Annotated in this window: 67 protein-coding genes and 2 pseudogenes (1 of these 69 running past the window's edge); 22 read left to right on the forward strand and 47 right to left on the reverse strand. The window is 42.7% G+C overall.

Going from position 1 to position 115,343, the window contains the following annotated elements:
• The 6 genes from RDN93_RS02195 to RDN93_RS02220 all read left to right on the forward strand — a co-directional run.
• Positions 1–1,736: ATP-binding protein (locus tag RDN93_RS02195; RefSeq protein ID WP_308744026.1), on the forward strand; the 1,736-nt coding region annotated here is incomplete at its 5' end.
• A gap of 721 nt (positions 1,737–2,457) precedes the next feature.
• The gene (locus RDN93_RS02200; RefSeq protein WP_308744027.1) at positions 2,458–5,499 is read left to right on the forward strand and encodes a TonB-dependent receptor; all 3,042 of its coding nucleotides are present in this window, start codon (positions 2,458–2,460) and stop codon (positions 5,497–5,499) included.
• An 80-nt stretch (positions 5,500–5,579) separates the two neighbouring features.
• Complete coding sequence (locus RDN93_RS02205; protein ID WP_308744028.1) at positions 5,580–7,061, forward strand: RagB/SusD family nutrient uptake outer membrane protein; 1,482 nt, start codon at positions 5,580–5,582, stop codon at positions 7,059–7,061.
• A 25-nt stretch (positions 7,062–7,086) separates the two neighbouring features.
• Positions 7,087–8,715 carry a glucoamylase family protein gene (locus RDN93_RS02210; protein ID WP_308744029.1) on the forward strand — a complete coding sequence of 543 codons (1,629 nt, stop codon included), beginning with the start codon at positions 7,087–7,089 and terminating at the stop codon, positions 8,713–8,715.
• 8 nt (positions 8,716–8,723) lie between these two features.
• Positions 8,724–10,418 (forward strand): DUF5597 domain-containing protein, encoded by a 1,695-nt coding sequence (locus tag RDN93_RS02215; RefSeq protein ID WP_308744030.1) that lies wholly within the window; start codon positions 8,724–8,726, stop codon positions 10,416–10,418.
• Between the two features lie 57 nt (positions 10,419–10,475).
• Positions 10,476–11,687 carry a BACON domain-containing protein gene (locus RDN93_RS02220; RefSeq protein ID WP_308744031.1) on the forward strand — a complete coding sequence of 404 codons (1,212 nt, stop codon included), beginning with the start codon at positions 10,476–10,478 and terminating at the stop codon, positions 11,685–11,687.
• A 73-nt stretch (positions 11,688–11,760) separates the two neighbouring features.
• Here RDN93_RS02220 and RDN93_RS02225 read toward each other — a convergent pair whose 3' ends face one another.
• Entirely contained in the window at positions 11,761–12,267 is a 507-nt protein-coding gene (locus RDN93_RS02225) for a GNAT family protein (RefSeq protein WP_308744032.1), read from the reverse strand.
• Between the two features lie 186 nt (positions 12,268–12,453).
• On the opposite strand from RDN93_RS02225, the gene RDN93_RS02230 reads away from it, so the two are divergent.
• A complete protein-coding gene (locus tag RDN93_RS02230; RefSeq protein WP_308744033.1) occupies positions 12,454–15,243 on the forward strand; it encodes a triple tyrosine motif-containing protein in 2,790 nt (929 codons plus the stop codon).
• Between the two features lie 224 nt (positions 15,244–15,467).
• On the opposite strand, the gene RDN93_RS02235 is transcribed toward RDN93_RS02230, so the two are convergent.
• From RDN93_RS02235 to RDN93_RS02270, 8 genes are all read right to left on the reverse strand, one after another.
• Positions 15,468–16,286 (reverse strand): hypothetical protein, encoded by an 819-nt coding sequence (locus tag RDN93_RS02235; RefSeq protein ID WP_308744034.1) that lies wholly within the window; start codon positions 16,284–16,286, stop codon positions 15,468–15,470.
• Positions 16,287–16,546: 260 nt separating this feature from the next.
• Complete coding sequence (locus RDN93_RS02240) at positions 16,547–20,431, reverse strand: TIM-barrel domain-containing protein (RefSeq protein ID WP_308744035.1); 3,885 nt, start codon at positions 20,429–20,431, stop codon at positions 16,547–16,549.
• Between the two features lie 216 nt (positions 20,432–20,647).
• On the reverse strand, positions 20,648–21,802 hold the full coding sequence (locus RDN93_RS02245; RefSeq protein ID WP_308744036.1) for an FN3 domain-containing metallophosphoesterase family protein: 1,155 nt from the start codon (positions 21,800–21,802) through the stop codon (positions 20,648–20,650).
• 14 nt (positions 21,803–21,816) lie between these two features.
• Positions 21,817–24,612 carry a M60 family metallopeptidase gene (locus tag RDN93_RS02250; RefSeq protein ID WP_308744037.1) on the reverse strand — a complete coding sequence of 932 codons (2,796 nt, stop codon included), beginning with the start codon at positions 24,610–24,612 and terminating at the stop codon, positions 21,817–21,819.
• Between the two features lie 39 nt (positions 24,613–24,651).
• Entirely contained in the window at positions 24,652–25,986 is a 1,335-nt protein-coding gene (locus RDN93_RS02255) for a BT_3987 domain-containing protein (RefSeq protein ID WP_308744038.1), read from the reverse strand.
• Between the two features lie 33 nt (positions 25,987–26,019).
• The gene (locus RDN93_RS02260) at positions 26,020–27,867 is read right to left on the reverse strand and encodes a RagB/SusD family nutrient uptake outer membrane protein (RefSeq protein ID WP_308744039.1); all 1,848 of its coding nucleotides are present in this window, start codon (positions 27,865–27,867) and stop codon (positions 26,020–26,022) included.
• 14 nt (positions 27,868–27,881) lie between these two features.
• Entirely contained in the window at positions 27,882–31,259 is a 3,378-nt protein-coding gene (locus RDN93_RS02265; RefSeq protein WP_308744040.1) for a SusC/RagA family TonB-linked outer membrane protein, read from the reverse strand.
• A gap of 107 nt (positions 31,260–31,366) precedes the next feature.
• Positions 31,367–32,209 (reverse strand): FecR domain-containing protein, encoded by an 843-nt coding sequence (locus RDN93_RS02270; protein WP_308744041.1) that lies wholly within the window; start codon positions 32,207–32,209, stop codon positions 31,367–31,369.
• Between the two features lie 256 nt (positions 32,210–32,465).
• Between RDN93_RS02270 and RDN93_RS02275 the strand changes: the two genes are divergently transcribed.
• Positions 32,466–33,032, forward strand: coding sequence for an RNA polymerase sigma-70 factor (locus RDN93_RS02275; RefSeq protein WP_308744042.1), 567 nt, complete (start codon positions 32,466–32,468; stop codon positions 33,030–33,032).
• Between the two features lie 39 nt (positions 33,033–33,071).
• Here the strand turns inward: RDN93_RS02275 and RDN93_RS02280 are convergent, their stop codons facing one another.
• The 6 genes from RDN93_RS02280 to RDN93_RS02305 form a co-directional block, all read right to left on the reverse strand.
• Positions 33,072–34,622, reverse strand: a complete 1,551-nt coding sequence (locus RDN93_RS02280; RefSeq protein WP_308744043.1) for a sulfatase-like hydrolase/transferase — start codon at positions 34,620–34,622, stop codon at positions 33,072–33,074.
• 17 nt (positions 34,623–34,639) lie between these two features.
• The gene (locus RDN93_RS02285) at positions 34,640–37,450 is read right to left on the reverse strand and encodes a M60 family metallopeptidase (protein ID WP_308744044.1); all 2,811 of its coding nucleotides are present in this window, start codon (positions 37,448–37,450) and stop codon (positions 34,640–34,642) included.
• A gap of 109 nt (positions 37,451–37,559) precedes the next feature.
• Positions 37,560–38,903 carry a BT_3987 domain-containing protein gene (locus tag RDN93_RS02290; RefSeq protein ID WP_308744045.1) on the reverse strand — a complete coding sequence of 448 codons (1,344 nt, stop codon included), beginning with the start codon at positions 38,901–38,903 and terminating at the stop codon, positions 37,560–37,562.
• 41 nt (positions 38,904–38,944) lie between these two features.
• Complete coding sequence (locus RDN93_RS02295) at positions 38,945–40,882, reverse strand: RagB/SusD family nutrient uptake outer membrane protein (RefSeq protein ID WP_308744046.1); 1,938 nt, start codon at positions 40,880–40,882, stop codon at positions 38,945–38,947.
• Positions 40,883–40,901: 19 nt separating this feature from the next.
• Entirely contained in the window at positions 40,902–44,273 is a 3,372-nt protein-coding gene (locus RDN93_RS02300; protein WP_308744047.1) for a TonB-dependent receptor, read from the reverse strand.
• 47 nt (positions 44,274–44,320) lie between these two features.
• Entirely contained in the window at positions 44,321–45,259 is a 939-nt protein-coding gene (locus tag RDN93_RS02305; protein WP_308744048.1) for a FecR family protein, read from the reverse strand.
• A 169-nt stretch (positions 45,260–45,428) separates the two neighbouring features.
• Here RDN93_RS02305 and RDN93_RS02310 point away from each other — a divergent pair, with 169 nt between their 5' ends.
• Entirely contained in the window at positions 45,429–45,974 is a 546-nt protein-coding gene (locus tag RDN93_RS02310) for an RNA polymerase sigma-70 factor (RefSeq protein ID WP_308744049.1), read from the forward strand.
• A gap of 347 nt (positions 45,975–46,321) precedes the next feature.
• Here the strand turns inward: RDN93_RS02310 and RDN93_RS02315 are convergent, their stop codons facing one another.
• Together RDN93_RS02315 and RDN93_RS02320 are read right to left on the reverse strand one after the other, a co-directional pair.
• Complete coding sequence (locus RDN93_RS02315; protein WP_308744050.1) at positions 46,322–47,095, reverse strand: radical SAM protein; 774 nt, start codon at positions 47,093–47,095, stop codon at positions 46,322–46,324.
• A gap of 123 nt (positions 47,096–47,218) precedes the next feature.
• Entirely contained in the window at positions 47,219–49,267 is a 2,049-nt protein-coding gene (locus RDN93_RS02320) for a helix-hairpin-helix domain-containing protein (protein WP_308744051.1), read from the reverse strand.
• A 144-nt stretch (positions 49,268–49,411) separates the two neighbouring features.
• Between RDN93_RS02320 and RDN93_RS02325 the strand changes: the two genes are divergently transcribed.
• The gene (locus RDN93_RS02325) at positions 49,412–49,990 is read left to right on the forward strand and encodes a DUF4294 domain-containing protein (RefSeq protein ID WP_308744052.1); all 579 of its coding nucleotides are present in this window, start codon (positions 49,412–49,414) and stop codon (positions 49,988–49,990) included.
• Between the two features lie 355 nt (positions 49,991–50,345).
• Here RDN93_RS02325 and RDN93_RS02330 read toward each other — a convergent pair whose 3' ends face one another.
• Positions 50,346–50,873, reverse strand: a complete 528-nt coding sequence (locus RDN93_RS02330; RefSeq protein WP_308744053.1) for an RNA methyltransferase — start codon at positions 50,871–50,873, stop codon at positions 50,346–50,348.
• Positions 50,874–51,374: 501 nt separating this feature from the next.
• On the opposite strand from RDN93_RS02330, the gene nadA reads away from it, so the two are divergent.
• Complete coding sequence (nadA, locus tag RDN93_RS02335; RefSeq protein ID WP_308744054.1) at positions 51,375–52,313, forward strand: quinolinate synthase NadA; 939 nt, start codon at positions 51,375–51,377, stop codon at positions 52,311–52,313.
• A gap of 162 nt (positions 52,314–52,475) precedes the next feature.
• Here the strand turns inward: nadA and RDN93_RS02340 are convergent, their stop codons facing one another.
• The 5 genes and pseudogenes from RDN93_RS02340 to RDN93_RS02360 all read right to left on the reverse strand — a co-directional run.
• Positions 52,476–53,318 (reverse strand): OmpA family protein, encoded by an 843-nt coding sequence (locus RDN93_RS02340; RefSeq protein ID WP_308744055.1) that lies wholly within the window; start codon positions 53,316–53,318, stop codon positions 52,476–52,478.
• 30 nt (positions 53,319–53,348) lie between these two features.
• On the reverse strand, positions 53,349–53,930 hold the full coding sequence (locus RDN93_RS02345; protein WP_308744083.1) for a non-canonical purine NTP diphosphatase: 582 nt from the start codon (positions 53,928–53,930) through the stop codon (positions 53,349–53,351).
• A 49-nt stretch (positions 53,931–53,979) separates the two neighbouring features.
• Positions 53,980–54,897, reverse strand: a complete 918-nt coding sequence (locus RDN93_RS02350; protein ID WP_308744056.1) for a YitT family protein — start codon at positions 54,895–54,897, stop codon at positions 53,980–53,982.
• A gap of 105 nt (positions 54,898–55,002) precedes the next feature.
• Entirely contained in the window at positions 55,003–57,837 is a 2,835-nt protein-coding gene (gene leuS / locus RDN93_RS02355; RefSeq protein WP_308744057.1) for a leucine--tRNA ligase, read from the reverse strand.
• A 499-nt stretch (positions 57,838–58,336) separates the two neighbouring features.
• A pseudogene (locus RDN93_RS02360) lies at positions 58,337–58,456 on the reverse strand (toxin); the annotation flags it as partial.
• An 82-nt stretch (positions 58,457–58,538) separates the two neighbouring features.
• Here RDN93_RS02360 and RDN93_RS02365 point away from each other — a divergent pair.
• A complete protein-coding gene (locus RDN93_RS02365; RefSeq protein WP_308744058.1) occupies positions 58,539–59,414 on the forward strand; it encodes a DMT family transporter in 876 nt (291 codons plus the stop codon).
• A 25-nt stretch (positions 59,415–59,439) separates the two neighbouring features.
• On the opposite strand, the gene RDN93_RS02370 is transcribed toward RDN93_RS02365, so the two are convergent.
• Positions 59,440–59,982, reverse strand: a complete 543-nt coding sequence (locus tag RDN93_RS02370) for an RNA polymerase sigma-70 factor (RefSeq protein ID WP_308744059.1) — start codon at positions 59,980–59,982, stop codon at positions 59,440–59,442.
• A gap of 143 nt (positions 59,983–60,125) precedes the next feature.
• Here RDN93_RS02370 and RDN93_RS02375 point away from each other — a divergent pair, with 143 nt between their 5' ends.
• The 7 genes from RDN93_RS02375 to RDN93_RS02405 all read left to right on the forward strand — a co-directional run bounded on the left by RDN93_RS02375 (position 60,126) and on the right by RDN93_RS02405 (position 73,700).
• Complete coding sequence (locus RDN93_RS02375) at positions 60,126–61,190, forward strand: FecR domain-containing protein (protein ID WP_308744060.1); 1,065 nt, start codon at positions 60,126–60,128, stop codon at positions 61,188–61,190.
• Positions 61,191–61,304: 114 nt separating this feature from the next.
• Positions 61,305–63,629 carry a M60 family metallopeptidase gene (locus tag RDN93_RS02380; RefSeq protein ID WP_308744061.1) on the forward strand — a complete coding sequence of 775 codons (2,325 nt, stop codon included), beginning with the start codon at positions 61,305–61,307 and terminating at the stop codon, positions 63,627–63,629.
• 9 nt (positions 63,630–63,638) lie between these two features.
• Positions 63,639–64,805 (forward strand): discoidin domain-containing protein, encoded by a 1,167-nt coding sequence (locus RDN93_RS02385; protein WP_308744062.1) that lies wholly within the window; start codon positions 63,639–63,641, stop codon positions 64,803–64,805.
• Positions 64,806–65,059: 254 nt separating this feature from the next.
• Positions 65,060–68,344, forward strand: a complete 3,285-nt coding sequence (locus RDN93_RS02390) for a SusC/RagA family TonB-linked outer membrane protein (RefSeq protein WP_308744063.1) — start codon at positions 65,060–65,062, stop codon at positions 68,342–68,344.
• A 13-nt stretch (positions 68,345–68,357) separates the two neighbouring features.
• Positions 68,358–70,214, forward strand: a complete 1,857-nt coding sequence (locus RDN93_RS02395) for a RagB/SusD family nutrient uptake outer membrane protein (RefSeq protein WP_308744064.1) — start codon at positions 68,358–68,360, stop codon at positions 70,212–70,214.
• 235 nt (positions 70,215–70,449) lie between these two features.
• A complete protein-coding gene (locus RDN93_RS02400; protein ID WP_308744065.1) occupies positions 70,450–71,568 on the forward strand; it encodes a glycoside hydrolase family 88 protein in 1,119 nt (372 codons plus the stop codon).
• A 32-nt stretch (positions 71,569–71,600) separates the two neighbouring features.
• Complete coding sequence (locus RDN93_RS02405; RefSeq protein WP_308744066.1) at positions 71,601–73,700, forward strand: glycoside hydrolase family 2 TIM barrel-domain containing protein; 2,100 nt, start codon at positions 71,601–71,603, stop codon at positions 73,698–73,700.
• A gap of 378 nt (positions 73,701–74,078) precedes the next feature.
• Here the strand turns inward: RDN93_RS02405 and RDN93_RS02410 are convergent, their stop codons facing one another.
• The 10 genes and pseudogenes from RDN93_RS02410 to RDN93_RS02455 all read right to left on the reverse strand — a co-directional run bounded on the left by RDN93_RS02410 (position 74,079) and on the right by RDN93_RS02455 (position 94,471).
• On the reverse strand, positions 74,079–76,529 hold the full coding sequence (locus tag RDN93_RS02410) for a glycoside hydrolase N-terminal domain-containing protein (protein WP_308744067.1): 2,451 nt from the start codon (positions 76,527–76,529) through the stop codon (positions 74,079–74,081).
• A 14-nt stretch (positions 76,530–76,543) separates the two neighbouring features.
• Complete coding sequence (locus tag RDN93_RS02415; protein ID WP_308744068.1) at positions 76,544–79,642, reverse strand: glycoside hydrolase family 2 TIM barrel-domain containing protein; 3,099 nt, start codon at positions 79,640–79,642, stop codon at positions 76,544–76,546.
• A 4-nt stretch (positions 79,643–79,646) separates the two neighbouring features.
• The gene (locus tag RDN93_RS02420) at positions 79,647–81,983 is read right to left on the reverse strand and encodes a GH92 family glycosyl hydrolase (protein ID WP_308744069.1); all 2,337 of its coding nucleotides are present in this window, start codon (positions 81,981–81,983) and stop codon (positions 79,647–79,649) included.
• Positions 81,984–82,055: 72 nt separating this feature from the next.
• Positions 82,056–83,402, reverse strand: a complete 1,347-nt coding sequence (locus RDN93_RS02425; RefSeq protein WP_308744070.1) for a BT_3987 domain-containing protein — start codon at positions 83,400–83,402, stop codon at positions 82,056–82,058.
• Between the two features lie 78 nt (positions 83,403–83,480).
• Positions 83,481–85,385, reverse strand: coding sequence for a RagB/SusD family nutrient uptake outer membrane protein (locus RDN93_RS02430; RefSeq protein WP_308744071.1), 1,905 nt, complete (start codon positions 85,383–85,385; stop codon positions 83,481–83,483).
• Between the two features lie 20 nt (positions 85,386–85,405).
• Positions 85,406–88,831, reverse strand: a complete 3,426-nt coding sequence (locus RDN93_RS02435) for a TonB-dependent receptor (protein WP_308744072.1) — start codon at positions 88,829–88,831, stop codon at positions 85,406–85,408.
• A 124-nt stretch (positions 88,832–88,955) separates the two neighbouring features.
• On the reverse strand, positions 88,956–90,146 hold the full coding sequence (locus RDN93_RS02440) for a FecR family protein (RefSeq protein ID WP_308744073.1): 1,191 nt from the start codon (positions 90,144–90,146) through the stop codon (positions 88,956–88,958).
• A 119-nt stretch (positions 90,147–90,265) separates the two neighbouring features.
• Positions 90,266–90,844 (reverse strand): sigma-70 family RNA polymerase sigma factor, encoded by a 579-nt coding sequence (locus RDN93_RS02445; protein WP_308744074.1) that lies wholly within the window; start codon positions 90,842–90,844, stop codon positions 90,266–90,268.
• A gap of 36 nt (positions 90,845–90,880) precedes the next feature.
• Complete coding sequence (locus RDN93_RS02450) at positions 90,881–93,055, reverse strand: hypothetical protein (protein ID WP_308744075.1); 2,175 nt, start codon at positions 93,053–93,055, stop codon at positions 90,881–90,883.
• 442 nt (positions 93,056–93,497) lie between these two features.
• Positions 93,498–94,471, reverse strand: a pseudogene (locus RDN93_RS02455) (IS982 family transposase).
• Between the two features lie 698 nt (positions 94,472–95,169).
• Here RDN93_RS02455 and mutS point away from each other — a divergent pair.
• Positions 95,170–97,758: a DNA mismatch repair protein MutS gene (mutS, locus tag RDN93_RS02460; RefSeq protein WP_308744084.1), complete on the forward strand. Its 2,589-nt coding sequence runs from the start codon at positions 95,170–95,172 to the stop codon at positions 97,756–97,758.
• A 300-nt stretch (positions 97,759–98,058) separates the two neighbouring features.
• On the opposite strand, the gene lgt is transcribed toward mutS, so the two are convergent.
• The 4 genes from lgt to RDN93_RS02480 all read right to left on the reverse strand — a co-directional run bounded on the left by lgt (position 98,059) and on the right by RDN93_RS02480 (position 104,617).
• Positions 98,059–98,919 (reverse strand): prolipoprotein diacylglyceryl transferase, encoded by an 861-nt coding sequence (gene lgt, locus RDN93_RS02465; protein ID WP_308744076.1) that lies wholly within the window; start codon positions 98,917–98,919, stop codon positions 98,059–98,061.
• Between the two features lie 17 nt (positions 98,920–98,936).
• Complete coding sequence (locus RDN93_RS02470) at positions 98,937–99,854, reverse strand: ketopantoate reductase family protein (RefSeq protein ID WP_308744077.1); 918 nt, start codon at positions 99,852–99,854, stop codon at positions 98,937–98,939.
• Positions 99,855–99,901: 47 nt separating this feature from the next.
• A complete protein-coding gene (gene ychF, locus RDN93_RS02475; protein WP_308744078.1) occupies positions 99,902–101,005 on the reverse strand; it encodes a redox-regulated ATPase YchF in 1,104 nt (367 codons plus the stop codon).
• Between the two features lie 171 nt (positions 101,006–101,176).
• Positions 101,177–104,617, reverse strand: a complete 3,441-nt coding sequence (locus tag RDN93_RS02480; protein ID WP_308744079.1) for a bifunctional proline dehydrogenase/L-glutamate gamma-semialdehyde dehydrogenase — start codon at positions 104,615–104,617, stop codon at positions 101,177–101,179.
• A 598-nt stretch (positions 104,618–105,215) separates the two neighbouring features.
• On the opposite strand from RDN93_RS02480, the gene RDN93_RS02485 reads away from it, so the two are divergent.
• Together RDN93_RS02485 and RDN93_RS02490 are read left to right on the forward strand one after the other, a co-directional pair.
• Positions 105,216–106,439: a site-specific integrase gene (locus RDN93_RS02485; RefSeq protein ID WP_308744080.1), complete on the forward strand. Its 1,224-nt coding sequence runs from the start codon at positions 105,216–105,218 to the stop codon at positions 106,437–106,439.
• A 30-nt stretch (positions 106,440–106,469) separates the two neighbouring features.
• Positions 106,470–107,771, forward strand: coding sequence for a site-specific integrase (locus RDN93_RS02490; protein WP_005834082.1), 1,302 nt, complete (start codon positions 106,470–106,472; stop codon positions 107,769–107,771).
• A gap of 84 nt (positions 107,772–107,855) precedes the next feature.
• Here the strand turns inward: RDN93_RS02490 and RDN93_RS02495 are convergent, their stop codons facing one another.
• The 9 genes from RDN93_RS02495 to RDN93_RS02535 all read right to left on the reverse strand — a co-directional run.
• Complete coding sequence (locus tag RDN93_RS02495) at positions 107,856–108,170, reverse strand: helix-turn-helix domain-containing protein (RefSeq protein WP_005834083.1); 315 nt, start codon at positions 108,168–108,170, stop codon at positions 107,856–107,858.
• Complete coding sequence (locus RDN93_RS02500) at positions 108,167–108,460, reverse strand: helix-turn-helix domain-containing protein (RefSeq protein ID WP_005834084.1); 294 nt, start codon at positions 108,458–108,460, stop codon at positions 108,167–108,169. The genes RDN93_RS02495 and RDN93_RS02500 overlap by 4 nt, the downstream gene beginning before the upstream one ends.
• A 22-nt stretch (positions 108,461–108,482) precedes the next feature.
• Positions 108,483–108,803 carry a helix-turn-helix domain-containing protein gene (locus RDN93_RS02505; RefSeq protein WP_005834085.1) on the reverse strand — a complete coding sequence of 107 codons (321 nt, stop codon included), beginning with the start codon at positions 108,801–108,803 and terminating at the stop codon, positions 108,483–108,485.
• A 215-nt stretch (positions 108,804–109,018) separates the two neighbouring features.
• Positions 109,019–109,435, reverse strand: coding sequence for a hypothetical protein (locus RDN93_RS02510; protein WP_137569094.1), 417 nt, complete (start codon positions 109,433–109,435; stop codon positions 109,019–109,021).
• A gap of 314 nt (positions 109,436–109,749) precedes the next feature.
• Positions 109,750–111,063, reverse strand: coding sequence for a sigma-54 dependent transcriptional regulator (locus RDN93_RS02515; protein ID WP_005834088.1), 1,314 nt, complete (start codon positions 111,061–111,063; stop codon positions 109,750–109,752).
• The gene (locus RDN93_RS02520) at positions 111,038–113,365 is read right to left on the reverse strand and encodes a hybrid sensor histidine kinase/response regulator (protein ID WP_005834090.1); all 2,328 of its coding nucleotides are present in this window, start codon (positions 113,363–113,365) and stop codon (positions 111,038–111,040) included. Before RDN93_RS02520 ends, RDN93_RS02515 begins: the two co-directional genes overlap by 26 nt.
• A 24-nt stretch (positions 113,366–113,389) precedes the next feature.
• Positions 113,390–114,145, reverse strand: coding sequence for an ABC transporter ATP-binding protein (locus tag RDN93_RS02525; RefSeq protein WP_005834092.1), 756 nt, complete (start codon positions 114,143–114,145; stop codon positions 113,390–113,392).
• The gene (locus tag RDN93_RS02530) at positions 114,142–115,122 is read right to left on the reverse strand and encodes an iron ABC transporter permease (protein WP_005834094.1); all 981 of its coding nucleotides are present in this window, start codon (positions 115,120–115,122) and stop codon (positions 114,142–114,144) included. Before RDN93_RS02530 ends, RDN93_RS02525 begins: the two co-directional genes overlap by 4 nt.
• On the reverse strand, positions 115,123–115,343 hold the 3' portion of the coding sequence (locus RDN93_RS02535; RefSeq protein WP_005834096.1) for an ABC transporter substrate-binding protein. Its footprint extends 919 nt past the window's final position; the window shows 221 of its 1,140 coding nt (coding positions 920–1,140); its start codon lies beyond the right edge, outside the window; the stop codon is at positions 115,123–115,125.

The following is a 115,343-nucleotide window of genomic DNA, read 5'->3' on the forward strand; positions in this document are numbered from 1 at the left end:
GTGTGAAAGCCAGTAACAACGATGAATATTGGAGCAATGACGACTGTTGCCTGCACATTGAAGTGCTTTCTCCACCCTGGAAGACCATTTATGCCAAGATTTTCTATCTGTTGGTGACTTGTGGGCTGTTTTATCTTTTGGTTCGGTTGTACTTGCGTAAGCAACAAGCCGTAAAGCAAAGAAAGATGAAAGAAATGGAACAAATCAAGAATCAGAAGTTGTTCCAGTCAAAAATTACATTCTTCACTCAGGTGGCGCATGAAATCAAGACTCCGGTAAGTCTCATCAAAGCCCCGCTGGAAGCGATCTTGGAAACACACGAATGGAACAGTGAAGTAGAAAGCAACCTGTCTGTGATACGAAAGAACACCAACCGGCTGATGGAGCTTATCAAACAATTGCTCGATTTCCGCAAAGTGGACAAGGAAGGTTATACGCTTTCATTCAATGAAGTGGATATCAACCGGATGATAGAGGACATCATCGACCGTTTCCGTGCCATCTCCCTGACTGGAATATCTTTCAGCGTCTCTCTGCCGAAAGAACATCTGCAATATAATGTAGATCAGGAGGCGCTGACTAAAATTGTCAGCAACCTGTTGACAAATGCCATGAAATATGCCCGTACCCGCATTATGGTAATTATGGACGAGCATCTGTCTTCCGAAGGGCGCACGCTCTCCCTGTGTGTGCGTGACGACGGTCCGGGCATTCCGCAAGAAGAGTGCAGCAAGGTTTTCGAACCGTTTTATCAGGTAGGAAATACAGGAAACAACGGATCGGGAGTAGGAATCGGATTGAGTCTCGTCAAATTGTTGGTGGAGAAGCATAAAGGAAAGGTCTATATCAATCCCGGCTATACGGAAGGATGCGAGGTATGTGTGGAAATTCCATATTTGGAGAAAAGCATCTCTGTCAGCCCTTCCATCACTTCCATGCCCGACAAGGTTCCCGCTCCGGAGGAAGAGGGCGAACCTGCCGGTTACTCTCTTCTGGTAGTGGAAGACACAACGGATATGCTGGAGTTTCTGGCTAAGAATCTGGGAAATACCTATACCATCCATACAGCCACCAATGGCAAGGAGGCCTTGGAATGTCTGGAGACAACGACAGTAGATCTTATCATCAGTGATATCGTCATGCCACATATGGACGGATTTGAATTACTAAAGTCCATCCGTTCCGACAATATGCTTTGCCATATCCCGTTTATCCTGCTTTCGGCACTCGACAGCATCGATTCGAAAATCGCGGGGCTTGACTATGGCGCGGATGCTTATATTGAAAAGCCTTTCTCGCTAAGCCACATGAAAGCCACCATCAATAATCTGCTGGAGAACCGGCGTATGCTGTTCAACCACTTTACAACGGTACCAAATATGTCATACGACCAGACATTAATGAACAAAACAGACGTGAAATGGCTGAACACGATTAATGAAATCATTACCCGCAATTTCACCAATGAAGAATTTACCATCGATAAGATGGCGGAAGAAATGGCTATCAGCCGTTCCAACTTACAACGCAAGTTGAAAGGACTGACCGGAATGCCGCCCAATGATTATATCCGGTTGATACGTCTCAAAACTGCAGGAGAACTTCTGCGTGAAGGAGAATACCGGATCAATGAGGTTTGTTTCATTGTAGGATTCAATAATCCTTCGTACTTTGCCCGTTGCTTTCAGAAGCAGTTCGGGATATTACCGAAAGATTATGTGAAGAAAGGAAGCTAGCCTTGCCACATTTTTGTTCTTATCTTATGTATTATACGGGGAAAAACAAAAATGTGGCAAAGCTAATAATCAATCATTTAACCCTCAAAATACTCCTGTTTTAAGAGAAGTTTACAAAAAACAACAGGGTGTTTTTGCATTTTTCTGCGAAGAAACTGCATTTTCTGCATACGGCCCTATCTATCACTATATTATATCCCTATTTCTCTCATGTACTTCTCCTCAAACCTTCCTTTCAGTCAGTATCCGTTTGCACTTGTGCGACTACCGGTACAGAGTTGAGCAACCATCCGGATACACAAGTGCAACCGAGCAGTTACCCAAGTGCATTTAATGAATATATATGGTAGAGTTGGTTAACAGACAGGAAGAAATCATTAGTCCATGTAGAAGAAACCATTAATGCTGCCTGATAAACAAATAAAAATATCCTATAATTTATCGAATGAATACGGTAGAAAAATACTCATAAAGAACGTGTTGAATAATTGTCTCCACTAAAAAGTATATGACGGATTTATAGATTACCCTAGAATGTAAATTGTTAATATACAAATGCTTATGTTTCAAATTCAAAATATGATGTATATTTGATGTGCCGTTATCAGAGGGTAGACGCAAGAATTGAAAGCTTTGTAGGGGAATGATTTTAGGCTCTGTCGGTATATGAATCTATTTTTGTGTCGAAACATCTGATTCATTAACTTTAAAATCTTAGAAGATGATAAAACATGTAGTATTGTATCTATTCCTATTATCTTGTACCTGCCTGGCACAAGCGCAGGATTTCAAAATCAGCGGAAAGGTTTTCGAAGAAGAGACCGGAATGGGGCTAATGGGAGCTGCGGTAGTTATTGAAGGAACTACCAACGGAACTCAGACAGACCTGAGCGGTTCTTTCTCTCTCACGGGCGTAAAAGCCGGAGATAAACTCGTCGTCAGTTTCATCGGAATGAAAACGGAAATTATTCCTATTACTGCCAAAAACCGTTCAAGCGAAATCATTGTTCATCTGAAAAATGACAATTATCAATTAGACCAGGTAGTGGTTACCGGATATGGTACGGCACGCAAAAGAGACTTGACAGGAGCCATTATCTCCGTATCAGGCGAAGAACTTAAAAACGCGCCTACTAATAATGTAATGTCTTCCCTGCAAGGGAAAATACCCGGACTGATGGTGACCAATTCCGGCTCGGCAGGAGCGGAACCGGACATCAAGATTCGCGGTATAGGAACACTGAATGCCAGCAGTAATCCTCTATATGTAGTGGACGGCATGTTGATGTCGGATATCAAGTTTCTTAGCAACAGCGACATCGCCAGTATGGAGATTCTGAAAGACCCTTCATCCCTTGCCATCTTCGGGGTACAGGGAGCCAACGGGGTAATTATCATCACGACGAAACGTGCCGAAGGAGACAAGACATCGGTTACTTACGATGGCTATTTCGGCGCACAAACCGTATGGAAACGCGACCGGGTGAAACTGACTGACGCAACGGAATTCACCATGCTCTACAACGAGATGTTGCAGAATCAAGACCCGAACGCCGCTTCGTGGGTGCCCGACATGCTGGGTACGGGAACTGACTGGCAAAGCAAAGTATTAAGAGAAAGAGCGATGATTACCAATCACAACCTGACGGTATCTAAATCCGGGAAAAACAGCAAGTCCTTATTATCAGTGGGTTATTATAAACAGGATGGTGTATTGAAATATAATACGTACCAACGTTTCAACGTACGTTTCTCACAGGATTATAACATTACCAAGAATCTGAAAGCAGGGGGAAATATCAACCTCTCGCAGATGGATAGCAAACCTGCTTCCGCCAAAATCCAGAATGCCGTCATGGCGCTCCCTACTTATGTACCTTATGCTCCGGAAGAAGATTACGACCCGGAAAACCTGGGTTCGCTCTATCATCCGTCTGCCGATATACAATCTAACGTGAACAATCCGGTAGCTCAAATGGAGCTTTACAAGGATACGGAGAAGTATCGTGACTACCGCATCATCGGCAACATTTACGGTGAATGGAACTTCCTGAAAGATTTTACGTTGAAAGCAACCGGATATATGGATATCGGACTCTATCGGGGCGAACAGTATACACCGCGCTATGATGTAAACAACTCTACCAGCCATTCTGCACACAAAAATGACATTACCAATTTCTATCGCAAAAGCGATGAGGGCCGTACCTTTCAGGCAGACTTCCTTCTGAGTTATAAAAAGATGATAACCAATCATCGCATCGACGCAACAGTGGGATATACGGCACGCAAAGCCATTAGTGAAGGTTTCAACGCCAAAGTAGACAGTCTGGCCAATGGTATGAATATAGTACCCAATGATCTTTGGATGCTTAGTATGGGATCCGTCAACCGTGTTTCCGCAGGCGACTGGTGGAACGAGGAGTCTTTCATCTCTTACCTTGCCCGTGTGAACTATGCATACAAAGACCGTTATTTACTCACCGCCACTTTCCGTGCCGACGGTTCTTCCAAGTTTTCACCGTCTCATCGTTGGGGATATTTCCCATCTGCGGGCCTAGGTTGGGTAATCAGTGAAGAAGCCTTTATGGAGCCATTGAAGAAAGTGGTGGACTTTGCCAAGTTAAGAGTAAGCTGGGGTAAACTGGGAAATGACAAGATAGGAAACTATCTCTACTATCCGACCATCAACCCGAAAGGGAAACAAGTCATCATCAACGGAGTGACGCAGTTTATTCCTACCCTTAGTTATGATATCGACAAAAACATTCATTGGGAAGTCATGACAGGTATTGATGTGGGTATCTCCGCACAGCTTTTCAACAACCGTCTGGGTATGGAACTCGGTTATTATAGCAAAACTACCGATGACTTATTGGCTTATGTATCACCCTCTTCCTCGATAGGCGCAGGCTATGCCATTACCAACGCCGGCTCTATCAACAACAAAGGATTCGAATTCAGCCTTTCATGGAAAGACCGGATAGGGAATGTGGACTATGGTATCAATGTCAATGGCGCCACTTTAAAGAATAAAGTAACCAAACTGGGTGATAATAACTCGGACATTATTTCAGGAGATTATCATCGTACCTCCGTAGGGCATCCCATCGGCTCTTATTATGGCTACGTACAGGATGGAATCTTCCAGACACAAGAAGAAATTGACAATTATTACCCAATGACATGGGAGGCAAAACCTGGCGATATCCGCTACAAGGATTTAAACGGTGACGGAAAAATCACCGATGCTGACCGTACTTATCTCGGCAGTCCGATGCCTACTTTTACCTATGGATTCGGTTTTATGCTGGGCTATAAGAATTTTGATCTGAACATAGACTTTAATGGTGTAAGCGGCAATAAGATTTTGGATTTGAAGAAAACCGTATCTTGGACGACAACCAACTTTTACGAGAAAAGTCTGCAAAGATGGCACGGCGAAGGAACTTCCAATAAAGAACCTATTTTAGATAAATCACGTGGCCACAACTACCTTTCTTCGACCAATCTGCTGGAAAATGGTTCCTATCTCCGTCTGCGCAATGTGCAACTGGGATACACACTGCCATCATCAGCCATCAGCAAATTGGGGATATCCGGTTTGCGTGTCTACGTAAGCGGACAAAATCTGCTGACTTTCAAACATAACACCGGATATACACCGGAAATAGGAGGAAATGCTCTGCAAGGAGGTATGGATCAGGGAGATACCTATCCATTACCATCAGTGTATACCGTAGGCTTATCCATTAACTTTTAAGCCAACATCAGTTGAGTAAGTGACTCACCCAATCAACCGTTGAATTAAATAAATTATATCATTAGAAATATCAACGAATTATGAAACGAATTACTTATATAATAGCAATATTGTTCGCCTGTACCTCTTGCAGCGACACCTTCCTCGACAATGCGCCGAAAGGTAAATATCACGAAGGCAATTATGATATGGGTACCGCACAGGAACTTCTCGTCCTCGCCACGCTAATGGACGGCTACAATGTATTCGCCCAACAGACCTGGCCCGTGACAGCCATGCAATGTCATACTACGGACAACAGTCATCCCGGAGGGCCTTCGGGCGATGGCGGTGTAGACTTCAGCCAGTTTCCTACCATGTCCTTCACACCGGCCAACAGTATGTTTAATACCTATTACTCGCTTCAATTCACCGCCATCACCAAAGCCAACGAAGCCTTGCAGATGTTGAAAGACATAGAAGAAGCCAACGGAGAAACAGCAGAAACCAGACAGTACAAAGCCGAAGCCTATTTTATCCGTGCGGCAGCATACTTCCGGCTGACACAGGCATTCGGTGCGGTTCCCTACGTTGACAGGGTAATGGGAAAAGACGAGGAAATAGCCGACCAGCTTAGTGCAACGGTTATCCGTAACAAGTATCTGCCCGAACTGATCGGAGTGATAAACGACCTGCCTACCCGCAAAGAAGCAGTCAGCTCGGGAAACATCGGACGTGCCACCCAAAACGCTGCCCGTGCCATCATCGCCAAAACTTACCTGTATGAAAAGGATTACGGCAACTGCCTGACCTACACGGGACAAATCATCAGTTCCGAGGATAATGACCTCTCTACTCCTTATGCGGAAATGTTCTGGGAAGAGAACGAATTCGGCCCCGAATCTGTCTGGGAAATCAACGCCGACTACAAACCGGACCAAAACATCTCTATCATCGGCGAAAACAACCAATGGTGCCTGATGAACGGTGTACGCGGATTCCCAAACTTAGGCTGGGGACATAATGCACCCAGCGAGAACCTGATGAACGATTACGAAAGTAACGACCCGCGTTTCGGCGCTACCGTACTGGAGAACGGTGAAAATGTGGATGGCGACATCATTGTGGCAAGCAACTACCAGTACTTCAACAGGAAAGCCTATTGCCGGAAAAGCGAACGTTCGCTCTACGGACGTGCCGACTGGTGTTATGGTTACTGGAGCAATCTCCGCATCATCCGTTATGCCGACATCGTACTGATGCACGCCGAAGCTGCCTGCGAAACCAATGACCTCGATGAAGCCAAGAGAAAGTTGGAAATGGTAAGAGCCCGCGCCCGTAACGGTCAGCCGGTATTACCCGAAATAAAGACTACCGACAAAGACGAATTAAGAGAGAAAATCCGTCACGAACGCCGCATCGAACTGGCGTTGGAATTTGAACGTTATTTCGACCTGGTACGCTGGGGGATTGCCGAAGACAAGATAGCCAACTTTGTTGTCGGCAAGCACGAGGTATTCCCTCTCCCGCAAACGGAAATCGACAAGTCGAACGGTAAATTGCAACAAAATCCTAAGTATTAACCGAAATCAAATAACAACTATAAATATGTCAAAGATGATATTAAATATAACCGCTGCCTTATTCTCGGCACTTATGCTGTGGAACTGTGTGGAAGATGAATCGACATTGGGCGAATCGACCGTAAACAACGACAACACCTATTCGCCGCTTATCGTGAAAGCTGCCATGAACGACCAGCAGCAGAAGGTTATCAGTTATTTCTATGAAGGTGCCAATCCGTCAACCGGAATGGCTTACAACGGGTCTACAAGTAAAACGACCCTTACTACCGGTGCCACAGGAATGGGTATCATGAATCTTGTGATAGGGGTGGAACGTGGCTGGATCAACCGTGAAGATGCCGCCGACCATATCGTAAAGATAGTCCGCTTCCTGAAAACAGCCGACCGCTTTGCCGGAGCCTGGGCACACTGGTACAGGCCCGACGGCAAAATCATCCCCTTCGGAAACCAGAACGAAGCCGGAGAAATTGTGGAAACAGCTTTCATGATGGGCGGCTTATTGACTGCCTGCGAATATTTCACCGGCAACAGTGAAGCTGAAAAGGAAATCCGCGAAACGACAAACTATTTTTGGGAAACCATCGAATGGAACCATTTCGTGGACAACGGCCGCCTATACTGGATATGGCACAAAGATACCAACACCTACGAACTACCTTTGATAGGCTGGAACGAAACTCTGTTGGTATACATATTGGCCATGGCGGCACCGGATAACCACAAAGTATCGACAGATATCTACAAAAATTGCTGGCAAGGCCGCAACTTTGCCACTCCCGGCAGAAAAACGTATGGTTACCTGATGCCATTGGGCACTGAATATGGCAACGCACTTTTCCTGTCCCAATATTCTTTCCTCGGACTGGATCCCAGAGCCATGGAAGACAAATATACCTACTATTGGACACAGAACGTAAGCCATACAATGATCAACCGCCACTACTGTATATACGAGGCTCCGAAAGAATATAAATATTCAGTATCCGACTGGGGACTGACCGCCTGCGGCGGCTGCGGCAAAAATCCCGAATACAAATCGCGCGAACCATTCAAAGACGATGGTATCATTGCACCTACGGCAGCCATCAGCGCTTTTCCATACACGCCGTTCTACTCTACACAAGTATTGATGAACCTGATAAGAAACTACCCGAAGCTGAACGGTACCTACGGGCTTAACATATCCTACTGTCCTTCCGACAAATCAGTGGGAACGGAATACCTGGCAATGGAACACGCACCAATGGCTATCATGATGGAAAACTACCGCACGGGGCTTATCTGGAAACTGCTGATGAAAAACGAGTATGTGCAGAAAGGCCTCCAACTGGCAGAAATCAGAACGACTCCCGAATATACCCCGGGATTTTATCTGGCAACAGTCAACACCGCAACCCATGTATATGACATGATGCGTCACCCCGACCGTGAAAAGTATGAAATAGACTTCTATACCAAGGCTTCGGGCAACGGACTGCTCATACTGACTAATATGAAAAACGAAGAGATTTACCGCACCAATATCGAACTGGCAGCAGGCACCAATATCATTTCTTTCTTCGACAACTCCATCCTAAGAGGAAAGAAATACACGCTCACTGTGACCGATGGTGCAAACCAGTCTTATTCTATTCCTGTAACTTTAAGATAAAAACAACGATGAAGAAATTATTGACTACTATACTGTGCTTGATTCTACTAATAGGAACTTCAATGATGAATGCTCGTCCCCCAATGCAAACTTCAATAAATACCGAAGTTCCGTCCAGACTGGTCAAGAACGGAAACGGAAGCTGGCAACTGATAGTGAACGGAAAACCTTTCATCATGCTGGCAGGCGAACTGCACAACTCTTCGGCCTCAACGACCGAGTATCTGAACAGCCTATGGGCTCCCTTGAAAACACTGAACCTGAACACGGTTCTCGCCCCCATCGCCTGGGAACAGTTTGAACCGCAGGAGGGTATATTTGATTATACATTGATAGACAATATGATAGATAGAGCCCGGAAGAACGGTTTCAAACTGTCTATCCTGTGGTTCGGCAGTTGGAAGAACGGAGAATCGAGCTATGCACCCACTTGGGTGAAAGAGGATACCAAACGTTTTTTCCGCGTGAAGAATGTGGAAGGAAAGGAAATCGAAACGCTTTCCCCTTTCTGCGAAAATACCATGAAAGCAGATGCCAAAGCATTCAAAACATTGGTGGAACACATCAAAAAAATGGATCAGGCAACGGGAACGGTCATCGCCCTGCAACCGGAAAACGAAGTGGGCATCTTTCAGGATATGGACTACACGAAAGCCTCACTTATGGCATATGGTCAGGAGGTTCCTCAGGCACTTATCCAATATATGAAGAAGAACCGCAAGAACCTGCGTAAAGAACTGCTTTCCGTATGGGAGGAGAACGGAGCCAAGACTTCCGGCACATGGAAAACGGTGTTCGGAGACAATGCCTGGAGCAAGAGTTTCTGCACCACTTGGCAGTATGCCACTTACATTGATTTTGTCGCTGCCGGTGCGAAAGAGATTTATCCGCTGCCTACCTTCTGTAATTGCTGGCTGGTGCAAAAGCCTGATGACCTGCCGGGAGTTTATCCCAACGGCGGACCGGTATCCCGTGTAATGGACATCTGGAAAGCAGCCGCACCGCATATTGATGTGCTTGCTCCGGATATTTATCTGTCCGACTTCAAGAATATTGTGGCAGACTATCACCGGGCGGATAATCCGTTATTGATTCCCGAAGCTGTGATGGAACCGGCTAATGCTTTCTGGGCATTCGGCGAACATAGTGCACTTTGTTATTCACCTTTCGGTATCGAAGACGGTGCGGATAATTTCACCTTTGCCCAGTCCTATAAAGTGCTGGATGAACTGATGCCGCTTATTACCGAACACCAAGGCAGCAACCGCATGATTGGCGTAATGAAAATGCCGGGTGAGTCGGAACGTACAGTGACGATGGGCGATTATCAACTATGTATCAAATACGATGCCGAAGATGCTTATGGATTGATTATCAATACTGAAAAGAATGAGTTCGTCGTTGCCGGAATTAACTTCAAGGTTTATTTCACTTCTACCGACAAAAAGAAAACAGGCTATATCAAGCAAGTATGGGAAGGCGGTTACGATACGGACGGTGAGTGGAAAGCCACCCGTTTGCTCAACGGCGACGAGACTTACCACAACGCTGTACTGATTGCCAAAGGACGTCGTACGTTTACATCGGAAAAGAGTGACAACTACAATGCCGACCACAGCGACGAGATATTTGTTTACTCACCTACTTCCTATCAGGCAGTCTGGAGTCCGGGTATATATCGTGTGACAACCTATCTACGATAAAACCAGCCTATTCATATATGAATAAGTATAAGATTAACAATCAATAATTAAAACAGTATGAAACACATATATTGTATATTTATCTCTCTTTGCATGATTCTATTCATTTGGAGTTGTAAAGATTCCGAAGAGATAGCCCCGGCATCTCTGACTATCAACAAGAATGAATTGTCATTCACCGGATATAGAAGCACGCTCGCCGTCAAAGTAGACGCCACCCGTCGCTGGAGTGCCGTTGCTTCCGAATACTGGATTACTATAAGTCCCGACAACTATCCCGGAGTAAATAAGAGTTTTATAGCAAATGTAGCTGTCACTGTCTCCGACAACGCAACAGGCCAGCCCCGCGAAGGACATGTCACTTTTTTCCTGCAAGACGAAGAGGTAATCACCCTGACCGTCAAGCAAAGTATTCAGGATGAAGGAGAAAGACCGGATGAAGAGTTTCCTATCACATGGGCAAATCTACAATGGGCAGCTTCTTATCTTATCAAACCGGGAGAGTATTTCGAAGCCGGTTCCAAAGTATTTGCCGATGGCATCACCAATGCTGTGAATAGCGAGACGGGAGAGGATATCACCTGCGACATCGGCTATTCGCTCGCTGACACCGACCCGTCGGGTGAAGGTTGGACATGGATTTCATGCCCGTTCAATGCCGATTGGGGCAATGACTTCTATTACCAGGGACGTATCGAAAACCTTCCTGCCGGCACTTACTTTTATAATTTCCGTTTCCGCAACGGTTCGGGCCCTTACAAATATGCAGGAACAGACGGACTTTGGGATGGAGAAGCAAACATCAACGGAAAGTTTGAAGTGAAAGAAGAAGAGGAAGAACAAGAGGAATACGCAAGCATCGAAGATTACAGCCAACTATCCATCAGTTGGGCAATACTCGGTGACTGGACAGCCAAAAATCCTATCCAACAAGGAGAACAGTTTGAGACGGGCGCACAAGTATTCATCGAAGGATTAACCGACTTGGGAACAGGCACTGCCAACAAACATGTGACTTGTGAAATCGGTTACTCCACAACAAATTCTGACCCGTCGGGAGCCGGTTGGACATGGCATTCTTGCCATTGGAACGGGCAATGGGGAAACAATCACTATTATCAAGGCAAAACTCCCGAAATCTCGACTGCAGGAACATATTATTATACTTTCCGTTTCAGAATAGACGAAGGAACTTATGCCTATGCGGGAACAGACGGGCTTTGGAATGGTACAAGCAGCACCTATAAAACTTTTCAGGTAACAATGTAATTGTGTATTAGCATATATGCCGGGCTGGTTCTTTATAGTCCGGCATATATCTTTTAAATGATGAATCCGGGATTCATTCTTTCAGAATTGAGTACATCTTCATATCCACCACAACACCATTTTTTACCGCATTTTTCCTCAATGTCCCTTCTAACTCAAACCCGCATTTCTCAAGGATGCGGCAAGAAGAAGCATTATGTGCAAAAGGTTCGGCAAACAATCGGATTATATCCGTATTTTGAAAGACATATTCGCATATTTGTTTCACAGCGCTTGTACCGATACCTTGCCCCCAATAAGGCTCTGCAACGTAATATCCCACTTCGGCTGTTCTCGAATGTATGTTGCTTTGGCGGAAGGCACCTATGCTCCCTATTGCCTTATCATCAACAGTTATTGCAAATGAGAACGTACTTTCCGAATCGGCGACATTCATTGCCTGTATAAACTCCCTTGCATCATGCACTGTATATGGAAAGGGAATGCCATCCCGCAGGTTATCCAGTATATTCTTATTATTCAGTGTCTCTGCAATATCTTCTGCATCCTCTATCCGCCAACAACGTATTTTACATTCCATATTATGACTATTTTATGATTATACCTTCTTTATTTCCTGATACATCCGTAAAACTACAAAATTAATCCGGAACCGGAAGAAGAGTTGATTTATTTTTCCGGAAGAAAAAGAAGAAAAGAAACGGCTTATTGCATCTTTGATTTTTCTCTTTATCTTTGTGGTACACTCCTTGCTAATATAATACTGATGAGATACAATTGGATTCTTTTCTGGCTATGCACTCTACTATCTTTTATCTGTCTCCCGCCGGGCACAGCACAGACGCCTGTGCAAATCACCAACTATAATTATAAAAACTACAAAGGCGGGATTCAGAACTGGGGTATTACGGTTTCTCCCGAACAAGTTCTTTACAGCAGCAATAACAACGGACTACTCAGATATAACGGCAATGACTGGGCACTTCTCGAACCGGGCGAACGAAGCACCGTACGTGCGGTCTGCTGTATCGGGAACCGGATTTACACAGCAGGCGACAACAACATCGGCTACTGGCAATATGATGCAAACGGAAAAATCAACTATACATCTCTTCTGTCCCTGGTAAATAAGCTTGGAATCAAAGGAGAGACTTTTTGGAGTATAGCCGAAACGGAAGGCAAGGTGTATTTCCATTCTTTCGGCAATATTATCTGGTATGACGGCAAAGATATGGGTTATCTGGTGAAAAACGACTGTTGTGTTTCTCTCTATCCGGCAGGTGACAAACTGTTTACGCAGAAGTGCGGCGGTGCTCTCATGCAAATTCGCGGCAATAAGCTGGAAAGCTTCTGCGAGGATGCAATCTTCCTGAATGGAGAAACTAAATTCATGTTTCGGATTGCCGATGATGAATATATTATCGGGCAGACCAGCGGGAAGATATATACACTGAAAGGTAATACTGTAACTCCGCTACTCCAGTTGGAAAATTCCAATCATATCCCTGTCCGGATAGATTGCGGAAGTATTTGGAAAGACGAACTGCTTGCCGTCGGAACCATAGGCGACGGCTTGTTCCTGATTAACCTGAAAAACGGGCAACAGACGCAGTATCATTCTTCGCAACTGCAAGACCTCAATATCCATGGTTTGTGTTTCGCCACCGAGAACTTTCTCTGGCTCTCGCTTGACAACGGAATTTCATCGGTTATCCTCGAACCGGCAACCTATCTATGGAAAACAAATACCGACATCGGTACTTTCTTCGACGCGGCCTCTTTCAACGGAAAGACTTATATCGCTTCCAACCAAGGCACTTATATATACGAAGAGGACGGCAAGAAGATGCAGACTTCCATGTATCCTCTCCAGTTCTGCAATCTGAAAAATGAATTATTATGCGGCACTACTACCCAGCTATTTAAAATGAGAGCCGGACAGGGTAATTTCGAACCGTTCTGCGATATAAACGGCGTCAGACAATTCGAATACATAGCAGACCGCGGAGATGAATACATTTTCCTGCGTTCTTATTCCGGAATCGCATTGCTCGAATATAAGGAAAACACCTGGAAATATCGGTCTTTACTTTTAGACACCGAGGATTATGCCAACATCATGCCCGAAAATCTTCATACCGTATGGGCTATCCATCCGGAAAAAGGAATCTTCCGCCTGCGCATCGATAAGGAGCTGAATCAGATAACGGATTTCGAGAACTTCTCCGAAATTGACGGGTATGCCAACTACAACAGAATCAGCCTGTTCAAAGTGGAAGATAAAATCCTGTTTGCAACGCCCAAAGGGATTTATATGTTCGACATCACCGACAGGAGTTTCAGAAGGCAAGAACAAATAAGCAAGGAAATACTGTATCTGAACAAGCTGCAATCCATAAAATCCGCCTATAAGAATGATATTTGGGTCGCCACAGACGAAGAATTGTTCCTGTATCATATATCGGACTTATCCGCCCAATTGATGATGTACTGGCCTTTTGTCGATAACGAACTGATGCTTTACGACAAGCATTATAATCTGAAATCAATAAACGATTCGATTACGTTCGTCTCTACCTGTGAAGGTACTGTCGTCATTAACAGCAAAATGGTAGGCCGTTGTGCGGCAGACCCGTATCCCTTGCGGATAGAGACATTCTGCTTCACCGACAACGACAATACCACTTTCTACGCAGACTTTCATCAGCAGGAAATCGAGCTACCCAATACGGCAACCAACATTACTATCCAGGTCACTACCGGTTTGGGTACTCATGCCACTTCCATAGCTTATCGTCTTCCCGGCGTCGCCAACGACTGGAGTACGTGGCAGACTTCGGGTACTATTCATTTCACCAATCTGCCTTCCGGCAACTATCGGCTCGAAATCAAAGACAGTAACCAAAATACTTTAATGATTCCCATACTGGTATCTCCCCCTCTTTACAAGCGGACGTGGATGATTATGCTCTATATTCTGATACTAATAGCAGTTACCGTCGGAATAGTAACATTTATCAACGAACGGAAACGCAGGATTATTCTCCGGAAATACCGGAAAGAACAAAGAAAGCATACGGAAGAACTGCAAAAACAGGCCTATGAACAATTACAGGAGAAAGTAAGGAACCAAGAGAGCGAACTCAAGAACCATATGCGTTTCCTTACCCAGAAACAGGAGTTGCTGGATACAATTGCGGAAGAAGTGGAAACACAAAAGAAAGAATTGGGAGACCGTTACCCTAACAAACTCTATCAGCGACTCATGAAAATCATTCAGGAAGGTGCTACGGAAAAAGACAAGTTCCTGTCGTTTGAAAACTACTTCGTGGAAGTTCACTATGAATTTATGCTACGTATGCAAAAGACGCACCCTTCTCTCTCTGCTTCCGAATTGAAGTTCTGCTGCCTGCTAAGGGCCAATCTATCTACCAAAGAGATTTCCGTCATTATGGGAATTGCGCTCCGCTCGGTCGAGCTGAAGAAATACAGGCTAAAACAGAAGTTGAATCTGGATACCAACAGTAGTCTAACCTCTTATATATTGAGCGTCTGAATAAAGTTATAGTATATAACCTAACTTCTTTTATGTGGAAAGTGCATAACTTATCTTTGTTATATGAAACGTAAGATTACAACATACGGTGGCAATTGAGAGAGATTCATATCGACTCTTTCAACCAAAGAAATAGAAAAACAACTATTTTAATACGGATTATAATTAAATTATCGAGTAGAGTATAGGTCGAAAACAGTAGGAAAATCAGTTTTCCTACTCTATTAAATCTGTGACATAAGTTTGCCTAGTTTGTCAAGCGATTGCACATGATACTTCTCAATGCACTCAATGCATTGGTGAAGATAATCTTCGGATATTTCCACTCCATTCCACTCATACCAACGCTTCACCATTTCAAAACCTGCATGGTGCTTCTTTGCGATATTCCAGATTGTGATGATGTCATCCTGTTGTTTTCTTAATTTTAACCGTTTCAGTTCAAGTACCCCTTTGTAGATTCCGATTTCTTCATCATAGATGAGCTGTTTCCTCTGAGTCAGTTCATCATCTCCCAGAAAAGTGACATGGGTCATGAGATGTCGTTCGTCACTGAACTCGGCTACAGCGATGCCATGGTCGGAAACAATGAAATAACCGCCATTGTTCTTGCGAGTATACAAGACATCCGTATTATTATACACAAAGTAATTGAACAAACTTTCCCCTTTGAGGTCTATTTGATAATGGTCAATGTAGCGCTCTTTGTATCGTTGCATGAAGTGTGCCGTATAATGCATTATTATATTTGAGGACTTGAAACCTGTTATTTGGATATAGCCATTGCTTGAAGCACCAATGACAGGAGCGTAAGCTTGAAATGCCAAAGCATGCATATATGAATTGTATCTCCCCTCCAGCGTCCATACATTTTTTCGGGTGGTGGTGATAGTCATACGCTGGGGCGCCACAGGAAATGGACTCGTCATCGCTGCTTTCTTACGGACCTTATCTATGAACATGTTCGCTTTGGTCGATATTGCAATGAGGTCTTTATGTGCTTCGGCATACAATTCCTCCCGGCTCATACTTGTCAGATACATACTTGTTTTTTTACAAGAGACAAAGGTAGTGTTTATCTCCAGACTTCTATTTTGGGGTTATATACTTCTTTAATATGTTTAATACGTCCGTAAAAGTACGAAATTAATTCAAAACCGGGATAAGAGTTGATTTTATTTTTCCGGATAAAAACAAAGCAAATAGTAGAGTCGGAGTGTCTATCTCCGCATTCTACTATTTGCTTCCCTAACCATTTTACAAAAAAAGTATTATGAGTTATTCAGAAACAGTGCATCTATTACTAGAATTGATGCATTCTCAGTTCCTTATCAACCAATATTCCATCTTTCAAAACCAATTCAAACTTCACTTTACGTTTCGCTTTCAACTTCAGGATAAACAGTTCTTCCGAACCGTTCAATGACTCCTGTTTTCCCAGGTTGACAAACGTAGGATAGAGGGATTTCACGCCACTGGTATGCAAGCGGTCGTAAGTAAGATTTTCCATGGCTTTCATATTCAGAGGTTCTACGCCTACGAACTCATAGTCATTCTGGTCGTAAGGTAAGGCGAAGCTGAGCGCATTCACTGCTTTCAGGTCATTACCCTTCACATGGATTTCTACGATTTCATCCTTCTGATACAGGCGTTTCGGGGTGCTGATTGACAAAGAGCCCGATACTTTAAGCGTATCTTTTCTGCCGACACCGCCTTCAAGCTGGGTGGCCACTACGGATATATCGTAAGCGTCTATCAGGTCATTCATATTTATATCCCCTTTGCTGATATATCCTTCATAGTCCGAATCTCCACGGCGCAAACCGGTATAGTTCATATAAGAAGTCAGGTCGTTGCGGTCGATTTTACCGTCGTTGTTGATATCTCCCTGCAGGTAGCTGGCTGTTCCCGGAACCTTGAATACATAGAGCTCGCGACCGGAAGCATAGTTTCCTACACCTGCCGTTATATTGAGCTTGATATAGCGTGCCGTAGGATGGTTGGCAAATTCAAAGACTTTCACTTCACCATCGCGTTTCCAGTCGAATGCTCCGGCTTCCGTCCAGTGTTCCTTATCCATACTGTAAGATACGGAACCTTTCAGTATCGTACCGTTTCCGGCATCGGTGCGTGGCAGGTAATGGAATTTATCCAGTTGGTTAACGGTCTTGAGGTCGATGGTCAAATCCAATGGAATAGCGTTAGCACGGTATTTTGTATGCCAGTTGTCACCTGATTCAGCAAAGTCAAACAAGCGGTTGACACCGAATCCTCCCTGTGAAGGAGCGGTAGATTCACCTTCAATATCATGGATGGCAAATTCCAATGGGTTTGCTTTCGTTGTTACCTGAATTTCAGCCCAATCGGAAACGCCGTCTTTGTTGACTGCACGTACTTTGAAAGAATAAGGAGTTTCGGCTTCCAGTCCTTCAAACAGAAGATAAGTGTTGCGGATAGTCGTGTAGAGCATTCCGTTAAACTCGATTTCGTAGAAGTCGGCATTGGCTACCTTGTCCCAAGTCGGTTTCAAGGTGTATGCTTCCCGGTTTTCTTCGGTTACTTGTGCGTTCTGCGGTGCTGTCAGAGCTCCGGTGCTTACACGGTAGCGGTCGGCAGGTTCAAAACGGAAGCCTTCTACGTTTACTACGGTCTGATGGGCGGTGATGTCGGTAGCAGCCAGTTTAACACGTACCTGCGGATTCTTTGTGATGGTTACTTTCTCGAAGTCGCTGCCTTTCGTGGCAAACTTATTCAAGTTCGGAGTTTTTTCGTACCAGAAGACGTTTTCACCTTTCAGGAAGTCATCGACTGTATTTACTTCTATCAGTTTCACGGTTTTACCATTAATCTTGGCAGATAGCTTCTTCGGTTTCTCAGTGACGTTGATTCGCAGTTCTGTCTTCTTATCCTTCACGAAGCCGTCGAAGTTGCCGGCTGCCGGATGGATGGTAATCGTTAGATTGTTTTTCTTGTCGATTACGTTAGACTCAATCAGGGTGGATACTGATTTCTCCTGACGATAGGCTTCGGTCACTCCGTCGTCGTCATATTCTACGGTTGCAGTATGACGATTCGGGTAGAATTCATAGATGCGCAGGGACGGGTCTATCTCGCTGACATTGTTGTGGGGGTGAGTCATCGGGATAATAGAACCGTTCTTCACAAATACGGGCAGTTTCCAGATGGGGGTATCAAAGTTGTTGAGGATACGGTTGCCCTCATACTTCTCACCGGTGAAGTAATCAATCCAGGAGCCTTCGGGCAGATAGATACCGTCACGGATATCATTCCCTTTCTCGTCAGCTTTGGTGTTCTGATAGATGGGAGCCACGAGAAAATCCGTTCCGTACATGAACTGGTATTGCGTGGCAGGTCCGTAGGTGTATGCACTCGGATAATCCAGGAACATGGCACGGATTAGCGGCATTCCGTCCACCGCTTCCTTGGCAAAACTATATGTATAGGGGATTAATTCGGATTTCAGCTTCAGGTACATTCGGTTGATGGATGTAGCCGGTTCGCCTAAAGCATGGGGGTACTTCTCATTGGCGCCCCAGCCATCCATATTCAACTGCATGGGGGTAAATGTCTTCCATTGGAAATCACGAATATTGACTGTTTCATTCTTGCCGCCGAATATTCCATCCATATCCGAACAGATATTGGGCTGACCGGAAAGACCGGAACCGATATAGGTCGGTATATGGAAACGGATATATTCCCATACACCGCCTGTCTGGTCGCCCGACCAGATTCCGGCATAACGTTGCGTACCTGCCCAGCCGTCGAGCGAGATGACGAAAGGACGGGCGTCATTTCCATAATAAGGCATGATGTGTCCTACATCAGCCACACCGTTCAGCCCGAAAGAGTATCCGGCTCCTACCCAGGCTACGTCGGTTTTCAGTACACGTACACCTGCATCACGCACTTCCTTCACGATGTCACGTTGCAGCAGAGCGCTTACGCCTTCTTTGGGATGCAGGTCGGACTGTGTCCAAAGTCCGATTTCCACTCCATTCTTGCGGGCATAATCGCCCAGGCTTTTCAGATTGGCGATGTTGCCGTCCAATGTTTCCGTCTGTCCGTAGCCGGCACCGTAACCGTCGTTGGGAAGCAACCAGCCGAGAGGCATATCATGGTTCTTGTAGCGGTCGATAACGGCACGCGCTGAGAACTGGTAGTTGTTTTTTTCACCGTTCAGGGATTCTTTGATACCACCATTGTCTTTCTGGCTTTCTTTATAACGTTTTCCGTCTTCGAAGAGGATTCCTTTTTCATCCTCTTTCCAATAGTCGCGGTTGTAGGCGTTAAGATGCCCTTCGTAGAAACCGAATTTGGGCAACAGGACGGGATTTCCCGTCAATTGGTAAAAATCATTCAGCAGGGCGACGGCTCCGTCGTTGACCATGTAAAATAAATCAAGGTAAGAAGAATTATGGGATAATTTCACTACGTTTTTTTCTGTTGCGCCAAAGTCATATTGGCCTTTCTTGAAGGTGTACCACATCATTCCATAGCCTTTTGTTGACCAATAGAAAGGGGTAGGGGAAGCGACTCCGCCATCCGTCCAGCTATTCTGGTTTTCGATGGCAATCACTTTGCCTTTGTGGGAGAAGCGTCCGTTCTGTACACCGCCGCCGTAGAAATATTCGTCCGGCTGTTCTTTCAGGGTGACGGTCACTTCTTTCGGACTGAATACTACCGGAGCAGTCTGTTCGATGACACATACGTTTGTTTCGAGGTTAAAGACTTTCATCAGGGATGTCTGTTTGTCGAGTTCAACCCGTACTTTTCCGGTGCTCAGGATGATACGGCCGTCCTTTTCGTCCAGCGTAAGACCGGATACCTTGCGGCGTGGCTGGTCGACGAGTATTTGTGCTTCAGGTTTCGCTTCGGGATCACGAATGATACCTCCTGAGTTATCCTGAAAAACACGGAAGATATTCTCTCCGTAGAAGTCGATCGTCATTCGCTGATTGTTTGTAAACAGCACATCGACTGTGGTCGGATTTACCTTTTCTGCCCGAAGGATTCCTGAAGTTTGCCGGATACCTGTTGAAGAAACATCATTCCTGTCTGAATTTTCGGATGCTTGTATAGAAAGAAACGAAATGGGATGTAATAACAATAATAGTAATGCGATAAGTCTGAGATACCGCGAAGAAAGAGAATGACTGTTTTTCATGTTTTATTTATTTAGAATTAGACATAAGATTGTCGTCGTTATACAATGATAAATACACGCCAATCCCCTCTTACCCTAACTTTATACCCGTTTTTTAATTATTCTTTGTTCTTTTTCACTATTCAAGGGAAAAGCAGAGAGGGTGTCTGAAAAGGGTATCCTTTTCAGACACCCTCTTTCTTATGTACATAACCAGAATTCAATACATTGATTTACCTATTGCAACGTACGTTCTAATAATATCTTTCCGTTTTTATCTACCGCTTTTATCTTAATCTTCCCGTCTGCAATATCCAGTCGGGCAGCACTTTGATTGCTATCTACCAAAATGGGGAAATTGTTTCCGCCTGCATTCTTCTCATGAAAAGCATACTCATGCGTATGACCGGAAACCATCAAGTCAATCTTTGCCTTATTCAGGATAGGAAGACATTTATCACTAAGATCGTCCATGCCGTGACTCAATTCCTTATAGTCATATATACCCTTCGTCATCGGGAAGTGTGAAATAACAATCCGGTATTTAGCCTTTTTGAATTCTTTCGTTTTCACCAATTCTTTCAACCATTTCGCCTGCTCAGTACGATAACTGTCGAAATCGTTTAATCCTGAATATACCCAGAAATCATCCGGCTTATCTTCACCACAGTCAATCATCACCACCATGATATCGCCCAACAGATAAGAACCGTATATCTTTCCGTCTTTTTTAGGGAAGAAGTGAGGATAGGTACGTGCCAATTTACCACGAGTCTCATGATTGCCTCTCACCACTTCAAATGGCGTAGAGCTGGCAAAAAGCTTCACACTCGTATCAATAAATGCATGGAAAGGCGTCTCTCCATCAGCCATATAGTTCATTACATCTCCTGCATAAAAAAAGGCATCACACGTTTTATAATCGCAGAGTTCCAGCAGAGTTTCCAACATTTTCGTGTTGTTATGCGTATCTGATGTTATAAAGATAGCTCCTCCTTTCGCTTTGGGGTCAATCGTTTTAAATGTGTACCATTGCGAAGCAATACTATCTCCAAACGTCACTTTGTAAGGTTCGAAAGAACGCATCTCTTTAGAACAAATCCTATACTGATAAGTACATCCCGGTTCCAACTTCTCTATCCGAATAGAATGAAACGTATTGTAGGCATCTCTAAAGCCATACTGTGTATGATAATAAAGGCTAGAAGTATCGGCCCCTTCTTTTTTCAATTCGATGGCCGAGAATGATTTCTCGGAAGTAAGAAAGACAAAAGTAGCTCCATCACCGGTGACTTCCTGAAGATAGGGACCGTGAGATATTTGAAGCTTGTTTTGTGCTGCTCCCGACATGATTGTCAGGAGCAGGAAAATGAATAATAAGTTTCTTTTCATTACAGGTAATCTTTTTATTTAGCTGTCGCTTCTATTCTAGTACCATCGGCCTGCACAGCAAATATATGCTCGGTTTCTCCTAATGTGATGGATTCCGGAAGATCGAAGTTGAAGAAATTGGAGAAGTATAACACGTTATCTCCTCTTTTCAGTTCAAAAGCAACCGCTTCTTCGCCGTTCTGAATCATAATGGTATTGCCAACCTTCGAGTAAGTGACCTTCTTGGTTATTTTCCGATTGTCTTTAAAAGCTGAGTAATGACCAATATCTCCTACCTTATAATTGTTACTACCGACATCACTCTGTCTACGATCTTCGATATACTGAATAGCATGTGCCGGAGCAGGATAGTCCTTAATAGCAGCTTTCGTTTCACCAATCATCGTAGTTGTCACTGTATATCGGTAATTGCCATACTGTTCTATTTCCCGATTGATAGGCGTGAAAAATCCCCATGTCTCGAAGAAATCAGTCAAGTTCATGTTGGCAACCTTGCAAACGGCTTTCACAAATTGCATCTGAGCAAGTCCCGGATTCGCTGCCGTCAGACGGTTGGTACGGAGTTCCTTAAACATTTTCTGCCAGAAGTCCGGCATGTACTCACAGCGATGGAAGTAATTCCACAGCTGCCAATAGAGACGCATCTTCAATTCATTGTCCACATCTACCCAGCTATCATTATTTACACAATGTTGAGTGGCCAGGAGGCTCAATTCTTTACCACGCGAACAAGGTTCTCCAAGTTTATGCATCACAAAGTTGGAAAACAGGTTATTGGAAGCCTCCGTACAGATTGGCCAGTTGATAGCCGATTGATGTATATGCCCCACTTCATGTGCCGGTCCCCAGACATTACCTTTGCTTGCCATTACTTTATTATAATCCAGCAGGCGATCCAACGTGGTATATTTAAAGGCTATGCGGTAATCGCTTGCCCACATGTAGCCATCGTCATCGGCGTCCAGCGAGATGGCGAAAATATGATTGTTCACCTGGCTGGGACGCACATCGTCAATACCCATCAACTCCTGCTCCCAAGAAATCACGTTATCCCATAAATTAATGGTAGGTAAAACGGAATTGGGCATTATCTGTCGGTAGGAAGTAGTATGGAAATAGAAAATAATCTTTTCACCACGCACACAGAAGTATTTATAGTTTGCTTTGGAAAGCAACTTAACATATTCTTCGTCTGTCTTATCTTCCTTCAAATCATAGAAACCATCGACATGACCACATTGTGGCGGAATATGAACGCGAATAGGACGGGCTTTCGAATTCGACAAATCTGCCGTGTACATCAAAAACAACATACCTGTCTGCTTGATAGCTATCTTATTGACTCCTGTAACCAACGGATATACATCTCCTTTGCTTTCTCTATCGGGGATAGCCTGTAAAGAGACAGTCTGCCCATGAGTATCACCCACCAATACAATAAGAGATTCACCAGCATTGGCATAGATACCTGTCGGATTATCCAGATTGCTATATTTCTTGGTCATCAGATTACTTGCCCATACTTCCACATCGCTATAAGGTTCATAATCATGGATACGGAATTTCTTTTCCCATTCATCATAGGTATTATTTTTAAGCAGGAAACCGACGTTGGCAAAATACCCTGGCAATGCGTCAATCATTTCTTTGGTAACATCCGGGCGGAGTTCGGAGCAAGTTACATCTGTAAATACAGTCTGTAGTTGAGCTTCCAAACTATTATCTCTTTTAAAGAATTGCATTTCGGCACAACTTACATAAGCATTGGCGTTACTACTTTTCCCGGATTTGACAGATACCATGACTTTTGTAACCTTTTTCAAAGGGGTAGAGAAATTAACCCGAGAAGGAACGTTCTTCTTTCCAAAATCAAAGGAACCGAGTAACTGATAATCCGACTGACCTTGTGTCATGACGAATATATCCAATTCACCGAAATCACCATTTCCTCCACGCGGAGTATAGATTAAATAATCGATGTCTGGTGTGTCATCAAAAGTAAACTCTAATTCAACAGGAAGTTTAGTTGCACCGGCATATGGAGAATGAAAGTGAGTATCAAACTTATTGTCAATACAGTTTTTTGCAGGGCAATCCGACGCTTCCTGATTAGCAATTACTCCCGAGGGTTGCACCTGTATATCACCGGCGACATCGTCCGTACCGGAAAATTTACCCTTTTGTGCTACCACACAGACAGCCTGAACTTCAGCATCCGTCGTACAAGTGAACATCACATCCACCGAACGGCTTTCATACGAATCGTTCATAGGCACTGTAAAAGCATGCACTTTGTCCACCATACCACGAGTCTCTACTGCTGGAATCAACCAATCACAGTCGTCGGTATAGGTCACTTCATAATCCACATTGGCTGTCACCTCTATTTTTACACTTCCTCCTTCTACCGGAAGTGTATCTACCTTTTTCACCAAGATGGCTTTTCCGCATCCTAACTGATTCACTGTAATCGTATAATTCTGAATGGAAGATTCGACTTCAAGAGTAGTGGTTCTAACTTCCGGTTCTCCATTCTGATCTACTTCCAGCAAAATCACTTTGGTAGAGTTGTCATAAGACTGCACAGCTCTACACCAACTCGCACCGGAACGGATGCTCCATTCCGAAGATGGCAACGAAGTCGTCACCGGTATCATTACAAATGTCTTGTCTTGGGTAAAATTCTGCACTAAGTCACTTTCGGCTATTTCAAAGCCACGAATACCACCTTCTTCTTCATCGGTGCAGGAAGTCATAAACGCATAGCCAATGAACAAGTAACATAATATATATAAGAAGTTTAATTTCATAATTGTCACTATTTTTAATGTGAAGTTTTTTATAGCTATTTACTTGCCATAAAATGAGAATTCGCTGAATACGAAATAGGGTCTGCCACCTAATGCTCCATCGTTTTCCAAACGAATGTATTTTACCGGAGTATCTGATCTCAAAATCGGAGACAAGTATTCCGTAGCTTTTTCGGTTGGCAACCCTTGCGTAATATGTGCCACTTCAATGAAATTCACTCCATCTTCACTCACTTTTACCACTGTTCCGGTCGGATTACCAAGATTGCTGGAATCACGAGTCGTAAAGCTATACTGGAATGCTCGAACCGGTTCTTTCAGATTAATCTGCAAATAATGATCAAATATACGGTCGGCTGTAGCATACGACGAATGGAAATAGGTTTTTATGTCACTATCCAACATTCTGCCCAATTCTCCCTCATAACCAGCTTGCGGACGATTACAATAAAGCATATCTACCGTCAAATCAATTCTAGGTGCTTTATATATTATTCCCAAAAAGCAAGGAGTCTCATCCACAACAAAATTAGAATTGGATACCGACACCAATTTAAACGGCAAGGCATATGTGCCACAAATGAGTTTGGAATAATCAATTTGAACGTCCAACCGAATATCATTAGCTCCAGGAACAAACGTCAACGTAGTCGGCATTTCATAAACATCTTTGCTCAGTAATTCGTAGTCGGTTCCGTTCTTTTCATTATATGCCTCAAGCGCTTCTTCATCTATATCTATCGTACAATCAAAAGTCCACTGGTTTTTCAAAGACATTCCTACTATGTAAGAATAGGTAAACACATCTGTGCCATCACCACCATATACAATCTCTTCCATACCTTTCTTCCTAAATGATATCGTAGGAATTAAAACTTTGGGCTGTATCAACAGCATCTTCTTCTGAGAGTTGATGGAATCGGCAGATTCAACCAACTGCAACGGGAGAACATATTCCTGATTCGGATGAGCAGTCATCAATTCGTCAATTGTATTTGTTTTAAACACAACACCTACTTTTTTGGAAGTCTCACCCGGCTCAAAGTTTAATGCTGTTTCACCGTTTATCTGATAACAATCAGTAGGTAATATTTCATAATTAGTAAAATTGCGGTTATTATAATAGTTCAGTTCTATTTCGTTCATCACTAGCATATTGACCGAAGTAGCCGTATTCAGGTTTGAACCGGCCTTGTTGACAATTATACTATAATCTGTATCAACTCCGGTTTTATAGAGCGTTAATTCATCGACTCCACTATTTCGGAAATAGGTAATCGTACTATATTGATCTAAATATTGTTCTTTATTGTCCTCACAAGCCGCAAAAGTCAATCCGAGCAGGAGGAATATCCATATGATTTGTTTTTTCATATTCATCATTTTATACATTATACAACTCATTGGTTACCAACCATAATTCTGAACAAGCATCGTATTCCTTTCTTTTTCTCTCTGACTGAAAGGATACAAATAGAAATTGTCTTTAAATACTCTTGTATTTACCACTGTTCTCTGCCAGAATTCATCAGGAGTAACATCACCAGACGTTTTCGCGTTTACATTCATCCCCCAAATGGGTCCCGCATCCGTCGTCTTGGCAATCATCCAAGTACGAGTATCGAAATAGCGGTGTCCTTCAAATGCCAACTCTATACGACGCTCTTGACGGTAGAGTTCGATCAACTTATCCACATCTGCATTAGGATATACGCTTGTAATAGAAGGCAAGCCTACACGATCGCGCAAATCAGCCCAACATTCCATAGCTTTGCTTTCATAATCAGCCGGCATCATTACACCCCGTTTTTTACACTCCAACACAGATTCAATGTAATTCAGATATATCTCACCCAAACGGAATGTAGGATAAGTCAAACTACCCCATTGACCAGTGGCCGAATTGGAACGATGATCATAAAAGCGCCCCATCAAATAACCACCGCGGCTACGGTCGTGTGAAACAGCAGAATTTCCACCATCAGCTAAGGAAATCTTTTTCTTTGAAGAACCGAATTTCCATTCAAGACCACTGAAGAATACAGATACGTAGAAGCGAGGTTCTCTATCTTTGAACATATTGGGCATCTTAGTTCCTGCAGGAGATGAAGCTCCCAACCAAGTGGGATAGGTCCAGGCACTCAAACCTCCATCTTCGTAACCGGAATCAGGGTTAACAAGTGGATTGCCGTCAGCATCATAGCCAGTAATAGGATACAAACCATTTTTCATAGCATACGCATCCACTTGTTGCTGCGTAACAGAACAGCCTCCATAAGCAGTGCCACCAATGGCTCCCGGAGCAGTATGAACTCCTATATTATATCCACCTTTATATCCGGTAGTCCAGATAAGTTCACTATTCCAAGATTTCCAAAGTACATCGAAATAGTTCTCGTAAGGGTCATTATTATCTCCCCGATATAGTTTATAAAGTGGATTATCAATCAATGCACGAGCAGCTTTGGCAGCTTCTAACCATTTATTATTATCATATTGCAATGGAAACAGAGGTGTTCCATCAGGATTCTTAACCGACGCATATAACTGGTTTCCATTAAACAAATCGCGGGCACAATACAGTTTTAGACGAGAGATCACAGCCTGGCAAGCTCCTTTAGTTGCCAATCCTTTTTCCGAGTCGCTTTTCCAGCCATCGGTCACAACCGGATTCTCAATAAGAGCTGTCAATTCTCCTATTACATAGTTCACACATTCATCCCACGTATTTCGGGGACGAGCTAAAGCCTCTGTAGGTGCGGTAGCGTCAAGTATTTCATCTCCGATAAGGAATACCGGACCATACACTCTCATCATCATAAAGTAATAATAGGCTCTGGCAAAATGAGTCTGCGCTTTCCACATTGCCTTCATTTCATCTGTGGCAATCGGGTCGGTACAACGGTCCACATTTTGCAGAAAGATATTACATTCACGTATTCCTTTATAATAATGATTCATTTCATAATAAGGAACATTGGAAGGATTCCAGGAACCGGCATTTATCTTCTCCGAATCACGTGTCCAGGCAAGAATAGCCTCGTCAGTAGCTGCATGCCAGGGAGCATACGACCAGTCTCCTGCATCATTAGGAAGGAATGACATGGCATTACGCCAATATTTTTCCGTATTTTCACGAGTATTCCATATTTTATCGAAGGTAAGAGCTTCATCTTCCTGTTTATCAAGGAAGCTATCACACGAAGTATTCATCAACGCCAGACAAAAACATGCTGCTATATATAACTTTTTCATCTTTATAATTAGATTTAGAAATTAGCATTTAAACCAAAAGAAACGACACGCAGAGGGGGATAACCGGAGCCGCTACCTCCACCCTTTTCGGGGTCCCAAAGTTTGAATTTACTAAATGTCAGCAAATTGTTGCCGGACACATAAAAACGAAGCGACTTAATAAAAGTCTTGTTTAATATAGATTTAGGTAATGTATATCCCATTTCAAAATTCTTTAGACGTAAGAATCGTCCATTATACATTGTTGCAGTAGAAGCCTGGTTGTTATTGGAAGATCCCGGGCCATTCTGTATACTCAAACGCGGATAAAGGGCGTTTGCATTCTGCTCTGGAGTATTAGTCGTTTTCCACACTTTATCATATAAATCAGCATTGATGGCAGAGCGTTCTAAATTTCCGCTAGTAAACGGTTGCATCGTACCTCCACTCGCAAAAATAGAAGTATGTCCTACTCCCTGAAAGAATACATTAATATCCCAGTCTTTCCATTGTGCTGTCACCCCAAATCCATAGATCATCTCCGGCAAATTGGTATATCCCAAAGCAATTCTATCATACGTATCAATCTTGCCGTCACCATTTATATCTTGGTATTTTACATCTCCTACACGATACTCTCCGAATGTTTGCACGGGACTTTCGTCTATTTCTTCCTGACTTTGGAACAGACCTAACGCAACGTATCCGAAAGGTTGATAACTTCCACCTTTCCCAAAAGGTTTACCAATATATTCTTGATATGCATATTCTTTAGCTGGTTGGTCATTGTCAAGCACTTTATTTCTATTATAGGTGAAATTAGCTCTTGCCGTCAGGAAAACTTGTCCCACTTGCTGGGCATACTCCATAGAACCGTCAAAACCTCTATTTAAGGTAGATCCTAAATTGACATACGGCTTAGAACTTACACCAGCAATATCCGGCAATCCTTCGCGTTGTATAAATATTCCGGTACGCTTTTCATAAAAATAATCGGCTTGTACCTTCAACTTCCCAAACAGTGAGAACTCTACGCCTACATTAGTCTTACGTGCTTCTTCCCAGCTTACATTCAGATTTTCTACTTCTCCAATACGAAGGCTAGAAGTTCCTCCGTTATTTCCTGTAGCGCCATATCCCCATGGGTCACCACTTACAATAGTAGGTTCGTAAATCCAACGACGACTGTCATTACCAATCTGGTCGTTACCTACCAGACCATGAGAAAACTTAAATTTCAAGAAGTCGACTACCTTTGTAGCCGGTTCAAACCAACTTTCATTGGATGCTACCCAACCTACTGCCATTGCCGGAAAGAATCCGAATCGATGCCCCGGTGCAAAGTTCTCCGAACCATTGTATCCCATATTAAATTCTCCCATATAGGTATCTTTAAAGGCATACGTCACGCGTCCTGCAATACCTTGGTTTTTGTAAGGGAGAGATTTGAATTTATCACCGTCCTGTAATTTGCGCAATATCTTATGATTATATAGGAACAAAGCACCTACACGATGTTTTTGTGCGAACAAACGGTTGTAATTCAATGATGCCTCGAGATAAGTTGTCATCTTAGCTTCCGATTCCTTTGAATAGGATAGTTCATCACTACCTGTTGCAACAGGAGGTCCCATAATCAACTCTCCCGTCTCAGGATCACGACCTTGGGCATGATAACGAGTAGGATTCTTAGAACGTTTTTGAGTAGAAGTATTGAATGCATCCCATGAAAATTTGAGATTAGCAGTCAGCCCTTTAGTGACTAAATCTCCCAAATCTTGTGTTATTCCAATCAATGATTGAGCTGAATTCCAGAATTGCTCTTGATAACCCGAATGTACCAGCATATTCCAGGGGTTATTACCGGAATTGGCAGACGGAGAAGAGAGCATACCATTAGAGTATTCTACAGGAAACGCATTGGGTGAGGTCGCAAAGGTATATCCCCAAATATCACTCTTACTCGCTCCCGGAGCAAAAGCTTTCTCATAGATATTGGCTAGGTTAATATTCAACACTGTGCTTCGTGTAAGAGAGAAGTCCATGTTGGCACGGAAATTAAACTTATTATAGTTGATAGAAGTATCATAATCATATCTATCTCCTACATTCTTGAATATCGAACCCTCGTTATAAAAAGAACCCGAAACGTAATATTTACAGATATCACCTCCACCGTTAATACTCAAATTGACACGTTGATTGGTTGCTGTGTTACGGTACAACTCATCTATCCAATTCACATTGGGGAATAAATCCGGGTCGGAACCATCGCGATATTTACGTATATCGTCCGCACTATAATATTCCATTCCTTTCGCTTCATTGTACATTTCTGCCCACTGAGCCGAATTGACAAAGTCTACCATTTTTGTGGGTGAGGTAATTCCGAACTCCGCACGTGCATTAATTTTCGGCCTTCCTTCCGAACCTTTCTTCGTCGTGATGATGATTACTCCATTCGCACCACGCACACCGTATACGGCAGAAGCAGAAGCATCTTTCAGAATAGAGAAAGAAGCAATATCATCGGTATCCACCAAGTCCAGTTCCCGTTCGATGCCATCCACCAGAACCAACGGAGTAGCCGATCCTTTGAAAGAAGACACACCACGGATAAAGAACTCTGCTGCACTAGCTTTTCCCGGTTCACCGGAACGGCTAATGGCAACCACACCTGCGAGCTGCCCTGCCAAAACATTCGAGATAGACGAACCCGGGACTTTAAGCTTAGTTATATCCAGTGTAGATATAGCACCTACCACGCTTTCCTTCTTCTGGTTTCCGTAACCCACTACCACAACCTCATCCAATACTTCCGTATCAGGCATCAATGTAATATTTATGTTTCTTTGATCGTTAATCAAAACTTCCTGTGGTTTCATTCCGATATACGAAAATGTCAGCACTCCACCTAAACCTTCTACTTTGATAGTGTATTTACCATCCATATCAGTGATAGTACCAATCGCACTATTTTTCAACCAGACATTAGCACCGATAATGGGTTGATTATCCTCACCCGAAATAATAGTACCGGTAATAACTCGTTGTTTTTTTTGTTGAGTAGACTGTGATTCGGTTTTCTTTTCTTCTGTTTTACTAGGAACCAGAAGAATCTGATTATTCTTAATTACATATTTCAGGCTTGTTCCTTTAAGAGCCACATCCAATACTTCCTGAACCGTTCCTTCGCAATTCAGATTCTTTGCGACTTGCCCGTCTACGTCATTGGCTTTAAAGAAAAATGTATAATCACTATTTTTCTCTATAATACGGATAACCTGCCGTAGCGTTACCGACTGACCCTTTACTGTGATTTTCTCTTGGCTGGCACAAACCATCGTAGGATATAGCAATAGAAGAAGGAGTATACTTCTCCAATGCCATCCTCTTAGACATAAGATTTTCATATTAAATTTAACTTAGATTCGAAAAAATAATTAAAGTTAGAAAGGTCAATAGTCGATCGGTTCTGCAGCACTTTATGACTATTTTATTTCGTTGATTTTTATACGTGTTAATACAATATTATTGTGTCTCCCTTTTGCTTGAAGTTCATTTCCATAATCAAACAAATCTTTTCCAGTACATCGGTCAACTTCTCCGTTTTCGCTATATTTCCGGAAAACAAATAGGTCTTGTACAATGAATCTTCTATTTCCAGATGAACTTTATAATAGTTATTGATAAAATCAACCAATTCATCCATCGGCTTATCCACAAAACGATATTCATCACTTCGCCAATCATATTCGGTATTGACAGTTTCCTGTTTCACCTTCTGTCCTTTTACTGTATAGATAATACGTTCCAATGGTTTCATTGCAATATTTTCTTTGCCTTCCGGCTGAAAATCAATTCGTCCGGAATACAATGTTATTTCTGCCACAGTCATATTCGACCTGATATTGAACTCCGTGCCCTTTACTTCTACACAAGCATCATTGAAAAGAACTCTAAAAGGATGTGACGGTAGCTTTTCTACATCGAAAAATGCCTCTCCTTCCAACAATATCTTACGTTCATCACGAAAATCTTTTCGATAACGAATCGTACTTCCTGCATTCAGCCACACCTTAGAGCTATCAGGCAGTGTTAATGCTATTTTCTGATTAGCGGGAGCTATCACTTTTATATAAGAGTCAGTCAAATAATTCACAGTCCAGGTGCTAACCAATAAAAGAGCAATGACAGCAGCAGAAAGATAATAAAGACGAATTTTTCTAGCTCTACGCTCTGCTATCTTATTTTCTTCCCAGCATGCAGCGACTATCCGCGCCCACATCTCCGAAGGATCAACTTTATCTGTCAGATAAGTACTAGACTTTTGCTCTAATTGTTTCCACAAGAATTGTTTCATCGGCTCTTCCTCCGACAATAAAACTCTTTCTGAAGGTTTCATATTTCCGGAAAACAATTTTTTAATAAGTTCTAATGACTTCAAACTTCCCATTTTACATTCGATTTATGAATGAGTATTATTTTGCTCTTCATTATAAATACAATCAAACTACATCTGCCCCCCCTCTTAAATCTAATTTATTTTCAAAAAAATATATATTATCATTTATTTCTCTATCTTTGCAACAAACGGAATCTATTACTTATTGTTGTTGATGAACGAAAAAGAAGCAATATTACAACTAAAAAATGGTAGTCACGAAGCATTTTCTTTTCTCTACCAACAATACTGGAATGCAATGTACAACTTCACACGGTTATACATCAATTCCATTGATGATTCCAAAGAAATAGTTCAGCAAGTCTTTATTAAACTCTGGGAAAGTCGGGCTCTTCTCAAAGAAGATGAAAATTTTAAAGGATTCTTATTTATTATTACCCGCAATATTGTATTTAACTCCTTCAAACGAAGTTTTAATGAAAACTCTTACAAGATATCTGCACTTAGGGCTTTTAGCGAAACTAATATAGAGGCTTTTTATGAAATTGAAGAGGATATATATGCCAATGAATTAAAGGAATACCTGCAACTACTTATTAATGCACTTCCTCCCAGGCAAAAGGAAATCTTTCTCCTTAGTCGTGAAGAAAATCTTAGTTATCAGGAGATTGCCGATAAACTTGGCATCAGTATTAAAACTGTGGAACACAGTATCAGCAAGTCACTTAAATACTTAAAAAGTAATGTCAAATTAATGTTTATCTTTTTTGCATTTTGCTGATGAAGGTGTGGATTTAAAATAAACCCACACCCTAAAAAATTAATATCGTGTCACTTTATTCGTTGTTGATTTCAGATATTCGAAACGGTTAATCATTTCACCCAGTCTTTTCGGATATTTATCTACCAGATTTTCTTGTTGCCCGATATCCTTCTTCAGGTTATAGAGCTTATATCCATACCCCAGACCGATAAATTCACCATCTTCTTTACTGTAAGGATTATAATAAGGTGGAATCAACGCCCAATCTCCCTGACGGTATGCATAATTGAACATACCTTCGATGACCAGTTCTTCACGTCCTTTCTTGCTCTTTCCCAAGAAAGCGTCCAATGTATTCTCGCTATTCAGTTTATCTGGATAAGTTTGTCCCAGCAATGAAGCAAAAGAAGCAAGCAAGTCCATCTGGCATACAAAGACATCGGATACCTGCGGTTTCACTGCTGCCGGCCAACGAAGCATGAAAGGAATACGTGTACCACCATCAAACATACTTGTTTTTCCACCACGAAGCGGACCTGCTATCTTATGATCGCCTACCAACTCCACTGCATCATCCTTATATCCGTCATCAAGTACCGGACCATTGTCACTGGTCAATACTACGATTGTATTTTCTGCCAATCCCAGTTTATCCAGTTCATTGAGGAATTCAGTCACGCACCAGTCAGCTTCGAGGATTACGTCTCCACGAGGTCCCATACCCGATTTACCGACAAAACGTTCATTCGGAACACGGGGCACGTGTGGCTGGTGCAGTCCGTAATAGAGAAAGAAAGGAGCATTTTGATGGTCGTTGACAAACTGCTTGGCTTTATCCAGGAATAGCTCCGCCATTTCTTCATCTTTCCATTGTGCCGCCTTACCGCCTTTTTGGAATCCGATACGGGGAACACCGTTTACTATCGAACCGGCATGCCCTACACTCGGATGCATCCGGAGCAATTCAGGGTTATTCTTTCCGGTAGGTTCACCGGAGAAGTTCTTACGGTAATCCACATAAAGCGGGTCATTGGGGTCGAGTCCCACTACACGTCCGTTTTCAAGGAAGACGCATGGAACACGGTCATTGGTAGCTGCCTGAATAAATGAATAATCATATCCGATTTCGGCTGCTCCGGGATGGACATCTTTATTCCAGTCTACATTGCCGTCTCCCAGTCCGATATGCCATTTTCCGACGGAGCCGGTAGCATAGCCTGCCTGCTTCATCAGTTTAGGCAAGGTTATCTTTTTCGTATCAATAATCAATGCTGCATTGCCCGGAAGGATTTTTGCTGCCGTATTCGTCCACGGATATAGTCCGGTCATAACGGAATAACGGCTGGGGGTGGAAGTAGCTGCCGTACAGAATCCCTGCGTAAAGCGGATTCCTTCGTTTGCTATGCGGTCCATACCCGGTGTAGAAATGCGATGAGCACCGTAGCAACTCAGGTCACCATATCCGAGGTCATCGGCTACAATCAGAATGATGTTCGGCTGTTGTTTGTCAACCGGATTTCTCTCAGGTTGGGTCTGTCCGGCAAATAGGGTAGCAGGCATTGAAGAGATTCCCGCTAATGTGAAAAGAGTCAAATTCAAGTTTTTCATGTTATTTTATGTTGTTATTAAAATGTTACTTGTGTTTCAGTACCATTAGCTGCAATAGCATAAACTCTAAAACCATTCGGCAAAGAACCACCCACAGTAAACGAAGATTGCGGAGATACAAATATAGGCTTACCTACATTGTCGCAAACTTTATAAACGGCTACATTCTGCCAACCTGACATCGATAGTTTTGAACCTGAACGGGTAGCTGTCCCTGTAACGACAGTCGCATTCTTCTTATAAACTTCCAGATTATCATCACAAAGATATTCCAATTTATGTTGTGGAGAGGAATATCCTAAAGTTTTAATTCTATTTTTAAGAGTATTTATCTGTGTTTCCGTCACTGTTACCTCTCCGTCAGTATATGTATCATTGAATTTATATGTACCAGGTTTTAAAAATCCCCATTTCACAAAAAAATCTGTCAAATCCAATCCTGCCGCCTTACTGCAATTATAAGCAAATTCTATTTGCCGTTCACCATCGGTCGATAAATCCGGATTGATACGTACATACTCGTATACATCTTTATAGAAATCTGTTTTTCCTAATACATAATCCATATAGAGCTCTAATTGCCAAAAAGGTACTAATTTGTCAAATACATCCCCCAATTCTGCATGAAAAATATCACTATTACAGAAAGATAAAGTCATAGCATGCTCATAATAGTTACTATAACCGTCATTGGGGCTTGTAGTCATTAAACGGGAAGGGGCATTATACGATTTCTGAATGTACATCGCACAAATATTATTGGTCACTTCAGTCATTCCAAACCATTTCAATCCGGGACGGGTCTGATTACTATGTCCCACTTCATGAGCAGGTCCCCAATTATTACTTTTCATCTGGTCGACATTACATAGATTACTCATCGTCGAAACATTATAAGCTGTATGATAGGCAGTAGAATACATATAGTTATTCTCACCATACATAACATTGAAATACATACGGTTTCTGAACATACGGTTATCAATATCTGTACCGGTACCACCGTTATTATTATATTTTCTCAACCCCAGGAATATCTGTTCCTTATATACAATATCATCAAAAAGGTCGATTAAGTCCTTTCCACTGGATGTACTTTTCAGTTTGCTGACAGGAAAAGTGAGATGGGCGTATTTTCCTACGACATCAAAATAACCGTCAACAGCTCCGTTCAGTAAAGTACTCCATTGTTCACGGGTGTGCTTTGCCACATCGAAATAGCCATTGACACTCCCTGATGCGAAGTGTATCTTTACTTCGTCATAGTCTGCCAGATTACCATTCACATGATACATCACATAGATTAATCCTTTCTTCTCCGATACAATCTTGTTTATTCCTGTGCGCAGGCTATAAGAAACACTGCTGTTGAAACCGTCGGCATTAGGAGCATCCATGTCCTGTATTCTTAGGCTCAGATGTTGTCCGTGGGTTTCGCCTACCATGACAATCAATGTTTCGCCCGCTTTCACAAAGATGCCCGTAGGATTATCCAACAGGCTATAAGTACTTGTCTTATTGATGGCAGCCTGTATATCCGGATGCTGATAGGGTTTGAAATCCGCAATACGGAAGTCAGCCGGATATTTTTCTTTCAACATATAATAAGCTATATTTTTGAAAAACGGATAGTCACAAGCGTTAATCGTTTCCTCTGTAATGCCAGACCGCAACTCAGAACAAGTCACATCTGTGAAAAGAGTCAATGGGTCGAACCCTTCCGGATTCCTGGCAAAGAACTTCATTTCGGCACAGGAAGCATGCCCGTTCACACCGGACTTAACAATCAGGCGGACTGCTTTCGGCTTCTGTATTGTATTATTAAAAGAAAAGGAAACTACTGCACCCTTAGAGCCGAAATCAAAATCGGTTTCATTGGTCACACTTTCAAAAGCCGGGTGTTCTTCAGTTGATACCTGAATTTCCACTTCACCAAAGTTTCCGTTCGAACCGCTTGTACGTGGGTAATAGGTAAGGTAATCGAGTGCTTCTGTATTTTCCTTGAAATAGTAAGTCAACGTCACCGGGTAATGGCTAGTCACTCCTTCTGCAAAAGGATAGTTGGAATGATAGATAGTACTCATATCACTATCGAAGGATTTTTCAATCCCTTCACCGCCATGTGCCGTAGATGCTTCCCCTCTGACCACTTCCAACTGAACATCATCCGCAATTCCCTCAGTATCACCGGATGTATATCCGTCCAATCCATTCTGAGTGACTGTGACTTCTGCCGAAACATCAGATTTTTTATCCTTTATCACTATCTTTTCCGTACGCGCGCTACTTCCGTCATAAGTACCTACGGTAAATTGATAAGGTATTTCAATCATTGCAGCACGTGTATCTGTTCCTTTCTTTATCCAGGAAGGGTAGGTGACATCCAATTCTGCTTCCGTCAGGTTGGTAGTAACAGCAAAAGCGACTGTTCCACCTACCGGAGTTAAAGTAAAAGAAGAAGGAGATACCAGAATATCGGTATCAGTACCTAACTGACGTACGAGGATTTTCTTATCCAACTTTCCATTATTGATAATCACCGAAGTGCTACGGACAGTCTTATTAGGACTACTTGACACGCTTATCTTCACTCCTGCACCGGAATTAACAGGTTCAGCTTTGCACCACTGTTCTCCTTCCACATCTACAGAAGCTGTCCAGTCTGCCGGAAGTGATTTTACATCAATGACAACAGAACCTGCTTCTTTATGAAAGTCTGCATTTCCCGAACTTAGTTCCAATACAGGCACTACATCATCGTCATCTTTGCAGGACGATAAGGAAAACAGAAACAGGGATATGAATACATACAAAAAATAATTCTTCATACTCTTTTTTGTTTTAAAAAGGGCTGACTAAAAAGAATTTGATGCATCACTGCATTATCTATTCGCCAGCCCTCAAGATTAGTTATTTGTTAGAATAAAGAGAGAGTAATTACTTGCCATATAATTCAAACTCCGAGAGTGCCCATGTGTTAAATTTACTCGGATTAGTAGAACTATGAACTTCAAAACGGACATAAGTATATGAATCACCCAGTTGCATCGTCGGGCAAGTATCATAATAAGTGGTAGCCGATACCGGAAGACCGTCTGCTTCTGCTGTAAATACTTTTATTTCTCTCCAGTTTGTACCGTCATTACTAACATAGATGATGAATTTTGTAGGATGCTGATTGGTATTTCTGGTTGCATATCTTACTCTCAACTTGGAAATAGCACTCTTGAGATGAATATCTACCTGATGCGGGAAGGCTGGCGCACCTCCTCCGTAAGTAACCTGTGCCTGAGTAGCCAAATCACCGTCCAGCCAGTCGGCAAATCCATTACCGTCTGCAAAATCTGTTCCTGTCAAGGTCATCATATCCGGTGTAAGCGTAATCTTCGGTGCTGAATTCTGTAATCCGATAATAACTGTATTTTCACCGGAGAAAGCATATTTCGTAGAAGTTATTTCTAACGGAAGAGCAAAGTTGCCTTCCAGATTAGCAATATTAATCTTCACGGTCAGATTCGCCGTAACATTACCTTTGGTAAAGGTCAGTTTACCGATGGTATAATTGTTTTCCTTATCAGGTATTAATGAATACTCAATGGAAGACGTAGCATTATATTCATCCAACAGTTCTTTTTTAACTGTTACATCACAGGTTATATCTTCTGCGAGAGCAGCATTCAATGTTACAGGAAGCTCGTATGTATATTCAGCCACGCCTTCGGTAATCGTAAACGGAAGTTTGAATCCTGATTCAGAAAGAGAGAAAGCAGGTTGATAGACCGTAGGCTTCACGATGATATACTTATTTTTTTCATTAATGGTAGAAGTACCGTCTGTAAGCTCCAACATCAACACATAAGTATAATCGCCCGTACTCAATGCAGAAATCTTCTCGGGATGAAAGGTGACCGTTTTAATCTTATACAGTTCTTTCTCTCCAAAAGAGACAGTCATGTCGGAAGGCAAGTCATAACAATCAGCAGGCAGAGGTTTGAAAGTGGTTTTGTTCTCATTATTGTAATATTCAATATCGAATTCATTCAATACTTTCAATGTAGCCGAAGCCGGCAGGTTCAGGTCGTTTCCACCTTTATCAATCGTTATGTTATAAGTGACAGGTTCACCGGTATTGTAAAAAGTGATATCCTGCTCATTGCTATTCAGAATGCAAAGGAATGATTTATAATCATCCAGGTAATCTTCTTTTCCGTCGCTGAGGCAAGACCCCATAGTCAGTAATAAACAGCCTAACAGCGAAAGGATATATATTTTTGTCTTCATATAAATTAAATTCTGATTAGATATTGTTTTATATTATAGTTTTATCTCCATTTGTAGTTCTGCGTCAGCAGTTTATTACGGTCCAACTCTCTCTGGCTGAAAGGATACAGGAAGTGGTTAGCTCTGAATACACGGTTCTGAACCACTGTCCTGCGCCAGAAAGCATCCGGAGTATCATCTGCATTTACTGCCTGTGCTTCAACGTTCATACCATAGATAGGGCCATTATCAGTAGTGGTAGCAATCATCCATGTACGGGTATCAAAGAAACGGTGATTTTCAAAAGCAAGTTCGACTCTACGCTCTTGACGATAGTATTCTATCAACTGGCTGATAGTAGCACCCGGATAAACATCTGTTATCGGACTCATACCTGAACGGTCGCGTAAATCCGCCCAATATTCCATCGCCTTGGCATGATACTGATTATCTCCGGTTCTTTTCTCCCATTCCAAAGCTGCTTCGATAAAGTTCAGATAGATTTCTCCCAAACGGAATGTCGGAAATACCATATTCCCCGGTTGGTTATTCACAAAACTGGCAGTATGGTCACAGAAACGGTTGAGCAAATATCCACCTCTTGAATGGTCGTGAGAAGTGTTCGAGTTACCGTCTTTTGCCAAATTACATAATACATAATCATCTTTACCCGGCCCGCATCTCCAGTAGCTGTCACTCCAATATACAGCTATATAAAAACGTGGCTCACGATTGACAAACATATTACGGGTTGTTCTCTTATAGTATTTACTCTGATAAGTATCTCCTTTGCTCAGATATCTAAGGAAAGGATTTTCAAAATTAGTTGTCCCACTTTCCATATAACCGGAGTTTCTGTCAATTTCCGGAGTTCCATCAGCTTCGTATCCCGTAATCGGATATATGCCATTGTCCATTGCATAAGCGTCTACCTGTTGTTGTGAAGGTCCCAAGGCTCCATAAGCAGTTCCATTACCACCTTTCTTTGTCTTTACCCCTGTCGGAGTTGTTCTTCTTGCTACAATTTCCCGACTTGCATATCCTGTAGACCAAATAAGTTCTTTGTTCCAGTCTGTCTGAGTAATGCCAAGATAATTTGCATACGGGTCATTGGGAGTTGCAGCATCTCTATGCAATTCATATACTCCTAAATCTATGACAGCTTTGGCAGCCAATACAGCTTCTTTCCATTTGTCATTATTATAATCCTGCGGGAATAAATATTGCTCGGAGAGTTCCGGGAAATCAGGTGTCACGGGATTCTTGACAGTGTTATATAATGTATTTCCATTATATAAATCGCGTGCGGAATAAAGTCTCAATCGTGAAATGACAGCCAAAGCAGCACCTTCGGTAGGCAATCCATATTCTGCATCTACTGTCCAGGTTGTTTTTCCGTGTTCTTTAAAGTATGTACCACATTTACCCATTTCATCCGTCACATATTCCACACATTGTTCCCAAGTATTACACGGACGGTAAAGAGATTCCGTAGTGGCATCATATGGCAAGGTTTCGTCTCCCAACAAAAAGACAGGTCCATAGTTGCGCATCATCAGAAAGTAATAATAAGCTCGTGCCCAACGTGTGTACCAATACCATTCGTCTTTTTCTTCTTGTGTGACGGTAGGATCTGTACAGTTATAAACATTCTGCATGAAGATATTACATTCGCGTATGCCATTATACAAATTAAAATTTGCGCCGGGTACGTTCGATGCATTCCAGGCTCCCGTATTCATAGATTCGGCACCAGCATTCGAGGCATTTATAAACTCGTCCGTAGCTGTACTTTGAGGAGTAGAGACATAACTTGTCAGGTCGTTCGGCAGAAAGCTCATCGCATTCAGGAAATATCCGCGTGTATAGGCTCTCTTCTCCCAAAGTTGTTCAAAAGTAATATCTTCGGTTTCCTGCTTATCAAGGAAATCCTCACATGAAGTTAATAAGGGAATAATTCCGCAAAGTAACAGTATATATTTTGTTATTGATAGTCTCATATTGATTCTATATTATTAATTAGAAATTAGCATTCAAACCGATAGTCACGGTCATATTATTCGGATATTTCGCTCCATTGGTAGTATCCAGCAATTCCGGATCCCAGAGTTTGAATTTACTGAATGTAAGCAGATTGGTTCCCGCTACATAGAAACGGAAAGACTTGATAAAGGTCTTGCTCAACCAGGTTTTCGGTAATGTATATCCTATTTCTGCATTTTTCAAACGAAGGAAGCTACGGTCGCGCAACCAGATAGTAGATGACTGGTTATTGTTGGAACTGCCGGCTTCTGCACCGTAACTCAGACGAGGATATTTCGCAGCATCATTCTGGTCGGCAGTATTGGTAGTCTTCCATGAATATTTATAAAGATCTTCATAAATAGCCGAACGGTCCATATTGTCACTGCTGAAAGGACGCAGAGGAGTGCCGCTCAGATAGGTAGAAGTACGTGCTACCCCTTGGAAAAATACACTGGCATCAAAATTCTTCCATTTGGCTGTGAGTCCGAAACCGTATGTGATTTCAGGAAGGTCGGTATAACCGATAGAGATTTGGTCGTATGTATCAATTTTACCATCACCGTTCACATCCTTATATTTGGTATCGCCCACTCTGTATTCACCGAACATCTGTGTCGGGCTGTTGTCTATCTCTTCCTGACTTTCAAAGAATCCCAAAGCAATAAGTCCTTTACGTTGTGTCGCACCGTTACGCCCGAATGGTTTGCCAATAGAGTTCTGATATTTGTATTCCCAATCCGGTTCGTCATTGTCCAACATCTGATTGCGGGAGAAAGTAAAATTGCCGCGGCCTGTCAGCAATACTTTACCTACTTGTTGCTGATATTCAACCGTGCCGTCTATACCGGATACTTTTGCCTTGCCGACATTTACATAAGGAGTTGTCGTAAGACCGACAATAGCCGGCAGTCCTGCACGTGCCAGGAAAATACCATTACGCTCCTCGTAGAAATAATCTGCCTGAATTTTCAGTTTGTCAAACAGACGGAGTTCAATACCTGCATTCACTTTTGTCGCTTCCTCCCAAGATACATTCGTGTTTTCAATTTCTCCTACACGATAGCCTGTACCTGTCTGATTGCCCGTCTTCCCGTATTTCCATCCATTTACTGCATTGATAGTCGGTTCGTAAGCCCATCTTCTGTATGCTCCGATATCGTCGTTACCTACTTTACCATAAGATGCTTTCAACTTCAAGTCATTTACTACCTTCGTCAATGGTTCAAACCACTTTTCACTGGATACCATCCAACCCAATGCATAAGCAGGGAAGAATCCGAAACGATGACCACGGGCAAAATTCTCCGAACCTGTATATCCCATGTTGAATTCCGCAAAATACTTATCTTTATAAGCATAAGTCAGACGTCCTGCCAATCCCTGGCTCTTATACGGTAATGACTTCTTTTGGTTTTCTGCTGTCAGCAGTTTATAGATTTTATGATTATATAAAAACAGAACGCCTACACGATGTTTTTGGGCAAATAAATGTGTATAATTAAGTGAACCTTCCATGTAAGTGGTAATTTTGGATACAGTCACCGGAGCGGCATATGACAGATTATTGGAACCTTCATAAATTGTTTTATAGTCCAATGAACCGTCATCATTCCGTCCTGTCGCATGAAACTGAGGGGGAGTTTTCGAACGAACCTGTAACGTATTATTAGAAGCATCCCAAGAGAATTTAATATTTGCAGTCAGTCCCGGAGTAATCATATCCAATTTCTGAGTGACACCAATCAATGACTGGGCAGAGTTCCAGCTTTGTTCACGATAGCCGGAATGTACCAACAGATTCCACGGGTTAAATCCACTGGCGGAACTTGGTGCCGAAATAGTTCCGTCTGAATATTGAACGGGAAAAGCATTCGGAGAAGTATTGAAAGCATACTCCCAAATATCTTTTGTCGTAGCTCCCGGTCCCCATGAATTTTCATAAATATTAGCCAGGTTCACATTGAATGTTGTAGTCGGTGTAACCGAGAAATCCATATTGGCACGGAAGTTGAACTTCGTATAATGGATGGAAGAATTGTAATCGTAAACATTACCCGCATTTCTGAAAATAGAACCTTCATTATAGAACCCACCGGATACATAGTATTTACAGATATCACCACCACCGGAAAGATTCAGTGTAATGCGTTCGCTGGAAGCCAGGTTCCTGTACATTTGGTCCAGCCAGTTTACGTTCGGATAAAGGTCTGTGTCGGAACCGTCTCCATATTTCTGGATTTGCTCTGCTGAATAGCCGCCGTCACCGTTACCAGTCAACCCTTTCGCTTCATTATACATTTCAGCCCACTGTACAGAATTAGCCATTTCGGGCATACGTGTAGGAGTTTTGAATCCCATTTCCGCACGTACATTGATACGAGGTTTGCCTTCCGTACCTTTCTTTGTCGTAATCAAGATAACACCGTTTGCACCACGCACACCATATACAGCCGATGCAGAAGCATCTTTCAAGATAGAGAAAGTAGCAATATCGTCTACATCAACCAAGTCGAGTTCGCGTTCGATACCGTCTACCAAGACTAGCGGAGTAGAGTTGCCTTTGAAAGAAGCTATACCACGGATATAAAAATCGGAAGCACTGTTCTTGCCCGGTTCACCGGATGCCTGCATAGAAACCACACCTGCAAGTTGTCCTGCCAGTACGTTTGATATATTGGAACCCGGAATGTTCAATTCGCCTACGTCTAATGAAGAAATTGCACCTACAACGCTCTCTTTCTTCTGATGTCCGTAACCTACTACTACAACTTCGTCCAGTTTCTTCGTATCCGCATTTAACGTTACATTAATAATACTTTGGTCACCAATGACTATCTCCTGTTTTGTCATACCGATGTATGAAAATTCAAGTACGCCACCAATTCCTTCAACGGTAATCGTATATTTACCATCCAAATTAGTAACTGCTCCGGACGAACTGTTTTTCAGCCACACACTAGCTCCGATAATTGGTTCTTTCAAATCTCCGTCAATAACAGTACCTGTTATAACACGTTTCTTCTGTTGTTGCTGTTGTTCTGCCTTCTCCGTTTTGCTTACTTTGAAAATAACTTCATTTCCTTTGATGATGTAATTCACTCCACTGTCTGTAAACAGCTTTTTCAATACCTCTTCAACGGTTCCGCTACAATTGATGTTTTTCTTTGTGTTATCCCTCAAGTCACTGTCTTTATAGAAAAAAGTATATTCACTGTTTTTCTCAATAAACTGAATAGCTTCCTTCAAGGAGAATTGTCCCTTTACCGAAATATGTCCTTGTGCTGCCAGGACTGAAATCGGATACAAGAGCATAAAAACCGCGATAAATCTAAGATACCGCCAATAAGAAAAATGTTTTTCTTTCATGTTTTAATTATTAATATTAGACATAGGATTAAATTATTATGTTACTTTTAGTTACTTATTACTATCTTATCACCGTCTGTTTTTTTGTGAAGATTCATAATGAAACAAATTTTATCGACTACGTCAGCCAAAGATTCATCTTGCCGAATCGTACCACTAAAAGGAGAATTTTCTCCTTTTCCTTCGAAAACGATATGGGTATTATATATCTGATTAACTATATGAAGCAATTGTTTTAAAGGCATGGCATTAAACTTGAACTTTCCGTGTTGCCATTCTATATTCTCAATATTCCGTGTTTGTATCTTACTATCAGAGGGATCATATATTATCTGCTGTAAAGGCTTCATTATAACTTCTTCTCCGGTACGTTCCGCATTAAACGCAATACATCCGTGAAACAGCGTTATTTCGTTTTTACCATTCTCAATTTTTTCCACTAGGAACTTTGTTCCCTTTACTTCTATAAAAGCTTTTTCTATACATACCTGAAACTTACTTCCCGGATATTTTTGCACCTCAAATAAAGAGCTACCTTTCAACCACACTTTTCTGTCTTTCGTGAAATTCTTCACATAGCGGATGGAACTTTCAGGATGCATCCATACTTTCGAACTGTCCGGTAATACATACAACATATCGCTCTCCGCCAATATTTCTACAAACTCTTGCTCTTCCAGTGTAGAAACTCCTGTATAGAAAAAATATCCACCAATGATTAATGCCACAGTGATACAAGCGGCAATCAACGGCTGCCGGATTTGAAACAAGTACCTCTTGCCAGCGCTCATTTTATACTCTTTCTGAATCTTAATCCATATCCGTTCTCCAATCTCCGGATCTACTCTTTCAACATTTTCCTTCCATTGTTCCTGCATACTTTGTTCTACAATATCAATCTCAGATAATGCTCCAACTTCGTGTCTTTTGAGTTTGTCTTGAAACAGATTCTTTATTAATCTATGATTTTTATTTATTGTTTTCATTCTATATGTTTTGCTCTACTTTTGCTCGTTTGTTATAAATACACATCTCGATTTCCTACACCCTAGTGAAAATCTTATCTTTTTTCAAAATCTTTCTCCTTGCTGCTTTTTTCTCCTTTTTATTTCATTAATAAAACTATTTATCTACTTTTGTATGATAGAAGTTAAAATGACACACAAAGAATTAATTCTAAAATTCAAAGAAGGGGATGAAGAAGCATTTTCATCCATATATAAACTCTATTGGGAGAAAGTGTATAACTTTTCCCGTTTGTATCTTGTGTCGTCTGAAGATGTTGCCGAAATAGTACAAGAAGTATTCATTAAACTGTGGGAAACCCGGCATTTAGTTGATGAGAAGCAACCTTTTGAAGGTTTCCTGTTTATCATTACACGTAATCAGATTTTCAATTATTCACGCAAACAATTGAATTATTCTTTTTTGAAGATGACAGTATTACAATCTATAGAGCAATCTTATGAAGACGAAGACCAACTGGAAATTTCCGATTTAAAAAAACATCTTTCCATACTGATATCCCAATTACCGGAGCGCCAGCAGCAAATATTCCGTATGAGCCGCGAACAACATTTGACGTATAAACAAATTGCCGAACAATTGTCAATCAGTGAAAAGACAGTAGAATACCATATGACAGCAGCATTAAAATATTTACGAAAGAATTTATATCTGCTGTCACTGTTCCTCAGCTAATTTCTCACAGTTACGTACCGATATTATTTACTTCATTATGACGCTGTTTAGTTCATTTCTGTATAGTTATGAACTAATTTCCAACTTGTGCAAATTTGTCGTTAATACTGAATGAATTTATGACTGATGATGCATGATTTTATTCGTCTGACAATTGTTTCTTTTTCGTCTGACAGTTGTCAGACGGAGGAATAACAGTTGTCAGACGAAAGTTCAACAACTGTCAGACGAATAAATTTATATATAACGGAGATTAAATCATGGCATACTGCCAATCTAATTTTAGGAAAACTAAGATTAGTTTGAATGAGTTCAAATCCATACGATTATCAATAAATAGTCATATGCTAATAAGAAGCCGTTGCCGAAATACCCTCTTTTTCCAGTAAAGAGACAATCCGGTCTAGCTCCTCATGGGTAGCTTTCTGCAAATCATGATCAGGCGTTTCACGGTCAATCGTATATATCATCACTTGACTGGGAGCTATTTCTTTCACCGCTTCTATCCAAGGAAGTACATATTTATCGGACGTATTATCCATGTCTTTTCCCTGATAACCACCTTTCAGAAACATTGTCTGTACGATGCAATTTCCTTTGAATTCTTTCATTTTCTCAATAACCTTCTTTACGGAATATTTTCCGTTCGGACGGTCCAACTGATGGATATATTCTTCATCCACCGTATCCAATTTCAGAATATTATTATCAACCTTATTCAGCGCATCAAAAACAGCGGGACGATCGATAAACGTAGAATTACTTAATACACTCACTTTCGCTTTCGGAAAATAGGTATCCCGCAGCGCAAGTGTATCTTCTATGATTTCCGGAAAGTGGGGATGCGCAGTCGGCTCACCGTTTCCGGCAAATGTCAGTACATCGGGGGCAGGGCCATTTGCCTGCATATCTTTCAGTTTCTCTTCAAGAGCTGTGCGGACTTCTTCACGGGTAGGAAGATGCTTTTTCGTACGATGTTCGGCATTGAAACCACATTCGCAGTAAATACAGTCGAATGAACACACTTTACCGTCATCCGGTAATAAGTTAATCCCCAAAGAAACACCCAGACGGCGGGAATGAACAGGACCGAAGATGGGTGAAGGAAAAATAATAGTCATCTTATTCTAATTTTATCATTTACAATTTATATTTTATAAACTGATTATCTCCAGTTGACGTTGCAATATTAAACTGCTTACTTTGTCTACTAATTTCTCCAATTAGTTTTGCACAAAGATAGCCTAAAACTTGATACGCAGTTGCATTTGTATATCTGCTTTTTTATTTCCACGGATTAAATCGTTGCCGGAACCTATCTCATTCCGGTCCAAGTAGATAGTTTCGCCGAACTTGGTTATGAACAACCAGTGTTTATTCAGTTCATATCTCAAACGGACACTGCACCGGAATCCACTGCCTTGGAATGACGGAGTATAGAATGTATAAAGCAATCCTTTTTCGGATGCATATACACGCGAATCATAACTGTCTGTAGAAAAGTAACTGCCTTGAACGTCAGCAAACAGCCTGGCCCAAGGCAGTTGGGAGGATATCATTTGTGTAACCTGATATCCTATGTCAGCAGCTCTGTCCTGAGAATGAAAATGATTATAATCCAAAGTTGTACGACTGCTAAACACATCTTTAAAAGAATAGTTCAAGCGATAACGAAATTGGTGATGAAAAATAGGAAGCGTTAGCGTTCCTTTACTTCCTGTCAGGTCACGCTCTTTTTGTTTATAACGATATTTCAACTCCATTGAGAGATTAGCGCGAGGAGTAAAAGTTGCTTGAACCAGTCCGTCCATCCCACGGGAAGATTTATTGATTCGGTATCTTTTCCACGGAAAAGAAAATAAGTCGAATGAAGCGAAGAATTTCCAATAAGCAAAAGGAGAGGTTTCCAATCCTAAATAATATCCCTGTTCATTCTGGATTGTACTTCCCTCTCCAAAGGAATGGGCGAACATTGCCCAATAGTTATAAGAATAGAACCGATGTATCAACATAAGATGAACATCCTGAACCGGTGAATATTGCAGACGGTTCAAAGAAGCCCAACCTTGTTTTCCCACTGCCGTCTCTCCCTGAAAAGAAAAACGATGCCAGCGATAAGCGTAGTCCACTCCCAGATTATAGAAATTATTTCCATGAAGATTATATTTGGAATAACCTGTTAATTCCGGTTCATAAGGTCGGTTGAAAACATAGTAAATGCCGGTGATACCCAGCTTTATACGGTTCTGTTGATAACTTATATTTCCACCTGTCAATTGCAAGGTGAACAGGTGCTTTTTATCCGCTTCTTTTTGGCTTCGATGTAGTCCGGTTTTATAGACAGATGTTATTTCTCCATCCGTTACCACACCGTCCAAAGAACGATGTGAATAAAAGCCCGACACATCCCAATGCCTGGATAAAGCAACAGTGGCAGCCACTCCCCGAAAATAATTGTATTCATCCGTAGAAGAGTGTTTCTTTATCCCACTGCTGCGATTGTTGAAAGAAGAAGCATAGATTGTCTTTCCCATCAGATAATCCGTACTAACCACCAGTCCCTGACCAAAACTGAGCCGATAGTTACCAACAGCTAATGCTTTTAACCGTCCACAGTTTTTCAATAGCAAATAAAAGGAATAATAATCGTAGCCATAACGATTGTGTAAAGCTCCAAAAGGCTCTCCACCATCTTTCTCGGCAACGACTCCTGCATAGAGTCGGTCACTATATCGAAAACTATACTTTACAGAGTTATAAACAGCAGGCCCCAGATAGGTATGTTCATAACCTTTCCGCTTATAAAACGGTATATCCATGCGAGTTAGCACTTCATTTCTGCCATACTTTCCTGCGCTTTTCAACATAGTTTTCCACCGAAAAGCAGATTCATTGTTAATAGCTTTTATACAGACAAAAGGCAGTAAATACTGGATAGTCTGCCTATCCATATCTTCTATTAACTGGAGTTCATAAATGGTTTGCATCTGTCCGTGAATGTAGATATAAGCTAACAGGTGTTCAATCTGAATATCACTCAAAAAAGGAAATTGTTCGAGTTGTTCACGGGTAGCGGCATTCAGATTAACCGGCTCCTGCAGACGAGTGGAAAGTTCTTCCAGTTCATTTTCCCAATTCAAGGTATTAACTGAGTTATTAATATCATTATTAACAGATAAATCTTCAAGAACATCTTCCAAAAGACTCTCTGAAGGGTTTTGAGCACTACAAGCAGGAATTATGAACAGGCTGTTTATAATACTTATCAACCGGATAAGTTGAGCAGTTTTCATCAATAAAAAGTGTATTATCTTCTTGCATTTTATGTACAAAGCGGCAAAGATACTTTAAATAGGTTAACATCTTTGTGAAAAGACTGAATAATAAAATTTTAATCCTATTTTTGTATCGTGAAAAGAAGGCTTAACATAGTAATAATGATGCTGTTTGCTATTGTTTGCTGTACAATGCGCGTACAGGCTCAGGAAAAGCAAAGCATCAATGGATACTTGGTTCCGATGTGTATCTATAATGGAGATACGATTCCATGTGTCCAGTTAAGAACTGTGTATATCTTCCGCCCGCTAAAGTTCAAGAACGAAAAGGAACGTCAGGAATACTACCGATTGGTACGGAATGTAAAAAAAGTATATCCCATATCAAAAGAAATTAACCAGGCTATTATTGAAACTTACGAGTATCTGCAAACTCTACCTAATGAAAAGGCTCGTCAAAAGCATATCAAACGGGTGGAAAAAGGTCTGAAAGAACAATATACCCCCCGAATGAAAAAACTCTCTTTTGCACAGGGGAAACTGTTGATTAAATTAATAGACCGCCAAAGTAATTCTACCAGTTATGAACTGGTGAAAGCATTTATGGGACCTTTCAAAGCCGGATTCTATCAGACATTCGCTGCGCTGTTCGGTGCCAGCCTGAAAAAAGAATATGACCCGGAAGGTGAAGATAAACTAACGGAACGTGTCGTACTGTTGGTAGAGAACGGACAAATCTGAACAACACACCTGATACTTATTAACCAATCTTACTAACCGAAGTTAGTAAAGTTACCGCACCCTTCCTTATCTTGAATTTACCAACACTTGTTCTGCATTTACAGGCCATATATAAGCAATATACAGGAGCTATATATGCTACTTGCAGGAACTATATGTCCAACACGCAGCGCATATATCCCCAATATACAGAATATATATGCGCTGTAAACAGCATCTATATATCCTACAACGAGTATAATTATATAACTTGAATTCTATACTTATGAACAATTACATATATATTGATTATAAGCGAATTAACTATATTATCCACCAGTTATAAACCACTTATTAACCAATCCTGTTTATGCTGTCAGCGCAGCTTTTTGAACAAATCCCAAATCACAATTCCGGTAGTTACGGAAACATTCAAAGAGTGCTTGGTACCATATTGGGGAATCTCTATGCAGCCGTCCGAATGGTCAATAACCTCCTGTTGCACCCCTTTCACTTCGTTTCCCATTACGATAGCATACTTCTTACTCTTATCCAGTTGAAGCTCATCCAACATGATGCTTCCTTCTGCCTGTTCTACGGAATAAACGATATACCCTTCATTTTTGAGGTTATCAACAGCATCAACAGCGTTATTAACATACTTCCAGTCAACAGTGAACTCGGCACCCAGTGCAGTCTTATGCATTTCAGGGTGTGGAGGAGTGGCCGTTATACCACACAGATAGATACATTCAATGCGGAATGCATCCGAAGTACGGAACACGGAACCTATGTTATGCAAACTACGAATATCGTCCAGCACTACCACCAAGGGCAGTTTATCAGCCTGTTTGAACTCTTCGGCGCTGATACGGTTCAGCTCTGTTATTTTCAGTTTACGCATACGTTTTACTCTTAATTACATTCAGTGTGCAAAGGTAATCCTTTTCTGTTAACAGAGGTGTTGATAACGGTTTAAAACCTGTCAAAACTATCGGCAAAGATTTTGAAAAATAATTCTTGCATTATTCAAAAGAAGATATAAGAGGCCTTCATTATGAACATTCCAAAAAACTAACCCAAAACTTTCTACACAGACATAAACATATTTTTCAGCACTTATCTGCCTGTTTATATCCATAAAGTTTTTAACTTTGCACTTTATCAACAGGGAGTTAATAGCAAACTTCCATTTGACGGCATTTGACGGTGCTTTCATTGATAATGAAGCGAATAGGATAGGATAGTTTCTTCTTTACATCAGTTCATAACCGACTCATAAAGCGGAAGCATAGACTAATAACTTATTCAGCAAGAAAAATCGTATTTATTTGCTAACATTATTAACAGGCTATCATCACTAACAAAGGATTTTTTTTAAAAGGAAAGAAATAAGAATATTATTATGAATGAACTCATAAAGGCTATTAACGAGCTGAAGAAAGAAAAGAATGCAATCATTCTGGGGCACTACTACCAGAAGGGTGAGATACAGGACATCGCCGATTACGTTGGCGATAGTTTGGCATTGGCTCAATGGGCGGCGAAAACGGAAGCGGATATTATTGTGATGTGCGGCGTTCATTTTATGGGTGAGACGGCGAAGGTGCTTTGTCCGGGGAAGAAGGTACTGGTTCCCGACATGGAAGCGGGCTGTTCGTTGGCGGACAGTTGTCCGGCGGATAAGTTTGCGCAGTTTGTCAAAGAGCATCCGGGACACACCGTTATTTCGTACGTCAATACGACGGCTGCGGTGAAAGCTGTGACAGATGTGGTGGTGACTTCCACTAATGCGAAGCAGATTGTGGAAAGCTTTCCTAAAGATGAGAAAATAATCTTTGGGCCGGATAGGAATCTGGGTAATTATATCAACTCAGTTACGAACAGGAATATGTTACTTTGGGATGGAGCCTGCCATGTGCATGAACAGTTCTCTGTTGAAAAGATTGTGGAACTGAAAGCGCAGCATCCGGAAGCGTTGGTGCTGGCACATCCCGAATGCAAGAGTACGGTATTGAAACTGGCTGACGTAGTAGGCTCTACGGCTGCTCTGTTGAAGTATGCCGTGAACCATCCGGAAAATACGTATATCGTGGCTACCGAATCGGGTATCTTACATGAGATGCAGAAGAAGTGTCCGCAAACAACGTTTATCCCTGCTCCACCGAACGATAGTACGTGTGGATGTAACGAGTGTAGCTTCATGCGGTTGAATACGCTGGAGAAGCTGTATGAGTGTCTGAAAAATGAGTCACCGGAGATTACGGTCGATCCGGAAGTGGCGAAGAAGGCAGTGAAGCCGATTCAGCGGATGTTGGAGATTTCGGCGGAATTGGGGCTATAGGATTATTAAGAGATATTTATTTTAGAAATACGAAATAGTTTCCATTCAACGGATATTAAGTAAAAAAGAGAAGTACGGAATCCTTTCGAGTTCCGTACTTCTCTTTTTTATTTTGTTTATTATTATTGCTTAGAAACACTGCCAAGCAGTAGTAATTTTTTCTTAATTGGTTTCTTCCGAACTCTGCAACATCTGGAACAACTTATCCAGTTTCGGAGCCATGATAATCTCCGTACGCCGGTTCTTGCTTCTGCCTTCGGCTGTTTCATTATCATCGACAGGCATATATTCACCGCGTCCGCTAGGCTGTATCTGCAACGGATTCACATGATAATTCTTAATCAGGATACGGACAACAGAGGTGGCGCGAATCACACTCAAATCCCAGTTATCTTTGAACTGCACTGTGTTGATAGGCTTGTTATCCGTATGTCCTTCGATGAATACGTCAATATCCGTCTGCTTGTTCAAGACTTCGGCCAACTTGCCAAGCGCTTCTTCACCACGTTTGTCCAAACGGGCGCTTCCCGACTGGAACAGTAACTTGTCCGACATTGCCACATATACTTTTCCGTCTTTCTCGCGAACGGTCAGTTCTTCACTGCTGAATCCTAATAGCGCATCCTTTACGCTGCTCAACAGTTTCTGCACTTTCTCGTTTTGCGCGTTAATCATCTGTTGCAGTTCGTTGATGGTACGTTCTCTTTCGTTCAGTTCATTCTTCTTTTGGTTCAACAAGGCATTCAGTTTCTCCTGTTCGGTCATGTTCACGTTCAGCATGCTTTGATACTGACGGATACTGTTTCCCATTCTTGTCGTATCACGCAGAAGATTCTTGATTTGTGCCGACATTTGAGCGTTTGTATGACGGCAGTCGGTCAATAATCCTTGCAGACTATCTTTGCTTGCGGTGGCTGCCATTTCTGCAAGCATAAATTTCTTTTTCGTCACACACGAAGTACATAACAGTAGCGTAAATAGAGTAAATAGAGTAATTTTCTTCATTGTGTTTTATGTTTTAAAGAGTATGGATAATCAACGTTGCAGAAATTCGCAGAGCTTCTGCACAGCTAACGCACGATGGCTGATTTGGTTCTTTATATCATTTCCCAGTTCGGCAAAAGTCTTGTCGTAACCCTCCGGTTTGAATATGGGGTCGTATCCAAAGCCCGAATCCCCCCGTTTTTCCTTGATTATTTCGCCTTTTATCACTCCTTCGAAGAGATATTCTTTTCCGTCCAGTATCAGTGATATCGCGGTGCGGAATTGCGCCTTGCGGTTCTCCTTTCCTTCAAGGTCATGGAGTAGTTTGAGCATATTGGCTTGTGCGTCGTGCCCTTCTCCGCCTGCGTAGCGTGCGGAATAAACTCCGGGAGCTCCGTCGAGGGCCTCTACTTCCAGGCCGGTGTCATCGGCGAAGCAATCCAAACCGTAGTTGTTAAAGATAAAGGAAGATTTCAACAGGGCATTTCCTTCCAGCGTATCAGCCGTTTCGGGAATGTCCGTATGGCAGTCGATATCATTCAGGCTTAACAGTTCTATCTGCTCACCTAATATGGCGGCCACTTCTTCCAGTTTATGAGCATTGTTGGTAGCAAATACAAGTTTGCGTTTCATCATTTTGTTTCTTGTTTTAGCAAAGTTATCCGATAGTTGTTCCAATCAGTTATTTCACTTTCAGTTTGTCAAATCCTTCACCATATACTCCGATAACGGAACTTTGTGAGATAAAGGCATTCGGGTCGATGCGTTTCACCAGGCGGAAGATGTCGAGCGACTGGCGTTTCTTTGCCAATACGACGAGTACTTTTACATTGTTCTTGCTATACCATCCGGTGCCGTCGAGTACCGTTACTCCGCGGTCGGCGTCTTTGATGATGCGGTCGGCTATTTCGTCGTATTTCTTTGAGAAGATGAAGAACTGCACCGATTGGCGGGCACTGTTGATGATCCAGTCAAGCACAACGCCGATGATAAACAGCGTGACAAAACCGAAGATGACACGGCGCCAGTCGTGGAATATAAAGTAGCAGGAACTGATGATGAATACATCACAAATCATAATCATTCGGCCGAGTGACACGTCTTTATACTTGTTGACGATGGCGGCGATAATATCCGTTCCACCGGTACTTCCGTTGTAGTTGAAAGTAATGCCCAAGCCTACACCACACATGGCTGCGCCGATGATACAAGCCATAAAGTCCTGTCCTGCGCCGAGCAACAGCGGTTTGCCGTCCGGTGTCATATCCGGTGCTACCACATAATTGTTTACTATTAATTGAAAAAGCCAAAGCAAAAAGGTCAGTACAAAGATGGCATAGGTGGTCTTTATGCTGAATCGCGGGCCTAATATCTTGATGGCAAATGTCATCAGGATTGCATTGATAATAAAATACGACCATTGGATTGGAAATCCTGTCGCGTAGTAAATGATAGCTCCGATACCGGTGGTACCCCCTGTTGTTATCTGGTAGGGTAGCAGAAATGCCGCCCATCCCAAAGAATAACTTATCAATCCGAGAGTGATATAGACATAGTCTTTCACTTCTCTCATTATTTCCGCTTTTGCCGGTTTATGCATAGGGTTTATGATTATTTCAGTCACGGATTACACGGATTTCACGGTTCTGAGTTAACTGTAAAAACTAACAACCGTGTTATCCGCGTAATCCGTGACTGATTTGTTTTATACTACAACGTTTACAATCTTCTTCGGAACAACGATAATTTTTTTCGGAGTTTTGCCTTCAATCCATTTCTGCGAACGTTCGTCGGCCAGTACTGCTGCCTGGATAGCTTCCGAAGCTTCATCTGCCGCAAATTCCATGTTGAAGCGTGCCTTTCCGTTGAAAGAGATAGTGTAGTTGATGGTATCTTCTTTCAGATATTCTTCGTTGTATGCAGGCCACTCGGCGTCACATATGGAAGTCTCGTGTCCGAGTACGTCCCACAACTCTTCGCAAACGTGCGGAGCGAAAGGAGCGAGCACGATAACCAGTTGTTCGAGTACTTCTTTCTTGTTGCATTTCAGGTTGAAGAGTTCGTTCACACAAATCATGAATGCGCTGACAGAAGTGTTGTAAGAGAACTGTTCGATGTCTCCCGTCACTTTCTTAATCAGTTTGTGAAGACTCTTCAATTCTTCTTTAGTTGCCGGTTCGTCCTTCACCAGATATTCGTCCGTGCGACTGTAGAACAGTGACCAGAATTTGCGGATAAAGCGGTGTACACCGTCGATACCGTTCGTATCCCAAGGTTTGGATTGTTCTACCGGGCCGAGGAACATTTCGTACATACGGAGTGTATCCGCACCGTATTTTTCGACAATCATATCCGGGTTGACAACGTTGAACATGGACTTGCTCATCTTTTCAACTGCCCATCCGCAGATGTACTTTCCGTCTTCGAGAATGAACTCCGCTGTTTTGTATTCCGGACGCCATGCCTTGAATGCCTCCAAATCCAGTATGTCGTTGGATACGATGTTTACGTCTACGTGGATGGGAGTAACCTCATATTGGTCTTTCAGGTTCAGCGAGACGAATGTATTGGTATCTTTGATACGATATACAAAGTTACTGCGGCCTTGAATCATACCTTGGTTTACTAACTTTTGGAACGGTTCTTCCATGACAGACACACCTGTGTCGTGCAGGAACTTATTCCAGAAACGGGAGTAAATCAGGTGTCCGGTGGCATGTTCCGTACCACCTACGTAGAGGTCTACGTTCTTCCAGTACTGGTCTATTTTCGGGTCAACCAGTGCTTTATGATTGCGTGGATCCATATAACGCAGGTAATAAGCGGAAGAGCCGGCGAATCCCGGCATCGTATTCAGTTCCAGCGGGAAGATGGTCACGTTGTCGATTTTTTCGTTGTCTGTGATACATTTGTTCACTGTATCCCAAGCCCATTTGGTGGCGTGTCCCAATGGCGGTTCACCGGTTTCGGTAGGCAGGAACTTGGCAACTTCCGGAAGTTCCAGCGGCAGGCAGCTTTCATCAATCATGTAAGGCATTCCGTCCTTGTAATAAACAGGGAACGGCTCGCCCCAGTAACGTTGGCGTGAGAAGATGGCGTCGCGCAGGCGATAGTTCACCTTTACACGTCCCAGGTTATGCTCTTTCACATATTGTTTTGTCTTTTCAATCGCTTCTTTGATAGTCAGTCCGTTCAGCGAAAGGTCACAGTAAGGAGTGACATCCGGACGCGGAGAGTTGCAGACGATACCTTCTTTGGCATCGAAACTTTCTTCGCTAACATCGCAACCTTCTACCAACGGGCGGATTTCCAGTCCGAAATGTTTGGCAAACGCATAGTCGCGGCTATCGTGGGCGGGTACAGCCATAATGGCTCCCGTTCCGTATCCTGCCAATACGTAGTCACTAATCCAGATGGGCACTGCTTCACCCGTGAACGGATTGATGGCATACGAACCACTGAATACACCCGTAACACTGCGGTCGGCGATACGCTCGCGTTCCGTACGTTTTTTGGTACGGTCGAGGTAAGCGTCTACTTCTGCTTTCTGTTCGGGAGTGGTTAATTGCGCCACCAGTTCGCTTTCCGGCGCCAATACCATAAAGGTAACGCCGAACATCGTGTCTGCACGGGTAGTGAAGATGGTAAATTCGAGGTCGCTGTCTTTCACTTTGAATTGAACTTCGGCACCTTCCGAACGTCCTATCCAGTTTCTTTGGGTTTCTTTCAGAGAATCTGTCCAGTCGATGGTATCCAGTCCGTCAAGCAGGCGTTGCGCGTAAGCAGATACACGCAGGCACCACTGGCGCATCTTCTTCTGAATAACGGGGAAACCGCCACGTTCGCTGACACCGTCCACTACTTCGTCATTGGCCAATACCGTTCCTAATTCGGCACACCAGTTTACCATTGTCTCACCCAGATAGGCGATACGGTAGTTCATCAGGATTTCCTGTTTCTCCTTTTCACTTTTTGCGTTCCATTCGTCGGCGGTAAAACTGATTTCTTCGCTGCAAGCGGCATTCAGCCCTTCGTTTCCGTAGATGGCGAAGGCCTTTTCCAGTTCCTCGATAGGACGTGCCTGTTGTTCGTCATTGCAATAATAGCTGTTGAACATCTTTTGGAAAGCCCATTGTGTCCAGTGGTAATATTCCGGGTCGCAAGTACGGATTTCACGGTTCCAGTCGAAAGAGAAACCTATCTTGTCCAATTGCTCGCGGTAGCGGTTGATATTATTGATGGTAGTGATTGCGGGATGTTGTCCGGTCTGGATGGCATACTGTTCAGCGGGCAGGCCGTAAGCATCGTATCCCATCGGATTGAGTACATTGAAGCCCTGCAGTCGTTTGTAACGGGCGTAAATATCCGAAGCGATGTATCCCAGCGGGTGTCCTACGTGTAGGCCGGCTCCTGACGGGTAAGGGAACATGTTTAGTACATAAAATTTTTGCTTCGAATCGTCTTCCGTAACTTGGTAGGTTTTCTCTTCCACCCACCTTTTCTGCCACTTCTTTTCAATTTCTCTGAAATTGTACTCCATAGTGATAAAGTTTTTATTTATAGTGATTTATACTGTATATTTCATTTTGAGGCACAAATTTACGTGTTTATTTTCAGATAACCACGTTTTACCTATTGACTTTCTCGTTTTTATTTCGTATATTTGGAATCAAATAAAACAGAAAATAGAATATGAAATATATAAATATTATTACATGGATTCAATAGGTTAGAGGTGCGTAATGCACTATGAGGATAACGAATGGGCAAGAAACTGTGAAGGTTCTTGCCCATTTTTGTTGCAATAATTCTATTTCATCCATCGAAAGCGTCTAAAAATAGTTTATAATAAACTTGGAGACCGTTTATAATAAACTGTTTCATTATTTATTATAAACTCGAAGTAAGTTTATGCAGTTTCGGGCGTAAAGTGTAAAGAAGAGAGAGTGCTTGCTATTTAAAAAAGGAAATATTTGATAAACAAAACGTACATGAAAAGGAAACTGTAATGGTTGACGTATTATTTTACAATATACAGTTTATACATTGTCTTTTTCTTCCTTCTCTATCATCTTGTCACAATATGCCATACATACGGCACATTTCCGGATAGTCACTTCACGTAACACCTCTGTTCGTACCGGCATATACTCGTATTTTTATTTATATGGAGGATTTTTTGCACATATATTCTCAATTCCCCGTATCTTTGCACCCTATTAAAAAACATTACCGTCATCTATGGAATTGAAGCATGGATATTATCATCTGATTGCTATACTTGTAGTTGCTGTCTGGGGACTGACCTTCATATCGACCAAAGTATTGATTAATCACGGACTGACCCCTCAGGAAATATTCTTCTATCGTTTTCTCATTGCTTATCTGGGCATTTGGGTAATTTCTCCCAAACGTCTGTTTACGAGTAGTTGGAAAGACGAACTTTGGTTGATGGCAGGAGGTCTTTTCGGTGGTTCACTCTATTTCTTTACAGAGAATACAGCTTTAGGCATTACGCAAGCGTCTAATGTCGCCTTTATCATTTGCACAGCTCCTTTGCTTACCACCATCCTTTCCCTTCTCTTTTATAAGAGTGAAAAAGCCACCAAAGGTTTGATTTATGGTTCCATATTAGCTTTAATCGGAGTGGGACTGGTGGTTTTCAACGGTAGTTTTGTGCTTAAATTGTCTCCGGTAGGGGATTTGCTGACTTTACTTGCTGCCCTGTCGTGGGCATTTTATAGTCTGGTGATAAAGAAAATGACAGGGTGTTACCCTACGGTATTTATCACCCGTAAGATATTCTTTTATGGAGTATTGACCATACTTCCCGCCTTTCTGCTTCATCCGCTGCAACCGGATTTTGATGTACTTTTAAAGCCGGTGGTATTGTCCAATCTCCTGTTCTTGGCGGTTCTTGCTTCTTTAATCTGCTATATTCTCTGGAATGTGGTTTTGAAACAGTTGGGGACGATGCGGGCTTCCAATTATATCTATTTGAATCCGCTTGTTACGATGGTGGCTTCGGTACTCATTCTCCACGAGCAAATTACGTGGATTACTTTGATGGGAGCGGCTTGTATTATATTGGGAGTTTATCTGGCAGAAAAGAAATAGGAGAATATGACTTCTAGTGGGAGGTTTAGAATAAATAATGATATTGTGTTCCTAAGAATTTCCGGATCTGTTTCAGTGCTTTCGTAATTTGCGCCTCTACTGTTTTAACGGATATGTCCATTGATTCTGCAATTTCCTGATTTGTCAGATTTTTCGTACGGCTTCTCAGAAACACTTCACGGCATTTGTCGGGAAGCGAGAGGATAGCTTCCTGAATCAGATTGTTCAGTTCTTCTGTTTCCAGTGAATCGGTGACGTTTACTTGTGGGGTATCCTGCCCGTTGATATCATCCAGTGATACAGTAGCCTTTCTATCCCGTATGGCGTTCAGGCATCTGTTTTTGGCAGCCTGGAAAAGATAAGCCTTGAAAGTGAGCCTGATCTCAAGTTTTTTCCTGTTCTCCCATACCGACACGAAGATGTCACTTGCTATATCTTCCGCTTCTTGGGTATCCCCTAAATACAGATACATAAAACGGCAAAGAGCTGTGAAATAAGTATCAAAGATATACTTGAACGCCTGTTTATCATCATTCTTTATTAATTGTAAAAGGAAGATATCGTCCATAGTGTTTGTAATTAGGTTAGTAGAATGTTGCAAAGTTAAAGAATATTTTTTTAGTAGAAACTAAAAAAAACGCTTTTCTGAATAAGGGTATGATTCGTTTTTTGTGTCATAGTATCGGTAACAGTTAAAAAAGACAGCGAAGCATGAAAAAAGAAATACCTTGGGAGCTAATCATTTCCGACTTGAAACAGGACATATCCGATGCTGGCAAAAAGCAGTTGGAGGAGTGGTTGTCTGCCGCCGAAAACCGGGAAGTGTATGAAGGACTACGGGGAGTTTGGGAAAAGGTGCGTGCAAAGGTTATCAGTTATACGCCGGACTTGGATTTCTACTGGAAAGAGTTGATGCAGCGTATGGAGAAGTGTGAAGAGGCTGAACAGAGACAGGCTGAAGAACAGGAAAAAGCGGAAAGTAAAGTTGAAGTGAGTTTCAAGGATAAGGGACAATCCGTTCGTTTGTGGGTTTCCTCCCGTTTTCAGCGTTATGTGGCAGCTTGCATAGTTATAGCTGTTTTTCTTTCCGCTTCTTTATATATAGGTATAAAGATTGGGCAGCCGGAAATGGCACGACAAACCTATTCCAATTGGGGAGGAAAATCGGAAGTAGCCTTACCCGACGGATCGAATGTATGGATTCATTCGGCCACTTCGCTGACTTACAATACAAACTATTATTCGAAAAACAGAAATGTACGTTTGAGTGGCGAGGCTTACTTTGATGTGGCACACGACAAGGATCATCCATTTGTAGTTGAAACCGAAGGAATGAAAATCACGGTACACGGAACAAAATTCAATGTAGAATCCTTTCCCGGTTCGGAAAATACATTTGTCAGTTTGAAAGAGGGTTCGGTTTCGTTGGAGACGAAGGCGGAAACGCGCTTTCTACGACCGGGAGAAGTGGGTACTTTCAATAAACGGAACGGGAGGCTTCAGATAGAAAAAGGAGATATCGAACTGGCTGTCTCATGGGCAAGTAACCAGATTGTATTTAAAAACAGACCTTTGAATGAGATTTGCCCTCTTCTTTCCAAATGGTATAATGTAGAGATACATCTGTCTCCCGAATTACAGGAACAGTATAGATACACATTTACTTTGCGACACGAACCATTGGAAGAAATTATGAGAATCATGTCGCGCATCCATCCTATCAACTATGAATTTAGTGATGAGAATGTGTTGACGATTTTGCCGAAACAGAAATAATAACAATGAAATCATTTTTTTATAAACCGGATTACAGCAACAATTCATAGGCTGACCCCCTGTTAAAGTGAGTGGTGTTGTAATCTAATAGTTAACTTTTAATATTTAATCATTATGAGCATTTTTTTAAAGGGCGCAGAGCAGATTCGCCGGATCTCATGGGGTATGATACTATTGTTGTCGGTGCTCTCATGGTGGTCTTGTAGCGACAATGATGATGCGGACGAACGTAGCGGCTGGGTAAGAGTCCTGCCGTTGGATCTGAGTTTCAATTCTTCCGGTGGAACAAAGGAAGTTTATCTGGTAGTGACAAAAGATGTCGAGTTGAGCGGACTGCAATGTGCAGTGGCGCAAAACGGGCAAGACTGGTGCACACTGGAGTTGAATGATAATTTGCTGAAGGTGACCGTAGATCCTACGTATTATGAAGAACCACGTGCAACAGTAGTCACCCTTTCTTACGGTGAGCTGACCAGAGAGATACCTGTCAGTCAGGAAGCTTCTTTCGGCTCTGCCGATGTGCAAATTACCGTAAGCAGTGCGACGGCTACCACAGAAGAAGTGGAATCGGAACAACGCGGCATTGTTTGTTCTTTTGACGGTGACTACACTTCTTACTTTAATTCCAAGTTTGGGGCATTCACCGATTGGCCTTTCCAGATTACCTATACGCTTGAGAACTGTACATCATTGGATTACATCATCTATCATCCCCGTACGGATAACGGTACAAAATATGGAGCATTCAATAAGTTTGATGTTCTGGTATCTACTGCGGCGCATCCCGAATTTGTCAAAGTGAAGTCTTTTGAGCTGGAAACCAATTATACGGCTGCTTCCGTACTGCAACTGGACGAGACTGTAAAAGATGTGAAGAAAGTACGTTTCGACATTCACGCAGCTCACAATAACCGTATCAGTTGTGCTGAAATGGAATTTTTCCAGACCAGTGATAATAAATATGATTACCTTCAGATTTTTACAGATAACTCTTGTTCCGAACTTCGTGAGGGCATTACGGAGAAAGATATCAAGAAGATGCCGGGCGAAACATACAAGAAACTTGCTACTGCCCTGCTGGGCGGAACCTATAATCCGGAATTCAGAGTTGCCGAATACCGTCCCTATCAGAATCCGGGTATCATGGCTGCTGTCAACAAAACAGGGCCTTATAGCCTGCGGGACAACCCCACCGGCATTTATGTAGAGCAAGGAGAGGAGATTCTGGTATTGGTAGGTGATACTCACGGACAAAACATATCTATGCTAGTTCAAGATTTGAGTCTGGGATATAACAGCAGTAAATCTTATCCTCTTCTTCCCGGTGAGAATAAGCTGAAAATGGCTATTGGCGGTTTGGTTTATATTCAAAATATAACTAATGACAATATTCCGTTAGAGTTGAAGACAGAAGCGGATCAAAAAGCTGCTGCTGCCAAATCTGTAAAGATTCACTTCCCGTTCGGTAAAGTGAACGGCTATTTCGATGCACAGACCGGAACGCAGGCTCAATTTGAAGAAATGCTGCGTAATGCGAAGTGGCTGGACTTGGATGTACTGGGTAAATATGTACATGTCACCTGGACTGTACTTGATTACAAACAGGCCAATACTCCTATTTTGGATGTAATGAATTTATTGGACGAGGTAGTTCGTTTGGAGTGGGATTTCATGGGATTATTCAAATATAATAAGGAGTTCGGCAACCGTATGTACCTTCATGTAGAGCATAATGCCAAGAATCCTTATTCGGCTTCCAATCATACGGCTTATTTACCGAGTTATCGCGATGTATTCTGTACGGTGGAAGGAATGAAAAACCGTGTTTGGGTATTGGGACATGAAATCGGTCATGCCAACCAGACCCGTCCGGGATTGAAATGGTCGGGACTGACTGAAGTGACGAATAATATTCTTGCCAATTATGTAAGGACTTCTTTTGGAAAAGGTTCCCGCTTGATGGATAAGGATACCGGCGTGACTGTTTACGAAGAAGCTATCGCCCGGATTGTGACGGCTCAACAACCGCACTGTCTGAAGAATGCATCCGATGAATTTTATGTGAAACTTGCACCTTTCTGGCAGTTGAAACTCTATCTGATGGATGTATTGGGCAAAGAGGATTTCTACCGTGATTTGCACGAGCACTATCGCGTGACTCCCGATCTGGATACAACTACTGCTACGCAAGGTATCTTGCAACTGGACTTCGTACGTCAGGTATGTAATCTGGCAAAAGTGGATTTATTGGATTTCTTTGAAAAGTGGGGATTCCTTCGTCCTGTAGATCTTGTTATGAATGATTATGGAGACAAACATTTTACAGTGACCGATGAGCAGATTCAAGCACTGAAAAAAGAGATAGAAGCAAAAGGATATACGAAAGCTCCGGAAAACTTATATCTGATAACGGATGAAAATGTAAACGATTATAAATAACGCAGAAAGATGAATACTATCAAATATATCACTAATTATTCCTTGTGGCTGGCGTGTGCATTGTTTGCTGTCCTGTTTACAGCTTGCGACGATGATGAAACGCCAGCACTGAAGGTCAACCGTCTGGCAGTGGCCGACGTGGCAGAAGGCACTATTTCATTGATTGAAGGAGACACATACGCTACTACTGTTACTACTCTTCCCGCGGATGCGGTAGATGCCGGAGAATACGCATACCGTTATACGAGCGGCAATGAGAAGGTATTTACCGTAGATGAATCCGGTGTTGTTACGGCTACCGGAGTAGGTGAAGCCGTATTGAGCGTATGGTCGCTCAATAATACGGATTTATGGACTACCTGTCTGGTGAAAGTGGAGAAGCGTATTTATCCGGTTACTTCCATTACCGTGGCCGAAGCATACAAAGACTATTATGTCGCCATGGATCGTACAATCAAACTGGGTGAGACGGTAACGGTATTTCCGGAGAATGCTTCCAATCCTGATGTCATTTATCTGTCTTCGGATCCTGAAGTAGCCGAAGTCAATGAATACGGTGAAGTTTATACTAAGGGACTGGGGGATGCGACTATTACCATTAAATCTACCGATGGAAGCGAAGTTGCCGCTACTTGTAATTTCCATATACGGAATGTAGAATATACCGACTATCTGGTACGTACAGATTGGACTGTGGAGACTTCTCATCCTTGGGCTGCTGATAAAACCGCTGGTGGTAACCCTTTAAATATGTTTGATGATAATACGAAAAGTTCCATTCTTTTGGTGAAAGCAAATGGTAAAACATTTACTGATGCTAATAATGTAAAAATAACGGTTCCTGTTGGCGACGTAGTCTATTTCATTATTGATATGCAGACACCACAGACTTTTGACTTTTTTAAATTGACTCACCGAACGGACAATAATACTGACAACCTTCGTGTGAAGAAAGTGTCTGTTTACGGTAGCAACGATAATGAAGAGTTTACCGAAATTCTGAAAGGTGCCGATATACCGGTAGCCAAGACGATTAGTGATGTAATAGTCGACCTGCCGATGAAAGTAACTTACCGTTACTTCAAGATTACACTGGACGCATGGAGCAGTAACGGAAACACGATGCAGATATCAGAATTCAATATCGGTAAGATGAATTTTATGGCAAACGAATAAGGGGAAAGGCAAGCCTATGATATAATCAAAATATAAAATAAAACAAGGGGGAAGTTCCGTTTCCGGTTTTCCCCCTGCCAATCAAGTTTTTATTAACCGAGGAAAGTGGGTGAACATTAAAATCTGACCCATTTTAACACACCCTCCTTACAGTTAACTTTTAACATCGCAAAAATATGAATTTAAAAAAGCATTTTGCACTTTTGACGCTATTATTTTTTAGCGTTGTACTTTCTGCACAAGTAAAAGAGAAGATGATAACGATAAGCTTCTCGAAGATTCCATTGTCCGAAGCTATGGCGCGCATTGAAAAAACGAGCGGTTATACCTTCTTTTATGACGCAACACAAGTAAATGTAAAACAGGAAGTCAGCTTGAACGTGAAGCGGGTTCCTGTGTCCAAAGCAGTAGGGGAAATGCTGAAAGGCATTGACTTGTCATTTGAGGTGACAAGCACACAGATTGCTCTATTTCCCAAAAAGAGCAGTCCGGCACAGGCGGGAAAGACAACTACGATCATTGGTAAGGTAGTAGACGAAAACGGAGAACCTATTATCGGGGCTAACGTTCTGGTCACAGGCACGACGACAGGTGTGATTACCGATCTTGATGGTAATTACAAACTGGAAGCTCCTTTTGGCGCTTCCCTTCAAGTGTCGTATATCGGCTATACTACCCAAACAGTGAAAGCGGGACAGAAGTCTATCATTAAAATGAAGGAAGACTCCAAGACACTGGAAGAGGTGGTTGTGGTAGGTTACGGTACGATGAGAAAGAAAGACTTGACCGGAGCTGTAGCATCCCTGAAAGCCAGTGACCTTGAGAAAGAACAGCCGAAGACCGTTCAAGACATGCTCCGTACGGGTGTAGCCGGACTTTCGGTAGGTATCGAAACCGATACGAAAGGTAATTCCAGCATGATGGTTCGTGGTAAGAACAATTTGCGTGCGACTGATAATGATAAATCTTCTCTCGAGCCGTTGATTGTACTGGACGGAGTCATCTATTCGGGACAAATGACTGATATCAACCCTAACGACATTGAACAGATAGACGTATTGAAGGATGCCAGTTCTACAGCCGTCTACGGTGCGAAAGCGGCTAACGGTGTTGTATTGATTACTACCAAAAAAGGATCGAACACGAAAAAGCCGGTTATCAATTTCAGTGGTACATGGGGACTTTCACTAGTCAATTCCTTGCCTGAAGTTTACGAAGGAGAAGATTTCATCAACTTCCGCCGTGATGTGGAAGTGAGCAAGAATCCTTCGAAAGCTGCTACCGGATATTTTAACAATCCGGCTAATATGTCCAATGTGGATTTGGCAAACTGGATGGGCAATGACAAGGGTGACCCGACAAGTATTTGGTTGACTCGTCTCGAATTTACCAATACGGAAGTGAACAACTATCTGGCAGGACGCCTTGTAGATTGGCGCGATGTCATTTATCAGGATGTAGCGTTACGTCAGGACTACACTGTCAGCGTAGCAGGAAAAAAAGATGAAATGTCTTATTATTCATCTATCAACTACCTGAAAAACGAGAGTAACGTACGTGGTGGTGGATATAGTGCTATCCGTGCACGTATTAATCTGGAGAACAAAATACAAAGTTTCCTTACCTACGGTGTAAACGCACAGTTTACTTCACGTGACGAAGGATATATCAGTAACTCGTCCGGTAATTACAACTCTCTTTCTCCTTTCGGAAGCCTTTACGAAGACGACGGAGTGACTTTGAGACAATACCCCACCGGCAATAATAATCAAAGTAACCCGCTGATTGCTCCGGCTTTCCAAAACAAACGCAATGATATTGAGAACCTGAATGCAGCTCTTTATCTGAAAATCACTCTTCCGCTGGGATTCTCTATCCAGACAACTTATTCTCCGCGTTTTGAATGGACAAACTATCTCTTCCATAAAGCAGCCGCTTCTCCCGATGCCGGAAAACAGAACGGCCGTGTGGAACGTAAACATACGAAAGACTTTTATTGGCAATGGGATAATATGCTGAAATGGAACAAGACATTCGGCAAACATGCTTTTGACTTTACTTTCCTTGCCAACTGGGAGAAGTTCCAGCGTTGGCACGACGAGATGACGAATGAGAACTTCCTGCCTACTGACGAATTGGGATATGGAGGTATCGGCTTCGGAACAACTCCGAACGTATCCAGTGATGATATTTACCGTACAGGAGATGCGTTTATGGGACGTCTGCATTATGTATATGACCAACGCTACCTGATTACCGCTACCGTACGACGTGACGGATATTCGGCTTTCGGACTTGCCAATCCGCGTGCCACTTTCCCGGCCATTGCGTTGGGATGGGTCTTCTCCGAAGAGAAATTCCTGCACCGTCCCGATTGGTTTGAATATGGTAAACTGCGTCTCTCATGGGGTAAGAACGGTAACCGTGCCGTAGGTACTTATGCTGCATTCATGCAATTGTCTCCACGTAAATACATCTATGTGGATCCGTCAACCGGCGAGTTGATTACCGCCAACACTTTCTACGCTTCTACTATGGCTAACCCCAACCTGAAATGGGAATCGACTACTTCATGGAATGCCGGTATGGACTTGACTTTCCTGCAAGGCAGACTGAGTGCCAGCGTGGATGTGTACAAGAAGATTACAACCGACCTGCTCGTAAGCCGTGAGTTGCCCAGTTTGATTGGTTATACCTCTGTTATGTCCAATATCGGTGAAGTACAGAATACCGGTGTCGAACTTTCATTGAACTCGACAAACATCAAGATGGATAAATTTACCTGGCGCACTTCTCTTAACCTCGCTTACAACAAGAACAAGATTACTCACTTGTACGGTATTATGGAAGACGTGAAAGATGCTGACGGTAATGTTATCGGCCAGCGTGAAGCGGACGATATCAAGAATAAGCGTTTCATCGGACATGATATTGATGAAATATGGGATTATAAAGTAGTGGGAATCTGGCAGGAAGAAGACCGTGAAGAGGCTGCCAAGTACGGACAGCAGCCGGGCGATGTCCATCTGTTGGATAAGGACATGAACTACAAGTACGACAATGACGACAAGGAATTTATGGGAACCAAGATGCCGCGGCTTCGTTGGAGTATGCGCAATGATTTCACGTTGTTCAAGAATCTCAATATCTCCTTCAATATGTACTCTTACATCGGGCATAAACAAAGTTTGGCGCGTTTTACCAACGACAATGCTTTGCTGAATGTAACGAATCAGATCAAGCGTGACTATTGGACACCGGAGAACCGTAATAACGAATATCCGCGACTGGCGAACAAGAAGCCGGCAGGAGTTTCATATTCGATTTATAAGAACGCTTCTTTCCTGCGTTTCGATAATATCTCTATCGGATATACTTTCCCGAAGAAGTTGATAGAACCGCTGAGAATCCAGAATCTGAACGTCAATGCGACGATGAAGAATGCGGGTTACATCTCCGGTTGGCCAGGTTATGACCCGGAAAACAGTGATAAGAATACCCCGAGAGTAATTTATTTTGGAATTAACTTGACTTTATAATATCTACAGACTGATGAAACTAAATAATAAGAGAACAGGCATTGCCTGTATGATTGGATTAGCTGTATTAGCAAGTAGTTGTTCGGATTGGCTGGATCCGAAGCCACTGTCATTCTATACGCCGGAAATATCATTTGCCGATTACAACGGTCTGAAGACCGGAACGGATATGTTGAACCGTGATGTCCGTTACTTTGACTTTTATCCTACGGCGGGCTCTGCCGACCCTTGTATCCTTTCCGAATATTTCTTCTCGGATATCAGTGTCAACGGACGTACGGATGCGGCAAATTCTCCGCAGGACTTGAAGCGGCAGATTACGCCCAGTGCTTCACTGACAGGAAACGGCAGTCAGATTAATAACTACTGGACTTATCTGTATAAAGGTATTAAAGATGCCAACACTCTGCTGACCCGTTCGGAGACAGCCCAATTTGCCAATGAAGACCAGCGCAGGGAAGTGGAAGGACTGGCTTGCTTCCACCGTGCGTATCGTTACTACCGGTTGGTGCATCAGTATGGCGATATCCCGTTCATCACGGAAGAAATCACCGGTCCCCGTTATGACTTTTACTCAACGAGGCGCGAAGCCATTTTGCGCTATTTGAAGAATGACTTGGATCGTACGGCTCCCTATCTCAAGAACAACGTTTATATCGGCATGGTGACTCAGGCTGCGGCTTACCACCTGTTGACAAAGATAAATCTTGCATTGGGTGAATTTGACGATGCTGTCGAATCGGCAAATAAAGTTATCAACGACGGAGTTCACCACTTGATGACAGAGCGTTTCGGTATCGATAAGGCCGACAATACCAAAAATGTTATTTGGGATTTGCATCAATCGGCCAATAAGTCATTGCCTGAGAATAAGGAAGTGCTCTATATGGTACTCGACCGTTATGATGCAGGTGAGGATATCCGTTCGGCTGCCGGACTGGAAATCAAGCGTCAGGTATTGCCCTGGTTTGCAAAGGACGGGGAAATCAAGACACCCGATGGCAAGAACGGATTTACTGATAATGATGCCACGAAAAATCCTTATCTGGAGCAATATGGTCGCGGAGTATGTACGGCACGTTCTACGTGGTATCATACACATATGATCTGGACATTGGATGACACTGACCTCCGCCATGCTCCGGGCAACTGGATAGAAATGACCGACTTGAAGTATAATAATCCTGCACTCAAAGGTACGGAATGGTATGGACAACCAGTCCGTTTCAAGGACGACAACGGGAACATTCTGGTAAATGATACAATCCGCGACTGGGTGGGATGGCCGCATTATAAGACCAATATTGCCGACCAGAAGGATAAATGGTGGCGTGGCGGATGGGCCGACTGGTATATCTTCCGTATTGCCGAAACATATCTGCTACGTGCTGAGGCTTATATTTGGAAAGGTGATGCTGCCAGCCTTCAGAAGGCTGCCGACGATGTGAACGCGGTACGCCGCAGGGCGGGAGCCGATGAACTGGATGCCAGTCAGATGACAATCCGCATGATTCTTGACGAACGTGCCCGTGAACTTTATTATGAAGAACCGCGTAAGTCAGAATTGACCCGTATCGCATTCATCTATGCCAAGACCGGAAAGGCTGATGACAAAGGCCGTACCTATCGTTTGGACAATTTCTCCGAAAAGAATTTCTTCTACGACCATATCATGGATGTGACGGATTTTTATAACAAAGGGGTGAAAACACCGATTGGAAATGAATATACCATTGCACCTCATAACGTATTGTGGCCGATAGCGTTGAATGCTATCTCTACAAATGTTCAGGGGCATATCAACCAGACACCGGGATATGCTGGTTCGGAAAATAATATCGAGCCGTTGGATATTGATTTCAGCAAGTGATGATATTGGTTTACTGATGGGGTAATGTCCCGTTAGTCTTTAGTTTGTCGGGCATATATATCTACTATGGTGGATATATATGCCTACCATACTGAATATATAGATTCACCACGCTGGGTATATATATTCACCAAATGGCTTAATTATGTCCGGTATTTGGCGTATATTTGTATTCAGCCGGCCGGATATCGGAAGAAGAGCAACAGCACAACAACTCCCATAATATTATAAACGAATGAATTTAAAAAGAAAAGCAGGAATTATTACCGCCTTATTGTTTGCTGTCGGTATACAGGCACAGGATATGCCTTTTCGTAAAGCGGAAATAAAAGAAATGATGAAGAAAGTAGCCGACTGGCAAATCGCCCATCCGAACAAGGGAGCCGAACATGGTGACCTGAGTTGGACAAATGCCGTACTTTATGTCGGCATGCTCGACTGGGCGGAACTGGCGGAACGCGAGGATGGCAACAAGGATTATTTTAAATGGCTTACCCGCATAGGGAGCCGGAACGGATGGCAACCGGACAAGAGAATGTATCATGCCGACGACATCGCTGTCTCACAGGCTTTTATCGACCTTTATCGGAAATACAACAATAAGTATATGCTTAATCCTACCATCGCCCGTACAGACTGGGTGATGAAGAATCCGCCGACAGACAACTTCAAACTGGATTACCGCAAGCCTGAAACGCTGGAACGCTGGACTTGGTGTGATGCACTTTTCATGGCGCCGCCGGTATACACCAAATTGTATGTTCTGACAGGTGACAAAAAATATATCCGTTTCATGAACCGGGAGTTTAAAGCTACTTACGACCACCTTTTCGATAAGGAAGAGAATCTTTTCTATCGTGACTGGCGGTATTTTGACCAACGTGAGGCCAACGGTCGGAAAGTATTCTGGGGGCGCGGTAACGGTTGGGTACTCGGCGGACTGGTGGAGATATTGAAGGAACTTCCCGCAAAAGATAAGAACCGGAAGTTCTACGAAACGCTGTTCGTGAAACTCTGTTCCCGTGTGGCAGGTTTGCAGAATGAGGATGGGTTCTGGCACGCAAGCCTGCTCGATCCTGCTTCTTATCCCTCGCCTGAAACAAGCTGTACTACGTTTATCGTCTATGCGCTTGCTTATGGCATCAATGAAGGATTGCTCGATAAAGAAACTTTTCTCCCTATTCTTGTGAAAGGTTGGAATGCACAAGTCTCTGCTGTAGATGCAGACGGAAAGTTGGGCTATGTGCAGCCTATCGGTGCCGATCCTAAGAAGGTGACACGGGATATGACCGAAGTTTATGGTGTAGGTGCTTTCCTGATGGGCGGATGTGAGATTTATAGGATGGCCGAGTAACAAACACAATTAATAAAATGGTGAGAAATACAATGATTGTATTACTGCTTCTGTTGGCAGGAGTGGTGACAAACGGTGCATTTGCCCGCGACGTAATCTCCTTCAATGCCGGTTGGCAATTCAAACGGGGACCGTTCTCTGCGGAGCCCATGCGGGCTTCTGCCCAGTGGGACGGTAAGTGGGAAGAAGTGACCATCCCTCATACCTGGAATGCGAAAGATATGCAGCAGAAAGCTGATGCATTCTATGAGGGTGTGGGTTATTACAGAAAGAAACAGTTCTTCGGTAATGAATTGGCGGGCAAACGCGTCTTCCTTCGTTTCGAAGGGGTGGGAGCTTGTACGGAAGTCTATGTCAACGGTAAGTTGGCAGGGACGCATAAAGGCGGTTATAGCGCTTTTGCATTTGAGATAGGCGCAGCCTTGAAGTTGGGAGCTGAAAACGAGATTATTGTTAAGGCTGACAATGCGGCGCGTGCCGATGTGATTCCTGTCAATCAGAGTTTGTTTGGGGTGTATGGTGGCATATACCGTCCCGTGTGGCTGATAATTACGGAACAGAATACTATCACAGTGACCGATTGTGCTTCTCCCGGTGTTTATATTACTCAGAAAAACGTATCGAAACGTTCGGCAGACATCACTGTCAGAGTGAAGTTGGACAACGGCAGTCTGACTCCCGCCCAACTGGTTCTTGAGAACTATATCTATACGCAGGAAGGAAAAAAAGTTGCTTCCCGGAGTATACCGATTGAACTGACTCCGCAGGGGACACAAAGCTATATATCGACCTTTAAACTCCATAATCCTCATCTTTGGCAAGGTAGGGAAGATCCTTATCTTTACAAAGTGGTGTCGCGCCTGCTTGCGGACGGTAAAGTGATTGATGAGGTCACGCAACCTTTGGGCGTTCGTCACTACGAGATTATTGCCGGGAAAGGTTTCTATCTCAATGGCGAGAAATATCCGATGTATGGTGTCACCCGTCATCAGGACTGGTGGGGGCTGGGGAGTGCGCTGACCAATCGCGAACATGATTTCGACTTGGCTCAGATTATGGATATTGGTGCCACTACCGTACGTTTTGCCCACTATCAGCAATCGGATTATCTTTATTCGCGCTGCGATTCATTGGGGTTGATAATCTGGGCGGAAATTCCTTTTGTCAACCGGGTGACGGGCTATGAAGCGGAGAATGCACAGACGCAACTCCGTGAGCTGATCCGTCAAAGTTTCAATCATCCTTCCATTTATGTATGGGGACTGCATAATGAGGTCTATCAGCCTCATGAGTACACAGCCGCACTGACCCAATCACTTCATGACCTGGCAAAGACGGAAGATCCCGACCGGTATACGGCTGCTGTGAACGGTTTCGGCCACGCTAACCATCCGGTGAACCAGAATGCCGACATACAGGGGATGAACCGTTATTTTGGCTGGTATGAGAAAAAGTTGCAGGACATTGAGCCTTGGGTGGAAGGACTTGAAAAAGATTATCCGTGGCAGAAACTAATGTTGACCGAATATGGAGCTGATGCAAACATCGGTCACCAGACGGAGTATTTGGGGGATGCACTGAACTGGGGAAAACCTTATTATCCCGAAACTTTTCAGACTAAGACACATGAATATCAGTGGAGCGTGATTGCTAAACATCCTTACATCATCGCCTCTTATCTTTGGAATATGTTCGATTTCGCCGTGCCTATGTGGAGCCGTGGCGGTGTACCGGCACGAAACCTGAAAGGACTGATGACATTCGACCGGAAAATAAAGAAGGACTCTTATTACTGGTATAAAGCGAACTGGAGCAAATCTCCCGTACTCTACCTGACGCAGCGACGTAATACAGACCGCGAACGGAAACAGACTTCCGTCACTGTTTATTCAAATATCGGGACGCCTAAAGTTTACTTGAATGGTAAAGAACTGACAGGCATCCGCAAGGGATATACGGACGTGCATTATATCTTTGACCAAGTGACGCTTGATAATGGGAAAAACAGGCTCAAGACCGTTGTGATATATGGTGGAAAAGAGTATACCGATGAGATTGAGTGGAATTATGAAGGCGAAAAGAAGCGCGATGCGGATTCTCACGAGAACAAAAACGAACATGCTGGATGGTAAACTCTACGCTTAGAAGATGGGTAAATTACTATGGCAAATACGGTGGAAAATCCTTTCATAATAAGTTACTTGGATACTTTGATACGTTACTTGCGAGATAGGCAAAAGCTAAGTATAAACGCTTTATCTATCATTGGCAAATAGGACACAAACCATCTAAGGATATAGTAAATGTCTAAGGTTGAATAAGAAGAGCCGTGTGATGGGAGACTATCACGTACGGTTTTGTGAGAGGTTTAAGGTGAAACTCCTTTTATCTACTTGATTGAGAGGAGCATGAGGAAATAATCCTCATGCTCTTACTTGATTGAATTAAATAGGGATATTCATAATTTGAAATGTATTGACTACTAAGTTACTCTATTATTATCTAGGTTGTTACTTAATTAGCTTTAGTTGATTTTCATCTAGCGTAATTTCATATTTTCTTCCTTTTACAGTTTTGAGTGTGAGTGTATTGTCTTTATATCTCAGAGTGCAAGTTCCACCGGATTTAGAAAGGAGACAAGCTTTTTTTAGTCTTCCCTTTTTCCATGAAATTGCAATTTCGTAGTTCCCTTTAGCGCATATTCCACTTATCGCACCATTTGTCCATACATCTGGTAAAGCTGGAAGTAATTGGATAATTCCAGTATGGCTTTGCAATAGCATTTCAGTAATACCTGCTGTGCCACCAAAATTTCCGTCAATTTGGAAAGGTGCATGAGTATCCCATAGATTGTCTAACGTGCTGTTACTTAATAAATTGTTGTAAAGTTTATACGCATGATTTCCGTCTTGTAGTCGTGCCCATTGGTTAAGTTTCCAGCACATACTCCAGCCTGTACCGCCATCTCCGCGATGTTCCAATACTACTTTGGCCGCTTTTGCAAGTTCAGGGGTAGTCAGCGGAGAAATAGTATGTCCTGGATGTAAACCGAATAAATGGTTGACATGACGGTGTTCATCTTTCGGGTTGTCTATGTCTATTGACCATTCCAATAATTGACCGTAGTGTCCTATACGATATGGAACTAGTTTTGCCAGTACATTTTTCCATTGTCTGCGTTCTTTACTGTCTATTCCGAGCACTTTACTTGCTTGTATAGCATCTAATAAAATTTCACGTACTACAGCATGTGCAAAGGTGACTCCTTCGTCCACAGGTCCGTGTTCGGGAGAGGTAGAGGGAGCAGCGGTATAAGTACCATCGGGTTTATGCCACAAATAGTCCACTGTAAATTGTGCACTACTTTTAATTAGCTCGTAGCCGATTTCTTTTAGGAATTTTTTGTCCCGGGTATAATCATAATATTCCCAAATATGTGTAGCGAGCCACGGGCCGGCGATAGGGTTGAGATTCCATTCCATAGATTTGCTGGATAAAGGTGCGGTAAACCCAAAAATATTTGTTGAAATAGAAGTTGTCCATCCACGGGCGTTAAAATAGGCTTGTGCTGTCTTCTCACCTGGTTTCACCAAACTACGTATAAAATCTATTAATGGCCATGTACATTCTGAAAGGTTGGTAGAACACACGGGCCAATAGTTCATTTGGATGTTGATATTATTGTGATAGTCTACCCGCCACGGGCCATCCAGATTATTGTGCCATAATCCCTGCAGATTGGCAGGCATATTGCCTGGACGTGAACTGGCGATGAGGAGATAACGTCCGAACTGATAGTACAACTGTTCCAATTGATAGTCTGGCATACCTTTTTTATAATTATCCAGACGTTTGTAAGTCGGCAAATTAGGAGTGCCGGTTTCTGGATTGATTTGCAACTGTACCCGGTTGAACAGAGTTGTATAATCCGTTTTGTGATTCTTTAGAAGTTCGTCATATCCTTTTTCTAGGGCATTATTCATCATAGTTAGAGTTGTTTGCTCCGGATTCTTGCCGACATAGGTTTGTGGGTCTTTGAAATCCGGGTTAAAATTCATCTTATAATCGGTATCTGCTGTAAGCAGGAATACCACTTCATCCGCATCTTTCACAATAATCCGGTCATTTTCAGCTTTTAATGTTCCCCCTTTATGAATAGCCTTGATTCGGAAAGCAAATTTCATTTTGTTATTATTGAGAACTCCAGTATAGACTAAGCCGTTACTTCCATCTGCCAAAAGATAACTTTTTGCTTCGCTGTTGGGGCAATAACTGAGTACGAGATTTTGTTTCCCTTTTCTATTGGCAGTAAACTTCATGACCATAACACTGTCAGGGTATGAAATGAAATATTTCCGTTGATATTCTATTCCGTCTTTGTCGAACTGTACTACAGCCATAGCTGAATCCAGTGAGAGAATACGACGATAGTTCCTCATATTAATCTCACTAAGTCCTGTTTCTATATAAAGTTCTCCCATCGTGGTGAAAGAACCGAAGCGGAACGGAGTCTCATTACTTTCTTCATACGCAGCTAGGCCATTGAAATTTTCCTGAGTAAGAAGGGTCGCTTTTTCTTTATCTCCAACTAAAAAGGCTTGTCGGATATCCTTTAATATATTTGCCGACTGCTTATTTACGTTCCAATAATATTCGGCTCCTTTAGCGGTATTCGGTCCCCCTTTCCAAAGTGTTTTCTCATTCAGTGTAATTCGTTCTGCAGATATAGAGCCTAGTATATTTGCTCCCAGACTACCGTTACCTATTGGTAAAGAACTATTCTCCCATGCGTCATCTGGATTATTACCTAATCCGGAAGCACGTAGCCAAATGGCTCGATTATCCAAATCATTAGGAGTATCAAACCAGATGGAAAGTCCCTGTGTATAATCAATCGTTTGAGATGATGCTACAGAAACTGAGAGAAATATGAAAAGGATAATAAAATAACATTTCTTCATAATATTCATCCATTTCATTCTACATCTGAAGTTATTGGTTGTAACAGAAAGGAGAACTCATAATTTGTATAAGGCAAACGATATTCTTGTAATGGTAATGCTCCCCAACTATTTACACAACCCAAACCCATTTGGGCTTTATCAATGCATACATTAATATAATTACTGGGTGGTACCAATTCCGAATGTCGTTGGTCTTTATATTCACCATCATCTAATGATTCGACAGAGTAATATAAGGCAGACATCAGATAGGGGTGTTCTCCTGTAAAGTTTAAACCATCACCAGCTTTATCTATTAATTTCCACCATCGTATATCACTTTTTGTTCCACATTCTTGTGGACGGATATAAGGATAAAATTGTTCATCTACGGTTTGATTATATTTACCGATCCAAGCTGCATGGTTTCGGTCTGAATAATTTTCAAAGGGGCCTCTGCCGTAGTAGCGTATTTGATTTAGTTCACGAGGCATTTGTAGTTGCATTCCAAAACGGAACAAGTCAGGTATATTGGCAGTCTGTTTTGTGACCATTTTTTGTGTTACTTTTACAATACCGCAATTGCTTATTTGGTAAGTTAAGTGAAGTTTCGCCTTTACACTTTCTAATGTATGTTCTGCCTTGACTATGACTAGTCCATCTTTTATTTTGTGTTCCAATTTATTTAAATAAATATTAGGATTTTTCCATACGACATGTTTTTGTTGTAATGCTGCACCGAAATCATTGTCTGTCGGAGCACGCCAGAAGTTAGGTGTTAGTTTGCCGCCTTCTATCAACATTTGTTTTCCATTTACATCATATCTGCTTAAATAACCATTATGTTTGTCAAAGTCAATACGGAAATTTTCCCCTCTCACAATCAAAAAATTGATATCATTTTCATCAATAGTGGGTATGTTTGCTTTAATATTCGGTTCTTTTTTATTTGCTAGCGTTAAGACTGTAGTATTATATGGATGAACAACTAATTGGCTTTTTGCTACAATATGCTCTGCTGAGAGTAATGTTTCGGGATGTTTTAGTCTAAATGTGATATTCAAAAAGCATTCTTTTTTTGAAGTTTCCTCTATTTGATAGCCTAATGAAATAGAGGTTGTTTGCTGAGGGGCAACGTTGAGGTTTTCTACTATCCCTCTCTGTATGCATTCTCCTTCTTCCTGCAATTCCCACTCCATGTAATAAGCACTAAGATCTCTAAAGAAATTCTCATTATATATTTGTATGATGCCTTTTTTTATATCCACAGGAGTTGCCCAAATAGATTGTTGAACATATCCTACTTCATACATGTGAGGATTGGGTTTTCTGTCAGGACTGATTAGTCCATTGTCCATGAAATTATTATCAGATGCATCATAATTATTCCAATCACCTCCATAAGCATAGAAAGGAGTACCGTTTTTGTCTTTCCAACGGAGAGATTGGTCTACAAAATCCCAAATAAAGCCTCCTTGATATTTGGGATAATGACGTATCAAGTCCCAATACTCTTTAAATCCTCCCATAGAATTGCCCATAGCATGGGCATATTCGCATTGGATCAAAGGTTTCTTAGTATCACTCTCACAATATTTGCGATTGGCGTCGTAATCATGATACATCGGACAAAAAATATCTGTATACTCATTTTCTTTCGCTTGTTCGTATTGTACCAATCTGGTTTTATCTTCATTTTTTATCCAGCGATAACAGTTTTCGAAATTTTCTCCGAATCCTGCTTCGTTTCCTAACGACCAAAAAATAATGGAAGGGTGATTATAACTACGTTGTACATTACGTTGATTACGCTCTAAATGAGCTTTGGCAAATTGTGGATTTTTGGCTAATGTCTGGTTTCCTCCTATACCATGTGACTCTACGTTAGCTTCAGCTACTACGTAAATTCCGTAACGGTCGCACAAATCGTACCAAAAGTTGTCATTAGGATAGTGGCTGGTACGCACGGCATTGATATTGAACTCTTTCATAATTCGGATATCCTGGATCATTCGGTTCCGTGAAACAACATATCCTTTGTCCGGATCCATTTCATGTCGATTGACACCCTTGAAAAGTACGGGTTTGCCGTTTATCCATACTTGAGAATTTTTTAATTCAATTTTTCGGAAACCTACGCGAATTGGGATTACTTCTAATACATGATCCTTATCTTTTAATGTAGCTGTTAATGTGTATAACACGGGTGTTTCCGCAGACCATTTTTGAGGATTTGTTACTTGCATTTCGGTTACCAATTTGCCTTTCCCCTCTACTGACGCGGAAGCTATCTTTTTACCTGATGGATTCAATAATTTTAAGTCTATTGTACTGTTACTGTTTGTTTCCAGTGTTATGTTCAATGTTGCATTTTTATATTCTTTATCGAGGTCTGGTGCTACACGAATATCTTGAATATATTTTGTGGGGCGGGTATATAGATAGCAATCACGTCCTACTCCTGCGAGACGCAAAAAGTCTTGGTCTTCTAAATATGAACCATCACACCAACGAAAAACTTGGAAAGCTATTAGATTCTTACCAGGTTTAAGAAACTTAGTCAGATTAAATTCGGCTTCTAGTTTACTATCTTCACTATACCCCACAAAACGACCGTTTACCCAAAGGTAAAGATTAGAGGACACAGAACCAAAGTGTACAAAAATCTCCTTTCCATTCCATTGATCGGGAAGAAAGATTTCTTTCCTATATGAACCTACCTGATTGTCTTTTACCGGAACGGCTGGCGGGTTACTAACGAACTGATTGCGCCATGCATAACCATTGTTTACATATAAAGGTTCTCCATATCCATTCAGTGCCCACATACCAGGAACAAGTATATATTCCCAGCTATTATCATCATAATTTACCTTAAAAAAATCTTTAGGTCGTTTATCCGCATCTTCTACCCATAAAAACTTCCATTTCCCATTTAAGGTCATAAAGTTTTGCGAATCTTCTTTGTATCCTTTTAATGCGGAAGCCTCATCTTGGTAAGCAAAATAATGAGTATGCATATCTGCCCGGTTTATTTCATTAATTGCAGGATCTTGCCATTCTGTGAAACTCTGCGCTCCGAGAGAGGTGCATAATATAAATCCACAAGTAGTAAGTATATTTCTTTTCATAAGCTTAATAGGAAGTTAATTCTTTATTTTCAAAACAGTTGACGGGTTGTGAGCCCATAGTTAATACGAGTTTACCTCCTTTTACGATATCGTTATAGGTAAGATAGCATTTTTCATGAGGTTTTCCGTTTAGCTCAGCTCGCTGAATATAAATATTTTCGGTTGAGTTGTTGATAGCTTCGATTATAAATACTTTTCCTGTTGCTGTTAATGTATCTAGTTTGATCTCTATTCTATTGAAGACAGGACTAGTTATTTCGTACCGTAAGTTTCCCGGACAAACAGGATGAATTCCTGTTGCAGCCAGTACATACCATGCAGACATCTGTCCCACATCTTCATTGCCTACCAACCCTTTTACAGAATTATGGTAAGCATTTTGACAAATGTCACGTGTCCACTTTTGTGTCAACCATGGAGTATTTAGATAGTTAAACAAAAAAGGTATGTGGTGTACCGGTTCGTTGGCGTGATTATAATATGCGTTCCAAAGATAATTTTTGGGTGTTTTCTCAAACATGGCTTGCAAGTCTATTAATACCTTTTCACGTCCTCCTAACAGTTGGATCATTCCTTCTACATCATGTGGTACAAACCATCCTTGTTGATAGAGATTACATTCCATGCAACCATACCACTCTTCCAATCGTCCGGTTTCAGGAAGTGGCATAAAGTCGCCTTTACTATCACGAGGTCGAAACCAGCCCCATTCGGTATCAAATACTGTGGTGTATGTTTTAGCCCGTTTATCGAAATATTGACTTTCTTTCTTTTTCCCCAGCCATTCAGCCAGACGAGCCATACACCAATCATTGTAGGCATATTCCAATGTCATTGAGACACTGGTTTTACCAGATGTATAGCCATAATCATTATTCCCGAATAGACGGGAAGTATTTAATGCATATTGATAAGCTTTTTCTATATCGTATCCTCTTATTCCTTTTGAATAAGCATCACATAGAACTGAAATTGCCGGATTGCCTAACATACATCCGGAGAAAGCATTTAAAATCTCCCAACGTTCTAAATATTCTTTACCGCTTTGCTCTCCAATTTCTACCAATGAATTAATTAAATCATTGACTAGTGTAGGATTAATAATTGTCTGTAGTGGCATTTGGCTTCGAAATACATCCCAGCCACTAAAAATAGTACGTTTATTAAATTTTTGAGTTTGGTGAACCTCTCCGTCTGCTCCTAAATATTCTCCATTTACGTCACTACAGATACGCGGATCGATCAGAGTGTGGTATAGAGCTGTGTAAAAGACTGTTTTTTCGTCTTCAGTACCTCCTTCTACTATTATTTTTGATAGCTGTTCATCCCACATTTGGGCGCAGATCTTATATGTTTCGCCAAAATTCCATCCTTTCATTTCCGCATACAGATTTTCTTCTGCATTTTCCAAACTCGTGAATGAAATGCCACTCTTTAGGATAATCTGTTCATCTTTTTGGGTTTCAAAGTCAGCATAGAAACCTATATGTTTACCTTCATATTCTTTTATTGAAGGAAGAATTTCTGCCTGTTTTATCAGCTTTTGATAATTTTCACTCTCTATATTTTCACGTTTGCGTTTGTAATGGTCGGGAATTTGTGCAGACCACACTCCGTGTGAGTTGAATGGACGGGAAAATTCTGCGAAAAAATAAACGGTATAATCAGCTTTTCCTTCGCCGTTTCCCCAGCCACCTCCTTCTGGTGTACATTTCATCCATCCACGAATTCTTTGATTGTCAATAACTTCAATGGATTGTAACACTGAGGTTCCGCCTACGCGCCGTGCGAGGTCTATCTGTATATGTGCTTCTTTGCTTTCTGGAAAAGTGAAACATAGCATACCACTGTGGAGTAACGCTGTTGCTTCTACTTGAATGTTGTAGTCTGTTAGTTGTACGGAATAATATCCGGCGGAGGCAGTCTCACTTGATTTGTCGTAACGGGAACGGTATCCTTCTTCCGGGTTATCTAATGTTCCGGCAAACGTTTTTACTTTTCCTATTGTTGGCATAACAAGAAAGTTACCCAAATCTCCATACCAACCAATTCCTGACATCTGTGTAAAGGCGAAACCTTCAATAGAAGTATGTTCGTCACTGTATCCGCTACCATTGTCGCCTCCGGTAATCGTGTTTGGACTGACCTGCACCATACCGAAAGGTGCAGTAGCTCCGGGAAAAGTTTTTCCCAATCCATGATATGTCCCGGCAGCTTCGGTATTTGTTGTTGCTCCGATAAACGGATTAACATACGTCGAGAGTGAAGGGGAAACAGTTTGCTGTTCGCTATTACAAGCAGTTAAAAGTAAAGATAAGTACACGAAAATATGTTTTCTCATTTGGTTTCTATGTTTTATTTAAGGCATGCTTCTAAAGTATTTTAGGAGCATGCCTTAAATTTTCAAATACATTTATAATGTCCAAAGTCTAAATTCTGCTAAAGCAAAGCTGCCGCTAGGAGAATTGTCAACTGAAAAACGTATATGTTTAATACTTTTTCCTGTAACTAAGACAGGGGAAGTGTATGTTTGTCCTACATCTGAAGGCAATCCGGTATCTATGGTCATTAGTTTAATAAAGTTATTACCATCCTCACTACCATGAAGGCTAATTGTGGAAGGAATGACGTGTGCTCCTTTATCACGTGTAATATACTCGAAACGGAAAGCCGAACATTCTTCGGGAAGAGCAAACTGGAGCCAGTGAGGTAATGGCATTCCGACACTATAGTCACTATGGTAATAACTATTTGGATTACCATCTATTAGTTCTGCCACCGATCCTTCACAGATACTATTAGGATGATAAGAAATCATGCCTTCCGTTAATTGAACCTGTTGTAAGTTCGATGCGTCAGGCACATAAGAAACTCCTAATAGACAGGAGTTCTTGGCAGGATCGATTTCTATTGATTCCGATGAGGTTCTTGTTAATAAAAGAGGAAGAGCATAATTTCCGAAACTCAACCCTTCACGTTTTACTGTAACATGAAGATTATTATCATTTTCAGAACTCATTCTTACTACTCCTTCGTTGGCTATTGTATAGGCTATATCGGGGAGCATTAAATAATTCACTCCCATTTCTTGGTTATATGCTTCCAATATCGTCTCATCAACTTCTGTATAGCAATCAAAAGTCCATTTGTTTTCAATAGAGAATGCTAATGGTAATTTTAATTCAATTTGATCATCATCTGTCTCGGAAAAGGAATTCATAATATAGCCGTTCTTTTCGAAACTGACTATAGGAGTAACTACTTTTGGTTTTATGAACATATATTGTTTTTCAGCATTAATTGAGTCTGCGGAATTACTCAAAAACAGAGGAACGACATATTCTGTCTCTTCGTTTTCTGTTTGTAATTCGTTGACAGGATCTGTATAGAAGGTCATGTCTAGTTTCTTATACATATCAGTAGAGCCGAAGTTGATACGTCCGGTTTCAAAATCGTAACAATTAGTAGGAAGAGCTTTATAATGGGTTCCATTTATATTGTTGTATTCTACCAACATATTTTCATTCATTAAACTCAAGTCTACAGAAGTCGATATCCCCTGGTCTGTTCCTGCTTTGACAATAGCTATTGCATACGGTGTAGTCTTTTCCGGTTTATAAAGAGGACATTCTATTTCTCCACTGTTTCGGAAATAGAGAATAGTGCTGTAATCATCCCAATATTGTTCTCGATTGTCTTCGCAAGCAATGTCTAAAAAGATAAACAGGCAAAGGAATAAATATTTTATATATTTTTTCATACATCTATAATCATTATGCTTCTTGTAAAAAGCGTTATTTGATCTGTTCACAATTTCTAAATAAATTTATTATTTTTGTTACCAGCCATAATTTTGAACTAACAGTTTGTTCCGATCGATTTCGCGTTGGGCAAAAGGATATAAATAATGGTTTTTATTAAATACGCGAGTTTCAAACACACTTCTTTTCCAAAATCCGTCGGGTGTTTTAGTCGGATCCAGATTGCCTTGAGGATATGAGGCATTCATACCGTACATATTACCTGCATCTGTCTGTTCAGCAATCATCCATGTACGTGTGTCGAAGTAGCGGTGTCGTTCGAAAGCCAATTCTACGCGTCGTTCCTTACGGCAAAGTTCTATTAGGTCTTCTGTAGAAGCGTTCGGATAAACTTCTGTTATTGGAGGAACACCAGCTCTATTGCGAAGATCTGCCCATTTTTCCATAGCTTCATTATAGTAGTTATCTGGCAAAGTTACCCCTCGTTTTTGGCATTCCAATACAGCTTCTATAAAGTTTAGATAGATTTCTCCTAAACGAAATACCGGAAAAGTGATATTTCCCCAATTATTGCTTGCTGAGTTTTGGTAATGGTCATAAAAACGATTACATAAATATCCGCTTTTCGGATAATCATGTGCTTTATTTCCATTACCACCTTTGGCAAATGAGATGGATGTGCTGGTGTTGCCATGTAACCATTTGTTGCCACTAAAGAAGACAGTAATATAAAAACGCGGTTCTCTGCCTTTATACATGTTAGGAGCATTAATCCAATAATTGTCAAAAGAAGACCAACCACTTGCAGGGTATTCCCAGTCGCTTTTTGCCAATTCATTTTCAATGTCATAACCGGATTCGTTATCTACTTTGGGTATTCCTTGGCTATTATAACCGGTAATAGGATAACGTCCGCTGCTCATGGCGTAAGCATCTACCAATTGTTGAGTCGGACCGATACCTCCATAAGCTGTACCGGCGATTCCTGTCGGTACCGTAGTGACTCCCCAACCGAAACGGCTAAAATATCCATCTGTCCAAATCAATTCACTATTCCAGGTCTGGTAACCAATGCCGTAATAGTCTTCATAAGGATTATTATTTCCTGCACGATATAACTTGTAACTGTTGTCCTCAAATACCTTGTGAGCTGCTTCCGCAGCAGTAAGCCATTTGTTAGCGTCGTAATTTTGTGGGAATAGAGGTTGCATGGATTGTTCGGGGAAATTCTCACAAACCGGATTTATGATATTCTTATATAACGGATTACCGTTGAAAAGATCACGGGCGGAATAAAGTGTTAAACGGGAAATGACAGCATAACAAGTACCCTGTGTGGCAAATCCCCATTCGCTACTGCTTAAATCCGCTTGTCGTTGCATAGCAGGGTCTTCAGCACAGATATTCATTTCGTCAATCACATATTTTACGCATTCTTCCCACGTTGAACGCGGACGATAAAGTGCTTGCGTACTTGCTGTAAAGTCCAGCAGCTCGTCACCCAACAAGAATACAGGACCAAAATCACGCATCATCATAAAGTAGTAGTATGCACGGGCAAAACGTGCTTGAACTTTCCATTTTGCAAGTTCGTTCTTATCAAGCAAGGGATCGGAACATCTGTCTGCATTCTGCATGAAAATATTACATTCACGGATTCCTTTATAATAATGGTCCATTTTATAATAAGGGATACTTGAAGGATTCCATGAGCCAAAATTCATGGCACGGAAGTCACGTTCGAAGACGATACTAGCTTCGTCGGAAGCTCCAATATAAGGGTCATCGTTACCAATCTCCCGTGAGTTTTCTTTAGGTAGGAAGGACATAGCATTCAACCAATATTGTTTGGTTGTATTTCTTGATTCCCATATTTTGTCAAACGTTAATTTCTCGTCCTCTTGTCTGTCTAAAAAATCTTCGCATGAGATCAATGACAATCCGAATAAAATGACAGAAAATAAACCGGATATATATTTCATTCTTTTTTTCATGATACAAGTTATAAATTGATGTTAAACCCTAATGTGATTACTCTGTTTAACGGATAGCCGGAACCATCGGAACTTCCTTTTTCCGGATCCCATAATTTGAATTTACTGAAGGTCAGCAGATTGTTGGCTGCCACATAAACACGCAGAGAACGGACTGCATTTTTACCTAACCATTTTTTGGGGAATGTATATCCTACTTCAAAATTCTTCAGACGTAGAAAACTACCGTCCCGCATCCACCAATCGGAGTTTTGTTTGTTATTGGAGGAACCGGCCTCGTTGGAAAGACTCAAACGGGGGTAAATAGCATTTGCATTCTGTTCGGGAGTATTAGTAGACATCCATACATTTCCGTAAATATCCGCATTTACAGCTGAACGTTCCATGCTGCCACTGCTGAAAGGGCTACGCAGAGAGGCACCTGCCAAGAAGAAACTAGTGTGAGCTACTCCTTGAAAGAATACATTGAAGTCCCAATTTCTCCATTGGGCCGTTGCACCGAATCCGTATATAATCTCAGGCATATTTGTATATCCTAAAGCTACTTCATCCTGTGAGTCGATAACACCGTCGCCATTCATATCTTGATATTTAATGTCACCTACGCGATATTCGCCGAAAGTCTGTCGGGGACTGCAATCAATTTCTTCCTGACTGCTGAACAGCCCTATTGCTTTAAGTCCGAACGGTTGCACTGAACCGTAAGAACCGAATGGTTTACCGATACGATTCTGGTATTTATATTCCCAATCAGGATCATCGTTGTTAATCATCTTATTACGGTTATAAGTAAAGTTTCCTCTTGCCGTGATAAATACATCATTGACTTTTTGTGCATATTCTAAATTTGCATCAATGCCTTGATTTAAAGTTTCGCCGACATTAACATAAGGAGTGGTAGAAACTCCGACAATGATAGGAAGACCTGAACGCTGTAAGAAGATTCCGCTGCGTTTTTCACGGAAATAATCAGCTTGTATTTTAACTTTCTCGAATAGTGACAATTCAAAACCGGCGTTTAACTTTAGCGCCTCTTCCCAAGAAGCAGAAAGATTTTCCACTTCTCCAACAACGATACCTTGTCCTCCTTCATTACCATTTTGTCCATAGTTCCAACTACCACCATTTACAATGGTCGATTCATATACCCAACGGCGTTGTCCGCCAATGTCGTCATTTCCGACTAGGCCGTAGGAGGCTTTTAGTTTCAGTACATCTATTACATTCGTTGCCGGTTCAAACCATTTTTCGTTGGACACCATCCAGCCGATAGCACCGGCGGGGAAGAAACCGAAACGATGTCCTCGGGCAAAGTTTTCCGAGCCGTTATAACCCATATTGAATTCGGCAAAATAAGTATCTCTAAAAGCATAAGTCAGACGGCCGGCTAAACCTTGATGTTTGTAAGGCAAAGCATCGTCCCCATTATTTGCTTGTGTATTTGTATGTATCTTCTGGTTATACAAGAACAAGGCTCCTACACGGTGTTGTTCGTCAAAGATGCGGTTATAAGTTAGAGAGCCTTCCAGATAAGTAGTCATTGTACCGCTACGTCCTACGTTGTAGCTCAATTTTTCGTCTCCCGTATGTACCGGATCCCATATACCATCGCCGTTGTTATCATCATATATCAGGCTGCCGTCTTCAGCTCTTGAGCGTGCGTGATAAGTGGTCGGTGTCTTTGAACGTCGTTGCCAGGTTGTGTTCCATGCATCCCATGAGAACTTCACATTGGCAGTTAGTCCTTCCAATGGTTTCCACAGTTTACCTATATCTTGTGTAATACCGATAAGGGATTGAGATGAATTCCAGAATTGTTCCCGATAACCAGAGTGTACCAACAAGTTATAAGGGTTCTGCCCTGCATCAGTAGAAGGACCGGACAATATTCCGTCGGAATATTGTACCGGGAAAGCATTGGGTGAGGTGGAAAGAGTGTAACTCCATATATCATCATCGTTGTTTCCATATCCCGGTCCAAATGATTTCTCGTAAATATTTGCCAGGTTTACATTTAGCAATGTACTAGGGGTAACATTAACATCGACATTAGCACGGAAATTAAATTTGTTATAGCGCAAGGAAGAATTATATCCATAAATATTACCTGCATTCTTGTAAATGGAATTTTCATGATAGTAGGAACCGGATACGTAGTATTTTACAATGTCGCTACCACCTGTAATACTAAGATTGACGCGCTGATTCTCAGCCATACTATCAAACAAAGCATCTGTCCAGTTTACATTGGGATAGAGGTCGGGGTCGCTTCCTGTACGATATTTATCAATCACCTCTGGTGAATAGTATGTGAGATTGGCTGCTTCGTTGTATAGTTCAGCCCATTCTGCTGAACCTAGCATAGAGGGGCGTTTAGTCGGGCTGGTGAAGCCAAATTCTGCACGGGCATTGATTCTTGGTTTGCCTTCTTGGCCCTTTTTAGTTGTGATAAGAATAACACCGTTTGCACCACGTACACCATATACGGCTGATGCGGAAGCGTCTTTCAAAATAGAGAAAGAGGCTATATCTTCTGTATCCACCAAGTCGAGTTCACGTTCTATGCCATCTACTAGTACCAATGGGGTAGATGTACCTTTGAAAGAAGATACGCCGCGAATATAAAATTCTGCAGCGCTATTTTTTCCAGGTTCACCCGAGCGCGACATAGAAACAACTCCCGCCAATTGTCCTGCCAATGAAGAGGATAAAGAAGCTCCGGGTACTTTTAATTCGGCTACATCTATTGTTGAAATGGCACCGATTACACTTTCTTTTTTCTGGCGGCCGTAACCTACTACTACAACATCAGCTAGTTCATTTGTCTTTTGCTCTAAACGGACAACTGCACTCTGTTGGTTTCCCACAGAAATAATTTGTTCACCCAATCCGAGAAAAGAAATTTTAAGTTTATCCGTAGTAGCTACTTCGATTTCAAAACTACCGTCCAAGTCTGTAGTGACACCACGTGTACTACCAACAACCAAAACGGTGGCTCCGGCAAGTGGCTCTCCCAGATCATCTAAAACTTTTCCTTTAAATATTTTTCTTTTTTGTTGTTCGACGTTTTGAGTGCTATTTGCCTTGTTTTCATTCTTTGATATAAAGATTTGGCGTTCCTTAATAGTAAAAGAATTACTCGTTCCGGCAAAAATTTGTTCTAAGATTTCTTGTATAGTCTTGTTCTGTACATTAATTTTTACTTTGCGATTGACATCTAATACATTATCGTAATAAAAGAAAACATATTTACTCTGTTTTTCAATTTCGGTAAATATTTCTTGTAATGTACCATTATTTATATTTAAGGATAAAAAGTTGCCTTGAGAATGTACTTCATTGGCAAACCCCATATTAAATCCAACTAAAAATAATAGTATGGTAATCCTTATCCTCTCGCATTTTTTCTTCCAAAAAAAAGCATTTTGTTTCATGTTTTTATTGTTATGTTTAAAGAATATTGCAATAAATTAATTATAAAAAATAGGATAGAAGTCTTTATTTATCAGGTTTCTTCTTTATTCAGTTCTTTCATAAGCATTTCTTTTTAAGGGTTAATTATTTTCTTTCTTCAAGCATATACTTTTCATCTGTTTTTTTGTAATTTACAGGAACAGTATGCGTCAGCCCTTCTAGTAAAGAGTCTAAATCTTCCAGTAAGTTTAACTTGCCGGAACATTTGAATGTTGCAATAGAAGGGGGATAACAGATTTCCTTTCCATAATAACGTGAAATACGATTAAGGATCGAAGAGAGCGGTTCACTATGGTAAATGTAGATACCGTCTTTCCAGGACGTATAGTCTGAAACAACAACTTTTTCTACATGGACACCATTATGTATATTGTGTGAGAACATTTCATTAGGAACTAATTTCACTTCTTCCGTGTCGGCTTTGACAGATACGGAGCCGGAAGCTAAGACAACGGAACTTTGTACATCTTTTTTGTATGCTGTGACATTAAATGCAGTGCCTAATACCCGTATATTCATAGTACTTGTTTTTACTATAAATGGGCGTTCTTCATCACGTGCCACTTCCATATACACTTCACCATCTACAAAGATTTCCCGTCTTTCTTTTTTAAATTTGTTAGGATAAATCACTCGGCTGCCTGCATTGACCCACATTCTTGTTCCATCTTCGAAAGCTAGTGTGGAACGTTTGCCGTTAGGTACAATCAATTGGTTGTAATTCCCTTCTTCTTCAGATGTGGGGTCTTGTAATTGTTCTGAATTGACTGTGATATGTCCTTTGGAATCATGACATATATTGGAGGTCGTTCCTTCGATTGTTATAGCTTGTTTGGGTAAAATGAGTTGAATTTCATCTCCCTGTAAAGCAACTTCTGTTTGAGAAAGCCGTAGCAATGATTTGTCAATTGTATCCTGATGATATACACTAATCTTGTTTAGAAGCAGAGGTACTAGCAAACAGGCGGCTGCCGCAATAAATAAACTTATGCGAATATGACGGATTTTTTGTTTATGTCGTCGGTTGCTTTCCACTATTCTTTTCCAAAGCTCTTCTTTTTGGGATGAAGGTATTTGTTGCTGTCTTATATTGAAAAATTTCAGCATAAAACATGCCTCTTCATACTCTTTAGGTGCCAATTGCCCCGAGTGTAGCAGTTCCTTCCAGAAATTTTCAGTTTCAGGTGTCTTTTCTTTATGCGACCAAATGAAAAAATCATCATTTAGTAGCTTTTGGGCGGAAAAGCCGGTATAATCTTTTGTTTCAACTTTCATACTTCTATCCTCATTTTATATAGTAAACACAAGGAATTGAAATATATACTCACTATTTGAAGAAAAAAATAAAAGAGTTTTTAGATAGTTGGCAGATTTAAGAATTTTGTTAGTTTATTTCAAGTAGTTGTAAAGAATAATAAGAGTAGTAGTACATCGTCTGCTGAGAAGGTTTCACGTAATTTTTTAAAAGCACGTTGTACGGTATTCTGAACAGATTGTGTTTTCATATTCATAAGGTTTCCGATTTCTTCATAGCTTAGTCCCTCTTCAAAACGATAATAAATGATTTCTTTTTGATGTGGGCTTAATGTTTGTAACATCTCTAATATACGTTCTTTCTGAGAAACGTTTTGCTCACGCTCTATCATTCTGTCTTCTATTGTATATTCTATACGAAATACGGGACCGTCTTCTATGGAGACAGTATCTAATTCGTTTCTTAAAGCATTATATAATTGGCGTTTTAATGCTGTAAGTAAATAGAATTTCACATTGACTGTCTTGTTTAAGTTCTTACGGTTCTGGTAAAGCTTGACAAATAAATCATGGATACAATCTTCCACTAGGCATTTGTCTGTTGTAAAACAAGTACCATAGGAATAGAGAGAGCTCACGTATCTATCATATATGATAGCATAAGCTTCTTCGTCTCCTTCAATAAAGCACTGCCATAGTGTCAAATTCTCAATCGGCATATTTATATTTTTTTCAAGTGAAATAATCTAATCTTATCATTGGGGTATTAACCGAATACTTTCACCGACAGAAGTGGAAAATGTCAGTTCCTTACCTGCAAGTTTCTCACCTGGTTTTCCGTCACGTATTAATAACACAGTCTTTTCTTTCCACGGATTGACAATCGTACAAGTCTTCCCTTTTTCACTGAAAATAGAAACATCATATACCGTTTCCTGTTTTAAACCAGCTGAAACGAGAAATGCTCCCCATGTTCTTATTTTATTGAAAGAGGCATCTACTCCTTTGGGCCAAACAGAAAACAGGCGTATTTTGTTTCCTACACTCATACAAGACATTTCATGTAAAGTGTTGGCTACTGTGCAGCTATTTTCTATTCCATGTGGGTTATCCAATTGGAAGCCGTTCGGGTAGGTGTGAAGTGCGTATTTATGAAGTTCATGCCAGACCTTTTCTACATTATAACCCATTCTGATGGCGGCAGGATAGAAACTGCTGGTAGAATTATGATGTTGCCATTGCTGAATAGCATCGATTGTATTTACCCCTGCAGTAAGTAGCAAAGAATCACTATCACATGTAACTCCGTTAGCAGGATATATCATAGAAAAGCTGATACCATATATTTGTTGCCCTTTTTCATTTTCTTCGGCACCGCGTAAAAAGTATTTTCCATGACGTTTCCAGGTTGGCAAAGGTCTCAAGCGGTTAATGATATCCTTCCATTTATCCCGCCTGTCTGCATCTCTGCCGAGTGTCTTGCTTAAATCAATGGTTGCATCTAATGCGTTTTTCAACAAAGCGATGGACATTCCCGGATTTTTACAGAATCCGGATTTCTCACTATCTGCATCGTTGTAAATTTGATATTGTCCGTTTTCGAACACTAAGAAATCTTCCCAGAAATCGGCAATGGCCAATAGATACGGGTAAATTCTTTTGCCGTATGTCAAGTCGTATGTGTGTCGCCAATGTTGTATCATGTTGACTGTACCAAAGAGAGCGTGAGAGCGCTGTCTATAAAACAATCCACCAGATTCTACATCTTCAGGTAAAGTGTAGCCGTTATCTTGCATGACAGGAAAATCTCTGGTTACTTCGATCCCTATCGGCCCAATCCCTACGGGATAAAGAATGCCTCGTGTGCCGGTTACTTGTTGGGCATACCAGTGTCCTCTTTCCATAAAATCAAGTAAAGGGGTTTCTTGGCCGCTGGCTTGTTCAATACGGTTGGCACTGTATAATCCATAAAAGGGAGCATAAAAATTATAATTCAGGTGATAATCTCCGTTCCAACTGGGTTTGTCGGTAGTTACCCAGCCAAAAAGCGCAGGAGGGAACATTTTATCCCGGCTGCAAGCTCCCATAGTATATAATCCCTGATAGTATGCCTTCATTAGCACTTTGTCATCTAATGTGAAAGAAGACTTATTCCAATAGGATTGCCACCAAAGGTTATGTTCTTTCCACAGACGGTTTGAGTGAAAGGTATTCATTTTACCGACTTTTTTTAGTACATGCTTTAAAGGATTGTTCTTTTTAAACTTGCTTTCTACAGCAAGAAAAAGGGTGAGAGACTCTCCTGAGTTTAATATAATATTTTCATTATTATTGTTATTGCTGGTCTTTAACGCAAATGCTATTTGAGTAGAAATATCCGTATCTTTGATGAAAGCTCTTGTCATGTATCTGATTTCTCCAATGACTCCTTTTTCTACTTGTGCGACTTTATTGTAAGGCGCATTCAATGTCAATACAATTTCTAATGGACCTTCTCCGGAAGCTGTTAATGTGGTAACAATCATATTTTGTGTGGCTGCAACCCAAGAATAAGCTTGGCATTGGCTTGTTCCTTGTTTTATAGTACATTTTGTGGCGCCGTTGTCCAAAGTTTGCTCTGCTTCAAAATCCGCATTTTCAAAGCCCTTGATTTTTAGGTCCATATATCCACCTACTCTGGGCCCTGAAAGATGTTCTGCTTTTGATTGTAAACGCCAGAAATCATTTTTTGTTAAGTAATAACGAAGTAATCCTTTTTCAAAACCGATACACATTCCTATGTCACCATTGCCCATAAGCGGGGCATCGGTAGAAGATTCATTAGGGATGTGTAAAGGAGCTTGTTTCCACACATTTATGTAAGCGGAAGGTTGTGCTGTAATTTCTAATATTCCTAATAACAGATAGATTATTCCAAAAATATTCTTCATGTCTAGAACCATTTTTATTTAACAAGCTGATAGCGTATATATGTATATATTATTAATCACTCATATAGTTGTAGAATAATCCAAAGTTGTGATCTTTGGATAGATATATGTATCGCTTTGTATACAATGTTTGTAAAAATACATTAACGTTTACAAGCTGTTTAGAAGCAAATTTAATAAATTATCAGATAAACTAGATTTATTTAGAAGACATTTTTTCGATTTCTCACTGTTCAATTATTTTTTTATACGATTATTATTTAGGTAAGATTATCTGTAAATTATACTAAGAATATGAGTGTATTGGCACATTAACGGCTGTTCGATGAGGAGAAAAATAGCAATGTTTATTGAGTTGTATAAGGGTATTTGAAGAGAAAGAGTATGAGGGGTAATTCATTAGAGAACTTGTAAAAAATATAATAGATACCCGTTGGCGGAATTAAATTAGCGCATATTTGACTCTGCCAATGGGTCTCTCATTTTTATAGTTAATATATTGCAGGATTGTAAGTGCGCTAATCTTTCCGACAATCCGGGCAAACATCCGTCTGTATCTTTCGCATAAATCCTTATAATCATAAACTGGTCACACAATTGCGAGAATAGGGTTTCAATTTTTTTTCTCGCTTTAGCAAAAACCGGAAATGTCGGTTTCCACTCTTTCTGATTACACCTATATGGTACTTCCAGTCTGATATTGGCCGTTTCAAACAAATCCAATTGTACCTGAGCACTTATATATCCTCTGTCCCCTATGACTGTACAATTACTATAGTCCACCTTCACATCCTTCAGATAATGAATGTCATGCACACTTGCCTTGGTGAGGTCAAAGGAATGGATGACTCCACTTAATCCACAGACTGCATGGAGTTTATATCCGTAATAATACACTCCTTGTGATGCACAGTATCCGATTGACGGTGCTTTCTCAAAATCCTTCTTCCCCATACAGCAACGCTTGGAACGGGAAAAACGACATACTTCTATCGGCTTCGAGTTAATGCAGAAACAATTTTCGCCTCCATCCATTTCTGCGGCCATTCTTTCCCGGATTGTATTGCATAGGGATGAAGTGATTTTACGTCTGTCATTGTATTGTCTGCGGGATATAAGATTGGGAATTTCAATCTTGTATTCCTGTAGCTTTGCCAACAACAATGACTCACTGTCAATACCAACAGCTTCTGATGCCATATTTAATGCCACTATTTCAATGTCTGAGAATCTAGGAACTACTCCTCTTCTTGGCACATTCCCTGATTCATTGACTAAATTACCGGCTACTTGCTTGCATATGTTCAGAAATTTTGCGAATATTGCATATAGGTTGTGCATAAGATATTTGTCTATTAAAAGTTTGGTCACCTTTAATTTACTAAATATCAACAATATGCACAACTTTTTATACATAAATCTTTTATCAATTTAATTCCGCCAATGGGTAATAGATACGAGTTTATAGAAATATCTCTTATAAGTTTATTTACAGTTTCCTCTACTAATTCGTTTGTGAAGTTCTCTGTATTTTACCCCCGTTTTCATTATGTTCCTTGACTTCCTTCTTTTTCTGTTGGTATATTTTTCGCAAACTTAATATGATTCTTCTGATAAGTGCACTACTGATTTTATTCTCTATCTTTTAAGTATGAATTGAAGGAAATAGATTAAAAAGATATCACCAAATCTAAAGAGAAGCTAAAAAATTGTTAGTAATATTGAGGTATAAAATTAGGTGTTGTTCATTGGTCAAGAAAAGGGCGGTAACGTACAGGCATAAAAAAAGGAGCAACGCCTTGCTCCAACCTTTGTTAACCTTAAATCTAATACTATGAAAAACACATTGCAAAGATACGGACTATTGGGGAATTAGCAAATTATCCAAGAAAAATAGTATGTTTTATAACACGTTTTAATAGTTTTATCCTGTTTGTTAAGAAAAACGCCGTTTCTTTTTAAAAGTATGCAACACTTATTTTGAGAATAGAATCGGGGAGTACCGTTGATTCTCTGCCGGAAAACCATTATCTTTGTTCCGATAATCACAGTATATATTCAATAAAAAAGAAAAGGAGAGAACCGTGAACGAAGAAGAAATCGTCCTCACCCCGATGATGAAACAGTTTCTGGATTTGAAAGCACAACATCCGGATGCAGTGATGCTGTTTCGTTGCGGCGACTTTTATGAAACATATTCTACGGATGCCATCATCGCATCCGAAATTCTAGGAATCACACTGACAAAACGTGCCAACGGAAAAGGAAAAACTATTGAGATGGCGGGATTCCCGCATCATGCTCTCGATACATATCTCCCGAAACTGGTTCGTGCCGGAAAACGTGTCGCTATCTGCGACCAGTTGGAAGACCCCAAAATGACCAAGAAGTTGGTGAAACGGGGGATTACCGAATTGGTGACTCCGGGTGTTTCCATCAATGATAATGTACTGAACTATAAGGAGAATAACTTCCTGGCTGCCGTTCATTTCGGCAAAGCTTCCTGTGGAGTTGCCTTTCTTGATATATCTACCGGTGAGTTTCTTACTGCAGAAGGGCCTTTTGACTATGTGGACAAACTGCTGAATAACTTCGCTCCGAAAGAAATTCTTTTCGAGCGGGGCAAGCGCCTGATGTTTGAGGGAAATTTCGGCAACAAATTCTTTACCTTCGAATTGGACGATTGGGTGTTTACGGAGACTACTGCCCGTGAGAAGTTGCTGAAACATTTTGAAACGAAGAACCTGAAAGGTTTCGGAGTGGAGCATTTGAAGAATGGCATCATCGCTTCCGGTGCTATCCTGCAATATCTGACGATGACACAGCATACACAGATTGGGCATATCACTTCGCTGGCCCGTATTGAGGAGGACAAATACGTCCGCCTGGATAAGTTTACGGTGCGCAGCCTTGAGTTGATTGGCAATATGAATGATGGCGGAAGCAGTTTGCTCAATGTCATCGACCGGACGATCAGCCCGATGGGGGCACGTCTGCTGAAACGCTGGATGGTCTTTCCTTTGAAGGATAAGAAACCGATTGACGAGCGGTTGAATGTAGTAGAGTATTTCTTCCGTCAGCCGGATTTTAAAGGACTGATTGAAGAACAGTTGCATCTGATAGGGGATTTGGAGCGTATCATCTCCAAAGTGGCTGTCGGGCGTGTATCACCTCGTGAGGTGGTGCAGCTAAAGGTGGCTTTGCAGGCTATCGAGCCGATAAAGCTGGCGTGTTTGCAGGCCGATAACGCAAGCTTGAACCAGATAGGAGAGCAGTTGAATCTTTGTGTCACTATTCGCGACCGGATTGCCAAGGAGATTAAGAACGATCCGCCGTTGGCTGTCAACAAGGGGGGAGTCATTCAGGATGGTGTGAATGAGAATTTGGACGAGCTGCGCCGGATTTCGTATTCGGGAAAGGATTATCTGCTTCAGATACAGCAGCGTGAGAGCGAAAGGACGGGTATCCCGAGTTTGAAAGTGGCTTATAATAACGTATTCGGTTATTATATTGAAGTCCGTAATGTACATAAGGATAAGGTTCCACCCGAATGGATTCGTAAACAGACACTGGTCAACGCTGAGCGTTATATCACGCAGGAGTTGAAGGAATACGAAGAAAAGATTCTCGGAGCGGAAGATAAGATTCTGGTTCTGGAAACGCAGCTATATACGGATTTAGTACAGGCGTTGATGGAATTTATTCCTCAGATACAGATTAACGCGAATCAGATTGCCCGTCTGGATTGCTTGTTGTCATTCGCCAATGTGGCTCGTGAGAATCGTTATATTCGTCCGGTTATTGAGGATAATGATGTATTGGATATTCGCCAGGGACGTCACCCGGTGATTGAGAAGCAGCTTCCGATAGGCGAGAAGTATATTGCCAATGACGTAATGCTGGACAGTACTACACAGCAGATTATCATTATAACCGGTCCCAATATGGCGGGTAAGTCAGCGCTTTTGCGTCAGACGGCATTGATTACGCTGCTGGCACAAATCGGCTCGTTCGTCCCTGCGGAAAGTGCGCATATCGGACTGGTAGATAAGATATTTACCCGTGTGGGAGCGAGTGATAACATTTCCGTAGGTGAATCTACTTTCATGGTGGAGATGAACGAAGCAGCGGATATTCTGAACAATGTTTCTTCCCGAAGCCTGGTGCTGTTTGACGAATTGGGACGCGGTACATCTACGTATGACGGTATCTCTATTGCCTGGGCGATTGTGGAATATATCCATGAGCATTCGAAAGCGAAAGCGCGTACATTATTTGCCACGCATTATCATGAACTGAATGAGATGGAGAAATCTTTCAAGCGTATCAAGAATTATAATGTATCAGTGAAAGAGGTGGATAACAAGGTAATCTTCCTTCGTAAACTGGAACGTGGCGGCAGTGAGCACTCTTTCGGTATCCATGTGGCAAAGATGGCAGGTATGCCGAAGAGTATTGTAAAGCGTGCGAATGAGATATTAAAGCAACTTGAATCCGATAATCGCCAACAGGGAATAGCAGGCAAACCACTGGCGGAAGTGAGCGAGAACCGTGGTGGTATGCAGTTGAGTTTCTTCCAGTTGGATGACCCGATTCTCTGTCAGATTCGCGATGAGATATTGAATCTTGATGTGAATAATCTCACTCCTATTGAAGCGTTGAATAAACTGAATGATATAAAGAAGATAGTCAGGGGAAAATAAAACAAACGATAAGCTTTCGTAGAAACAGAGCTCCTAATTATATAAAGATGAAATGAAATTTTAGCCTTATTTCGCCCGTTTGAAAAGGCTGTTTCCGAATACGAAGGTGCGGAAAAAGCAATCGATGATATGATGCTGACCCGTTATGCATGTTATCTGACTGCTTCCTGATGAGGACGTGAAAAAAGTGCAACGTAAATTGGATAGTACCGAGAAAAAGGTGCTGAAAGCGATAAAAAGAAGTAAATGATAAAAAAGAGGGATTAGTGATGTTTAAACCACTAATTCCTCTTTTTTGCTTTAGGCTATTTTCTTCTTATTATAGAAGAACATGAAATAGACACCTATTATTATAAACGGAACGCTTAACCATTGTCCCATATTGAGCATCATGCTGTTTTCGAAATCTTCCTGGTTTTCTTTCAGGAATTCGATGAAGAAGCGGAAAACAAAGATGTAAGTCAGGCAGAGTCCGAAGAAGAAGCCGCGGTGTAGTTTCTTGCTGTAATTCTTATACAGGTAAATCATGATGAAGAACAGGATAAGATAAGCAATGGCTTCGTAAAGTTGTCCCGGATGGCGGGGAATTGCCGGAAGTATTTCACCGTTTGCTCCATATTCTTTCACACGTTCGAAAACGAATGCCCAGGGCACATTGGACGGTTTACCGATGATTTCGGAGTTCATCAGGTTGGCAAGGCGGATGAAACAAGCCGTGATGGGAGTAGCTACGGCAATCATATCCAGCACGTCCATATAATGAAGTTTTGTCTTGCGGCAATACAGCCAAAGAGCGATTATCAGTCCTAATGTACCGCCGTGGCTGGCAAGTCCTTCGTATCCGGTAAATTTCCAGTTTCCGTCCGGCAAGAATTTGATGGGAAGAATCATTTCCCAGAAGTGGGACAGGTAATATCCCGGGTCATAGAACAGGCAGTGTCCCAGACGTGCACCGATCAGAATACCAAAGAAACAGTAAAAGAAAAGCGGGTCAAACTTCTTCTCCTCTATCTTTTTATCCCGGTACTGGTAGTGAACAATCACATAAGCAAAGAATATTCCTACTGCCCACAGTAATCCGTAATAACGGATAGAAATGCCGAACAGGTTGAATAGTTCGGGATTCGGGTTCCAGTTGATGGATAATAGCATGGTATTCATTCTATATTGGATTAATGTTAATGATTAAATTCTTTGAATTTCTCCGCAACCATCCGGTAGGTCGGTATATCTATTCCTTGTTCTTCGGCTGCCGCAATCATGTCGAAGAGCAGTCCTTGTATCTCCGAGTCGTGTCCGCGTGCCAGGTCTTTCTGCATGGAAGCGGTACTTTCAGGGTCAAGCTTGTCGATGACTTTCAAATTGTAGCCGACGGGGTCTTCCGGAAATTCAACTCCCAGCTTCTTTCCTAAAGCGGCGCTTTCCGTAGAAAGTCCGATAAATGTATCCCGTACCTTTCCCGGTTTCTGTACTTCTCCCATCGGAACGTCGTAATAAGCGCCTGTTACAGCCATTGCGGAGATGAACGACCATTTGATGAACGTATCCCGGTTGATGTCCGGTGACAGGTCTGCCTTTATACCTGATTCCAGCAAATCCTGCTGTATGGCTTCCAGCAATCCGGGTTTTACAGCCGTGCCGCGATGGGCGCCATATACCAGCCGGAATATCTTTCCCATTTGAGTGATTTCTCCTGTGCCGGAAACAAAACCTACGATATAGATGCATCCGTCGAGAACGGTGACTTCCGGAACCAGCTTTTGTATGCGCGGCCCTGTACCGTACACATTTAGAATAGGGATGATAACTGTGTCTTTGTGTGCAGCCCTCTTTATCAGGTCTACGATAGAATCGACCGAATAACCTTTCACACATACAAATATCACATCTGCTTTCCCGTTAAATTCTTCAGCGGTAGTAGCCGGAATCCGGAGCGTATGTTCGCCCTTCAAATCCGACTTCAGTTTCAAACCGTTCGTTTGAATCGACTGCAAATGAGCTCCACGGGCAATACAAGTTACATCTTTGCCTGCCAGCGACAAGAATCCTGCGATACTGCCGCCTACACCTCCCGTTCCTGCAATGAGATATTTCATATTGTTAGCGAATTAGTAATTAATAAGTCGTCGGTGGTTATTGATAATCACACGTTGAAACGGAAATGCATGATGTCGCCATCCTGCACGATATATTCTTTTCCTTCCACACCCATTTTTCCGGCTTCCTTCACGGCTGCTTCCGAGCCGTATTGGATATAATCTTCGTATTTGATAACTTCCGCACGGATGAACCCTTTCTCAAAATCGGTATGGATAACACCTGCGCATTGCGGAGCTTTCCAACCTTTCTCGTAAGTCCAGGCACGTACTTCCTGTACGCCGGCTGTGAAGTAAGTCTCAAGGTTCAGTAACTTATAAGCCGATTTGATAAGACGTGCTACGCCCGACTCTTCCAGACCCACTTCGGCAAGGAACATCTGGCGGTCTTCATACGTTTCCAGTTCGGCGATGTCCGCTTCTGTCTTGGCTGCGACAATCAGGATTTGGGCATCCTCGTCTTTTACAGCTTCACGTACCATATCTACATATTTGTTGCCGTTTACCGCACTTGCCTCGTCTACGTTGCAGACATACATCACAGGTTTGCTGGTCAGCAGGAACAATTCACGGGCAATCTTCTGTTCGTCTTTCGTCTCGAAAGTAACGGTACGCGCCGATTTCCCTTGTTCCAGAGCGTCTTTATATCGCACCAGTACGTCATAAGCCTGTTTGGCGGCCTTGTCGCCACCTGTCTGTGCCTGTTTCTGTACTTTCTGAATACGGCTTTCGATGGTTTCCAGGTCTTTCAACTGAAGTTCGTAGTCGATGATTTCTTTGTCGCGGACAGGATTTACACTTCCGTCTACATGCGTCACGTTTTCATCGTCAAAGCAACGGAGTACGTGAATAATTGCGTCTGTCTCACGGATATTGGCAAGGAACTTGTTTCCCAGTCCTTCACCTTTGCTTGCGCCTTTTACCAGTCCGGCGATATCTACGATTTCTACGGTTGTAGGGACAATTCGTTGGGGATGCACTAACTCTGCCAGTGCATTCAGACGTTCGTCGGGGACGGTGATTACACCTACATTCGGTTCAATTGTACAGAAAGGGAAATTTGCCGCCTGTGCTTTCGCGTTCGACAAACAGTTGAAAAGTGTCGACTTACCCACGTTCGGTAGTCCTACAATACCACATTGCAATGCCATATTAATCTATTATTACTTTTGTTACCAAGTTGCTCATTTTAGTTTGCAAAGATAATCATTTTTGAACTAATAAAGGAAACTTGGTTCACTTTCTGTCTTTTCCCCTTATTCCCGACTACTTCCGATTGGAAAGTTAAGCCGAAAGAATAAGGGGAAAAAGTATTCATTTCATTACTCACAAGGTGGTACCTCGGAAATACTACCGTATCGGTGGTACTCGAAAGAGATGCTTTGTTCCTTGATATAGTGTATCAGTTCGATACGTCCCTGCTTGACCGGCGGTGCTGTCGCAATATATTTATTGGCTTCGGCAGCCCGTTCGTACATGATTTTGGGGATATTCGGCGAGCAAGTCCGTACTCTTTCGTATTCCGGCATTACTTTCAGGAAGTCGTCCAATGATTCTTTTCGAAGCGTACAGCCTAGTCCGGCAAGTTTGGCGCTGCGGTCGTCTGCCGGGTCGAAACTGATAGTGAGAGGTGTTTGACAGATTTCTGCGGCATATGTAATCATATCGACTTCTTCATCTGAATTTTCAGGGAAAAGGCGCAGAATCATATTTTTCAAAGGCAGGTAACGGAAGACATTCTGTTCTCCGTATAGCTGATTAACATCCCTTGGTTCAAAAAACTCTTCCTCATAAACATCAGCATAACTATCTATATAATCAGTCTTGCTGTCCGGTTTATCGGTGATTTCCACAAAACAAGTACAATAATTAGGCCCACCCGCTTTGATACCGCCGCCAAAAGCAGACAGTTTCATTCCGCCGAATGGCTGGCGGTTGACGATTGCTCCCGTGATTCCCCGGTTGATATACAGGTTTCCTGCCATTACGGAGTTCTTCCACCGTTTCTGCTCGGCTTCGTCAAGACTCTGTAATCCTGAAGTTAATCCGTAATCCAGGCTATTGACTAATTGAATACCTTCTTCGAGATTCTCAATGCAAGCGACACTTAGTAGCGGGCCGAATAACTCCGTGCGGAAAGAGAAGTTTTGCGGCTTTACTCCCCATTTGACAGTGGGAGTCAGCATATATTCTTTCTCGTCTATAAAGCGGGGTGGAACCAGCCACGACTCTCCCGGTTCGAGATTAAAGGCTTGCAGCAGCTTGTCATTCTTATTGGTAATCATCGGACCTACCATATTCCCGGCATTCCAGACACTGCCTGTTTTCAGACTTGTTGCCGCATCTTTCAGTTTGCTTTGGAAGTTCTCGTCTTCGTAGACTGAACGTTCTACCAGTAACAGCGAGCAGGCGGAACATTTCTGTCCGGCATTGCCGAAGGCAGAAGTGACGATATTCATGATAGCATGGTCGCGGTCACCCGATGCCGTGAGGATAATGACGTTTTTACCACCTGTTTCCGCTGATAGCGGAATTATCGGATTGGTCTTTGCAATATTTTGGGCGGTATCTGTGCCGCCGGTCAGGATAATATGCTTGATGGCGGGAGCAGTAGTCAGTACTTTCAGTGCTTCCCGATTGGTAATGATGACCTGTAATGCTTCTTTGGGCACTCCTGCGTCCCAAAATGCCTTGGCAAACATCCAGGCAACCGGAGCTGCCACAGTAGCAGGTTTCAGGATAACCGTATTTCCGCCTGCCAATCCCGCTACTATACCACCTACGGGGATAGCGCAAGGGAAATTCCAGGGAGAAATAACCAATATCGTTCCCTTCGGCTTCATCTCTATATCATCCAATACGGCAAACTTCTTCATCGCCGTCGTATAGAAACGGGCATAATCTACCGCTTCCGAAACTTCTACATCACCCTCAATCACCGTTTTACCCGTCACGGCACACATACAACCTATCAGGTCGCCCCTCATGTCAGCCAACCGGTTGGATGCTTCGTACATAATCCGATGGCGTTCTTCCAGAGTAGTCTTTCTCCACCCGGCAGGGTCTGCTTCTGCAATCCCGATAATCTTTTCCACTTGTGCGCTGTCCGCCTGCGACATTTCACAGATACAGACTTCATCATTCTGACAACGGTCGAGGTATTTATAACGGCTTTCACATACTACCGTTTCCGCACCTATCTGTAACGGAATAATTTCCGGTTCTTCCGTCCCGTTTTTCTTCCATTTGGCGAAGATACGACGTACCCATTCCTGATTCTGTGACAAATCGAAATCCGTATCCGGTTCATTCTTCATCATATCCGGCGGTGCGACGGGAGTATAAGGAAGATTACGATTCTGAATACGTGGCGATACATGAGTAATAGTATCTTTCATCGCATACGCATCTTCAAACTGTTTCGCAAGGAAATCCCATTCTTTCGTATTCGGTTTCAGATTGAAAGAGTGAGTCAGGAAGTTGTCAGGTGCCGTGTTTTCATCCATCCGGCGGACAAGATAAGAAACTGCATTCAGGAAATGCTCGTTCTTGACTACCGGGGTATAGAGAATTACCCGATTGCCAAGCATAGACTGGGCACGCCATAGATGATTGGCCATTCCTTCCAGCATTTCAAATGTCATATATTCGGCTGTGCCGTACTTCTGAGCTAACAAATAAGCGTAAGCGATAGAGAACAGATTATGAGAAGCTACGCCAAGATGCAATGCCTTGGCATTTTCGGGCATCAATGCCCGTTCCAACAGGTGCAGATAGTTGGCGTCCACTTCCGTCTTGGAAGGGAGAATCGGATTCGGCCAACCTCTTAGGGAAGAAATAACCGTTTCCATCTCAAGGTTACAGCCTTTTACAAGGCGCATCTTGATAGGAGCACCGCCTTCCGCTATGCGGGCTTTGGCAAATTCCAGCAATTCCGTCTGGAAATCATGGGCATCCGGCAGATAAGCCTGAACAACGATTCCCGCAGAGTAATTCTTAAACTGTGGCAAACTAAGCACAGTCTTGAAAAGACGCAATGTGAAATGCGCGTCTTTGTATTCTTCCATGTCCAAATTGATGAATTTGGATTGTTTTGCTCCGGTTTCGTCTATATACGGAAAATCAATAGCCTTCTGATAAAGCGCAGACATTCGCGAGACGAGTTCAGGAAAACTTTCCTCATAATTCAGGGCATGGGTCTGAGCGTATATTCCCGATATTTTCACAGAGATATAATTAATATCGGGTGATTCCAGCGCTTCTAAATAATGGTGGTAACGATGGTCGGCTTCCCCGTTACCAAGCACTACTTCACCCAGCAGATTTACGTTCTGCCCGATTTTCTCTTGTGCACGGGTAGCGAGATGCTTTGTGAGTTGCGGACGTTCCTCATTGATGATGACTTGCGAGGTATCCATGCGCAAACGCTTTTTGATAATCGGGATAGCGATAAAGTCGAAATGATAGCCGAATGCCTGATACATTTTGAAGAGGAAAGCATCCCGTTTATTCAGAAATTCGGGTACGCCGTATTGGTCGAGAAGAGTCTTGATGCGTTTGGCGAGTATTCTCCGGTCACGGATTTGTGAAGATTCATCGAGCATCTTGACCAGGAACTTCTTGTCCTGCGGGCGCTGCACCATAACGGCGTATTTATGCTGTTCCCGGCGTTCGGCTTCAGTAATGGTATCTTCACAAGTCTGATATAGTTTGAGTACCCAATCCTGTACTTCAGTGAGGGTCGGTTGAAATTGTTTGTCCATAAGAATTTGTTCTATGTAGATGGTGGAAAATGAAGAAAAGAATCTCAAATTGCAATTTACATATCACGGAAGGTGGGGCTGAACATAACAGCACGGTAGCGATGCAGGGTTTGCAACGCTTGCTGCGAGAAGCGGTCGAACAGATACTGTTGTTTCATATTCGTCGTTTTTTTAAGTTATTAGAAACGAAAGGCTTACACTTCTCACAAAGATAAAAAGAATTCGTGAGATTCAGGCAGATTTTGGCGGAATAAAGTAAGTGGTTGGAGACTAAAGGAATTGGGTGTTGAATGACTGTATTCTTCCTTTTTCCAAAAAAGCGGGATATTGAGGAGTTGTGAGGTAATTTTGCTACCTATCCGTTGCCTTTTTTAGTGTCGAACGACATCGAAAATGAAACGTGAAACTACTCTGATTTCGCCTCTGCCATCTCAAAGAACCCTTGTTTGAGAGAATAAAGATACGCAGAATTTTCCGTATATCGGTAAAATATGCCTATTGTTTTCTGTTTCAAGGGGCTGTTTCTATGTTCTGCCATATTTTTCATGCTGACAGGTAACTCTATACCGGTTAATTTTGCAATTAAAAGTATAGAGCTATGAATCAAGAAGATGTAAGGGTTTCGTTCTACCTGAAAAAGAGCGAAGCGGACGAGCAGGGAGAGTGCCCGATTATGGGCAGGTTGAATGTAGGCAAGTATTCCGAGGCGGCCTTCAGCATGAAGATGACGGCTCCGGAATCGGCATGGCTTTCCGGTCGTGCCACGGGGAAGAGCGCAAGGTCAAGGGAAATCAACCAGCAGTTGGACGAGATACGCGCTTCGGCACTCTCCATCTATCAGGACTTGTTTGCCCTTCGGGAGAAAGTATCAGCCGAGGAGGTGAAATGTATCCTTTTGGGCATGGCTTACGGGCAGGAAACTTTGGTGGCGTTCTTCCTCAGTTTCATAAAGAAATTCGAGAAAAAAGTCGGAATCAATCGTGAGGAAAGCACGGCCACATCCTACAAGTATGCTTGTGGCCAACTCATGCAGTTTCTCAACAAGGAATACAACCTTTCGGACATTCCCTTCACGGCATTGGACAGGTCTTTCATAGACAAATATGATCTATACCTGCGGACGGACTGCCAACTGAGTGCGGGAACTATTCTGCTGCTGACCACACAGCTGATGACGGTTATCCGGAAAGCGAAGTCGGCAGGTATCCTGACGTCCAATCCGTTTGCAGGCTATGAGGCGGAACGACCGGCAAGGGAAATAAAGTATCTCACGGAGCATGAACTGGAACGCATCATGTCGACACCGCTCCATAACAGGAAACTCTACCATATCCGTGATCTGTTTCTCTTTTCCTGCTTTACCGGCATTCCATACGGGGATATGTGCCGCTTGTCGGATGAAGACCTCGTGGCTGTCGAGGACGGCACATTGTGGATTAAGACCTCCCGCAAGAAAACAAAAATCAGCTATGAGGTCCCCTTACTGGATATTCCGCTCTATATCCTTGAAAAGTACAGGGATGCCGCACCGGAAGGAAAACTGCTGCCGATGTACAGCAACAGCGAATTGAATAACGCGCTGAAAACCATCGCAGACCTGTGCGGTATCAAGCAACGACTCGTATTCCATCAGGCCCGCCATACCAGCGCGACGACCGTACTTCTGTCGAACGGAGTCCCGCTTGAAACCGTGAGCAAGATATTGGGGCATGAACGGATAAGCACCACCCAGATTTATGCCCATGTGACCGATGATAAAGTAGAGAACGACACCCGTATGCTCGATGCCAAGATTGCCGAGCGGTTCTCGGTTGCCATTTAACCTGTATGTCTAATATTAAACTTATCAGCCATGAACGTAAATAACAACATTCGGAATAAAGAGATAAAGCACCGCAGCACGTTTGCCATCCTGTTCTATATCAACCGCACAAAGGTACGCAAAGATGGAACATGCCAGCTGTTGTGCAAGGTAAGTGTCGATGCCAAATGGGAACAAATAGGCATCAAGGTAGCCGTAAATCCCGCCCTGTGGAATCCGGAAACAGGACGTGCCGACGGCAGAAGCGAAAATGCCATTACCGTGAACCGCGCCATAGTCGACCTGGACAAACAGATCCGTGGACATTACAAGCGTATCAAAAACAGTCTGGGTTTCGTTACAGCGGAATTGATCAAGAATGCCATGCTGGGTATCGGTGAGAAAAAACTGACCTTACTGGCACTGTTTACGGAACATAACGAGGAGTTCAAGAAAAGAATCGGCGTGGACCGGGAGGAAGGGAGTTACGAAAGCTATACCCGTTCCTACAGACACTTGCATGAGTTTATACGGGATAAAAAGAAAACGGAAGATGTCACCCTGAAAAGTCTCGACCAGGATTTTTATGATGATTTCGAGTTGTACCTGCGAAGCAATTGCGGTATGCAGCAGAAAACCGTGCATGAACACTTGTACCGCTTGAAAAAGATGACCAAACGAGCGGTGAGCCAGGGAACATTACGCCGCGACCCTTACGATGAACTGCATCCGGCACTTCCGAAGCGCAAAAGCCGCCATCTGAAATACGAGGACCTGACGAAACTGATGGCGACACAACTCGATAAACCCAACCTGCAACGTGTCCGTGACTGGTTCATTTTTTCGACGTTCACGGGTCTGGCTTATGCCGACCTGAAACGCTTGTCGGAAAAGGATATCATACAGAAGGAGGACGGAAGTCAGTGGATTCGTATCCGGCGAAAAAAAACGGATGTCGCCTCTTATATCCGATTGTTGGATATTCCCTTGCGGATTATAGAGAAGTACAAGCCGGAACGTCGGAGCGACAAGATTTTCAACGTGTATTGTCGCGGATATTTGATTAAACTCACGAAAGAGGTCGGAAAACAATACGGATTCTACATGACTTTCCACAAGGCGAGGCATAATTTCGGAACGCATATCACGCTCTCGTTGGGTATTCCGATAGAAACCGTGAGCCGCATGATGGGACATACCAGCATCACGACTACCCAGATATATGCTGAGGTGAAAAGCCGGAAAGTGGACGAGGACACGAAAGCATTACGTGAAATGTCGGCAAAACGGCCGGTAAACCTCTACGAAGAAGAAGTTATCGCCAAGCCCAAGCGGAAAAGAAAGACTGTGTAAACAAGCGGCAATAAAAATGAGAGGAACAATCCGTATTATCGGGCTGTTCCTCTCGTACTGTTCCGTTGGAACCGCTTGCTCAGATCATAACCATTTCTGTTGTTCGTCAAGGCACTTTCTATGCGCCTCTTCCAGCAGTTGCTGAATTTCCGATTCCTTGTACAGCACCTTGCCTTGTATCAGGTAGTAAGGCAGGATGCGCAATGACCGGTATTCCTGCAAGGTGCGGCGGCTGATACGCAGGAGTTTTGCCAGTTCCACATCATTCATGAAACGTTCGCCGTTGAACGAGCGTTGACAGTTCGGTTCCATTTTCTTCAGTGCCCTGCCGGTATTCTCCAGACGGCGGAGAAGGTCGGCTACACGCGGGTCTTGCTTGTCAATGAAATAATGGTTCATAGTTTCTTTGAATTAGCATGATAATACGACTGTAATACTTTCTCCACGTCTTCAGGCTTGTAGAACAGCTTGTTCTTGATCCTGCCGAAAGGCAGTAATCCTTTGGCCCGGTACTCCTGTAGGGTACGCTTCGATATGCCAAGAATGTCGCATACCTCCTGGTTGTCCAGCCATTTTTTCAAGCCGAGGTCTTCCTGCCGTTTACATAGTATGTCGGCCTTTTCCTCGATGGTTTTCACACGCGTCATGAGCGCGTCGAAAGTCCGGATGTCCATACTGATAATTTCCATTGCAATTCTTCATTTTAATTTGTTAAACATTGATTCTGTTTCGCTCCATTTCCGCGAGGGAGAGCCTGCCTTTCCGGTTCAGAAATTCCTTGACCTCGGATGATTTGTAATAGGTACGCCCGTCTATCATGTAGTAAGTCACGAGTTTTTTCTGGCGGTACCGTGCAAGGGTACGTTTCGTGATACCGAGCAACTCGCACATGTCCTGGTTATCCAGCAGCTTGTCGCCGTCAAGGGCAGAGGTCTGCCGGTTCATGCGGCTCAGCTTGTCTTCAATCTTGTCGAACCGTTCCATGATTTGGTGAAGCATCATCTGGAACGTCTCACGGTCTATCTGTATCATAATATGATCTGTCTTTTGAGTGTAAATAATGACTGATTACACCTTGTCGCGCAACAGGTTATACTATGATATAGGGCTAATGGCATACCAATGACCCTGCATTTCACGGAATAACACAGGCATTCCGCTGAAATACAGCGAAATAAAAATTATCAGAGGAAAGTTGAAATGAAAAAACGGTCTTGCAAAATGCAAGGATTCCCGCAATGTGCAAGTTACATCTTGCGAGGGTTGCGATAAATCAACCGGCAGATACCGTTGGAAAAGGTAGTGGCTTCATGCAACCGCCATTGCAGAGTAGGAAGAATGTTTTGTATGGAAGTTCCCCCGCCGGAGGAAATGGGAAGCAGGTAAACGATCAGTTCGTCCACGAGGTTGTAAAGGGAAAGCCCTCGGAGCAGTTCCAACGATTCGGAATCGGAAACTTCGGCCAAATAGGTAAAGGTATTGCCTTTGCCGTCTTTTTCGCAAAGCAGGTCCAAAATGGAATGGGGTAAAATCCTTGCGTCACAGCGTTCCCGCCAATGGGCAAAACCTTTCCTGTGGTTCATTACCCATCGCATCGACATATCGGCGGCATCCGGCAGAAAGCCGTCCAGTGTCATAGCCGTTACTGCTTGGATTTTTGGCATATACCCCGGTTTTTAATTTTACTCTCAACCGGAAGCCGTCAAAAAAAAGAAGCGTGCAAACACGCTACTTCTAATGGAGGCTCTGGAATGCCTTAACAGGAATAGGTGAATGCACGCTATGCGTAGGCATAGCATAAGCAATCACGCAATAGTTCCTGTTAATGTTAATTTACCAGATTCCCATTAGAAACGCCTTGCGGTCTTATGTTATATATCGTCGGCAACTGCCCTATTGACAGTAAGCCGATTTTTCTCTATTTAATTGCAAAATTACATATATTCAGCGATATTTCCATTAATTACAGTTATCAATTTCACTTCAGCCCGTATTTCTTCATTTTCCGGTACAGCGTTGCCGGATTGATATTCAGCATCGCCGCGGCTTGTTCCCGGTGTCCGTTGCAAACCTTCAGAGCATTGATAATGCTCTCTTTCTCCATCGATTCATCTCTCAGGGGCAGGACGGTACGTGAAGGGGCATCGTCATTTACGCATGGACGGATTTCCATATCCAACGCTTCCATATTCAGCATCGGCGTTTCCGTGACCAGTACGGCACGTTTGATTCGGTTCTGCAACTCCCGCACGTTGCCCGGCCAGTGATAGGCGAGCATCCTGCGCCTGGCATCGTCCGTAAAGCCTTGCGTTTCCCGTTTCAGTTCTTTGGAATGACGTTCACGGAAAAATTCGGCCAGCGGCAGGATGTCTTCCGGACACTCTGCCAACGACGGCTGCCGAATCTCGAACTCGTTCAGCCGGTGGTAGAGGTCTTCCCTGAAACGTCCCTCCCGGATGGCCAGTTGCATATCCTCGTTCGTGGCGGCAATTATCCGCACATCGGCTGTCCGTTCCCTGCCGCCTACCGGAGCATAGGTATTCTCCTGCAATACCCGCAGGAGCAAGGACTGTATCTCGTAGGACATCGTCCCTATTTCGTCCAGAAACAGCGTGCCGCCTTTCGCCATGTCGAAATATCCGGTCTTGGCGCTGTCGGCACCGGTAAACGACCCTTTCTCGTGCCCGAAGAAGAGCGAGGCGGCCAGTTCACGCGGTAACGCCCCGCAGTTTATCGCGACGAACGGCATATTCCAGCGTTCGCTGTTGTTATGGATGGTTTGTGCTATCGATTCTTTGCCGGTTCCGTTGGCACCGAGAATCATTACCGACATATCGGACGGAGCAACCAGCCTGGCAAACTTTTCCGCTTGCAGAATCCTGGGGCTTGTTCGGTGAAACAGCTCCTTCTCTTTCCTGCGCACCGTAGCCACCGGGCGGAACACATCTTCCGCCAACTCCAGCAGATGCTCCCGGTGTACCGGTTTGGGCAGGTAATCCCTGGCTCCGAGCTTGATGGTACGCACCACATCCGAAACGGAAACATATTCCGTGGTCAGGATGAACGGGATGTCCTTCCTTTCCTTGCGCAACCATTCCAGCAGGGAAATGCCGTCCCCTTCAGGTAACCGCACATCCGACAATATCAGGTCGAACTGCGTTCTGCGTATCAACGAGCGTGCTATCGTCTCGTTCATGGCCGTCACGGCATCATAACCGGCCTGTGAGAGCCAGTCTTTCTGCATCTGTGACAGACCTACATTGTCTTCAACTATCAGTATTTTCCGTTTCATTCGTCACTCTTTTTATCTCGGCTTCCGCCACTTTAATCAGTATGGCGGCGTAATCCATAATCTGCCGGGTATGTTCATTCAATATCTTATCGTTTATAGTCTCGTTTTTCAGTAAAGCGCGATAAGCCGACAAGGCTTCTTCCATTTGCAGTAATTCCCACATCGGTTGCATCCGGTGGGTGATTTCACGCAATTTCTGCCTGTCACCGTTTTTCATTGCCGTACCGAGTTCCTCCCGGTCTTTTTCTGACTGGGATATAAAGGAAAGAAGCGTTTTTGATTTGTCGCTGACTTCAGAGAGTATCAGACTGAAATCGACGCTATGGGTCTCTTCCTGCCGGTTTCTTCTTATCGTTGAAAGCAGGCTGAGCAACTCGGAGGAAGAGAAAGGCTTGTAGATATAGTCTGTAAATCCGGCATGGAGAAATGCCTCCTTGTCACTGTCACCGCGTGCTGTCATGGCCACAACAGGTATGGTACGGGAGTTCCCGATATTTGAGTTCCGCAACAGAGTCAGCAGATCGAAGCCGTTGGTGCCCGGCATTTGGATGTCGGACAGCAGCAAGTCATAATCCTTGCCCCGCATTGCCTTTACGACCTCTTTGGAGGTGGCACAGGTTGTACAGTTCATTCCGTTACGCTCCAGCATCTCCTTTATCACATCCAGCAACATGGTGTCATCATCAATGACAAGTACATTTTGGGGCAGGTGCACCGGGTGTGGGATTATCCGGTTCTCGCTTTCTATCGGTTCATCCGTCATCTTCATGGGAAGTGTCACGCGGAAAGTACTGCCTTGGTCTATACTGCTTGTCACATTGATGGTTCCGCCAAGCAGGTTGACAAGTCCTTTCGTGATTGGCAGCCCCAATCCGAATCCATGGGCGTTGGCCACTGAACTCAAACGTTCGAACGGACGGAAGATACGGGAGAGCGTCTCCTCACTCATACCAATACCGGTATCTTTGACTTCTAACAGCAGCTCTCCTTCATGATAACAGGCATTCAGACTGATTGTACCGGCTTCCGTGAATTTGACTGCATTGCTGAGCAGGTTGTCTATAATCTGCTCGATACGGTCCACATCGCCGTAAAGTTTGACATCGGTATCCTTGAAATCGTGACAGAACAGGATTCCCTTGTTATTGACCACGTGGGAGAATCCGAAAACGGTACGTTCCAACAAGTCTTTAAGGCTGAACGGCACATCGTTGCGGGTTTCTTTGGCCTCGTTCAGACGGTACACGTCCAGCAGGTTGTTGAGCAAGTGTACCACGTGTTTACATACAATTCGGATGTTGTTCATGTGATTGTTCCTGCGTTTCTTTTCACGAGTATCCATAGCCAGTTCGGCACTCCCGCTGATGATGTTCAGCGGGGCGCGGATGTCATGGGAAATGGTCAGGATAATATTCTTCCGCATTTCCAGCAACGCATAGTTCTGTTCTATCGTTTCTTCCAGGCGTTTCCTGTTCCTTGCCTTAATCTTGATATCCCGTTGTATGATAAGATACAAGACAAACAACAGGATTATGGAGAAGATTATCAGGCCGGTTATTACAAGGGTGGAATGCTCGTATGAATCCTTCAAACGGACTTCTTTGTTCCGGAGGGCGGACAATGCCTGCTCATCCAGGCTTGTGATTAACGTGCGCAACTTACCGTTGAGTTCACGGTTATGCAACCGCAGACTGTCCGTATAGGTCTCGATGTTTCTTCTGCGTTCTTCCTGCAAGGAAATAAGCTCGTTCCCCCGTGCTCTCACTTTGGTATTAGCGGATGGCAATTGTACGGTTTCCTTGCCTCCGAATAATCCGGCTATCCCTTTTTTCTTGCGGGTGACAGTACGGGAGGTATTTGCTTGTGATGTGACAAGTGAATATTGGCCGGCCAGCAGGCTGTCGATTTGTTTTTGTTGCCGGAAAATCTCTTTCATCCGCAACAGATGTTCCTCTTTGTTGAGCAGTAGGGAACGGAGGGAATCCACTTGTTCCGGACGTACAAATTCCTTGCATTGTTCACGTAAAATTTGCAGCAGGGAATCCGCCTTCAGACGACGTGTACGGTATAACTCACAATCTTTATCTGTCCACGTCATGACGGATTCCCCGAAAGTAGCAAGCACGGTGATATGGCGATGGGTAGTGCTGATATTGCTTTGTGTCTGGAATATGGTTATCGACTCCTGCTCTATCTCCGCCACACGTTTACGCTCGTGTAAAACGATGGCGACCATACTACCGATAATCGCCATTAGAAGAAAATATCCTATGAATATCTTATGCTGCAATAGTAATTTCATTAGCTTTTGAGTCTTTATTATATACTATTGAGCCTTTACGATTCCGCTCAGCGGGTCGAACCGCATGGCTTGGTTGCTGAACAGCCGTTCGATATAACCGCTCCGGCGCATCTCCTCTGTTGGCATACAATGAAGTCCGGGGGTGTCTATGAGGGCTATTCTGTCGCTCAGGGAGAGGGCTATGTCGAGTTCGTGGGTGGAAAACAGGATGCACTTTCCTTCGTTATGGGCCAGCCGGGCGAGCAGCGAACAGAGTTCGTAACGGTTGGGCATGTCGAGGAACGAGGTAGGCTCGTCCAGCAGGATGATGGGTGTGGACTGTGCCAATGCGCGGGCAATCATGATGCGCTGGCACTCGCCGTCCGACATCCTGTCCATCGTGCGTTCCGCATAGTCCTCCATGCCTACCGAGGCGAGCGACCGCATAACGATCTCCGTGTCGGCCTTCTGCATCCTTCCTATCCAATTGGTATAGGGTGCGCGGCCGATAGCCACGACGTCCTCGCATTTGAGGTTGGCGATGCGAGTGCGCTCGGTCGTGACGAATGCCAGTGTTCTTGCCCTCTCTGCAACCCGCATATCGGCGGCGTTATGCCCGTCGAGCAGGATTCGACCGGCATAACGGCGGTTCAGTCCGGCGATGGCGCGGAGCAGCGTCGATTTGCCCGTGCCGTTGCGCCCGATAAGGGCTGTCAGTTTGCCTTTTTCTATGGTGGTTTCCACCTCGCAGAGCAAAGTTCGCTCGCCGTAGCCTATGGAAAAATCGTGTAACTCTATCATGCTGTAACGGATTTGTTGCGCAAGACCACCCACACCACAATGGGGATTCCCAGCAATGCGGTGATGGCGTTGATCGGCAGGGTGAACAGTTTGGAAACGAGGTCGCAAAGCAGCAGCACGGAAGCACCCGAAAGAACGGTTCCCGGCACGAGCACCCGATGGTCACTGTTGCGGAACAGCATCCGCGTGACGTGGGGCATGGCCAGCCCGATGAAACCTATCGGACCGCAAAAGGCGGTCACAGTGCCGGCTAGCAACGTCGTGGAGAGGAACAGCAGTCCGCGTGAGCGACGGACGTTCAGCCCCATCGTCACGGCATACTCCTCGCCGAACAGCAGCAGGTTGAGCGGCTTGATCGTCACCACCGCCAACAACAGTCCGGTGACAATCGACGGGATAAGCACTGTAAGCTGGTTGAGGGTCACATCGCCGAGCGACCCCATCGTCCAGACGACGAACATTTTCAAGGATTCATCGTTGGCAACATACTGCAATATTTGGACGACCGCACCGATTCCCGACGAGAACATCATGCCGAGAATCAGAATTACCATGATATCCTTGATGCGGTGTCCGACGGCGGCGATGACAACCAACACGATTGCCGCTCCGAGCCATGCCGCCCCAGCGATGCCTATCGACGAGCCGACACCGGCAAGTACGACGAGTGCCACGCCGAGGCTCGCGCCCGAACTGATGCCGAGCACGTAAGGCCCGGCAAGGGGATTGCGGAAGAGGGTCTGCATCTGAAGACCGCTGACCGACAGGGCGGCTCCGGCCAGCAACGCGACCACCGCCTTAATCAGTCGGATATTCAGTATGATTTTCGCCGTCGCTCGCGGACAATCGCCACCCGTCAGGGCCGCCCAAACATCGCCGAGCGGCACGGCGACAGCCCCCACCGCCAAATCCAGCAGAAACAGGAAGAGGGTGAGGGCAACCAGTGCGGTAAATAATAGGACGGAACGGGAGCGCATTTATTTCAATTGCTTGTAATAGACGAAATCTTCTGCGACCAGTTCGGGGTGGAATATCTTTACGAGGTCTCGTAGCACGAGGTCGGGATTCACCACGGCCGACTCGTAGTAGTCGTTGCCGCCGGCGGCATTCGTGCGGGCGTTGTTGTTATAGACGTATCCGTTGCGGAAGCACCGGGTGTCGGTGAACTTCGGGCAGGCGGCTCGCAGTTCGTCGAGCG

The organism is uncultured Bacteroides sp. (assembly GCF_902491285.1).
GTDB lineage: Bacteria > Bacteroidota > Bacteroidia > Bacteroidales > Bacteroidaceae > Bacteroides.

Excerpts from the sequence above, each read along its gene's own strand:
- RDN93_RS02200 (WP_308744027.1), top strand. The coding sequence starts at position 2,458 with ATGATAAAACATGTAGTATTGTATCTATTCCTATTATCTTGTACCTGC.
- RDN93_RS02205 (WP_308744028.1), top strand. The coding sequence starts at position 5,580 with ATGAAACGAATTACTTATATAATAGCAATATTGTTCGCCTGTACCTCT.
- RDN93_RS02210 (WP_308744029.1), top strand. The coding sequence starts at position 7,087 with ATGTCAAAGATGATATTAAATATAACCGCTGCCTTATTCTCGGCACTT.
- RDN93_RS02215 (WP_308744030.1), top strand. The coding sequence starts at position 8,724 with ATGAAGAAATTATTGACTACTATACTGTGCTTGATTCTACTAATAGGA.
- RDN93_RS02220 (WP_308744031.1), top strand. The coding sequence starts at position 10,476 with ATGAAACACATATATTGTATATTTATCTCTCTTTGCATGATTCTATTC.
- RDN93_RS02225 (WP_308744032.1), bottom strand. The coding sequence starts at position 12,267 with ATGGAATGTAAAATACGTTGTTGGCGGATAGAGGATGCAGAAGATATT.
- RDN93_RS02230 (WP_308744033.1), top strand. The coding sequence starts at position 12,454 with ATGAGATACAATTGGATTCTTTTCTGGCTATGCACTCTACTATCTTTT.
- RDN93_RS02235 (WP_308744034.1), bottom strand. The coding sequence starts at position 16,286 with ATGTATCTGACAAGTATGAGCCGGGAGGAATTGTATGCCGAAGCACAT.
- RDN93_RS02240 (WP_308744035.1), bottom strand. The coding sequence starts at position 20,431 with ATGAAAAACAGTCATTCTCTTTCTTCGCGGTATCTCAGACTTATCGCA.
- RDN93_RS02245 (WP_308744036.1), bottom strand. The coding sequence starts at position 21,802 with ATGAAAAGAAACTTATTATTCATTTTCCTGCTCCTGACAATCATGTCG.
- RDN93_RS02250 (WP_308744037.1), bottom strand. The coding sequence starts at position 24,612 with ATGAAATTAAACTTCTTATATATATTATGTTACTTGTTCATTGGCTAT.
- RDN93_RS02255 (WP_308744038.1), bottom strand. The coding sequence starts at position 25,986 with ATGAAAAAACAAATCATATGGATATTCCTCCTGCTCGGATTGACTTTT.
- RDN93_RS02260 (WP_308744039.1), bottom strand. The coding sequence starts at position 27,867 with ATGAAAAAGTTATATATAGCAGCATGTTTTTGTCTGGCGTTGATGAAT.
- RDN93_RS02265 (WP_308744040.1), bottom strand. The coding sequence starts at position 31,259 with ATGAAAATCTTATGTCTAAGAGGATGGCATTGGAGAAGTATACTCCTT.
- RDN93_RS02270 (WP_308744041.1), bottom strand. The coding sequence starts at position 32,209 with ATGAAACAATTCTTGTGGAAACAATTAGAGCAAAAGTCTAGTACTTAT.
- RDN93_RS02275 (WP_308744042.1), top strand. The coding sequence starts at position 32,466 with ATGAACGAAAAAGAAGCAATATTACAACTAAAAAATGGTAGTCACGAA.
- RDN93_RS02280 (WP_308744043.1), bottom strand. The coding sequence starts at position 34,622 with ATGAAAAACTTGAATTTGACTCTTTTCACATTAGCGGGAATCTCTTCA.
- RDN93_RS02285 (WP_308744044.1), bottom strand. The coding sequence starts at position 37,450 with ATGAAGAATTATTTTTTGTATGTATTCATATCCCTGTTTCTGTTTTCC.
- RDN93_RS02290 (WP_308744045.1), bottom strand. The coding sequence starts at position 38,903 with ATGAAGACAAAAATATATATCCTTTCGCTGTTAGGCTGTTTATTACTG.
- RDN93_RS02295 (WP_308744046.1), bottom strand. The coding sequence starts at position 40,882 with ATGAGACTATCAATAACAAAATATATACTGTTACTTTGCGGAATTATT.
- RDN93_RS02300 (WP_308744047.1), bottom strand. The coding sequence starts at position 44,273 with ATGAAAGAAAAACATTTTTCTTATTGGCGGTATCTTAGATTTATCGCG.
- RDN93_RS02305 (WP_308744048.1), bottom strand. The coding sequence starts at position 45,259 with ATGAAAACAATAAATAAAAATCATAGATTAATAAAGAATCTGTTTCAA.
- RDN93_RS02310 (WP_308744049.1), top strand. The coding sequence starts at position 45,429 with ATGACACACAAAGAATTAATTCTAAAATTCAAAGAAGGGGATGAAGAA.
- RDN93_RS02315 (WP_308744050.1), bottom strand. The coding sequence starts at position 47,095 with ATGACTATTATTTTTCCTTCACCCATCTTCGGTCCTGTTCATTCCCGC.
- RDN93_RS02320 (WP_308744051.1), bottom strand. The coding sequence starts at position 49,267 with ATGAAAACTGCTCAACTTATCCGGTTGATAAGTATTATAAACAGCCTG.
- RDN93_RS02325 (WP_308744052.1), top strand. The coding sequence starts at position 49,412 with ATGATGCTGTTTGCTATTGTTTGCTGTACAATGCGCGTACAGGCTCAG.
- RDN93_RS02330 (WP_308744053.1), bottom strand. The coding sequence starts at position 50,873 with ATGCGTAAACTGAAAATAACAGAGCTGAACCGTATCAGCGCCGAAGAG.
- nadA (WP_308744054.1), top strand. The coding sequence starts at position 51,375 with ATGAATGAACTCATAAAGGCTATTAACGAGCTGAAGAAAGAAAAGAAT.
- RDN93_RS02340 (WP_308744055.1), bottom strand. The coding sequence starts at position 53,318 with ATGAAGAAAATTACTCTATTTACTCTATTTACGCTACTGTTATGTACT.
- RDN93_RS02345 (WP_308744083.1), bottom strand. The coding sequence starts at position 53,930 with ATGAAACGCAAACTTGTATTTGCTACCAACAATGCTCATAAACTGGAA.
- RDN93_RS02350 (WP_308744056.1), bottom strand. The coding sequence starts at position 54,897 with ATGCATAAACCGGCAAAAGCGGAAATAATGAGAGAAGTGAAAGACTAT.
- leuS (WP_308744057.1), bottom strand. The coding sequence starts at position 57,837 with ATGGAGTACAATTTCAGAGAAATTGAAAAGAAGTGGCAGAAAAGGTGG.
- RDN93_RS02365 (WP_308744058.1), top strand. The coding sequence starts at position 58,539 with ATGGAATTGAAGCATGGATATTATCATCTGATTGCTATACTTGTAGTT.
- RDN93_RS02370 (WP_308744059.1), bottom strand. The coding sequence starts at position 59,982 with ATGGACGATATCTTCCTTTTACAATTAATAAAGAATGATGATAAACAG.
- RDN93_RS02375 (WP_308744060.1), top strand. The coding sequence starts at position 60,126 with ATGAAAAAAGAAATACCTTGGGAGCTAATCATTTCCGACTTGAAACAG.
- RDN93_RS02380 (WP_308744061.1), top strand. The coding sequence starts at position 61,305 with ATGAGCATTTTTTTAAAGGGCGCAGAGCAGATTCGCCGGATCTCATGG.
- RDN93_RS02385 (WP_308744062.1), top strand. The coding sequence starts at position 63,639 with ATGAATACTATCAAATATATCACTAATTATTCCTTGTGGCTGGCGTGT.
- RDN93_RS02390 (WP_308744063.1), top strand. The coding sequence starts at position 65,060 with ATGATAACGATAAGCTTCTCGAAGATTCCATTGTCCGAAGCTATGGCG.
- RDN93_RS02395 (WP_308744064.1), top strand. The coding sequence starts at position 68,358 with ATGAAACTAAATAATAAGAGAACAGGCATTGCCTGTATGATTGGATTA.
- RDN93_RS02400 (WP_308744065.1), top strand. The coding sequence starts at position 70,450 with ATGAATTTAAAAAGAAAAGCAGGAATTATTACCGCCTTATTGTTTGCT.
- RDN93_RS02405 (WP_308744066.1), top strand. The coding sequence starts at position 71,601 with ATGATTGTATTACTGCTTCTGTTGGCAGGAGTGGTGACAAACGGTGCA.
- RDN93_RS02410 (WP_308744067.1), bottom strand. The coding sequence starts at position 76,529 with ATGAAGAAATGTTATTTTATTATCCTTTTCATATTTCTCTCAGTTTCT.
- RDN93_RS02415 (WP_308744068.1), bottom strand. The coding sequence starts at position 79,642 with ATGAAAAGAAATATACTTACTACTTGTGGATTTATATTATGCACCTCT.
- RDN93_RS02420 (WP_308744069.1), bottom strand. The coding sequence starts at position 81,983 with ATGAGAAAACATATTTTCGTGTACTTATCTTTACTTTTAACTGCTTGT.
- RDN93_RS02425 (WP_308744070.1), bottom strand. The coding sequence starts at position 83,402 with ATGAAAAAATATATAAAATATTTATTCCTTTGCCTGTTTATCTTTTTA.
- RDN93_RS02430 (WP_308744071.1), bottom strand. The coding sequence starts at position 85,385 with ATGAAATATATATCCGGTTTATTTTCTGTCATTTTATTCGGATTGTCA.
- RDN93_RS02435 (WP_308744072.1), bottom strand. The coding sequence starts at position 88,831 with ATGAAACAAAATGCTTTTTTTTGGAAGAAAAAATGCGAGAGGATAAGG.
- RDN93_RS02440 (WP_308744073.1), bottom strand. The coding sequence starts at position 90,146 with ATGAAAGTTGAAACAAAAGATTATACCGGCTTTTCCGCCCAAAAGCTA.
- RDN93_RS02445 (WP_308744074.1), bottom strand. The coding sequence starts at position 90,844 with ATGCCGATTGAGAATTTGACACTATGGCAGTGCTTTATTGAAGGAGAC.
- RDN93_RS02450 (WP_308744075.1), bottom strand. The coding sequence starts at position 93,055 with ATGAAGAATATTTTTGGAATAATCTATCTGTTATTAGGAATATTAGAA.
- mutS (WP_308744084.1), top strand. The coding sequence starts at position 95,170 with ATGATGAAACAGTTTCTGGATTTGAAAGCACAACATCCGGATGCAGTG.
- lgt (WP_308744076.1), bottom strand. The coding sequence starts at position 98,919 with ATGAATACCATGCTATTATCCATCAACTGGAACCCGAATCCCGAACTA.
- RDN93_RS02470 (WP_308744077.1), bottom strand. The coding sequence starts at position 99,854 with ATGAAATATCTCATTGCAGGAACGGGAGGTGTAGGCGGCAGTATCGCA.
- ychF (WP_308744078.1), bottom strand. The coding sequence starts at position 101,005 with ATGGCATTGCAATGTGGTATTGTAGGACTACCGAACGTGGGTAAGTCG.
- RDN93_RS02480 (WP_308744079.1), bottom strand. The coding sequence starts at position 104,617 with ATGGACAAACAATTTCAACCGACCCTCACTGAAGTACAGGATTGGGTA.
- RDN93_RS02485 (WP_308744080.1), top strand. The coding sequence starts at position 105,216 with ATGAATCAAGAAGATGTAAGGGTTTCGTTCTACCTGAAAAAGAGCGAA.
- RDN93_RS02490 (WP_005834082.1), top strand. The coding sequence starts at position 106,470 with ATGAACGTAAATAACAACATTCGGAATAAAGAGATAAAGCACCGCAGC.
- RDN93_RS02495 (WP_005834083.1), bottom strand. The coding sequence starts at position 108,170 with ATGAACCATTATTTCATTGACAAGCAAGACCCGCGTGTAGCCGACCTT.
- RDN93_RS02500 (WP_005834084.1), bottom strand. The coding sequence starts at position 108,460 with ATGGAAATTATCAGTATGGACATCCGGACTTTCGACGCGCTCATGACG.
- RDN93_RS02505 (WP_005834085.1), bottom strand. The coding sequence starts at position 108,803 with ATGATACAGATAGACCGTGAGACGTTCCAGATGATGCTTCACCAAATC.
- RDN93_RS02510 (WP_137569094.1), bottom strand. The coding sequence starts at position 109,435 with ATGCCAAAAATCCAAGCAGTAACGGCTATGACACTGGACGGCTTTCTG.
- RDN93_RS02515 (WP_005834088.1), bottom strand. The coding sequence starts at position 111,063 with ATGAAACGGAAAATACTGATAGTTGAAGACAATGTAGGTCTGTCACAG.
- RDN93_RS02520 (WP_005834090.1), bottom strand. The coding sequence starts at position 113,365 with ATGAAATTACTATTGCAGCATAAGATATTCATAGGATATTTTCTTCTA.
- RDN93_RS02525 (WP_005834092.1), bottom strand. The coding sequence starts at position 114,145 with ATGATAGAGTTACACGATTTTTCCATAGGCTACGGCGAGCGAACTTTG.
- RDN93_RS02530 (WP_005834094.1), bottom strand. The coding sequence starts at position 115,122 with ATGCGCTCCCGTTCCGTCCTATTATTTACCGCACTGGTTGCCCTCACC.